This window comes from Brevibacillus sp. NRS-1366 (assembly GCF_050467985.1).
Window position 1 is genome coordinate 1 of the sequence record NZ_JBITPN010000046.1, and the last position, 81,765, is coordinate 81,765.

Here is an 81,765-nt window from a genome sequence, read left to right on the forward strand (position 1 = left end):
CAACGCAGGTAAGTCCACTGCCGCCGATGAAGCCGCCAACGCAGGTAAGTCCACTGCCGCCGATGAAGCCGCCAACGCAGGTAAGTCCACTGCCGCCGATGAAGCCGCCGAGCCAGGTACGACCAATGCCTCCGACAAAGGTGAGTCCATACCAGCAAACGCGCCCAAGCCGACCAACACCGTGTCCGCCTGGTACTGCGCCGTTGAAAAGACCGACATACCCGCAAAGACCCTATCTGGGACCCGAGCATATGCCCCCGCAAGTGTCACCGTACATGATGCCGTTTCCGCCGATGCCGATGCCGATGCCTTTTCCGATGCCGTGTCCACCAATGCCAATGCCCTATCCGATGCCATTCCCATCAATGCCAATGCCGATGCCGTGTCCACCAGCGCCATTACAACGGCACCGAGCGAGAAGACTGATTTGCCCAGATCAGGTAGAGTCGTCCTCTTCGTCATCGTGTGATTGTCCCCCAGATGATGAGATGAATGATAAGCGATATGGAAATTACAAGACTAGCCGAGGTCCTCAGCCTTTTCGCAACAACATGATGTTTCCTCCCTCCCCGTGTATGTCTTCCATGCCTGAAAAAGGGGTATGGCCTAACTGGGGAGATGGACATGATGAATCCTCTGCTTATTGAAAGGGACGGGTATGAACAAGGGACTCATATCTTCACTTGAAAAAGCGTTTCGCTGCCAAATTCACGGGGTAAAACCGAAGCGGAATGTGAATCTGTTGAAGACGGACCGGGGCCATTGGATCATCAAAGGTTACAAACAGGTAGAAAAGGCAGTCTGGGTTACTGAGCTAGCTGATGCCTTGCGAGAAAAAGGCTTCCTGCACACGGTTCACTATGTCTGTGATCTGGCAGGAGCGAAAATATTTCCATATGAAGATCGGTATTACACGATCATGAAAATGATTGATGGACAGGAAGCCGATAATGGTTCTTTAAATGATGTTAAAAAAACTGCGGAGACCCTTGCGCGTTTTCATGTAGCTGCGCAAGGATTTCCCGTCGCAGGGGCGTACGCCTATGAAGGAAAGCTGGCCCTGCTGGACAAATGGGAAAGCCGATTAGAGTATTTTGAAAGGTTAACATGGTCCATTGAACAAAACGGTCCCCAATCGAAACTGGAGCAGATCATTCAGCAAATGTCTGAGGCTGTCATAAGAGATGGACAGGAAATCCTCCAATCGGCTTACAAGCTGCCGCTCACTCCGGAATTGTTTGCCGCGATGGAGAGGGGAACATTGGCGCATCGCGATGTAGCGAGCCATAACTTTCTTTTGACGCAAAGAGGGAGCTGCTACCTGATAGATCTAGATACTGTAGGGCATGACCTGCAGCTGGTAGATCTCGTTCAGTTGATGTCACGGATGCTCTTGATGCAAGACTACCGTATCGATTCGTTTGTAGAGGCGATGGAGGCTTACAGTAAAATTAACTACTTGAGCGATACTCAAATCTGGGCGGTCCATCAATTGCTACGCTATCCGGATAATTTTTTGCGTGAGGTAACAGGTCTTTACAGCAGCCGCCCTGGTTATCATGCACGTGGTGTTTTGCAGCTTCTTCAAATGGAGGGCAAACTGTACCGGAATCGTCAGAGCTTTTTGGAAGCTGGTGAACGGATTTTTCAACGTTCGCCATGGGGGCATTACCACTTTGTGGGATAATTCCATGAGATTCTTGGTGCGAAAAAGAAAAACATCCCTCTGTTCGGAGGGATGTTTCTTTGTCTGCCTTATTTGGAAGCGGACTTGGACAAATCAATCGAGAATTTAGCAAAGCCATTTTCCAGTACGTTGATGAACTTCAGGTTAGACATTTTCTCTGCAAATGGTTTCGCATCTGGAGAAGAAGTAAACGTAACATTAACTTTGGCATTCACTGGAGCGAATGACCAGTTATTGTCTGCAGCAGGGTTAATGTCCTTTTGATTCAAGATGTAGTCGATTACTACTTGGCGGTTTTCATCCGGAGAATCAATGACGATGTTTGAGCCGTCCAGGCCAGGGAAAGAACCGCCGCCGCTTGCACGGTAGTTGTTGGTTACAACGATGAATTTATCTTCTGCTTTTACAGGCTTACCGTTGTACGACAGATTTTTAATGCGGTTTGCACCTTTGTTGGCAAGTGTGCCGTCAATCGCGTATTTGGACGGTTGGGTTACGTCGATTTGATAAGTAACGCCGTCAATTACGTCAAAGTTGTAAGTAGGGAACGCCTCGTTGACCAATGGTTGCTCTTCCGATTTTTTCACATCAATTTGGTTAAACTGACCAGCAGAACGCTCCAGCCACTCTTGGAGTGTGGAACCATTGATCAATACTGCTTTCAGTGTGTTTGGATAGATGTACAGATCTGAAACGTTTTTGATAGCGATGGTGCCAGCAGGGATGTTGGTGTAGTAGCTTGCGCCGTTACGTCCGCCTGCTTTAAATGGTGCACCAGCGGAAAGAACAGGGATGCCATCATACTCGGTTCCCTTGATATTTTTCTCAACAAACCATTTTTGGGCATTGGTCACGATCTGGATAGACGGATCATCTTGAACCAGGGCAAAGTAACTGAAGATCGGAGAAGCGGTCTTTCCTACTGCAGAGCGTACCCACTCTACTGTGTGATCATGATCTTCTTTTACCGCAGCGAGAACCGTTTGATCGGCGTCAGCCAGAGAAGCTTTATTTGCTTTGTCGTAGATAGGAATTGCTTTGGAAGTGGACTCAGCTACTTTCCATTTCCCGTTTGCTTGAGTGAGAGTTAGGTCAATCACTCCCAGGTTGTTGCCCCAGTAGCCAGGCATTACAGCAGGCTTGCCATTGATGGTTCCTTTTGCACCATCAACGCCCGGGATGTTTTCAAAGCCAGGACCTGGGAATACCAGGTGGGAGTGACCGAACAAAATCGCGTCAATACCTTCAACTTTGCTCAACTGGTAGCTTGCGTTTTCCAGGTTGGCTGCAGCTTCTACTGGACCAAGTCCAGAGTGAGGAACAGCGACGATGATGTCTGCACCTTTTTGTTTCATCTCAGGGATGAATTTTTTTGCAGTCTCGATAATGTCCTTGGTAATAACCTTGCCTTCCAGGTTTGCTTTGTCCCACTGCATAATTTGCGGAGGTACGAAGCCGATGACGCCTACTTTCAAAGTCACTTCTTTACCGCTTTCGTCCTTGAATTTGCGTTCGAGAATTTGATAAGGAGTAAATACGTTTTTGTCGTTATTCGGGTTATTGTCTTTGTCATCTACGTAGACGTTGGAGTTGATGTAAGGGAATTTGGCACCTTTTAAGCTGCGATCAAGGTGCTCCAAACCAAAGTTGAATTCATGATTTCCAATGTTTCCGAGATCGTAATTCAAGAGGTTCATCGCTTTGTACACGGGATGTGTCTCGCCGTCCTTCAACGGGTCGATTTTTGCTACATAATCACCCAGCGGGTTACCTTGGAGCAAATCGCCGTTGTCGATCAAGATGCTGTTTGTAGCTTCTTCGCGTGCTTTTTTGATCAGGGTAGCCGTTTTGGCAAAGCCGAATTCGTCAGTAGACTTATCTTGATAGTAGTCGTAATTGACAATGTTTGTGTGGATGTCTGTTGTTTCCAACAAGCGGAGCTTCAGAGTGGAGCTGGATGCGGCGCTTACAGGAGTAAGAGGGAAAGAGATGGCGCCAACAACCAATGAACTGCTTAGCAGAAACGCAGCTAGCATTTGTTTGTTTTTCTTCTTCATGTTTTGCATAACCTCCATAAGTTTACAATAATGCCATGCAAAAATAGTTTATCACTAGAATAGCTTAAATGGTAGATACTCCCTGTAAATATGTCGTAAATTACGAATCTTGAGAGATTCAGGTATGGCCCCTTTCTTTACTGGCGAGAATAGGAAAAAAGAATGAAGAAGGGGTTCATCACGCTATGGAAAGAAATAGAAGGTGGATGGTGTATGCTTCGTGGTCGGTAGCGCTTTTGACCGGTCTTCTTGCGGGCATCTTTCTAGTCGGCGGCGGTAAGGAGCCAGGCCTATTGCGCCAATTGTTTTCCACAGGATCATCTAGCTCGGTGGAAGTGGCAGGTAAGCCGTACAAACTGGTTCTCGCGCGGACATATTTGTGCGGAGTGCGGGATGAAGAGCATAAGGCGACGAGCATCAGTCATCTCGCTGATACGATGGTGGATTATAAAGGCTGGGAGATCGTTTCGGCTGATTCAACCAAAATGATTCTCATGAAAAGGGAGCAAGACATCGCGCCCACCTGCAAGGAAAACGGACATTTCGGCATATCGGCAGATGGTATGTTGACCTTGTTTCACGGCGTTCCAGCCGAGCAAGAGGTAGTTCAAACCTTTTATCGAATCAATACAGCCAAGATGGAAGCCAGCCTGTCGAAAGAGGAAGTGGAGAATCTGAAGCGAGGCATTCGTGTGCGTGATCTGGCTGAGTACAATAGCATTTTGTCTACGTATGGAGAATTCCAGCTAAGTGAAGACTATTAGGCTGCCCGGATAGAGGCAGCCTTTATTTTTTCATCTCAATTGACACGATGCGCCAGCGTTCCAACGGCGAGGAACGCCTTAGAATGAAATTCCACCGTTCGGCTTGATCGGCGCCATTTTCGGTGAAATAATCGACCTGGACGGGGATCTCTACGAGGAACGGACCGACTTCATCTGAAGGGATGATCGCCTTCGTTTTTTTTACCGATACAACAAAACCCAGTCGCGTAGGCAATGGGAAGCCATCTGTAGCCATCCGCATCGCGTGATCGTCATGTTCATGAAGGGCTGTGAGAAAATAGCCCACCAATTGTTCTGGCAAAGCACTCATCATCGTGCCGGCCAAGGCCCCGGATGCTTTTAGGATCATGAGGCTGTGACTCGGATCAGGCTCCTTGCGGCGATGCGTAGAGCTGCCCAAGAAGTGGATACAGAAGTGGCCAGGAAATTCGTTTCCTTTAATCGCTCCGGCACCATGGGGCATGCCGTGCATGGACGCCGCATAATAAATGCCGTCGACTTCAACTAGGATAGCCCGCCGTTTCCAGCTCCACTTACCCTGGTAAATGTTTTTCATGATCATCGTATCGTTTTTGGTAAGCGGCTGGACGTCAGCATGGCGACTGCCGGCTCTTCGCTGGATGTCAAAATGTTCACCAGTCTCCAAATCAATGACTGTGGCATAGTCCATTCGTCCGAATGACTTTTTTACCTGATTCCAATGTACAGCCTGACCGTAGTGAACCTTTTCAACTGCCAGCACGAGTTCTTCCAGTCGATTTTTCATTTGTTTGCTTAACAAATACTGCTTGGGTTTGTTTTTTGCAAACAGATGCCCGTTGTGGTCGTATTCAAAAGTGCGCTGATTTACTGTCAGATAAGCGCGACTCCAATGCGGGTGTGGAGTTGCCGGTATATGCTTGGCACGCAGCAGTTGCGAAGCGAATTGTTTATCGTGAAAAGTAAGGGTAGAAAAAAACATCGACGCTGGAGAAACAGAGACCGAGATTCTGATTTCGTCTTTTGCTTTTGCATCAGCTACTCTCGCCAAAGGCAGGACAGAGAACAAAAGGATCAGACTGTATAGGAGCAGCATGGAACGCCGCAAATTGAACACCTCCACTGGTATAGCTTCTCCATTTGCACGGTGAAATGACGAGCAAATCTTGGTATCATAAGCACCTGGCTGTTTTGCCATACTGTGTTCATACGGCGGTCCAAGGAGGAGTCTTTTAGCATGTCTTCGATGCCAAGAGGTAGCTACAAAGACCAGTTCCACCAGCGTTTGTACGTTCAATTGAACCAAGGACACAACAAGCTCAATTATCGCCAAATCAACATGATTAACGAGCAGATGCAAAGTGGCGTCGACGAATACGCCCATATGCAGCATGATGTGTCAGACCTGCTAGGGATGAACAAACACTAGATGATGACGCCGTATAACCTGTTCCCTATCTATGGGAGCAGGTTTTTTCAATATTACCGGCTTGGTGATTTGCATGGAAATACACGTTCGCTTTTTAGACGCTTTGTGATACAGTAGAGAGTAGAATCTTTGCAAGCGGAGTGTGGACCATGCGCATTTTAGGAATTGACCCTGGTATTGCGATCGTTGGATTCGGGGTTCTGGATAAACAGGGCAGCCAATTGCGTCCCGTCCAATATGGCAGTATTCAAACCGAAGCGGGCTTACCTGTACCGCTGAGACTCAAACAAATTTTTGAAGCCATGCAGAGCCTTTTGGAAACGTATCGTCCTGATGAAATGTCTATAGAAAAACTTTACTTCAATAAAAACGTGACGACAGCCTTTACCGTGAGCCAAGCGAGGGGCGTGATTCTATTGGCCGCCGAGATGGCTGGTGTGCCTATCTATGAATATACGCCGATGCAAGTCAAGCAAGCGGTGACTGGCTACGGTGGCGCAGAGAAAAAGCAGATTCAGGAAATGACCAGAATGCTTCTGAAGCTAAAAGAAATACCAAAGCCTGACGACGTGGCGGATGCACTGGGAATAGCCATTACGCACGCACAGTTCCGGGCGTTCATTTCCATTTCGGAAGGGGCTCAAAAATGATTGATTTTATAGAAGGCACATTGTGCTATCTGGATTCAGAATACATAGTGGTAGAGACGGGCGGTATTGGTTATCGACTATTTTGTCCGAATCCTTACCAGTTTGTCCGCTACGAAGGCAGCAAGATCAAATTATTTACGCACCATCACGTCCGGGAAGACGCGATCTTGCTTTACGGATTCGCTACTCGTGACGAACGAGATCTATTCCGAAAGCTTCTTGATGTGAGCGGGATCGGGCCCAAAAGCGGCCTGGCGATTCTGGCCGCAGCGACGCCTGAGCAGCTCGTCATGGCTGTCCAACAGGAGAATGTTACGTATTTGACGAAATTTCCGGGGATTGGGAAAAAGACAGCACAGCGCATCATTCTGGATTTGAAGGATAAATTGGTAGGATATACGCCATCTGCGATTCTGACGATAGCAGCAGGGGATCTAACGGCGGGAGAACAGGCTGTTTCTGCGCTGAATGAAGCACTGGATGCCTTGACTGCCCTCGGTTACTCGGATGGCGAATTGCAAAAAATAAGAAATACGCTTTCAGAAAAAGCCAAGAATGGCGATGGAGTGGAAAAGCTCATCAAACAGGGGCTTGCTTTGCTCATGAGGGGGTAGGATTTTGGATCAGCGGATCATCACGACGCATATGAATTGGGAAGAGGATGCAGCGGAGCTGAGCCTCCGTCCCCGTTATTTAAACGAATATATCGGTCAGCAGCAGGTTAAGGAAAATTTGAAGATCTTCATAGAAGCAGCCAAGATGCGTAAAGAATCGCTGGATCACGTCTTGCTGTACGGTCCGCCAGGTTTGGGGAAAACTACACTGTCACAGATTATCGCAAACGAACTCGGGGTGAATATCCGGACGACCTCTGGACCGGCCATTGAGCGACCGGGGGATTTAGCCGCCATCCTGACCAACCTGCAGGAAGGGGACGTTCTGTTTATCGACGAAATTCACAGGCTGAACCGGAGCGTAGAAGAGGTTCTTTATCCTGCCATGGAAGATTTCGCGCTGGATATCATCATCGGAAAAGGACCGAGTGCCCGCAGTGTCCGACTTGATTTGCCACCTTTTACGCTTGTAGGAGCGACGACTCGGGCAGGCATGCTTTCTGCGCCGCTGCGGGATCGTTTTGGCGTAGTGAATCGTCTGGAATTTTACACGGTGCCTGAGCTCGCATTCATCGTGTCTCGTGCGGCAGACATTCTCCAAGTGGTCATTCGCGAAGGAGGAGCAGAAGAGATTGCCCGACGTTCCCGCGGAACCCCGCGTGTGGCGAACCGCTTGCTGAAGCGGGTGCGTGACTTCGCACAAGTTAAGGGCGAGGGCATTATCACAACGGAGATCGCCAAAGAGGCACTGGAGAGGCTCCAAGTGGATGCCTGCGGTTTGGACCATATCGACCATAAGCTGCTTCTGGCTATCATCGATCGCTTCGATGGCGGTCCGGTAGGGCTGGATACGATTGCAGCAACGATTGGAGAGGAGTCCCAAACCGTCGAAGATGTTTGTGAGCCTTATTTGATGCAAATTGGCTTCATGCAGCGGACACCGCGTGGGCGTGTGTTAACACCTAGCGCATACCAACACTTTGGGCGGGAGATGAAATCGTGAATCCTGTAGCCAAGCTACTGATCATTGGTGGAGCTGTCTTGATCGTCATCGGTCTGCTGTGGCAGCTAGGCGGCCGTTTCTTGCCGCTCGGAAGATTGCCTGGAGATATTGTCGTGGAAAAGGAAAACGTCAAATTTTACTTTCCTGTTGTGACATGTATCGTGATTAGTATTGTACTGTCCCTAGGGATGTACTTGTTCCGTTTGTTTAAATAGGAAAACGCCAATGCCATCGGAGCAGACTGTTCCGATGGTTTTTTGTACAGATAGGAATTTATAAAATTCCTATCCAGTATAAGTGCAACCGCGGCTTCGCCAAAAGGTATGGCGTAGCCAGGTTTTCTAATGTGGAGGTGTTTGGTACCAAATTGAGAAAAAGGGCAGGAGAATGACTTGTGATTGTCGAAAAACATGGGAGTTGATGCCAATTTTTGACGAATTCAGGTGAAAGGAAGGACGATGGACGACATGAAGAAGAAATGGATGGGAAGAGTCCTTTCGGTGGGCCTGATCACAGTTGCTCTCGTGGGAGGACAAGTACCTGTAAAAGCTGCTAGCGACAACATCAGGGTTGCGCTCTTTGTGGATACAGGGCAAGGGTATCGGGGAGTAGTCCCTTCGGTTACGTTAACCACTGAAAAAGGAATGGAAGTAACACTGACTGGCCCCGGAGGCAAAACAGAGTTACCTGATTTAAAAGGAGATGCAGCCCGGTATCGGGTTGATGAATATCATCTTGTCGTTCTAGAAACGAATGACTGGAATCACGCACAACAGGTAGCCCAGCAAATGAGCCAGCGCAAATATGAGGGTTCGATTCAGGTAGCAGGCCGCAACGGACAGACTGTCTACCAGGTCGTAAGTGGAACATACGACACGTATCAGACGGCAACCGCTCAGGCAAAAACGGTGTCTCAAGCGACAGGGCAAAAGCCGATTGTAAAAGGCCCTTTTAGGATGGAAGCAGGTCAATTCAAGAGCTTGAATGAAGCACAGAAATGGCAGGCGGCATTCGAACAGAAAGGAATTCCCGCTTATCCCGTCATCCTATCAGATGGAGGAAAAGCAAACTATGCGGTATGGATCGGCGATGAGGTTAGCTATGATGCCGCATCGGCATTAGCACGCAAAGCAATTGTCTCTTTTCCTGGCTTCTCCTATCAACCGCCTGCCAGTCAGTCTTATGTCGTATTGAAGCAGGATGCGTACGGTTCCCCAGATGAAACCATATGGAAGTACGTATTTTCCCCGCAAGCCAAGCTGACTGCCCGGGCAAATAAAGCAGGTTCTGAATCTTTGATCAGAGTAGTGGAGCGGGATCAGCGAATGTATCGAGGCGAGATGGAGCTGTCTGAATACAATGGTCACCTCACACTTGTTAATGAACTGCCGATGGATGACTATTTATATGGAGTTGTTGGCTCTGAAATGGCTCCAGACTGGCCGGTTGAAGCATTGAAAACACAGGCTGTGCTGTCGAGGACACGGGCGGTTTGGCAAGGCAATAAGTACGGGATTGCAAATGTTTCGGACACAGTTATCGAACAAGCGTATTACGGCATTGCAAAAGAATCCGACGTTGTTCGTGAAGCTGTGGACGAAACGAGGGGTGAAATTATTTACTACCAAGGCAAGCCAGTCGAGTCTCTGTTCTATTCAAACGCTGGCGGTATGACAGCGGATGGTACGGAGGTATGGGGAAATCCGGTCCCTTATTTGCGATCTGTAATGAGTGATGATACGTACCCAATGGAAAGAGCAAACCTATGGTACCGCGTGATGTCGTCAGATGGAACGACTGGTTATGTGCGAAACGATCTGGTAACAGACACTGGCAAGAAAAATGCAAAAGGCCAAAGAGTGGCTGTCATATCGAGTGAGAATACAAATTTGCGCTCTGGTCCAAGTACGACTTATCATCGGGTGTTGTCCACACTGCCTAGCGGTGCAGAGGTTGCCGTTATTTCCGAAGAGGCGGAGGAAAATGCCTATTCGTGGACACGAGGTCCATATACCCCTGCCGAGCTTGCTGTGATGATCAATGCGAGCCAGGATAAATACAAGGCTCCGCGCATTTCAGGGAACGTCGTAAGCCTGAAAGTTACGGCACGAGGTCCATCAGGACGTGTGATCGCAATGGAAGCAAACGGTACACCGATAGCAGCATCTTCGCCGGATGCATTTCGTTCGATTTTTCAACAGGGAAGCACTCCTCTTCGCAGCACGAAGTTTGATGTAGAAATCATTCAAAGCGACAAACAAATGACACCGCTATTTTTGTTCCGCGGCACTGGTTATGGACATGGGCTGGGCGTGTCGCAATACGGAGCCCGTGCAATGGCGGAGAACGGGTATGACTATGAACAGATCTTGCAACACTATTACCAGGATGTGACAATCGAGAAGTAAGTCCTTTGCCACATGATCTGACATAAAGGGAGTAACGATTCGTGGACGTGCAACAATTTGATTTTGATTTGCCGGAGCATCTGATTGCCCAGCATCCTTTAGAAGATCGGACTTCATCCAGATTGCTTGTTTTGCAAAAACAGACAGGAGACATTTTACATCAGCGTTTTACTGATCTGATTGATCATCTGCATCCGGGAGATGTGCTTGTCATGAATGACAGCCGTGTTCTGCCAGCCAGACTGATAGGAGAAAAGGCAGAGACCGGAGCGAAAATAGAAGTCCTCCTGCTAAAATCACTCGGTGACGATCGTTGGGAGACTTTGGTGAAGCCAGGAAAGCGGATGAAGCCGGGAACGGAAGTAGTATTTGGAAATGGACTTTTGCGCTGTGTGTGCGAAGAGGTAACAGAGACGGGAGGACGAATTGTACGTTTTTTATACGAAGGAATTTTTTACGAGATTCTCGACCAATTAGGATCGATGCCTTTGCCTCCTTATATTCATGCACAGCTGGAAGACAGCGAGCGGTACCAAACGGTTTATGCGCGGGAGCGAGGTTCGGCTGCCGCACCGACAGCAGGTCTTCATTTCACCAAGCCTTACCTGGAGAAAATTGAGGCAAAAGGAATCCAGCTGGCTTACGTGACGCTGCATGTTGGGCTTGGGACTTTTCGACCTGTTGCGGCCGATTCTGTAGAAGAGCATGTTATGCATGCGGAGTATTATGAGGTTCCCGAAGAAACGGCAGAACTGGTGAACCGGGCAAAATCAGAGGGCAGACGGGTGATCGCGGTCGGAACGACTTCATGCCGTACACTGGAGACGATAGGGCGCGCCAATGGGGGAAGGCTGGTAGCGACATCCGGCTGGACCGATATTTTTATTTATCCCGGGTATTCCTTTTCGATTCTTGACGGGCTATTAACGAATTTTCACTTGCCGAAGTCTACGCTCGTGATGCTCGTTAGTGCACTTGCTGGCAAAGAAAATGTCATGAATGCGTACAAAACCGCTGTTCATGAAGAATATCGCTTCTTCAGCTTTGGAGACGCGATGCTTATTCTATAAAATGGTGAACATCCCACCTGTATAAGTGTATCCTTATTAGTCAGGTGGGTTTACTTCACTCAGAAGTTTTTCTATAATAGGAAAGACTTACATACATAGCTTGAGGAGTGCAATGATTTGGCTGTACGCTACGAATTAATCAAAACATGCAAGCAAACAGGTGCACGTCTCGGTAAACTACACACGCCTCACGGGACTATTGACACCCCAGTCTTTATGCCAGTTGGCACCCAGGCAACTGTTAAAACAATGAGCCCGGAGGAACTGAAAGCAATCGGAGCGGGTATTATTCTCAGTAATACCTACCATCTGTTTTTGCGCCCAGGCCATGAAATTGTCAGGGAAGCGGGCGGACTGCACGGATTCATGAATTGGGATCGTGCCATTCTGACTGACTCCGGCGGGTTTCAAGTGTTTAGCCTGAGCAACCTGCGCAAGATTACAGAGGAAGGCGTTTCTTTCCGCTCTCACTTAAACGGGGAAAAGCTGTTTATCGGACCAGAAGAAGCCACCCAGATCCAGAATGCCTTGGGTGCAGATATCTTTATGGCTTTTGACGAATGTGCTCCCTATCCGGCTGAGTACGACTATGTGAAGCAATCAATGGAACGGACGACTCGCTGGGCAGAGCGCTGCTTGAAGGCGCATGCTCGCCCTAATGAACAAGCCTTGTTTGGCATCGTTCAAGGCGGGATGTACAATGATTTGCGTGCACAAAGTGCTCGTGATCTCGTTTCCATGGATTTTCCGGGCTACGCGATTGGTGGCCTCAGCGTGGGAGAGCCGTTTTCAATGATGTACGAGGTGCTGGAACACACGGTTCCACTGCTTCCAACCAACAAGCCCCGCTATTTGATGGGGGTAGGATCGCCGGATGCATTGCTGGACGGCACGATCCGGGGAATTGATATGTTTGACTGTGTATTGCCTACACGTATCGCGCGAAATGGGACATGCATGACAAGCCAAGGCAGACTGGTTATTCGCAATGCCAAGTATGCTAAGGATTTTACTCCGCTAGACCCTAATTGCGACTGTTACACCTGCAAAAATTACACCCGTGCTTACATCCGACACCTGGTCAAGTCGGAGGAAACCTTTGGTATTCGTCTCACTACCTACCACAATTTGTACTTCTTGGTGAAGTTGATGGAACAGGTGCGTCAGGCAATTGCCGAAGACCGCTTACAAGATTTCCGCGACCAGTTTTTCGCTCAATATGGATTGGGTGAAGATAGATCTTTTTAATCGAGGGGGATTTTCATGGATGGCTTAACTAATTTTTTACCGATCATTATCATGTTTGCGATTTTCTACTTCTTGCTGATTCGTCCGCAACAAAAGAAGGCCAAACAGCGTAATGCTATGCTCGCAGCAATCAAAAAAGGCGACAAGATCGTCACAATTGGTGGTATGCATGGTACCATTCAGGAGCTTTCTGATGATAGTGTTACCTTGCGCATCGCTCACAACGTGAATGTAACGTTCGATCGAGGAGCTATCAATAGCGTAGTTTCCGCAAGCAATGAGCCGGCTGCGAAAAGTGAGCCTGCAAAAGTCGAAGAAGCAAAAGAAGAATCCAAATCATAAAGGAAAAGCAGGTGGGGAGCTCCCGCCTGCTTTTTTGTACACCCAAGGCTTCTAGCGTCTTGGTTTGATTCCTTTTGGCTTGTGGCTGGAATTTGCGGAGTTTACTCCGAAGATGCCGCCGATGCCAGCGATTGCAAAGGCTACCAAAAGAAAGAGGAATGTGTTCCATTGCATAGGGGCATCAAAGCCTAAAAAGCCGATCAAAATCACGAGGAGAAAATAGGAAAGTCCGGTTAACCCGCCGTAGTACCAGCCCTTGCCGCCGCAGCGTCGCCCTGTTACGAACCCACCTGTCAACAGACCAATGGCATTGATGACATAAGTAAAGTAGGGCAGAGAACCTTCGCGCATATTAGTGAAGCTAAGAAGAATAGTTGCCAGCAATGCGCCAATCAAGACGAGACCTGTCGTATACAACAGTCCTGTCAGTACAGAGGTGGATGCACTCCGCACAATATTACCCCCCTCACTGCTCAAGTGTTTGTACCATCTATATGAGAGGCTTGGCAGACGTATTCATCTTCGCGTTGAACATTGAAGGGAATTTTCGTATGATGGATGAGGAACATGACGGGGGTGAAAAAAGATGATTAAAACCTACTTTTACAACCACTCAGAGCAGAAAATGTTTCATGATGTTGATTTGGCTACCAAGGATCAATGGCTGAAATCTCCTGAGGATCTGCTCTGGATTGATCTGTATGATGTGGGAAACAATGAACTTCCCTATATTGCCAAGATCTTCGACTTTCACCAATTGGCAATTGAGGACTGTTTGCACGTCAGTCCACGTGCCAAGGTCGATAAGTACGATGATTATTATTTCTTCGTCTTTCACGCCCTACGTTACAATGAGGAGAGCGACGACGAAATTACTACGGTAGAACTGAACGTTTTTCTCGGCCCGAATTACATCGTCACGATTCACAAATCTCCGATGAACACAATCGGGCGGATCGCAGCTATGTGCCATCGTAACATTTCCTATTTAAACCGCGGTCCGGATTATTTGCTTTATGCGATTGTGGACGGGATTACCGATGAGTATTTCCCGATTATCGACAGGATTAGTGTGCGGATTGACGAGTTGGAAGACGAGATTTATGAGCACCAAATGGAGGAAATCACGGAAGAATTCCTCGCGTTGAAGCGAACGATTATTTTGATTCGTCGTGTCATTATGCCGCAAAAACGAATCTTCGCCAACGTCAATGGCCGCTATTCTTTCGACATTTCCGAGGAAAACGTTCCGTTCTACAGTGACCTTACCGACCATCTTGAGAGGATTTCTGATTCTACAGAGACCTTCCGCGATCTGGTAAATGGTACATTGGATACGTACTACACCATCATCAGTGCGAAAACAACGGAGACAATGCGTGTACTGACCATTATCTCCACGATTATCCTGCCGCTTACATTTATCACGGGACTGTTCGGTATGAACACATTTGCTTGGCTGGGTGAGCAAGCAGAGCCGTATATGCTTGTGGTAGCCCTGGTAATCATGCTAGGTATGACGTTTACCATGTTAAAAATCTTTCGCAAAAGAAAGTGGCTGTAATTGGCGCTAATAGTTGGACGCCCCTATGCTAAAGACTAGTAACAAATGTTCTTTAGGGGGGCGTCGTGAAGTGGAAGAACTTGCTACAGCATTGCCACGCACCCTTTTCTCGTATTTTTTTCTCCTGATCATTTTGCGGATCATGGGGAAGCGCGAGTTGGGGAAGCTGTCTGTTTTTGATGTTGTCATCTCTATCATGCTTGCAGAAATGGCCGCTTTGGCGATTGAAGACGTTGACAAACCGGCCATGCTTTATTACATACCAATGCTGCTCATTTGTTTTCTGGAAGTTGGACTTGCTTACTTCGCACTTAAAAGCAAAAAATTCCGCGATGTCGTGGCAGGTTCCGCAGATTTGATTATTGAAAACGGTGAAATTAGAGAGCACGCGATGCGCAGGAATCGGCTGAATATGGATGATCTCATGGTGCATCTAAGGCAAAAGGATGTCAAAAACATTGCTGATGTAGAATTTGCCGTAATGGAACCGACAGGTCAGATGAGTGTCTTTCTAAAGGAGCCAAAGGAAAGCGTTACACGGGAAGACTTACATCTCCCAGACAGCAAGCCGACAGGTCCGGTTTTTTATAAAGGACTTCCGATTCCATTGATTCTAGATGGCAAGGTCAGAGAAGAGGCGTTGCACAAAATCGGTCAAAACCAGCTTTGGCTGAAGCGAGAAATTCGGAAATACGGTATCAAGGACATACGAGAGGTTTCGTTTTGCAGCATCGATGATCGTGGGATCATGTATTTGGATAAAAAAGATAAGCCGCAATAAAGCTCAGCGGCGTGGGAAAAACACTGCGAGTTGTTCCCCGATCCAGGGGATGCGACGCACATCCTGTTTCCCCAAGACGCGCATCGCTATGAGCAGGACCAGATAAAGCAAAAGGCTTGCCAGTGTGCTCATGAGAAGCAAGCGCCCTGTCGATGATTCGAGGAACAGGTGATTCGCCATGTAAGAACCTAAGTAACCCATGGCCAGCATGGCGGCACCAATTTTACCGAATTCCCACAGATCAATCGTGAACCCGATCTTTTTAATCAAGCTCGCAAAATGCAGGAGTGTCCCCAAGGTGATGCCGATGTTCATGGCAATCACGGCTCCGTGAATTCCGAATGCTGGATGGGCTGTAAACAAAAACATGGCTGCCGTTTTAATGATGGCACTGATGAGTGTATTGCGAAATACGACCTGAGCAAAGTCAAGGCCTTGCAAGGCTGCTGCCAGTGGAGCCTGGAAGAAGAGGAAGACAGAAAATGGAGCCAATTCCTTTAAAAGGGTGCCGACTTCCAAGTACTGACTTCCGTACAGAAGAACGCAGAGAGGCTCAGCAAAAATGGTAAGTAATACTGTGCATGGTGCTCCTATGACGAGTGTAATCCGCATTGCTTGATAGATGCGCCGATGCACGAGAGGAGCATTATTTTGATAGGCGGCTTCTGCGACAGCAGGAACGAGGGAAACGGACAAGGAATAGGTTAAAAAAGTAGGAAACAACAAAAGAGGTACAGCCATGCCTGCGAATTGTCCATAAAGACCGGTAGCAGTCGATGTAGGTAATCCGGCAATAACGAGGGCGAGAGGCACTAGCATGGGCTCCAGGACGTAAGCAATGGAACCTATGACACGGCTCATGGTGACAGGTAAGGCAACATGAATCAATTGAGCCATGTTAGCCTTGCTTGCTGAGAAGGCTGATAATATCCGCTTTTCCAAAATCCGGGCGGCTGTTTTTTTACTTCCCTTCCGGTATTGCCAGAGGATGTACAAAAGTCCGGCGGCTTCTCCGAAAATAATGCTGGCAACGGCTCCGGCTGTGGCATACTCGATCCCCGAAGAGAGAAAGGTAATGGTCATAATTACGACCAGTGCCATTCTGACTACCTGTTCCAATAGCTGGGATACAGCGGTGGGTACCATGTTTTGCCTGCCTTGGAAATACCCGCGCAGCACCAAGGAAATACTCGCAATTGGGATAATTGGTATGGCTGCAAGCATGACTACATGGGCTCGGCTGTCTGCAAAGAGCGCTCCTGCGATCCAGTGAGAAAAGACCAGGAGTATGGTGCAGACGACAATGCTGATCCCGCTGGCTACAGATAATGCTAATAACAGGTACTTTCGGGTGAGACGTGGATTGTTTGCCGCTTCTGTTTCTGCTACTTGTTTGGCGATGGCTACCGGCAGACCAAATGTTGTCACAGTAATCAGAAAGTACAAGAGGGGCACAACCATCTGGTAAAGCCCCATTCCTTCGGCACCTATAATGCGCGATAGTACGATCCTGTGAGCAAAGCCAAACACCTTCGTGATGCCACCAGCAATAATGAGGATGACCGTCCCGTAAAAGAATGACTGTCTCATGGAAGGCTCCTTTGCTTTCGATAAATTCACTCAGTAAAGAATATGGACGTGCCGCTGTCGGCATGACTACTTTGAGGGGGAAACAGGAATGGACCAAGCGCAAAAGCAGGAATGGTATGGGCAAGTAGCTAGTCTTTGCCGGAGCAAAGCAGAAGAATTTGCGTTGCTCGGTTACGAAAACGTGGCCGCCGAAGAGATCTGGGAGTGTGTCACACAGGGGTACAAAGAAGTCCCCGCTATGCATCGTCTGGTCAATGATATCCTGTCCTTGAAGCCGAATAAGTACATGAATTACCTGATGATTCAAATGTATAAAAACTCGTAGTCGAGGTACCGGAATTTTATATTGAAACTTCCTCCCCTCACATTCGTATACGTAAATTGCGTAATATCGACAAGGGGTTGGTTACCATGGTTAGCTTTTCCAGCAATAATTGACACGTTTTTTCATACTTCGCTATAATGGGCATATTGGTTTCTCGTCTAGGACGGGACCTTGTAAGGAAAGAGGGGTATTACTGCTATGATAAAATGGGGAAGGTTCCTCCTGTTCCTGGTTGTTGTAGGGCTGCTTGGCACACTTGTGTCAACAACGATCACACAGGTGGCAAAGAACATCACACTCGGTCTGGACCTGCAGGGCGGGTTTGAGATTCTGTACGAGGTAGAACCGCTAGAGGCTGGACACAAGGTTGATATGGAGATTTTAAAATCAACTGCGCACATGATTGAAAAACGCATTAACATTGGCGGTGTGGTAGAGCCGGTTATCGCTACCGAGCTGCCAAACCGGATTCGTGTACAAATTGCCTCACAATCCGCGGATCAGGACAAGCTGCGTGAATTGATCGGCAAACCTGCGTTGCTTACATTCCGCGACGAGGCTGGGAAAATCCTGTTGCAGGGAAGCGATTTGGCTCCTAATGGGGCTGCGGTTGGATACGATGACTTGAAACGTCCATTGGTTACTCTAAAAATTTCTGATCCGAAAAAATTGGAGGATGTCACTCGTGCCAATTTGGGCAAGCATATGGCCATCTTTTTGGATGAAAATATGCAAACCAATCCAACGATTCAAAGTGTTATCACGGGTGGTAGTGCACAGATTACCGGTAATTACACCCAAGAATCTGCGCAGGAATTGGTTGACCTGCTGAATTCCGGTGCAATGCCAGCGAAACTGATTGAGAAGCAGGTAACATCAGTTGGTGCGACGCTCGGTGCTTTGGCATTGCAAAAAACCGTTTATGCCGGATATATTGGTGCGGCCTTGATTTTCTTCTTCATGTTGTTTGTATACCGCATGCCAGGCATGATCGCAAACATCACCCTGGCTGGCTTTACGTATTTTTGTATGGTCGTTCTCGACTGGATGGACGCGACGCTTACCCTGCCTGGTATTGCTGGGTTTATCCTTGCGGTCGGGATTGCCGTCGACGCCAACATTATTACGTACGAGCGCATTCAAGAAGAGCTCCGCTCTGGCAAAACAGTGCTGTCTGCATTCCGTTCAGGTGAGCGCCGCTCGCTGATTACCATTATTGATGCCCACGTTACGACACTGATTGCAACAGGGGTTTTGTTCTTCTTCGGGACAAGCTCTGTTCAAGGCTTCGCAGTCGTATTGGCTATGACGATTATCGTCAGTATCATTACCAACGTGTTTGGGTCTCGCTTCCTCCTGTGGCTGGTGGTCCGTTCCAACATGTTTAAAAAGCCGTTCTGGTTCGGGGTAAAGGAGAGTGAGATCGGTGAGCTTTAATTCAGAAAATACAACTGTCAGATTTGACATCGTAAAGAATCGCCGCAAATATTTTATCGGCTCTTCTGCGATCATTATTATCGGTTTCTTGTTTATGCTGATCCAAGGGCTTCACTTGGGCGTTGACTTTAAAGCAGGGACACGTCTTGATATCTTCGTGGGGAAAGAATTTAAGCCGGAAGAAGTCGAAGCGGTCATTAAAGAACAGCTACCGAATGTTGCTTTTACGAAAGTAACCCCATACGGTACAAACCAAGCATTCACTCGTTTTGATCAAACGATTTCGTCTGATACCATGATGAAGGTAGAGGCAGCACTTAAACAAAAGTTCGGTGATCAGGTCACAAAGCAAGTCTCATCTGTTGACCCGACGATCGCCCGTGAAATGGTGAAAAAAGCAGCCATTGCGGTTGCTATCGCTGCTGTAGGCATCGTGATTTACATTGCCATTCGCTTCCAATGGCTCTTCGGGATTGCGTGTGTTGCGGGTCTGTTGCATGACGTGTTTATTCCGATCGCTCTGTTCTCTGTACTAGGCCTAGAAGTGGATATCACATTCATTGCAGCGATCCTGACGATTCTTGGATACTCGATTAACGATAAGATTGTAATCTTTGACCGGATTCGGGAAAACCTAAGAACGATGAAGTCTAAAACCATTCCAGAGCTTGAGCATCTCGTAAACGTTTCGCTCTGGCAAACGATGCGTCGTTCCATTTATACAGTTGCAACCGTATTTTTTACGGCTTTGGCTTTGGCCGTACTTGGTAGTGAGAGCATTCGCAACTTCTCGCTCGCACTGTTGTTCGGTTTGGTGAGTGGAACGTATTCCTCGATCTTTATTGCCGCACAAATTTGGGTAAACTTGAAAGAGCGGAATATGTTGAAAAAGAAAAAAGAAGCGTAATTTGTCTGCTCAAAATTCGAGAGGCAGATACAAAGGCCGCGGGGGTAGCTCCCCGCGGTTTTCTACTCTTATCAGGGTGATTCCATGTAGGGAGGGACTACAGATGGTAGATGATCGTCTGGCCAAGGCTCAGTTTGCTGCGTGGGTAGGGATTGTTGGAAACCTCGCGCTTGCAGGTGTAAAGCTGCTTGTCGGGGTAGTTGCCAAGTCTCAGGCTTTGATTGCGGATTCTGTTCATTCTGCTTCGGATGTGGTCGGATCGGTTGCTGTGCTTATTGGATTGCGGGCAGCAGAACGTCCGCCTGACGAGGATCACCCGTATGGCCATGGGAAAGCAGAGTCTGTATCTGCCATTATCGTGTCTGTCTTGCTGGCGGTCGTCGGTTTTGAAATTGGAAATTCGTCGATCAAATCACTGTTTACTCCTCTGGAAGCACCGGGATTTATTGCAGTTTGGGCAGCAATCGGCTCGATGATTGTAAAAGAATGGATGTACCGGTACAAGTACAACCTCGGCAAGAAGCTGAAGAGCCAATCGCTGATTGCCAATGCTTTGGAGCATCGTTCGGATGTCTTCTCATCGTTTGCTGCACTGATAGGGATTGGCGGCGCTATTGCTGGTGGGTGGCTAGGCGTTCCGTGGATGTTGTACCTAGACCCTGCAGCAGGTATTTTTGTTTCTTTGCTTGTACTGAAGATGTCATACAACATTTTGATGGAATCGATACACAGCACACTGGACCATGTCCTTCATGATGATGACACGCAGGAGCTGCGTCAGGCTATCTTGCAAGTATCTGGCGTGACGCGAATCGATTCCCTGCGGGCCAGAGAGCATGGACACTACCTGATTGTGGATGTGAAAATAGGTGTAAATCCGCATATTACGGTAGAAGAGGGACACCGCATTGGTAAGCAGGTTAAACACGAGATCATGGAAAAGTTTTCTGAGGTCCGCGACGTTTTCGTTCACATTAATCCTTAGTTGTCAGTCTCCTGCTTCATCCTCTATAATGAATGAGGATTGATTGGAGGAACGCTCATGCTGAAAGCGAAAACACGCTGGAAACTGGCCGCCTACGATGAACAATTAGCTGCAACGATCGCTGACGAATGTCAGCTCGCTCCGCTTGTATCCAAGCTGCTGGTCATTCGAGGCATCGACTCATCGCAAAAGGCCCGAGATTTTCTTCAGGCAGGTCCGGAATTATTTCATGATCCGTTCTTGCTAGATGGAATGGAACAAAGCGTGCACCGTATTCAACAGGCCATCCAAGAGCAGGAGCCGATTCTCATTTACGGTGATTATGACGCGGATGGCGTAAGTTCTACATCGTTAATGGTACATGTATTGCGCCAACTGGGCGCTGTGTTTGACTATTACATCCCTAACCGGTTTACCGAAGGGTATGGGTTACATAAAGACGCCTTGGCGCAGCTGCAGCAAAGCGGTTATAAGCTGATTATCACAGTAGATACCGGGATTAGTGCAGTAGAACAGGTGGAGTATGCTAAACAGCTGGGTCTTGACGTAATTGTAACCGACCATCACGAACCTCCGGCAATCATCCCGGAGGCATTTGCTGTGATTAATCCGAAAAAGCCTGGTTGTCCCTATCCATTTGACATGCTGGCGGGAGTAGGGGTTGCCTTTAAACTAGGGCATGCCCTGCTGGGTGAACCTCCACTGCATCTGGCAGATCTCGCAGCACTGGGTACGATTGCTGATTTGGTCCCGTTGGTTGACGAAAATCGCATTCTTGCCCGAGAAGGATTAAAGCGCTTAAATCAGACGTGCAACTTGGGTCTGCAGGCGCTGATACGCGTCTGTGGGCTTTCAGACAGCGTTTTGTCAGCCGGTCACGTGGGATTTGCGCTGGGTCCAAGATTAAATGCGAGCGGGCGGCTGGAGACCGCAGAGTCGGCCGTCAAGCTTTTGACGACAGAGGATCTGGATGAGGCTGAACAATGTGCACAGGCTTTAGACGATCTGAATCGCGAGCGACAGGATTTGGTTGCGGCGATGACAGAGGAAGCCGTCCAAATGGTGAGGGAGCTTTATCCGCCAGATGAGAATAATGTGCTTGTAGTGGCAAAGGAAGGCTGGAATGTCGGCGTAGTTGGCATTGTCGCCTCTCGTCTAGTCGAGACCTTTTACCGACCGACGATCGTCCTTGGAATTGACCCCGAAAAGGGGACAGCGAAAGGCTCTGCACGCAGCATTGCCGGCTTTGACATGTACGAGGCCTTAACTGCTTGCAAGGAGTGGCTCCCCCATTATGGCGGGCATACGATGGCAGCGGGGATGACGCTGCCGGTCGGCAATCTTGATTTGCTGCGGCAAAAACTGAACGAACTTGCTGGTCTTTGGCTCTCCTCAGATGATTTTATCCCGATGACCAAAGTAGATGTTTCCATGGACATAGCAGAAATAAGCTTGGATGCAGTAGAGCAGCTAGAGAAGCTCGCGCCCTATGGGATGGGAAATCCTACGCCATTGGTTATGCTGGAAAATGTGGAGACTGTGGGCATGCGAACGATTGGCCGTGATGACAATCACTTGAAATGCTCGTTGAGCGGGTCGAATGCTACTGTTGATGCCATCGGCTTTAACTGGGCGCATGTGACCAAAAAGGTGACGCCAAAAGCACGATTTCAAGTCTTGGGTGAGCTTTCCGTGAACGAGTGGAATGGAAACCGCAAGCCTCAGCTTACGATTCGGGATTTGTCTGTACCCCATCAACAAATCTTTGACTTGCGTGGGAGTCGCGACAAGTCACAAAAATGGCTGGAGCTCGCGACTGAACCGGGTTCGATAACGGTACTGTTTCGACAGGATAGTTATGATCTGTTAGCCCACGGGGCCACTGAGGAACAAAGGAAGACCCTTCATTTCATTGGCCGTGATGAGAGTGGATGTGATTTTACTGTTATCCAAAATGTCATCCTGTACGACTTGCCAAAGCGACGCGTTGACCTTACAGCCATACTTTCAAGGTTACACCATGCGGAGCGGATCTACTGCCTGTTTGGCGACCCAGATTTGGGAATGGAGCGGCTTTCCTGTCCGGGACGTCAGCATTTCAAAGAGCTGTATCAATTTTTCGTACAGGTACCTGTAGTCAAGCACATCCACCTGGATGCATTGGCACGCAAGCTTAAATGGAAACAACCTATGCTGGACGGCATGCTGGCTATTTTTCTTGAGCTTGAGTTTTTGGCGGCGGAGCCCGAGCAGTACCGACTGCTAAGCTCTACGTCAAAAAGGCCGCTGGAAAGCTCTCTTCTTTATGCCCAGTGGCAGGAAGAGGCCCAGCTGGCTACTGATTTACTGTTATCATCTTCGGATGGATTGCTTCAATCGTTTCATCAGTTGGTGGAGCCTGCCACCGTTTAGGAGGAATTTTTCATGGATTTCAAACAATATATTCGCGTCATTCCTGATTTTCCACAGCCTGGCATCCGTTTCAAGGATATTACGACTCTGCTGAAAGACGGTCCTGCTTATCGCGCAGCGATTCAGGAATTGGCTGTATTTGCTCACGAAGTGGGGGCGGAAGTGATTGCCGGTCCGGAAGCGCGCGGCTTCGTCGTAGGGGCGCCGCTTTCCTATGAAATGAACATTGGATTCGTCCCGATCCGCAAATCGGGCAAGCTGCCTTATCAATCCATTAAGGCAGACTACAATTTGGAGTATGGAAAAGACGCGCTAGCCGTGCATGTCGATGCGATTCAACCAGGACAACGCGTACTGATCGCGGATGACCTCTTGGCAACTGGTGGAACGATCGAAACAACGATCAACCTCATCGAACAGCTCGGCGGCAAAGTAGTGGGTGCAGCCTTTTTCATCGAGTTGTCTTATTTGGATGGACGCAAAAAAATAGGCGATGTTCCTATTAAATCCCTTATTCAATACTAATGGTCGAGCAAAAACGGGTCACGTACCCGTTTTTTTGTTTTTTTGTGGGCTGTTCATACTTTACAAGGGAAAGCACCTTTACAATACGAACGACTTAAAAGATAATAGATGAAATACCATAGCCAAATTTTCTGGTTCGGATCAGCTCAATCGAATGTCTTCAAATAGTAGAAAGTGCAACTAAGGCCCTGCCTGCGCCAAAAGGCTTGGCAAAGCCAAGTTTTCTAATGAGAGGATAAGGGAAGGGAACTATGATTACCGGCATTGATGAGGTAGTAAAAAAAGCAAGCACATATCTATCCCAATCGGATTTGGACTTAATTACACGTGCCTATCAATTGGCCCAAAAAGCGCATGAGGGCCAGGTGAGAAAATCTGGTGTTCCGTACATCATGCACCCAATTGCTGTAGCGGGTATTCTCGCCAATTTGCACATGGATGCAGTAACAATCGCGGCGGGGTTTTTACATGATGTCGTGGAAGACACCGAGATTACGTTAGATCATCTCCGCGAGCAGTTTGGCCCTGATGTGGCTCTTCTGGTTGACGGAGTTACTAAGCTGGAAAAAATCAAGTATAAGTCAAAAGAAGAGCAGCTTGCTGAAAACCACCGCAAAATGCTGGTTGCCATGGCACAGGACATTCGGGTTATTATGATCAAGCTGGCTGACCGGCTGCACAACATGCGGACACTCAGGCACATGTCCGAAGAGAAGCAACGTGAGATTTCCGATGAGACTCTCGAAATTTTTGCGCCCTTGGCCCACCGTCTGGGGATTGCTTCTGTCAAATGGGAGCTGGAGGATACTTCGCTCCGCTATTTGAATCCGCAACAGTACTATCGAATCGTAAATCTGATGCAAAAAAAGCGGGTTGAACGGGAAGCTTATTTGAATGAAGCATCGGATACGATCAGGGAAAAGCTCGGCGAGTTGAACATTGAGGCGGAAATTTCGGGACGACCGAAACACATATACAGCATCTTTAAAAAGATGACGAAGCAGAATAAGCAGTTCAATGAAATCTACGACTTGTTAGCGCTTCGTATTATCGTCAATGACATCCGCGACTGTTACGCGGTGCTCGGTATCGTACACACGCTGTGGAAGCCGATGCCTGGACGATTCAAAGATTACATCGCGATGCCAAAGACCAACATGTATCAATCGCTCCATACCACGGTGATTGGGCCCAAGGGAGAACCGCTCGAAGTACAAATTCGCACATGGGAAATGCACCAGACCGCAGAGATCGGGATTGCTGCACACTGGGCCTACAAAGAAGGCAAGAGCGTGGTCCAAGGCTCGTTCGCCGAGAAACTGGGCAGCCTGCGTGAGATCATCGAGGGCGGTTCAGAGGAAGCCCCCAATGCCCAGGAGTTCATGGAGAGCCTCAAGCAAGATCTGTTCTCTGATACGGTGTTTGTCTTTACGCCAAAAGGGGACGTGGTGGAGCTGCCAAAAGGTTCTGTGCCATTGGACTTCTCTTATCGAATTCACTCGGCGGTCGGTAACCGGACGATTGGTGCAAAAGTAAATGGCAAAATTGTTCCGCTCGATTACGCGATGAAAACGGGCGATATCATCGAAATCCTGACTTCTAAGCATTCCTACGGACCTAGTCAGGACTGGCTGAAAATGGCCAAGTCAGCACATGCCCGCAATAAAATTAAGCAGTGGTTTAAAAAAGAAAAACGCGAAGAGAATGTTGCCAAAGGTCAACAAATGGTGGAAACGGAGATCAAGGCACGCAGCTTCGATGTGAAAGAAGCGATGACTGAGACGAACTTGAAGGAAGCGGCCGCAAGATTCAACTTTCAAGGGTCTGAGGACATGTTTGCGGCTGTGGGCTACGGTGGAATTACAGCCTCACAGATTGCGACCCGTTTAGTCGACAAGCTGCGCCGGGAACGGGAAGAACAGAATCCGACGATTCCCGAGGTCAAACCCAATCCCGCCCATCAAGCAAAAAGTGAATCAGGGGTCAAGGTACGCGGTGTAGACAATCTTCTAGTACGCATATCCCGTTGCTGTACCCCTGTCCCAGGCGACCAGATCATCGGTTTTATCACTCGCGGCCGTGGGGTGTCTGTGCATCGGCTGGACTGTCCGAATGTGCTGGCGGATGAATGCTCGGAGCGGCTGATTGATGTCGAGTGGGACACAGACTTCAAGCACAATTTCAACGTCGAAATCGAAATCACTGGCAATGATCGCAGCGGCCTCTTGAACGACGTGCTGCAGGTTGTGGCGGAGACCAAAACGAACATTGCGGCAGTTAGCGGCAAAGCGGATAAAAACCGTGTCGCAACTATTCACATGACGATTTCGATCAGCAATGTGGATCATTTGCAAAAAGTGGTGGAGCGAATCAAGCGCATCAAAGACATTTATTCGGTTCGCAGGATATTGAGCACCTGATCCCTCGTGGATTGGGTGTTCTGTTTTTTAAATCAACCAGGTGAGTTAGAGGCGAAGGAGGATCAACGAACGTGAGAGTAGTCGTACAGCGATCGAGAGAAGCAAGTGTAACAGTAGCAGGAGAGGTAGTCGGACAGATTGAACATGGACTGATGCTTCTGGTAGGGATCACCCAAGCGGACTGCGAAAAAGAAGTAGAATTCGTGGCTGACAAAATTGCTAATCTGCGGATTTTTGAAGATGAGGAAGGAAAAATGAATCACTCTGTCCTCGAGACGGGAGGACAAATTTTGTCCGTTTCCCAATTTACGCTATATGGCGATTGTCGAAAAGGCAGACGCCCCAACTTCATGGCAGCCGCACGCCCTGAGCAGGCAGAACCGTTGTACGAGCTGTTCAACGCCAAGCTGCGTGAAAAAGGCCTGCACGTGGAAACAGGGCGCTTTGGAGCTATGATGGATGTGCGACTCGTAAACGACGGACCTGTAACGCTGATTGTAGAATCATAGAGATCCGCCAAGGGGGAGAGGGCATGGCGCAGAAAGCATTAGTAGTGGGAGCAAGCGGGATGTTAACAGAAGTAGCTCGCTGGCTCGCAAAACAAGGCTATGAGGTGACTGTGGTTGGAAGAAACCGAGGAAAACTAGAAGAGGTCAGAGACGGGTCCTCTCATCCAGAGTCATTTACGCTGCTTGCACTCGATTATCACCAGTCTGACTACTTGCGCGAGGCGATGGAACAGCTCGTCGCAAAGCAAGGGCACATACAACTCGTTGTGTCATGGATCCATCAAACAGCTCCGGAGGTACTGCCTACAATTGGAGAGGTGCTGTCGCGTCCGCAAAAAGAGTGGAATCTCTATCACGTATGCGGAAGCCGTGCCTGGAGAAACCCGCCGGTCGTTCCTGAGGGAATCGGGTGCACCTATCACCGGATTATCCTCGGGTTTGTTTGTGGGGAGAAGGAATCACGCTGGCTTACAAACGGCGAGATTGCCCAAGGAGTCATTCAAGCAATCCAAGCGGCCGAACCACAATTCATTGTTGGTAGTGTCGAGCCATGGGAGAGACGCCCCTCTTATTAAAATCTTCAGTTTACATACAACAATGAAAACCCCCTGTACCAAAGACTACACGCGCAACTGAATTTTGCGGTGCAGTTCCTGGCAGGGGGTTTTTTAGGCGGGAGAATTAACCTCCCTGATTGTTTTGTGAGCTGAAGTACTGAATAATCCCTTTGTACAAGCCTTCGGCGGCAAGGTCCTGCTGCTTTTCCGAGCGAACTCGAATTTCCTCGTTGTAGTTAGAAAGGAAACCGATCTCGGCCAAGATGGAGGGAACAGAATTTTCCCGGAGAACAAAGTAATCGCCAAATCGGGCTTGCAAGTCTTTGTAGCTGGTAGCTTTGACGAGTTCATTTTGAACCAGGGAAGCAAGCTTGCTAGAGTTCCCCTGATTGTAGAAAAAGACGATAGAACCGTTCGTAGCAGTGTTTGGATGAGTATTATGGTGGATACTGACAAAAATATCCGCCTTGTTCATTACCGCCACATCTACACGCTGCTGAAGAGTCAGCTTGCGGTCGTCGGCACGTGTCATGATGACATTGGCTCCTGAGGATTGCAGCCTGTTTTTAAGCAAGAGAGCGACCTGCAGGTTTACCGTTTTTTCCAAGGTAGAGAAGCTGAGGCCAGTTGCTCCATTGTCGTTACCGCCATGACCTGCGTCTACAACGATGGTTTTTCCGACCAGTTCATTTCCGCGAATGACAGCAGGGACACCGCTTGCAGATACGAGCCATCCGGCAATATATCCGGTGGACCCGTCAGTGAAGGCAACCTGGAACCATTCGCCTTCTTTATTGGCAATACTGTATTTTTCGCCCGGTTGCACCCGCTTGATAATTTCGTGCTCCGTGCTAGAGCCAGAACGCACATTTGTATCCGGATTAACAATAGTGACATAGGGACCGCTTGGTGTCGGCATGGCCGGTTGAGATACCGTGATGAGCCATCCTGCGACCCAGCCCGTTTGTCCTGCTGGTGTCGTCACACGGTACCATTCACCTTGCTTTTCCAATACGGTCAAGCTGCTGCCGACTGGGAGAGTAGCTAAGACCGAACTGTTTGTATTGGATTCACTTCGCAGGTTTAGACCGTCAGTTTGGACGGTAGCCGTTTGCTTGGATGATGTTGCTGGCTGTCCTGCTGATGGCGCTTCAGGCAAGATGTCTGACGGCGTCGCACCCGTATTGGCACCAGGGCTAGGAATATTGGATGAGGATCCTTGTTCCGTAGTAAACCACGCGTTGACTCCATCGTATGGGAATTGAATCCAACCATTTTGCTTGGTTATGACTTTGACTGTTTCACCTGCATGCAATTGGCCGATTGCTGGCGTTGTAGCATCAGGTGTCGCGTACACATACGGTGCGAATTCCAGCGTCAAGCTGGCGCTTTGTACGGCGGGTGGCTTCGTTTGTGCTCCACCCGTACTTGACGTGCTGCCGCCACTGTTACTTGGGTTAGGAGCGGGCGGAGGTGTTGCAGTGGGCTTTGTGCCAGATTGTCCGGCTGTACTTTCCTTGACCAACCAAGCGGCTACCCAACCTTTGCTCTGGGCAGTGAGCTGGATTTGGATCCATTCTCCGTTCTTTTGCACGATGTTGTAGCGTGTACCAGGGTTGATGGTTGCAACGATCGCGTTGGTTTGTCCAGGACCGGAACGGACATTGAGATTGGTCGTGTTGCTCTCCACCTGGGCGACAGGTGGAGAAGCTTGCTGCCCAGTGGTGACTAGCCAGTTTGCGACCCAACCGGACGCGCCATTTGGCAATTTTACTTGAATCCAATCGTTTTTGGTAGAAACCACAGGCAATACAGTCTTGTTCGGCAGGGTAGTGACAACAGTGTCCTGGAGGCTGGGACCTGAACGGACATTGAGATTGTCCACAGTGACCTGAACTGAACTGGCGGCCCAGGCTGTAGAGACGGGGATGGAAACGGCGCAAAGAAAAGTCAGGAGCGTCCTCAGGATTTTTTGACGAACAAACACGGGTAGACATCCTTTCTCATAAATTCCTATCTGTAAAAATTAATTCTTGCATGTTTTTGGCAAAGTAATCACTTCGCTCTATATCCTTCTTTTTCCTGCATCATCCGACAAACTTCCTCAATGATTTCCAGATTGCGATTACCAGTTGGAGGCAATAATAAAAAGAAACTAGGAAATCAGGAGGAATTAAGCGTGAGGCAGTCTAGCAAAGAGACCTTTGCCCAAGAAGTAAATCGAAAGTTTTTTTCTGTCGATTTTCATGATTTTTTGGAAAAAGAAGCGTCTCTAAACGATGTAGAGTTGTCGAAGGAATTTACTCCAAGTGTCAGAGATGTCCAGCATTTACGTAAAAAACGCAAATGAGTTAGCGAGTGTCCCTGTCGGCTTTGCCACTTGGTTGGGTTGACCAAAGAGGATAGAGTCAGCTAAGATGAGGAGTGGCATATTTAATAAGCAGGTGAACTCCATGATCCAGATTACATGCGTGGGACACGCGTTTGAGCGGGAACTCTCCTTGATTCTCGCATTGTTTTACGAAGATCCTAAGCTCTCGTTTGTTCCAGAATGGACAAGTGAAGCTGGGCTGAAAATAAAACTTACCCTGACCGTGCGTGATGAGGGCGTCTTGGCATCGGGGGAACTGTTCGATGGTAGCAGACAATTGACTCATCAAGTAAATCGGAACTATGCAGATCGTGATGAAAAAGCGATGCGCAAAACGGCCAAGCAGGCACTTTGTTACACGCTTTTATTGATGCTGGAAGAATATACGGGAATCGAGCAGGGCTGGGGAATTTTGACAGGGATTCGCCCGACCAAACTACTCCACCAACTGAACACAGCAGGAGTGACCAGGGAAGATGCACACCGCCGACTGCAGCAGGAAGTGATTTTGCGTCCTTACAAGCTGAGGCTCTTGCAAGAGATCGTAGACAAGCAGCTAGAGGTTGTACCTGACCTGTATCAGATTGACCGAGAGCTGTCGGTCTATATTGGCATTCCTTTTTGTCCGACGAAATGTGCATACTGTACGTTTCCTGCTTATGCGATTCGTAGTCATACTGCGTCCGTCAATCCTTTTCTTGAGGGGCTTCATTATGAGCTGGAGCGGATGGGCGAGTGGCTTACGGAAAATGACCAGCGGATTACGTCCATCTATTTTGGCGGAGGCACACCGACGAGCATTACGGCAGATGATATGAATCAATTGTTCGAAACGATGCACCGCTCTTTTCCACATATGGAAGACGTGCGTGAGCTGACCGTCGAGGCAGGCAGACCCGATACGATTACGAAAGAGAAGCTGGATGTGATGAAGCGCTGGGAGGTAGATCGGATCAGCATCAACCCCCAATCGTTTACACAGGAAACGCTTCAGGCCATCGGACGCCATCATACCGTGGAGGAAACGATCGAAAAGTACCATCTCGCTATGGAAATGGGCCTATCCAACATCAATATGGATTTGATCATTGGACTTCCAGGCGAGGGAGTAGCAGAGCTGGCACACAGTCTCCAGGAGGTGGAGAAGCTTATGCCTGCCTCGCTGACGGTCCATACTTTGTCGTTCAAGCGGGCGTCGGAAATGACGCAGAACAAGGAACGCTACAAAGTAGCAAGCCGCGATGAAATCAGCAAAATGATGGATATGGCTTCCGCTTGGACGAAGGCAAACGGATACGACCCTTATTATCTGTATCGCCAAAAAAACATCCTGGGTAACCTGGAGAATGTAGGCTATGCCAAGCCTGGTCAAGAAAGTATTTACAACATCATGATCATGGAAGAGGTTCAAACCATCTTGGGTCTGGGCTGTGGCGCGGTTTCCAAGCTAATGGCGCCGGGGAGCCGCAAGCTGTCACGCTTTCCTAATCCCAAAGATCCGAAGACGTATAATGACACCTACAAGGTACTGGTAGAAAACAAATTACGCGACTTGGATGAGATTTATTTCGGAAAGCCGACTGTTTCACAAGGCTAAAAATGGTTGTAAAAAAAGTTTTATAGTGCGCCTGTTGACGCGTGCTTTCTGGTTTGCTATGATTCACAATAAGCTTTTGGATTGAATATGATTGAGATCTGATGACGGGAACAAGTACCCAGGAACCGGATAACCAGAGAGAAAGCGCCGTGGCTGAGAGTGCTTTCATATGACGACTTGGTGAATGACATCCCCGAAGACCACAGTGAACAGGTAAAAAGATGACTTTTTCCTCAGTAACTGTCAGGCGTTCGCCGGCGTTAACGGCTAATAAGTGGGATAGCCTTTTGTTACCATACGGCTATTCAAACAGGGTGGCACCACGGGAGTAGAACCAGTCTCTCGTCCCTGACATGCGGCGATTTGCTAAATGTCAGGAGACGGGGGACTTTTTTATTTGGTCATAGATAGCCCTCCCTTATCCTAGAGGTTTGGCGTAGCCCAAGTTTTTCAAATGACATGGAGGTTCGAGAGGAATGACTAGAATCCAGATCCCCCGCGGTACACAGGATATTATGCCTGGTACTGTAGAGCTGTGGCACTACGTAGAGGCCAAAGCCCGCGATCTATGCCGCCGCTCCAATTATGCAGAGATTCGCACTCCGCTGTTTGAGAGCACAGAGCTGTTTCAGCGCGGTGTAGGCGAGACAACGGATATCGTGGAGAAAGAGATGTACAGCGTAGCCAACCCGCGCAGTACGGATGCATTGACGCTGCGCCCGGAAGGTACGGCTGGCGTCGTCCGTTCTTACGTCGAAAACAAGCTGTATGGCGTTCCAAATCAGCCAACCAAGCTGTACTATTTGGGCCCGATGTTCCGTCATGAGCGTCCGCAAGCGGGACGTTATCGCCAGTTTGTTCAGTTTGGTGCGGAAGCCATTGGTTCCAGCGATCCCGCAATTGACGCTGAAGTAATCGGCCTAGCCATTCGCCTGTATCAGGAGCTGGGACTGACCGGACTGAGCGTTGAGCTGAACAGTGTAGGTACATTGGAAGACCGGGCTCGTCACCGCGAGCATTTGCTGGCTCATTTGAACGGCGTTCGTTCCGAGCTTTGCGAGGATTGCCAATCTCGCATTGACCGAAATCCGCTGCGAGTACTCGACTGTAAAAATGAAAAGTGCAAATCGCTCACAAAAGATGCTCCATCGATTCTGGATTATTTGAGCGAAGAGTCAACCGCACATTTTGAGGCAGTAAAAGGCTATCTGACCGCACTGGATATTCCGTACCACGTCAATCCGCGTCTGGTTCGTGGCTTGGATTATTACACACTGACTGCTTTTGAAATCAAGATGGCGGAGATTGGCGCAGTAGAGACGCTTTGTGGCGGAGGACGCTACAACGGATTGGTAGCAGAACTGGGCGGCGATGATATGCCAGGCATCGGGTTTGCACTGAGCATCGAGCGCTTGTTGCTTGCTCTGGAAAAGCAGGGCGTACAGCTGCCAATCGCCGGAGGAATCGACTGCTTCGTGGTCGTGCAGACGCCGGAAGCAAAGACAGCAGCTTTTGTTCTGGTGGATCAATTGCGTCAGGCCGGAATTGCCGCCGAGCTGGATTACCTGGACCGCAAAATGAAAGCGCAGCTGAAGCAGGCAGATCGTCTATCAGCCCGCTTTACAGCAATCATAGGTGAGTCTGAATTGGCAAATGGCACAGTCGTCTTGAAAGAGATGGCTACAGGTGAACAGCAAGAGCTCAAACAAGAAGAGCTTGTTGCTGCACTGAATACGAAAAGAAACCATACAAACTAAAACAACCGAGTGGGGGATATCAAGATGTCTTGGCAATATCGTACCGTAGAATGCGGAAAAGTAACCACAGCACATGTAGGACAAGAAATTGTATTGAATGGATGGGTGCAAAAGCGTCGTGACCTTGGAGGAGTTATTTTCGTTGACTTCCGCGACCGTACAGGCATCGTTCAAATCGTATTTAACCCAGAGCACGACAAAGCAGCATGGGAAAAGGCAGACAAGGTTCGCAGTGAATATGTTCTGGTCGTCAAAGGTAAAGTCGTAAACCGCGCGCCAGAAGCAGTCAATCCGAAGCTGCAAACAGGCGAAATCGAAGTCCACATCTCTGAGATCCAAATTTTGAATGAAGCAAAAACACCTCCGTTCCAAATTGAGGACGACATCGACGTAGATGAGCAAGTTCGTCTGAAATACCGTTACCTCGACTTGCGCCGTCCGGAGATGCAACGCACCCTTTTGCTTCGCAGCAAGGCAGCCAAAGCATTCCGTGATTACTTGGATGAGAACGACTTCGTGGAAGTAGAAACACCGATGCTGACAAAAAGCACACCAGAAGGTGCACGTGACTATCTCGTCCCTTCCCGCGTACATCCAGGCGAATTTTATGCACTGCCACAATCGCCACAGCAGTTCAAGCAGCTACTCATGGTATCCGGTTTGGAGCGTTACTATCAGATCGTACGCTGCTTCCGTGACGAAGACCTGCGTGCTGACCGTCAGCCTGAATTTACCCAGGTGGACATTGAGACCTCTTTCCTGTCAATGGAAGAAATCTTGCCGATGATGGAAAAGATGGTCGCTAACGTATTCAAACAAACGATTGGTGTGGATGTACCGACTCCATTCCCGCGTCTGACTTACGCGGATGCACTGGCGCGCTACGGCTCTGACAAGCCGGACGTCCGCTTTGGCATGGAGCTGACAGATGTAGCTGACATCGTGGCAACGAGCGATTTCAAAGTATTTGCCAGTGTCGTAGCAGGTGGCGGGCAGGTAAAAGCAATCAATGCAAAAGGCTGCGGTCACTATTCCCGTAAAGAGGCGGACGATCTGCAGAAGTTCGCTGCCCGCTACGGTGCCAAGGGCCTCGCGTATATGGGCTTCAAGGACGGCGAGGTAAAAGGTCCGATCGCGAAGTTCTTTAAAGAAGAAGAGATCAACGAATTGAAACAGCGTCTAGCGGTAGAAGAAGGCGACCTGCTCCTGTTCGTTGCGGACAAACCAAAAGTAGTTGCTGACGCATTAGGCGCTCTTCGCTCCAAGCTGGGTGCTGAGCTGGGTCTGATCGACCAAAGCAAATTTGCGTTCCTGTGGGTTGTTGACTTCCCGCTGGTTGAGTGGGATGAAGAGGCAAAACGTTATGTAGCTCTGCACCATCCGTTCACTCGCCCAAAAGACGAAGACCTGCACCTCTTTGACACCGATCCAGGTCAGATCCGCGCACAAGCGTATGATATGGTCCTGAACGGCTATGAGCTGGGCGGCGGCTCCATGCGGATTTTCAAGCGCGATGTACAGGAAAAAATGTTTGCCGCACTTGGTTTCAGTCAGGAAGAAGCGCGTGAGCAGTTTGGCCACCTGCTGGATGCATTCGAATACGGTACACCTCCACATGGCGGTATCGCCCTCGGTCTGGACCGTCTGATCATGCTCCTCGCAGGACGCACCAACCTGCGTGAAGTGATCGCATTCCCGAAAACAGCGAGTGCCAGCGACCTGATGGTAAACGCACCAGATGTGGTAGCTCCAAAGCAATTGGCGGAGCTTTCCATCGCAACTACGGTAACAGAAGAAGAAAAGGTGGAAGCGTAATCGACTTGCAGAGCCGCATCACTCTTTGATACATTGGTAATACTAAGTAAAAGCCCTGCGATGTTCGTGACATCCGATAGTTTTGAGCCACAAAGTTTTTTTAGGGAGTTTTTCGTCCGCAATTGTAAAGGCATGCCTCCACCCGGTGGACGTCTGTAACAGTTGGGCAAGACACCCACCTGCGATGAGCAGGTTCAAAACTAAGGAGTAACACGGCATAATGGGGCTCTTTTTTCTCTTGAATCCTACTTTTCCGATTGACAATAATTTTGCTCACGAATGAAAGGTGACATTTGCGATGCTTCATCAATTTTCCCGTTGTGAATTGGCCTTCGGTCCCGAAGGTTTGGAAAAAATGAAAAATAGCCGCGTGGCAGTACTGGGAGTAGGCGGTGTTGGCTCCTTCACAGTTGAAGCCCTCGCTCGTACTGGCGTGGGTAAGCTGGTATTGGTGGACAAGGATGCGGTAGACATCACTAACATCAACCGCCAGATCCACGCTACACTGAATACGGTTGGACAAAAAAAGGCAGAGCTGATGAAAGAACGCATTGCGACCATCAATCCAGAGTGCGAAGTAGTCACGCTCAACATGTTTTACAATGCAGAAACCGCAGATCAATTTTTTGCCCATGAGCTGGACTACATCGTCGATGCGATGGATACAATGTCTGCCAAACTGCATCTGATTCAGGAAGCAAAGCGACGAAACATTCCTATTATCTCAAGTATGGGTGCAGCCAACAAAATGGACCCGACACGCTTCGAGGTTGCAGATATTTCCCAGACAAGCTATGATCCGATCGCCAAGGTCATTCGCCGTGAGCTGCGGAAAAGCGGAATCTACAAAGGGGTCAAGGTCGTTTACTCCAGAGAGATTCCTGTAACCGTGCGGTCCGATGTCCGTGAACAGATTGTGTCCAACCCGAACTCACCAATTAGCAAAGTAAGGCAGCCACCAGCGAGCAACGCTTTCGTGCCTTCTGTAGCCGGATTGATTCTGGCCAGTGTCGTTGTGCGAGACTTGTTGGATTGGCAGCCTGCAAAAGGATAGTGAACCATGGATGATCTTTTTTCGTTTGCCTACGACCAACAGGGAGGCGGCAAGCAAAAACCATTGGCTGCCCGGATGCGGCCACAAATGATTCAGGATGTCATCGGCCAATCCCACATTTTAGCGCCTGGGAAGCTGTTGCGCCGTGCGATTGAAGCCGATCAGGTGTCTTCGGTGATTTTTTATGGTCCGCCGGGCACAGGAAAAACAACTCTCGCAAAAGTAATTGCTCGTTCCACTCGAACGTATTTTGCGGAGTTGAATGCCGTAACGGCAGGGGTAGCAGACATTCGAAAAGTAGTGGATGCGGCCAAGGAAAGACTGGTTATGGATCAGCAGAGAACGACTCTTTTTGTAGATGAGATTCATCGTTTTAACAAATCGCAGCAGGATGCTCTTCTTCCTTATGTGGAGGAAGGAACGATTACATTGATTGGGGCAACAACTGAAAATCCTTTTTTTGAGGTGAACCCGGCACTGTTGTCCCGATCACAGATTTTTTCGCTCCAGTCGCTCTCGCATGAGGAATTGAAGCAAGTGATGGATCGTGCCTTGACAGATGAAGAAAACGGATTGGCAGAGCTTGGGGTCACGGTGGAATCTGAGGCTTCTGAGCATCTCATCCAATACGCCGAAGGAGACGCAAGGCGATTGCTCAATGCATTGGAGCTGGCGGTTACTACGACACCGCAGAGTACTGATGGACGGATTACTGTGACATTGGACGTAGCAGTGGAATCTATTCAACGCAGAGCCGTTCGATACGACAAGAGCGGCGATAACCATTACGACACTATTTCCGCTTTTATCAAATCCATCCGCGGCTCCGATCCTGATGCAGCGCTTTATTGGTTGGCAAGGATGATTGATGCCGGGGAAGACCCGCGGTTCATTTCTCGACGCCTCATCATCTCAGCGTCCGAAGATATCGGAAATGCTGATCCGCAGGCCATCACGGTTGCGATTTCTTGTTTTCAGGCAGTGGAGCTGGTAGGTATGCCAGAGGGACGGATTCCTTTAGCCCAGGCAACGACTTATCTAGCTACTGCTCCCAAAAGTAATGCTGCTTATAACGGCATTAATTCCGCTCTCGATCGTATACGCACGGATGGACATAAGCAAGTGCCTATCCATCTGCGTGACTCCGCCTATAAAGGAGCAGCAAAGCTGGGACACGGTCAGGGTTATCTGTATCCGCATCATTATCCATATGGATACGTGCCACAACAGTACCTGCCTGACGGTGTAAACTATTCGTTTTACCAGCCCAAAGATCACGGCTATGAACGGCACATCCGTCGATTCCAGGAAGAGCGGCAAAAGCTGGATGGACGTGGCCTTCCAAAGAAAAACTCCCCCGAATAAGGGGGAGAAGAGATTACGTACGTACGTTTCCACCTGGCTTGTTAGGCAAATCACCATTTTCATTAGGCTGTTTGCTCTGTTCACTCGCTCCATAGCGGGCTTTGTGGGCGATTGTGCCAGCCGGTTGGTCGTACAAGGTTTCGGACGGGTGATTACGTCCTCGTTCTCGGCGTTTGTTCGTTGCCATTATGCTTTCACCCCCCTAAGATGCTAGTGTGTCCTTGCAGCGACAAGTCATGTAGGCTCGCGGAAGTGGGTAGATCGTTAATAAAGAGGAGAGTTGTTAAACGTGAAGATTTCGACGAAAGGACGTTATGGGCTGACGATCATGATGGAGTTAGCCAATCGCTGCGGAGAAGGACCGACTTCATTGCGGAGCATCGCCCAGCGCCATGATTTATCCGAGCATTACCTGGAGCAACTGATTGCGCCTCTGCGAAATGCGGGCTTGGTAAAAAGTATTCGTGGAGCTTACGGTGGCTATGTATTGGCGAAGCAACCGGAAGAAATTTCGGCAGGAGATGTCATTCGCGTTTTGGAAGGTCCAATCAGCCCGGTAGAATTTGCAGAGGAAGAAGATCCAGCCAAGCGCCATCTGTGGCTGCGTATTCGGGATAGTATTTCGGCTGTATTGGATTCAACTTCATTGCAGGATTTGATCAGCTTTGAAGATGATGGACATGCTGATAACTACATGTTTTACATTTAAACGGACGTTCATATAGTCCGGGATCAAGCATTACCTAAAATGCTAGTAGAAGGTGACACCAGTGTCTGACATGATGTATTTTGACCACGCCGCCACTACGCCTGTACACCCTCGTGTCGTAGAGGCGATGACTCCGTATATGACACAAGTATTTGGGAATCCATCGAGCGTACACGGTGTTGGCCGAGAGGCGCGCAAAGCGCTTGAGAAGGCAAGAGACCAGATTGCAGCCTTTATGGATGCGGATCCGCAATCCCTTATTTTTACTAGCGGCGGGACAGAAGCCGACAACATGGCGATCATAGGAGGGGCGATGGCCCAGCGGGAGCGGGGGCGTCACATCATTACCTCGCAGATCGAGCACCATGCCGTCTTGCACGCATGTGAATATTTGGAGCAAGCAGGCTTTGAAGTGACCTACCTGCCTGTAGATGAGACGGGGACCGTCCGTTTGGCTGACTTGAAGCAAGCAGTTCGAGAGGATACGGTGCTTGTTTCCATTATGTATGGCAACAACGAAGTGGGAACCATCCAGCCGATTGAGGAAATCGGTACATTTTTGCGTGAAAGAGGGATTATTTTTCACACGGATGCCGTTCAGGCGTTTGGTGTTCTGCCAGTTCGTGTAAGGCAATTACCCGTAGATATGCTCTCGGTATCGGCGCACAAGATTAATGGACCAAAAGGTGTAGGTGCTTTGTACTTGGCGCGGAAGGTGCCTTTTTCACCGCTCGTGCACGGTGGTTCCCAGGAGCGCAAGCGTCGTGCTGGAACCGAAAATCTCGCAGGAATCATTGGATTTGCAGAAGCGACAAAGGTCATCTCCGTAGAAATGGACGATCGGATTTCCAAGTACAGACAGATGAAGGAAGTGATGCTTCATGTCTGGCAAAAGGAAGGTATCGCCTATCATGTGAATGGGCACCCGGAAAAAGTGATGCCGCATATCCTAAACGTCAGTTTTCCTGGCGTCCAAACCGAAACGATGCTGATGAATATGGATCTCGTGCAGATTGCCGCTGCCAGTGGGTCGGCATGCACGTCCGGATCATTGGAGCTTTCTCACGTCTTGATCGCGATGAATCTGGAGGAGTGTATCTCTCACTCCGCTATCCGCTTTAGCTTCGGGATCACCAACACGGTGGACCAGGCCCGGCTTGCTGCCCAGTCTATAGCCAATATTGTGAAGCGCTTAGTTCGTGATCGGTAAGGTCGTACTCGTTGAAACATACAAGAAAGAGCCGCTTGGCAGTTGCAAACCTGCCAAGCGGTTTTTTGTGTTCCAACGAGCAATCGGCAACAACAGAAGAAATGACGGCAGCGGCCGAGAACTTGCCATAAATAGCTGAGCGGTTGTCAGAACAAGTAAAACGTTTTACAATTTAATAACGTGTGCAAGCTTGAAATCCACTTTGTTGTAAAGTGGATTTTTCCATTCAGGGCATGGTTCAAGTAAGGAGGCGGTAGGATGGAGGAGCAGCAACAAACGATCTCCCTGTTTGCCGAGACATATATACGCGGATTTATAACGCAGGAAATTTTTTACAATGAAGAAACGTGGTACGGAGTTATCCGTCTAAAGATAGAAGAGACTACCGAACCCATCAAAGAATCGGAAGTAATCGTTGTCGGCAATTTTCCCCGTCCTCATCCCGATGAGCTGTACACATTTTACGGGGAGTGGAAGACACATGCTCGCTTTGGGCAACAGTATATAGCCAAGCGCTATGAACGTGAAACACCTAAGACACTTGCTGGGGTAGAGCGCTATTTGGCTAGCGGTTTGTTCCGAGGGATCGGGAAAAAGATGGCCAAACGGATCGTAGAGCATCTGGGGGTAGACGCGCTCTCCATCATTGCGGATTATCCGGAGCGATTAGCAGAGATCCAAGGCATTTCCGAATCGCGAGCCAAAATCATCTATGAATCGGTAATCGAACATCGTTCTCTGGAGAGTGCGATGGTATTTCTATACGACTTTGGTATTGGTGTCAACATGGCTTTGCGGATTTATCAGACTTACAAGCTTGAAACCATGACGGTTCTAAAGGAAGAGCCGTACCGGCTGATTGAGGATATCATGGGCATCGGTTTCAAACGGGCAGATGACATCGCTCGTGCTACCGGGATTGCGGCTTCCTCCGAGGAACGCGTAAAAGCTGCTGCCTTGTTTGTATTACAAGAGGCTTCATACTCAGAAGGCCATGTTTTTTTGCCGGTGGAAGAATTATGCGAAAAAACACTGCGTCTCTTGGAGGAGTGTGGGGGACATGTATTTTCAATAGAGGATATTACCCTGGCAGTGGAAGCGCTGTTTGTCGCGAGCAAAATTGCTTGGGAGGACGAGCGGGTATACTTGCCCTCCCTGTTCTTTGCTGAGCTAGGGCTCGCCAAACGGCTCCGTCATTTTTCACAACGAGATTCATTTGGCACGTTCCCAACATCAGAGTTTTACCGTGCGCTCGGTGCAGTAGAGGATGAGTTGGCGATTACGTATGCCCAGACGCAGCGGGATGCGATTGAGCAGGCAATTACATCAGGTCTTATGCTTTTAACGGGAGGACCAGGAACCGGTAAAACTACGGTCATTCGTGGAATTTGCCGTGTATTTTCACAGCTTCATGGCTTGTCACTCGATTTGAAGAAATACGATGAGGAAAATCCGTTTCCTATTTTGCTGGTCGCTCCAACGGGCCGTGCTGCTAAGCGGATGACCGAGACGACAGGTCTGCCGGCTATGACCATCCACCGCTTGCTCGGTTACAAAGGGGAAAGCTTTGAGCATGATGCTGAGCATCCGATTCGGGGCCGCCTTTTGATCGTAGACGAAATGTCCATGGTAGATATCTGGCTGGCCAACCAGCTATTCCGAGCCGTTCCTGATGACATGCAAATCATCATGGTGGGGGACCCTGATCAGCTCCCGTCTGTCGGACCTGGCAATGTGCTCTTGGACATGATTCGCTCCGGGCTCTTGCCGCTTGCGCAGTTGACCGAAATTTATCGACAGGCAGAGGAGTCCACTATCATCCGTTTAGCGCATGATGTCCGCAAGGGAACCGTGCCAGGGGATTTGCTCCATACAACCCCTGATCGTCGATTTTTCACAAGTTCGCCACAAGATGTTCCCGAAGCAGTGAAACAAATTTGCTCCGGAGCCGTAAAAAAAGGGTATACGGCAAAAGATGTTCAGGTTTTAGCCCCTATCTATAAAGGAAGTGCCGGTGTAAACCGGTTGAATGAAGAATTGCAGGAGCTGTTTAATCCAAAAACCGCCCAGAAGCGGGAAGTAAAATTTGGGGAAATGGCTTTCCGTACAGGAGACAAGGTCCTGCAATTAGTGAACAATGCCGAAGAACAGGTGTTCAACGGTGACATGGGTGAAATTGTAGCTATTTTTTTCCCAAACGAAAACGCAGAGAACGAAGAGATGCTGGTCGTTGCCTTCGATAACCGGGAAGTGGTGTACAAGCGTTCAGCTTATCATCAACTGACGCTTGCCTACTGCTGTTCGGTGCACAAATCGCAGGGTAGCGAATTCCCGATTGTGGTTATGCCGTTTGTCAAAAGCTATTACCGAATGCTAAGGCGAAAACTCGTTTACACGGGGATCACGCGGAGCAAGTCATTTCTCATCATGTGCGGAGAACCGGATGCATTCCGCGCAGCCGTAGAAACCGATGAGGAAGGTATCAGGTACAGCTATTTGGAAGAACGGTTGAAGCTGGAGTAAGGTTGGAACCATTTGCGCCGAATGGACAAATCCTTTTCGCCCGATACTAAATAAGCGGAAGGGGGATGTCCCACATGCGCAAGGCATTGGATGCAGTCGGTCTGCCCGTCGTGTGCCTACAAACAGGAGAGACGATTGGTACCGTTCGTGACATTCTTTGCGACTCCACTTGGCATGTACGAGGAGTCTTGCTGAGCGAACAGGGCTGGTTCCATGCAGGTACCTATATTCCTACCGAACACATTCATGCGGTAGGGGAGTCCTGCCTTACCGTATCGGGAAAAGACGCGATCACGCCCTTGCCTCATCTCGCCGCTCTGGAACCTGTCGGATTCGTGACGGGAAAGACAAAATTAAAAGGAAAAGCGGTGATCACCGCTTCCGGAGCACTCCTAGGCAGATTGGAAGATGTTTACTTTTCTGCGAACTGGGAGAAACTTGTAGGGTACGAACTATCGAATGGTTGGTTAGCGGATGTTACAGAAGGGCGCAAGCGCTTGTCCGCACCACCTTCCGTCATCGTCGGGGAAGAAAACCTGATCGTGCCGGACTAGGATCGTGCCAGGCGTGAAAGGGAGGATTCGTGATGCGTGTCATTTGCCCGAATTGCAGTTCCAAAGACGTGGGGAAGATTGGAACCAATCAGTACTACTGCTGGAACTGCTTTATAGAGATGAGCGTAACAAATGAGCAAATCGCTTCTGTCTATCAGGTAGAAGAAGATGGCTCATTGCATTCGCTCAATGATCTGTTTATTGAAGATCAAACGGTTTCCGCTCAATTAAACATGTAGTTTATGTGAGCGGCAAAAAACAACTGGAGGTGGCACGCTTGTTCATTCGAAGCCTGTTGCGCGTTCTCGCCACAAGCGGTATTGTGGCTGTCATCGGTTATCTGATGGCTCCTCGTCGTCGCAGTCGGTTTTCACTGAATTGGAATCGCTTGCCGTTTTCGATGCGTGATGTACGACGTATGCTGAAGACAAGCCGCAAGATGATGCGTGCTGTTACCCGTTAATTAGTAAAATGCCTGCTTGGCGGAACATAAATAAACGCCCGAACGTATGATAGTTCGGGCGCTTTTTTTCTGTCTAATTAAGATTGTTCTGCGAGACGTTTTTGTTGCTGGCTTTTCATCCGGCCGGTCAAGAGTACGCCAACCACTACTGCAACGATGAACAACCATTTCACCCATGGATAAGCAGTAAAGAACGGGGTGAGGAACTTCTCGGTAGTTACCATGCCTGCTGCCGTATAGGCAAGTACTGCGGAACCAATATAGATGACGACAGGGTAACGCTCCATGATTTTTAGGATCATGGTACTTCCCCATACCATGATCGGAACACTGATGACCAAGCCGATGATGACCAGCAAAAAGTCACCATGTGCGGCACCTGCTACCGCGATTACGTTATCTAGCCCCATTACCGTATCAGCTACAATAATCGTCCAGACAGCTGCTCCCAGACTTCCGCTTGCTTTCATGTTGTCGTGACCCTCATCCTGTACCAGCAGCTTGAGGGAGATCCAGATGAGGATCAATCCACCGACTAAGAGCAAGCCAGGTATTTTCAACAACCAGACCACGGCCAGAGTCGCCAAAGCACGAATGACGATCGCTCCGACAGTACCCAAAATAATGGCTTTTTTTTGTTGATGGGCAGGCAAATTGCGAGCTGCCATTCCGATGACAATCGCATTGTCACCGGCCAACACTAAATCAATAACAATGATAGAAAGTAGTGCTGACCAAAACTCAGGGGTTAACAACAATTCCATTTCTCTTCCTCCTCCTCGTCCTTTGGAAGTGAATAATCCACTGGCCGTTTTCTTGATACCTCCTAGTAGTGTGGCTCAAAGGGCAAAAAGAAAACGACCTTTCCCTGGACAGGCAAAGGTCGTTAGAACACAAAAATAGACCTTTACCTGTTAGGCAAAGGTCTTGCTTACAACATTAAAAACATGTTGCCAACATAGCCGGGGATAAATCCCGTAATGACGACTATGCTGCGTAAAAGCTACTCCCCTTTGGAGATATCCTCTTGTATTTCCATACTACTTCGATGCTTCTGATGTGTCAATAGGGTACATGATTTTTGTGTGACTGTGACAACCTATTAAATATGGAAACGGAAGGGAGGAGGTGTCCAGATGGAGGAACTTCGCCGCAGCCGCTTGTTTGCCGCGGCTATTTGGCTCATCACACTGCTTATCATCGGTAACCTGCTATGGCTGCTCCGCCCTGTCGTATCGTCATTCCTGCATTTTTTAGAAGAAGTATTCGTCCCGGTTCTGGTGGGACTCGTGATTGCCTATTTGCTGCATCCGATCGTACAGATGCTGGAAAATCGAAGGGTTCCACGCATGATAGCGGTATTATTGATTTATGGATCTTTTGTACTGGTCATTACGATTGCCATAGTGAATGCCATACCGATCTTTACGACCCAATTGGTGGAGCTGTCAGACGATTTACCTAGGCTCAGCGAATGGTATTATAAATGGTTGAGCGAGTGGGAGGCGCATAAGTACTTTTTGCCCGACAGTATCTCACATGGTGTGGATCGTGTGATCATCCAGTCACAGGAAGGGATATCGCATTCGGTGACCAAGCTGGTCAACAATGCGCGCAACTCGTTAGGAAAATTTCTTGCTCTAGCAGTCGTCCCATTCATCGCCTTCTATTTATTGAAAGACATGAAGGAACTGCATCAGACCGGGATGTCGATTGTTCCCCGTGCCTATCGAAAACAGGTGCTCGCAGTGCTTCGTGACATCAACGAATCATTGGGAAATTACATACATGGACAAATGATGGTCGCTTTAATTGTAGGCGTGTTCGCTTATTTAGGCTACTGGTGGATCGGAATGCCATATCCTTTCGTTCTGGCAGCGTTTGTCTGTTTGACGAACATCATCCCTTATATTGGACCTTTGATCGGCGCAGCTCCTGCCGTTGTCGTTGCTTTGACGATTTCCACGAAGACCCTTCTTATGGTGATCGGCGTCAATCTGATCATCCAGGTGGTGGAGGGAAATATCTTGTCTCCGAATATTGTCGGACGTTCGCTGCATCTCCATCCACTCCTGATTATCATGGCGCTATTGGCTGGTGAGGCGATCGGAGGGATAATCGGATTGATTTTTGCAGTCCCGGTTCTTGCCGTGTGCAAAGTCATCATTAGTAGAATTGCTGTCATGATGCATGAAAGTTGACAGTGATCGCTAAAAAAATTTATAATACGAACAAAGCAATACTGGCATTGATCAATGAGGGAACGAGTATGTTGCAAACCTTCTACAGAGAGGACGCTCCACGGTTGAGAGGGCGACCAGAAGAAGTGCAACGGAAGGCTACTCCTAAGACCGGGCAAAAACCGGCGGCTTGGCACCGTTATACGCCCGTAAAGCGACAGGCCTTGGCGCGGATTGGTGTAGCGAGCCTGTAAGCAGGGTGGTACCGCGAGAAAAAACAGTTCTCGTCCCTGAGGGGATGGGGGCTTTTTTCATTTTTTGAAGAGGAGAATGTAGATGAAGAAGCTGACAGGTAATCAAATTCGTCAGATGTTTCTTGACTTTTTTGTGGAAAAAGGGCATCGCATCGAGCCGAGCGCTCCCTTGGTTCCAATCGACGATCCTTCCCTGTTGTGGATTAACAGCGGTGTAGCGACCCTCAAAAAATATTTTGATGGCCGTATTATCCCGGATAACCCACGCATCACCAACTCACAAAAATCAATCCGCACCAATGATATCGAAAACGTAGGCCGCACAGCTCGTCACCATACGTTTTTCGAGATGCTCGGCAATTTTTCCATCGGGGAGTATTTCAAGGAAGAAGCCATTGAATGGGCATGGGAGTTTTTGACCAGTCCGAAATGGATTGGCTTCAACCCGGAACTGCTTTCCGTTACGATTCACCCAGAAGACGAAGAGGCGTTTGAGCTGTGGAGCAAAAAAATCGGTGTTCCTGAAGAGCGAATCGTTCGTTTGGAAGGGAATTTCTGGGATATTGGAGAAGGCCCAAGCGGTCCGAATACGGAAATTTTCTACGACCGTGGCGAAGCCTTTGGCAATGATCCAAATGATCCAGAGCTCTATCCTGGCGGAGAAAACGAACGCTATCTGGAAGTATGGAATCTGGTATTCTCTCAGTTCAACCACAACCCAGATGGCACTTACACCCCACTGCCGAAGAAAAACATTGATACCGGTATGGGGCTGGAGCGTATGGCTTCCATCATTCAAGAAGTGGACAACAACTTCGAAACGGACTTGTTGTTCCCGCTGATCGAAAAAACGAGCGAGATTTCCGGAGTAAAATACAAACAGAGTGCGGAGATGGATGTAGCGTTAAAAGTAGTTGCTGACCATGCTCGTACCGTTGTGTTTGCGATTGGGGACGGAGCGCTTCCTTCCAATGAAGGTCGCGGCTATGTCATCCGCCGTCTGCTGCGCCGTGCCGTGCGCATGGGTAAAAAGCTGGGTGTGGAGAAACCATTCCTGTACAGCCTGACCGAAACCGTAGGAACGATGATGGGCGTATTCTACCCAGAGGTCGTGGAAAAGCGGGCGTTTATTGAAAAAGTAATCCGTGCCGAGGAAGATCGTTTCCATGAGACATTGGGTGACGGTTTGGCTATCCTTTCCGAAATGGTGAAGATAGCCAAGGCAAGCGGTAAAACACAGCTTTCCGGATCAGACGTGTTCAAAATGTACGATACGTATGGATTCCCTGTTGATTTGACCGAAGACTTTGCCGATGAACAAGGGCTGACTGTAGACCGCGATGGCTTTGATCAGGCAATGGAAGAACAGCGCGAGCGTGCCCGTGCAGCTCGTCAAGACGTGGACAGTATGCAAATCCAAGGCGGTCCATTATCCGATTTGACGGTTACGAGTCAATTTGTTGGTTATAATGAATTGGTAGCAACAGGAAAAGTGGAAGCGATCATTTTTGATAACCAGTTGACGGATGAAGCGGAAGAAGGTCAAACTGTTCAAGTCATTCTGTATCAGACGCCTTTCTATGCGGAATCTGGCGGTCAGATTAACGATGAGGGCTATTTGGTCTCTGATTCTGTAAAAGCTCGTGTGATGGATGTACAAAAAGGACCAATGGGTCAAAACGTACATTCCGTGCTCGTAGAAGCCGGAACATTGCGCAAAGGCGAAGAAGTGCGCGCCGAAGTAAACCGCGAATCCCGTCTTGCTATTACAAAAAACCACACAGCTACCCACTTGCTGCATCAAGCATTGAAGGATGTGCTGGGAACGCACGTGAATCAGGCAGGTTCTTTGGTATCTCCTGAGCGACTGCGTTTTGACTTCACTCACATCAGCTCGATTACACCGGAAGAACTGGAGCGAATCGAAGCCATCGTAAACGAAAAAGTGTGGGAGAATCTGTCTGTCGATATTTCCAACAAAGCGCTGGCAGAAGCAAAAGCAATGGGTGCAATGGCATTGTTCGGTGAAAAATACGGCGATGTTGTTCGTGTCGTCAAGGTAGGCGATTACAGTCTGGAGCTTTGCGGTGGATGCCATGTCAGCAACACGGCTGAAATCGGCTTGTTCAAGCTGGTCAGTGAGAGTGGAATCGGTGCAGGTACTCGCAGGATCGAAGCTGTGACTGGTAAAGGTGCCTACCAATTCCTCAACCAGCAATTTGCTACACTCAAAGAAGTAGCGCACGCGCTCAAAGCACCAGTCTTGGCCGAAGCTCCTGTTCGTGTAGAAGGCTTGCAGCAACAATTGAAAGAATTAGGGCGCGAGAACGAGTCCTTGCGTGCGAAGCTGGGTAATATCGAAGCAGCGTCTTTGACCGAACAGTTGAAGCAGGTAGATGGCATGAACGTACTCGCAACCCGTGTGTCTGCCGTAGACATGGACAACTTGCGCGGCATGGTGGACGAGCTCAAAAACAAGCTCGGCTCCGCTGTCATCGTACTTGGGGCAGTAGACGGCGACAAGGTAAACCTGGTAGCTGGCGTAACCAAAGACCTGATGGACCAAGGAATTCACGCAGGTAAAATCATCAAGGAAGTAGCCGGCCGTTGCGGCGGAGGCGGCGGTGGCCGTCCTGATATGGCGCAAGCAGGTGGTAAAGACCCATCCAAGCTGCAGGAAGCACTCGATGCGGTAGCTGATTTGGTGAAGAGTCAAGCGGTTGCAAAATAGTTATTACTCGCGAGAAATTTGCGAGATTGACAGGAAAGAGTCGACCAAAGTCGAATACAGTTGATAACAAGCAACTTTTTCAAAAAAGAAGGAACAGAGGAAATCGAGGTGTTGATTGTGAGTTCGTTGGATAATACCATGAAATTCACGGTGCCTAAGGAAGCGAATGCGGTGGATGTGCAAGAGACTTTGACAGAGGTGTACAAGGCCCTGCAGGAAAAAGGATACAACCCGATCACCCAGATCGTAGGTTATTTGCTTTCTGGCGACCCGGCGTTTATCCCACGCCACAACAACGCACGCAGCCTGATTGGCAAACTGGAACGGGACAAAATCATAGAAGAGTTGGTGACCGTTTACTTGTCCGAGCGCAAGTAGGCCTGATAACATGACACGATTCTTGGGATTAGATGTTGGCGACAAGACGATTGGGGTCGCGGTCAGCGACGAGCTGGGGTGGACTGCCCAAGGGGTAGAAACCATCAAGCGACAATCTAAGGAAAAAGACTTCGCCCGCCTTAACGAATTAATCGCTCAGTATCAAGTGGGTGCTTTTGTTGTAGGTTTGCCGAAAAACATGAATGGGACGATTGGTCCGCGGGCTGAAATGTGCCAGGCATTTGGCAAGCTTTTGGAGGAACGAACATCTCTTCCGGTTCACATGTGGGACGAACGATTGACGACGATGGCAGCCGAGCGTATGCTGATTTCTGCTGATGTCAGTCGTCAAAAGCGCAAGACAGTTATAGACAAAATGGCGGCCACTTTAATCCTGCAAGGATATTTGGACGCGAAATCGAGGTGACCGAAAGTGAGTGAAGAGATGATGGAGGAGTTTGAAGTGGGCGACGTGATCGCCCTGACGGAGGAAGGCACAGAGCAGCCGCGTGACTTCCGCATTATGTACATCTTTGATATTGAAGATCGCAGCTATCTGGTGCTTGTGCCGGTCGATCAAGAGGAAGACGAGGAGTATGAAGTTCATTTCCTCCGTTATGATGGCACGGACATGCTTCAACCAATCGAAGACGACGAAGAGTGGGAGCAAGTAGAAGCCACTTTTGAAACGTTGATCGCCGATCTGGAACAAGAAGGAGTTTAAAAACGAGCGAGAGGGTCCTGATGCCCTCTCTTCCTCCAGAGTTAGAGGCATAATTTAACGGCTAACCCTCCGTAATTGGGTTCTAAGATTCGTTGTCTTTTTATTAAAACAATGATCAAGAAGAGTGGTACCGCGAAGGTTAAACCTATCGCCTCTTTGTAGGCGATAGGTTTTTTCTATTCTCTACAATAAAAAACAACTTAATGAAGGTAGGTGTTTTGGTTGATGGAAAACGTTATTGATTATTACTCCCAATTTGATGAGTGGGGAAGGTTGGATAGGGAACCACTTGAGTTTACTATTAATCTGCATTATATAAAACAGTATTTAGCTACATCTCGAACTGTGCTAGATAATGGCGCAGGACCAGGTAAATACGCGATTGAGTTGGCTACACTCGGATATAACGTAACCCTATCTGACCTAACACCTAAGCTAGTTGAAATTGCTAAGCAGAAGGTATCTGAGTTAGGATTAACCGAACAATTTAATGGTTTTCATGTGTTGAATGCAACACATCTAGACGGAATACCAGACGAGAAGTTTGATGCCTCTCTCATGTTAGGCCCTCTATATCATTTACAAAAAGAAGAGGAGCGAGTCTCAGCAGTTAAGGAATTGTTTCGTGTGACAAAGAGGAACGGTATCGTTTTTGTAGCATTCCAAAGTCGAATGAGAATGACAATTACATCATTACAGTTCCCTCAATATTGGAAACCAAATGACAACATAGATTCAATACATGAGTTATATGAAAATGGGATTTTCAATCATAATGATAAAGGTCGATTTACAGGAGCCTATTATTTCAACATTGATGAAATAAAACCTTTCATGGAGAAGAGCGGATTTCAAACCATTGATTTAATTGGTTCTTCTAGCATCGGAGCAATGCTGAACAACGAGCAAAAACAGTATTGGACAGACCAAGGTGAATATGAAAAGTTGGTTAACTTTCTGATTACCTCTGCTAATGATCCATCCATTTTGGGAATTTCATCTCATCTGCTGTATATAGGGAGAAGGAAGTAAATAATTTATATTAGTCATGAATATTATGTGAAATAGCGTATTTTCATTGATAATTTTAAAATTTGGTCTTGATAAACGATGAAAATATAGATCTAGACTAAGAAAATAATGATCTAGACTGACTGTTAACGGGCCGTTTAACGTAATAAACCTTCGTCGCCAATTTTGTTACCCTCCTTCGACTTAAACATCGTTCGTACGAGCAAATTTTATAGCGATTTACATCCTTTCAATAAGATTGCATAATGATCTATGTCAAGTGTGCATATTTATATCCTATAATTATCAAAAGGAGAGTGTAACTTGTGCGCGAAACCTGTGTTCCACCTGAAGTGAAACTAAAAGACACTGGCTTTGGATACACGTTGTCTTTAATAGGCGGTAAATATAAAATGATCATTATGTATTGGCTGTCTGAAAATAAGGTTATGCGGTTTAATGCGCTGCAGCGAAGTATCGGTACGATTTCCTTTAAAACGCTAAGCATCATGTTAAAAGAGCTGGAGGCAGATGGCCTTATCATACGCCAGGAATTTCCTCAAATACCTCCAAAAGTTGAATATTCATTATCTGAACGTGGTCTTTCTCTCATTCCGGTGTTAAATATGATGTGCGACTGGGGAGAGAAAAACAATTTGCCAGCTCTAGAGGCTGTACAGCGATAGGATAGCTTTTTTGTTTAAATCAAAAGAAGTATCTCCTGTACAAGGAAATACTTCTTTTTTATAGCTTTAATAAAGCTACCTATTACAGGTTGTCAACAAAATTCAAATAATCTTGTGCGCTTTTTTCCAATTCGCTTACAGACGGCTCATATTCTGTACCATAAAACGCAAAGAACGATCGGTAATCTGCATTGCAGTAAAGGAAAGTAGTTTCAAAAGGAGATAATAAATGTTCAAGTGTATAGCGATATCTTCCCACTTCACTATAATCTTCTTTTTTAATTCCGGCAGATACAGCTAAAGAAACTTTGCGGTTCTTTAATTTATCGCCTCCATTTGAACCATAAGCCCAGCCATAAGCAAAAACATCGTCAAGCCATTTTTTAAGGAGAGGCGGACAATTAAACCAATATATAGGGAACTGCAAAACAAGATTACCATGCGATTCAACCAATTTTTGTTCTTTTTCCACGTCTATGTTTCCATCAGGATAAACCTTATGCAACTCGTGAACAGTATACTTATCCGGATATTTTTTGAGTTCTTCTACCCATTGCTTATTAGTGATGGATGTTTCTATGCTTGGGTGTGCTACGATAACAAGAGTTTTCAAAGATTTGTCCTCCTGAAAGTATTATTTATTTCTGTTCTTGAGTGTAAAGTTAACACTGCAAATATGTAAGTATGCACTTTTAGTACAGGTACTTACATAAAGGTGAGTGTCACCCCGAGCTTTTTGGGTTGCACTTGATATTTTTAACGGGCAGCATTCGTTCATTTAGTGGCAGAAATTTCGGTATAATATAATTGCTTGGTTTTATGGAGGGACATTAGGTCTTACGACATGAAGAGGAGAATATCTCAATGAAATTAACTGTGCTGGTTGATAATAACACTTATATCGACCGCTACTTTGTTGGTGAGCCAGCTGTTTCTTATTTAATCGAAGATGAAGGTAAGAGGATACTATTCGACGTAGGATACTCAGATGCGTTCATTCGCAATTCAGAAAAGATGAGAATTGATTTGAGAAAACTCGATTACGTTGCGCTGTCACATGGACATAACGATCATACCTGGGGATTGGATCCGCTCATCCGAATGTTTTCTGAAGCGAAACTTGAACATTTAGAATTCAGACTTCCAACCATTATTGCTCATCCTGATGTATTCTACAGCAAACTCTTGAATGGTGAAGAAATAGGGAGTTTGCTAACTGCTGAGAAAATCACTAGGCACTTTAAATTGGAATACACCAAAAAGCCGGTGTGGCTGACGGAGAAGTTGGTCTTCCTAGGTGAAATTGAAAGGACTATGCCTTTTGAAGCGGATAGCGCTATTGGACAAATTGCAAGAGATAGCGAAATTTCAGAGGACTACCTGCTGGATGATTCTGCACTTGTTTATAAAGCTGAAAACGGTCTTGTCATCATTGTTGCATGTTCACACTCAGGAATCTGCAATACCATTGAGTATGCCAAAAAAGTTTGTGGAGACAATAGGATTCTCGATATAATCGGAGGATTTCATCTGCTAAACCCTGGAGAACATCAGATGAACAAAACCGTGGAATATTTTCAGACGCTCAAACCGAAATATTTACATGCTTGTCATTGTACAGATTTGAAATCGAAAATTGCATTATCAGATGTGGCGAATGTAGTGGAGGTTGGAGTGGGTTTAACTCTTGAATTTAGATGAGACTCATTACGCTAACGGGTTCGCTAGTTTAATTTAGACAAATTAAATCCTTCCATTTGAAGCAAACTAGACTGAATAGCACGCTCTACAGCACAAAATGCTGGTGACGGAACTCGGCGACCTGGATATTTCAGAGATCACTTTAACTTTGCTAAAGGAATACTTAGCGAAGCAATCTGATCGGTTGAAGCCGAGCAGCATAGGACATCATATTCGTTTTGTTGATCTCTTTTCCGCTTTGCCTATGAAGAAACTTATTTCCTAAGTTTTTGGTCGAGGAAGATGTCAATCACTTGAAGATCTCTTGTCACTCTCTAAGGGAGAGGGCTCTTCTTGAGTTCCTTTACAGTACTGGCTGCCGAGTTGGAGAGGTGGAGAAAAAACTAAACATCGAAGACCTGAACTGGGAGAACTGCTCTGCAATGGTTAATGGCAAGGGTATAACGGAGCGCCTTTAGATTTCATTCAGGGAATGTTGGGGTATGAAAAAGCATCAACCACTCAAATATATGCTCAGCTGCACGGCGATCGCCGGCGAGAACTACACCGCCGGTACTTTTAGCAGTCTATGGCTATTGAGTAATATAACTGTTACTTCAACTATGAACAGGGAGATGCGGGACTTTATGAAGTAATGGCCAGCGTACATGTACAGGAAGCATTACAGCTTCAAAACCTAGATATGATAAAAGCATTTACTGTTCCTGCTGCAAAATATGCAGTATTCGTCACAGAACGTGGACCAATTATAGAGATGGTGCAGCGTACTTGGGCTGATATTTGGCAATGGTCACAACAGCCAGCCAATAACCGAGCATTCACAGGTGATTTTGAATATTATAGCAAGGATATTAATCCAGAGGACGGACAAGCAGAAATTTATATTTCGATAAAATAGCTGCCATGTTGTACCAGACAACTTGAATCGCTTTTAGAAATTTATTAAAACACTGAATCTGTACGATGGAGTACCTAGAAATATTTGTTGACTAGTTTGTTATTTTTAAAAAAGGAATGATCAATATGAGTGCAATTGAAAATACCAAGGTGGAGGAAGTATTCGAACAGTATCCTAAACACATTCAGTCGAGACTATTGATTCTTCGTCAGTTAATTTTGGATACGGCAATAGAGACAGAAGGCGTTGATCATGTGGATGAAACGCTAAAATGGGGAGAGCCTAGTTATATCACAAAAAAAGGGAGTACAATTAGAATAGGCTGGAAACAGTCAAGCCCAGATCAATACGCCATGTATTTTAACTGTAATACAAAGCTAGTTGATACGTTTAAAGAGGTTTATAGAGATTTATTCAACTATGAAGGTAATCGAGCGATAGTATTTGCTGAAAATGATGAAATACCAGTTGATGAATTCAAACAGTGCATTGCATTGGCACTCACTTATCATACTCGAAAGCATCTACCAATGCTTGGGAAATAATAAATAGACGTTAAAACATTTTTATAAGATCCTCTTTTTCGGTGAAATAAAGTAATGTCTATATATTTATTTAGCTAGCAAAAAGGAGTGAGCTGTATTTTAGCTCACTCCACTACTTGTCTTAATGCCTTGTTTTTATAGCAAATTTTCATTTGATACAAATCCTTGTTGTTTCAGCAGTTCTTGGTGTAAACCTGATTCCATGACGATTCCCCATAAAAAATATGCACTAGAAAGCCCATTTCGGATACCTTGAAGGCACTTTCAAGATAAATGTACTCAGATTTATGATTGAGCTATCGGGTTCGATAGATCAACAATCCAAACATAAAGGCAGCGGTTAACAACCGGCTGCCTTTTCTACATAGAGGGAGAATAGTGAAAAAGCTACCGGATAGTGAACTGCGGTATTTATGCAGCAGAGTTAGTACAGATACAATCGAGAGAGATTCTGACAACACCAAAAGAAGCGGAGTGTCACTTCAGAGCAAGAATTGGGGAAATTGCCGAGTCTATTCCAGATCAATTTTCAATCACTCCTGATACGAATATGGATGATTTGAGAAAAACGCTGCTTAGTGGTTTGGAAGAGGTTATTCATTTCTATGATACTATGACCAGTGCCTCGAAAATAAATACAAGGCCATCTTCAATAAATACGGAGTAGAATTTGATAAGCTATAAGTCAGCATAGTGAACGTAAGTGGGAAATGATGTGGTGGCAATAAAACTTGATGAAACCTTACCCCGCAACGGATTCTTTTGGTGGGTGCAGAATAGTCCGCGCGCCTTTGTTCGGTTGAAACCGAGCTAAGGGTTTATTTCAAAGAAGGCTTGGTGAAGATCGCGTTTCTCTTTCCATTTGAGGAAATTTCCAGGAAGGTTGTGGACATACTAACCCGTAAAGGAGGAGAAGCGCATGTATGACAATCCCGGAAATGACCTGCCTGATTTCAAACAACTGGATGACAGACTGATCGCACAGCCTCCAACCAGCCCGATACTCGCAATCCGCACCAATCTGGACAAGGAGCCTAATGACGTCGACAATCCGTATGTGCAGCAGGATTCCAAACCTTCCAGGCAAAATAGGGGTGAAGCAAATGAATGATCGCGCTACAAACGAAAAACCGGACATGGGTTATCATGGAAGCAATATGCATGGATATTCCATCACGGAAAAGGGAGAGGCATTGGACCAAACTGCCAAAGCGACTACGGAAAACGAAGAAAACGGGGAAGAAGAATAGTTCTTCTCCCATCACGACTGAAAAATCCCCTTCAAGTGAACAGGCAGCAGCTCGGCTTCCCTGCTATCCTTGAAGGGGATCCCTTATGTAAGAGAGAGGCGCGATGACTTAAGAAAAATTTCCGGTAAGGTAACCGCGGTATGTAAAACATATTCCTACGAAGTGAACGTAAAGTCCTCATTCTTTTTAAAGATAGGGACTATTTTACACCGTGAATAGTCATTCGACATGTGAGTGGTAACAAGGATGACCACTAGAGTAACGGAGCTGGGTTCCATTATTAAATAACCGGAAGGACTCGGCATCGTTCGGCGATACGAAGTCATTCCGGTTTTTTACATTCCAGCTAAGCCGAGTGCCAGCGCCAGTGAGACGGCGGACGTGCCGCCTGCAAGCGAGCCGGCGACATTGACGGCATCGTTGTTCCAGCCAGCGCGACCGCGGATTCGCACGGCTGGCCTGCCGCAGTGGCGGGCCTGCTCGATTTCGCGACTGCAAGCGACGCAACGGTACATTTGCTGCCATGTCGCACCGATCCATGAATCGGCCAGCGACCCTATGATGCCCGCCAGACCGGCTATTCCGACCCAGGCGACCGGTCTAAGAGCCGCCGCGGCCGCATCTGGCGCGGATTGGCCGGGCACCGCAAGCAGCATCCACGCTACGGCGCCGATAAAAAGGCCGCCGGCCAGCGAAGCGGCCACGCCGAGGCCAGAAACCCCTCCGGACGTGCCAGGCGGAACGCGCCGACCCGTCTTGATCGATCTCGGAGGCGTCCGGCTCAAGCCACCGATTTCTGTAGCCCAAGTATCGGCTGTGACTGCCGCCATAACGCCGAGGAAGGCGTACCACCAAAGCGGATGCGGACACGCCCAATTTGCAGCGCATAACAGCAGCCCCAGCCCTCCGTTAGCTAGCACCTGGCCGGCATCGCGCCTCCCTGTTTTCTCATAACCGCTCTCTGCCTCTTCCTTTGCATGCTTTTTCCACTTGGACCATAAGGTCGACGAAACAAAAAAAGCGATGAGGGAGCCGAACCAGACCGCGCTTCCGAGCGCGTACATCACCGTGCCCAACATCACCGCCGCGAAAAAGCCGGAACCGGACAGCAACCGTTTTGAATAAGCCGTCCCCGCAATCCCAGCGCTGCAGGCCAGACCTATTAACCACTCCATCGCTTTCCGCCCCCTTTGTTTTGAACTATTATACCTCAGCGCAGCAGGCTTTCGAAAATAGAAAGGTTATGATTAAGCTACCAGCGAATAGCTTGTCAACATTTCCAGCAGGGCAAGGTTGATCAGCAAAGCGTTCTCGGTTAACAATAGTTTTCTTTTGGATTAATTTAGGGACGTAGAAGCGGCAGATAAGATCGAGCCTTGTGATCGCCAAAATCATACCTGGGGCGGGGCAGCGAAGGGAAGGAGATACCCCACTCCCTCGTACACCTCTATTACCTTCATTGAACACTTTCCAACAAGATCACTTGCCTGATGGGGCAAGGTTTTCTTATCATTCGTACTCGCGTCCAAGCTGATAAGCGCGTTCTAGCAAACTCTCAATATGCTCCTTGGATTCCGAAAGGGTGTCGTATAGTAGCTCAACCCTGGATTCCTTCACTCGGGCGTAGCCAGCAAGCGCTACATTGAGATAGTGCGTCAGCATCTCTTCGCGGTTGTATTTTGACATATGCTCTTGATCCCCGCCGGTCAGGCAGATCCACAGCACTTTTTTCTTACCCATTTTCCCGAACAGCCCCATGTTCCATACTTTGTCCAAGTACCCTTTAAGCATTGAAGGCACGCTGTACTGCCATAATGGGAACACGAAAACAAGCGTGTCCGCCGCAGCAATCCGGTCCATTTCCTTGCGAACCTCGGAAGAGTAGATTTTGTCCGGATTTATCCAATCTTTCTCATCTTCAGCCGTATACACAGGATTGAATCCGTCGCGGTCCAAGTCCAACAGATCTACTTCGTGGTTGTTTTGCTTCAGCCCATCCACAAAACGGTTCATCGCAGCGTACGTAAGAGAATTTTTGCGAGGGTGAGTGACGGTGACAAGAGCTTTCATAGGTTAACGACCTTCCTTTATGACATATTCCCGGCGGTTTCTACGGATAACAGTTCGAAGCGGTAGTCAATGGCCGGTTACAGATGCTATTATGGATGGTAGAAAATTCTCTGTGAAGTACGTACTTAAAAGTACCATAGGTTCTTAAATGTGCCGTAGGTACATTCAGGTTCTGGTTCTGTAGTATCATTTTTATACTGATTATATTACCTTGGGAAGGAAGGAGTGGTGTTATCTTGAAAAAATATCACAATGGTATAGAGGTCACGCTGGAAGTCATCGGGGGAAAATGGAAAAGCATCATCCTATACCATTTGACAACCGGCAAAAAGCGCACCAATGAGCTGAGAAGATTAATTCCCGACATCACACAAAAAGTGCTGACGCAGCAGCTTCGCGAGCTCGAAAAGGATGGCATCATCCACCGGATCGTTTACCATGAAATTCCTCCCAAAGTGGAGTATGAGCTTAGCGAATACGGTTTGAGCTTTAAAACGGTTCTGGAGAGCTTTTGCTTATGGGGAGAAAGGCACTTGGACAAAGTTTATGGAGACAGATCGGCCGTCTTGGAGGAGTGCTGACCGGACGACACCTATGAGCACATTTAACGAGCGTTCCGCGCGGCGATGGAGAGCCAGGGTCGCCTATATTCGCGCTGTGGTGCAGCCTCGCGTTTTGCTTTGCAATCGAGTTCAGCCAATTGAACCAGGCCGGTTGGATTAATCACATCCGGGAGACAAGCCTTGGGGCGTTGGTATGAGGAAAAGGCTTTTTGGCGGATGTCCGAGTTATTCAATCTTTTAGCTGCCGGATGAGTTACAATGCAAGAATGGCTTGCTTAAGCTGGGACATCAAACACGATTACGGCGTCGCGGAACATTGGGTAACCGTCGCCACCGGCCAAACGATCCTGAATCCGATACGGGTCGCTCCCAACGGCTCCGGCTGCGAGGTGGTCTTCACGGCGTTCCAGCAGCCCGGGATGTCCGACGAAAGCTTTGTAACTAAGGAAAAGCACGCTATAGGGATTGAAACACCTTTCTCAGTATCATCAAAGAGGAGCGGGTAACTTCTGGCCGTCTTAATCGAAAGGGTTAGACTAAGGGCTTCCTATTTACACCAAAGCAATGACAAGATCAGGATCAGGTGAAAAATTGCACACACTTCACTAATGATTGAGCCGTCGACCGATCCGGAGTTGAAGATCATGATTTATACCGCTTCAACGGATATGGCTGCGCGTTTGCAAGATTTGCTGAGGAGTCAGAAGCATCCTCCGGTATTTTGCCGAGCGGGGAGTCGTTAGTTACCGTTTATCTCAGTCCTTCCGTGAGTGACCGGGTGCATCAGATCAAAGGAGCAAAACGATGAAAAAACAGGCATCGAGATTTCAACAGGGCACACTAATAGCTGAGAAGAGGGTTACCTGGCTGGAGCTGTTTTACGATCTGCTTTTTGTCGCGGCCGTATCGAAAGCGGGTCATGTCTTGTTACATGTCGAATCCGGAATAGTTCCGATAGAATACTTAACCAAATTCGTTCTCATCTTTGTTCCGATCTGGTGGGCTTGGGTCGGTCAAACTCTCTTTGTTAACCGGTTTGGGCAAGATTTATTCTCGCACCGGCTATTTTTGATTCTGCAATTATTTTTTGTACTCATCATGACGGCCAGCCTATCGGTTCAATTTGATCAATACTATGTTCCATTCTTCATAGGCTACGTTGGTTTAAGGGCCGTTACAGCCATTCAGTATCTTTCGGTACATAAGAAAGAAGAAGCTGATCGAAAAGTCACTGCCCGTTATTTAGGGAGCCGCTTTTGGATTGGACTTTTGGTATCTTCGTTCTCCTTATTTTTTGACTCGTGGATTCGTTATGCCCTTCTTTATGCGGGCATTGCCGTAGACATTTTGTTACCGTTAATCGGCCGGAAATACTTGGTGAAAAGTCCTATCCATACGCCTCATTTATTAGAGCGCTTCTCCCTGTTTACTCTCATTCTTCTTGGTGAATCCGTAATCAGTATAATTGCCGTCCTGCAGTCCGGGGACATGACTTGGCAATCTGTTTTATTCGCTTCCATAACTTTTGTATTAATAATTGCGATATGGTGGCAATACTTCGATAATGTGGAAAAGAAAGTGGACAAGAATATAGAGACGGCCGGGCAGACCATCATATACGGCCATTTGTTTATTTATTTATCCATGTGCATGATTGCTGCTTCAATCCAACTTTTATTTTTGAAACAAGTAAATGATTTATTTATGTTAAGCTTTATTTTTGGATCGGTGCTGGTTTACTTTCTTTCAACCTCGCTGGTCTTCCATAAATACAGACAGGTCAACCAACGATTGAGGTTCTACCATTTAGCGTTATTCTTAGGGTTACTCGGTGTTTTTTTTACGGTGGATTTGTTCTTCTCTCTGCCTAACTACTTGATCGTTGGAGAAGTAACTTTGTTTTTTATTGTTTATGCCAAATTAACGACTTGAGATGCAAAAGTCTGTCCCCGTATCGCCCGAGTGGTTAAGCGTGCCGGATCGATTCATTCCCGTAATGCTTTTGCAATCGGCAGGCAAGAAGGATGTTTCAAAAAAGCAGCCATTTCCTCATTAATAAAGAATGTTTGGGCTACTGGAGCGGGGTCAGCTAGGCCGGTAGTTTCAATCAGTACACGATCAAAATCTACCTTACCCTTTATTTTTGTATCCGTTAAGCCACCGAGAATGCGAATGAAATCTCCCCGAACAGTGCAGTATATACAACCATTATTCATTTCAAATATCTCTTCGTCTGCTCCTAGGACAAGTTGATTGTCAATTCCTACTTCATCAAACTCGTTACCAATAACAGCAATTTTTTGTCCGGATCTTCTGGAAAAACCTGTCGAATTCGTCTTTATTCGGCATAATGTCCTATGCCGTGACAGTAAGAGACACCTCCTGTATAATAGATAAGATGGAGAGAAGAAACCCTAAAGGGAGGATTTCTAGCTTGAAACCAAAGTCACAGATGCCTGATTTCCAGGCTATAGGACCCGTTGTAAGGCGGCGTAGACGAGGTGGACGAGTCCTGTTATGGATCGCTCTGCTTTTCTTGCTGTTCGTCCTGGCTGCTGGGGGAGTAGCGTGGTACGTGTATCAGCAATTACAACCGGTAGCAGGCAGTCCGACGACGAAAAACGTAACGATCCCATCAGGCTCATCCGTGCGGGAAATCGGTCGGCTGCTAGAAGAACAGGTCCTTATACGAAATGCTGACATGTTCAGCTACTATGTGAAGTATAAAGGAGTAGCGCCACAGCTTAAGGCAGGCGAGTACCAGTTTACGACTGGACAAACCATTGATGCCATGCTCGTAGCGATGGCGGAAGGAAATACAGTAGTAAATGCTGAGCGTTTTACCATCCCCGAAGGCTGGAATGTGGAGCAGATTGCGGATCATCTCGCAAAGGAAGGGATCGTAGAGAAAGCGGCATTCTTAAAAGAAGTGAACGAAGGGGATTTTCCAGAGTTTCCTTTTGTAGCTGCGATCCCGAAAACAGCAGATCGAAAATATCGGTTAGAAGGGTATTTATTCCCTGAAACGTATGAAGTCAAAAAAGGTGCTTCTGCAAACGAAGTCGTTTCACGCATGCTGGCTCAATTCCAAAAGGAGTGGAAGCCAGAGTGGAATGATGAGCTGAAAAAGAGAAACCTGACGCAAGATGAAGCAGTCAACCTCGCCTCGATCGTAGAGCGGGAAGTGACAGTGGACAAGGAGCGCCCGATTGTGGCAGGTGTGTATTTCAATCGCATCAAAGATAAGTGGCCATTGCAGGCCGATGCTACCGTCCAGTTTATTTTGGGGAAACAACGGGACCGTTTAACTTACGACGATTTGAAAGTAAAGAGTCCTTACAACACGTATGTGAACCCCGGTCTTCCTCCTGGACCGATTGCCAATCCAGGGAGGTTATCGTTGGAAGCGGTCGTGAATCCAGCCAAGCACGATTTCTTTTTCTATGTGACCAAAAAAGACGGAACATCTGAGCATTATTTTTCGAAAACATTGCAGGAGCACAACGCGAATAACGCAAAAAGCAGGGGAAACTAACCAGGTTTCCTCTGTTTTTTTGCATCAGGTATGCTATAATTATTCGGTTGTAAAGTAGAGGAGTGAAAGCATGATTACCAATCCGGCGATAGATGAATACGTGTCGGGCCTGGTTCCCGAACGTTCCCCGCTGTTGATGCGTTTGGAGCAGGAGGCGGCAGCAGAAAACATTCCCATCGTTGCGCTAGCTTCTGCCCAAGTAATGCGGATGCTGCTCTTGCTTCATCGACCGACGTCCATTCTCGAAGTAGGAACAGCCATTGGCTATTCTACCATCTGGTTGGCGGAGGCTGCCCCTGGTGCGCGGATTGTGACGATGGATATAGACGAGGAACGCCTTGTACGAGCGCGTGCAAACATCAAAGAAGCTGGTTGTGCAGATCGCATTGAAATTTTATCACGGGATGCGACACTGGGACTTCCTGAAACGTATCAGTTTGACTGTTTGTTTATTGATGCAGCCAAAGGCCAGTATCGGAACTTTCTCGATTTATACTTACCTCTCCTGCGTGATGGAGGGTTGGTGATTAGCGATAACATCTTGTTCCGCGGGCTTGTAGCTTCACCTGATGAAGCCGGCAAGCGCCAACGACCAATGGTCGACAAACTGCTTGCTTTCAATACGCATCTTAAGGAACATCCCGATTTGGAGACGACTTTTATTCCGGTAGGCGACGGACTTGCAGTCAGCCTCAAGAAGAGTATATAGGGCATGGTGAATAAACAGTGTTGAGGATTGCCTGAAGGGAGACATGAAGCATGGGTAACCCCGTACTGATAGGGGTAGCAGGAGGCAGTGGTTCCGGAAAGACCACTGTAGCAAAGGAGTTATTTCGCCAGTTCCAAAATGACAGCGTCACCATGATTGAACAGGACTCTTACTACAAGGACCAGAGTCACCTGAGTGCGGATGAGCGCGCGCTGACGAACTATGATCATCCTTTTGCATTTGATAATGATTTGCTGCTTGTCCATCTACAGGAGCTGCTTGCCGGCAGGGCCATCGAAAAGCCAATTTACGATTTCAAGGTTCACAACCGCAAAGAAGAAACCATTCAGGTTGACCCCAAGGATGTCATTATCCTGGAAGGCATGCTAATACTAGAAGACACACGTATTCGCGATCTGATGGACATCAAAGTATTTGTAGACACGGACGCCGACGTACGAATCATTCGCCGAATCGCGCGGGATATCGAAGAACGTGGCCGCTCACTGGATTCTGTAGTGAACCAGTACTTGAATGTAGTGCGACCGATGCATTTGCAGTTTATCGAGCCGACCAAGCGTTATGCCGATGTCATCATTCCCGAAGGTGGTTATAATCGGGTGGCACTTGATCTGTTGTCAACAAAAATAAGCAACATCCTCTTGGAAAAACAACAATTGCCTAAACCTTGATTCATCGATTACACACGCCATTTTCTTGGCGTGTTTTTTGTTTGTGCCCCGTTTCCCTCCTTTGTATTCAGGAAATACTGGATAAAGAAGCGAAGGAGGTGACTCTTATGCAGCTTGAGAAGCGAATCAAACGGCGTCATTTTCTGGTGCTGCTTTCCATGACGTTCATTTGGGTTGGCCTGCTTGCACGCTTGTGGTGGATTCAAATCGGATCGCCCCATCGCTTTTCACGTCGAGGAATAGACCTGGTAAAAAACTCGGTGCAGCAGCGGCAGCAAAGTATTATCCTTCACAGTGGACGTGGCGATATTGTAGATCGCAATGGGTATGCATTCACGGGAGAAGAACATCTGGCATTGATCCTGTTTCCGCTTGCTCGTGGGAGCTTGGAGGGTACTGATGGCCTCGTTCGCCTGTCTGATGTGGTTGGAGTGCCAAAAGAACGGCTGGCAACCATCATGGAAAAAGCAAGGGCGCCGCTGCTCTTGCGAAATGAGGCAGGAGGGCTGATTGTGCTCACAGAACGGCAGTCCGAACAGGTAAATGCGCTCGCGATTCCGGGAATTGTCGCATTGGCGGTTACTGAGCGGTACCGGTCGGATGAAGTGGCTAAACACGTGATTGGTTTCATCCATAAAAATCCACGCATGGTGGAGTCTCTTTATCCAGATGAATGGGCCAGTGGCAAAATGAATGCGGAGAGCACAGTGGGGGCTACTGGTTTGGAGCGGAGTTTTGATCGCTTTTTACAAGGGGTGGAGCCGTCTGCTTTGTCCTATTATGTGGACGGGCAAGGAAAGCCGCTCCGCGGATTGGATATCCGGTATACGAAACAATCGAATGAATATTATCCATTGTCCTTGGCTACCACGCTGGATGTAGAAATCCAGCGAAGAATGGAACGTGTAGCGAATCAGGTTGGATTAATCGAGGGAAGCATCGTTGTGCTGGACGCAAGAAATGGAGACATCGTTTCGAGTGTCAGCCGCCCGGGTTATGATCAAACCAAGGTGAGCAGCAACAATGGCGACTGGAAAAATCGAGTGGTGAAACAGCTGCCCCCTGGTTCCGTATTCAAGACAGTTGTAGCGGCAGCAGCATTGGCAGAGGGTGTGATCTTGCCGACAGATCGCTTTATGTGCACAGGCAATTATGGAAAGTATCATTTTTCATGCTGGAAAAAAGAGGGGCACGGCAGTGTAACGATGGAGGAAGCATATGCGCATTCCTGCAATATTGCATTTGCTGAAATTGCCAAGCGGGTAGGCGGAGAAAAGCTGGAAGAGTACGCCCGCCGATTGGGCTTGTCTGAACAGGTAGGACATGTTACCTCGCATTTGTTTAAGCTCGACGACTTCAAGCAAATAGATGGAGAAGAACGAGGCATAGTATTTGCCGAGGGAGTATCCCGCCGTGATGAAGGAGTTCTGATTCAGACAGCTATCGGTCAGCGGGATGTACGGGTGACCCCTCTGCAAGTGGCTAACCTGATGGTGACAATCTTGCGCGGCTCTTCGCCCACGCAGGTGCGGCTCGTCAGTGAGATTTCGTATCGAAACGGACAATCGTTTTATCGATTTCCGGAGCAAAAGCTTTCTGCATCTGGGATTGATTACGTGACTGCGAGTAAACTGCGAAAGATGATGCAGAAAGTTGTCACGGAAGGCACGGGGCAGACACTTAAGGAAGCCGCGTGGGAAGTTGCAGGAAAGAGCGGGACCGCACAGCTGGGGGGAGAGAATCAGTCAAGCAATCATCTTTGGTTTGCTGGATACGCCCCGGCGGATGATCCTAGGTACGCCATATGTGTAGTCGCCGAAAACCAGCCTAGTTGGGGGAAAAACCAGGCTATGGAGCTTTTCCGTCGCGCTGTCGATGAGCTTGCCGATCAAACAGCTCAATCTTCCCGACCTCTCTCAGGGTATTCCCGAGAATAAAGCCTCTTGCCTGGATCTGATTCTGCTTGCCAAGTCCCACGATCAGCATCAGAGGCGAGGAGGACATGTACATGGATTGGGTGGCTTTCGTCCAAATGGTTCGTTTATCGCCTTTACTGGGAGAAAGCCGTTTGATCGTATGGCTATGCCAATCTCCAATATATTGCCATTGCCGATTCCTGCTTAATTTGCGAACCAGCTTTCGCAAATGACTGTCGTCGAAAAAGATCGAATTGGGCTGGTGGATCGCTTTGGGGCCGGGCTCACTTGCATATGTGACGACCCACGAATCTTCACCGAGCGAATAGCCCATCATCACCCCTCCTGTCTCCAGTGAGGGTTTTTTTCTTACCGCCTGTTCAATCTGTTTCCACGCTTTGGGTGTGATGTAAAGCGTCGTCATGTGAACGGGTGTCCCTCCTTCAAATTGCCACTAGCATTCGCCTTATATCGTATGTATCTGCTTGATGGAAGGTCCCCCCGTGTCAAAAAGTTGGGAAATGACAAAAAGTGATTGTATCCGACATCCTTTCTTTCTATAATTTAGTAAATGACTAGATTGGAAGGTTGATTCTATGCCTCTTGCTCCTGTTGATCACACATTGATCGGGCGCGTTCTTGCAGATGACCTTTATGCAGAGAATGGGATCCTGTTGCTCGGCCAACAGACGACGATTACCGAAGCCCATGTACCCATTTTGCTCAAGCAAAGAATTAGTGAGGTAAATGTGATTCAGGTCCTGTCTGAGGGAACTGGAGAGCAAATTGCGACGCAACTATTTCATTTAGAAGCGAATGACGAAGTAGTCGCAGCGTATGTTAAGGCACTAGATAAAACAAGGCTGTTATTCGACCAAATCAGTCATAATGGAACACCTCAGTTAGAACAATTTTCCGACATATTTTGCGAGGTGGCAGAACAGTCAAAAAAGCAGTTAGGTTTTTTTCGCTCCTTGTATGTATTGGAAGGGGCAGATTGTTATACCTATCGACATTCGCTGAATGTGGGCATACTCTGTTCGCTGATTGCCCGTTTATTAAAATGGGATGAAGACCGCGTAGCCTTTATGGGGACTGCTGGATTTTTACACGATGTGGGAAAGATGCGTGTGCCAAAAGAAATTTTATTGAAACCGGGAAAACTGACGGTGGAAGAATTTTCGATCATGAAAAAGCATACGGAGTATGGCTATGAAATGATTAAGGACATGGAGGGCAGTTCAGAACTGTTGGCCTTGTGTGCACTCCTCCATCATGAACGGCTGGATGGATCCGGCTATCCCGAGCAGCGCAAGGGAGATGAAATCCCGAGGGAATGTCAGGTTTTGGCTGTGGCGGACATGTTTGACGCGATTTGCTCAGACAGGGTATACAAAGGGAGAACATCTCCTTTTGAAGCGGCACAGCTTCTATGGAAGGAAGCATGTGAGGGTACACTCAACATCGAGATTGTCGCGCAGTTTGTCCGTTATATTGCGCTATTGTACGTCGGTGCAAAAGCTCGCCTAAGCAACGGAGAAGAAGTCGAAGTCATCCTGATTCATTCCGATGAACCGATGAGACCGTTGGTACGGCGTAGTGAAGAATTTTTGGATTTGCGTTTCGAGCGAAAGCTCACAATTGAAAAAATGATTGGATAATAGAACAATCAAGCCATTTAACCGCTCTTTGAACTTGAGAGCGGTTCCATTTTTTGAGGATCTGTGAACGATTGCCTAGATCGCTCGACCCTATTTGTTTTTTGTGACACAATAAAGAAGCGCACCCTGTCACAGGATGAAACAAGGGGCGTGTCGCAACGATAACAATTGGTGTGACATGGTAGGGACTAGGAGGAAGTAGCATGATTCGCAAAGCGGAACCGACAGATGCAGCCTTTGCAGCACCGCTGATTTATGATGCGATTGGCGATATCGCACACACCTTGACTGGAGCAACGGGGGCCGATGATGCTATACAAATGATGAGCCAATTTTTTGCTCAGAAAAATAATCGACTCAGTTATGAGAATGCCATAATCGCAATGGATGAAGGTGTACCAGCTGGATTGTTGCTGTGTTATCACGGCAGCCAGACAGAAGTATTGGACCGACCGTTTATTGAGCATGTGGAGCGTCTGACAGGGAAGACTCCTGTTCTCGTGAAAGAGGCCAAAGACGACGAATTCTATCTTGACACGGTCGTCGTTCGAAGTGACTGCCGAGGCAAGGGAATTGGGAAGATTTTGCTAGAGGCATTCGAAAAAGAAGGCGAGCGCCGTGGGTATGACTGTGTATCCTTGCTTGTGGATGAAGAGAACAATCGCGCTCGTCATCTCTACGAAGCCATCGGTTATCGTCAAGACGGGACGATTATGCTCAGTGGGCATATGTTTAACCATATGCTGAAAAAACTGTCTGTATTGGTGTAAGAGAAAACGTTTCCTGGGACGAGCTTCAACGCTCTCTATCGGGAAGCGTTTTTTCTATGTGAGAAAATGTCCGACTATTCTCCCGTGGTGTTGCTGTCCAAGATCGTTTATGAAACGGCAGATCGTTAAATCCAATACAAAACGAAAACGACCACCGTGTTCCGGAAGTAAAAAAGCTGATGCTTCGTGTACCTAGGCATCAGCTTCTTTTTTTTCTGATTTACATCAGTCAAGGTCATCATGCTTAAACAGAGAGGAGAGCGCTTTGGTCAGAAAATGGGAGACAATTCCAACATCCTCCGGTCGGATATCCAGCGAGTGAATCCAGCTTTGGTCGTGTGAAATGTCATCGGAGGAGATCAGGGCTGCTCGCATATTTTGTAGCGATACCACAATATTTTTACCATCAAAATGCTGGGAGTAAAAGAATGCGAGGTCATAACGATTGTTCTCGGTAGCAAAAGTGACAAATCGAGAGAGCAGATTTTCTGATTGATCGTACAGGTAGTCAAATTTCATGGTTTGGTTCACTCCTGAATGAAAGTGTAGTATGGCTTGGCTGGTTAAATGGCTTCCTCAAATTCAATGACAGGCGGCTTTTTTCTGAAGAAGTTGGTGGACACCAAGAGATAGCCAATCCCAGCCAGTGTCCAGATGAGCCCGAGTGTCAGCGCATGACTATCCAGATTGAACCAGAGAAAGACGACGAAGCTAGATCCAATCAACGGGGAGATCAAATAATGAAAGGTATCTGCTAGAGAACGCCTCTTTTTGCGAATATAGTAATGGGCGATCACAGAGGCATTGACTGCGGTGAAGGCGGTCAATGCACCGAAATTGATAAAGGCAAGCGCTGTCTCCAAATCAAGGAAAAGGGCGGCTAGCGAAACTGCTCCGACAAAAAAAACGTTGCGGGCAGGAATTCCTCTAGTAGGATGCAACCGGCCAAATAGTTTCTTCGGCAAAACGTTTTCCCTGCCCATTGCGTACAGCAAGCGAGAAGCGCTCGTATGGGAGGCAATCCCGGATGCGAGGGCGGCTGTGATACTTCCTGCCAAGAAGATGGCGTAGAACAGATCTTGTCCAAGGATCAAGGACATCTCCGGAGAAGGCGATTCCGGATTATGAAATAAATCGATCGTAGGAAAGGCAAGCTGCGTGAAATAGGAAGTGGTGATAAAAATAACGCCACCAATCAACGCCACCAGGAAAATGCCGCGCGGAATGGTTTTCATTGGATCTACTGCTTCTTCCGTATACGTGGTTACGGCATCAAATCCAAGAAACGAGAAACATAGTATCGCCGCTCCGGTAAGCAGAGTGGGGAACGAGATCTCTTCCCCGTAGAACGGCCTGACGGTAAAGGGAGCCCCGCCGCTCGATGCTGCGGTGATGTGGGAAATGCTTAAACAAACGAATATCGTTACGACAATTACCTGGAAAAGGACCAGGAGTGTGTTGAAATTAGCTGTTGACTGAATACCGCGAAAATTGATTAGGGTAGTGATGGCTGCCAGCAAAATGCCAAGAATCCATGGAGGAACCATGGGGAAGGCAGCGGACAGATAGATCTTTCCCAGCAGCACATTAATGACAGGCAGGAAGACATAGTCCAAAAGAGAAACCCAACCGACCAGAAAGCCTAGATGGGGATTGATTGATTGACGGGTATAGGAGTAGGCAGAGCCCGCAACCGGGAATTCTCTGACCATCTTTCCGTAGCTGGATGCAGTAAAAAGCATCGCCGTCAGAGCTAGGATATAAGCAGTAGGGACATGACCCCCGGTTTCCTGAGTGACGATTCCATAGGTATCAAAAACGGTAAGGGGAGTTAGATACCCCAGTCCCAATACGATGACTTGCCATAGTTTCAGACTTCTTTTCATTGCGGGCATGTGCGTATGTTCCAGGCTTTTTTGCATGACCAATCCCCTTTGCTGTAGAAGATGAAAGCGTTTTTAGTTTCGTTATTTATAAATAAACCATTATCTCATAATCGTGCGACTCCCCCCGCAGCATGGCGGTGGCTCCCTCTGTTTGCCACTCTTTCCTTCATGATTCAGCCTCCCTTTCTTCTGATGTACGTGATGCGTATACTTGCATCTGCAGCTACTAGCAATTGATGTGCCAAGGTGGAGTAATCCTGATTGTTAGGGGTTTTCCCAGACGGAATCAGATGGCTTGAAGATTCCTGTTAATTCAAAAATACATACTTTACCCATTTTTGAATAATGGAAATAGATGCATTTGACTGACTACGGTGAAATCCGGTTGCTTGGCATACGAATTGCTACTATCTCCAGGATGCAGCATCAAAATAAAGGGTCATGAGGTGTTAAACAATGTCGGTGCAAGTAAAAGAAATCATCCAGCTTCAAGAAGAGGTAAGCAATCCGCTCCATGAATTCCAGCATCATTTGCGTGAGGTATGCGAGCTTCTCCGTTATTCAGAGGCGGTATATGAACTCTTAAAGGAGCCGCTCCGGTTTTTGACGGTGCGAATTCCTGTACGGATGGATGATGGGACTACGAAGGTGTTTACCGGCTATCGCGCTCAACATAACGATGCAGTAGGACCCACCAAGGGTGGCATTCGCTTTCATCCCGAGGTAACCGGAGACGAAGTGAAAGCACTTGCAGGCTGGATGAGCCTAAAATGCGGCATTGCTGACTTGCCGTATGGCGGGGGAAAAGGCGGTGTCATCTGCGATCCGCGTCAGATGAGTACAGCCGAGCTGGAGCGCCTTAGCCGTGGATATGTGCGGGCTGTGAGTCAAATAGTTGGGCCGACTAAGGATATTCCGGCCCCGGATGTGTTTACCAACCCGCAAATTATAGCCTGGATGATGGACGAGTACAGTGAAATCAGGGAATTCGAGTCCCCGGGCTTCATCACAGGCAAGCCCTTGGTACTGGGGGGATCCGTTGGACGTGAAACGGCTACGTCAAAAGGTCTCTATCATATATACAACCTGATAACCCAGATGAAGGGGATTCCAACGCAGGATGCACGAGTGATTATCCAGGGATTTGGGAACGTCGGTAGTTACCTGGCGAAATTCTTGTATGAGCAGGGCGTGAAAATTGTCGGGATTGGCGATGCGAACGGGGCCATTTACGACGCAGGCGGATTGGACGTCCCAAGCTTGCTCGAGCGCAGAGATTCATTCGGAGCGGTCACGCAGCTATTTACAAACAAGATCAGTAACCAGGAGCTTCTGGAGCAGCCGTGTGACATTCTGATTCCGGCGGCATTGGGCGGACAGCTTACGAAAGAAAACGCACCGCGCCTGCAGTGCAAAATCGTTATCGAAGCAGCGAATGGACCTACTACGGCAGAGGCGGAGCGTATCCTGCAGGAGCGCGGGATTATCGTCGTTCCTGACATTTTGGCCAATTCTGGCGGAGTGATCGTTTCCTATTTTGAATGGGTGCAGAACAATCAGGGATTTTACTGGGACGAGGCGACAGTCGACAAGATGCTTCAGGAGAAAACGGAGAGAAGCTTCCGCAAGGCTTATGAGACCTCGCTTCAATACAAGGTAAACATGCGCACGGCTGTATATATGGTAGCGGTAAGGCGGCTGGCGGAAGCGGCACGGGTGCGAGGCTGGGTGGATTGAACCATCCGGCGACAAGAACATGCGATAAAGTAGAGTCGCAATGCCATGGCTGAGTGAAACATGTGAGGAGTGCTGTTCATGGGACAGCACTCTTTTTTCTGGCTCGTCTAAGTCGCGTTTCCTATTTGGTTCTACTTTATGCAAAAATGCATAAATTATGAAATTTTGCATAAAAAATGTTCCTTTTCAATCCGTTGTCCCAAAAGAATGCTGGCATGATTTATGCTTAAATAATCAGCGAACAAAAAAACGCTTACATGCGGGAAGAAAGGAAACAAGGAGTGGTCACGTATGATGCGAAACAAGCTGTTCCTCATCGCTGTCCTGCTGTCTATGATCTTAGTTCCAGCACAAGGTCAATCAGCGGAAATGACCTTGCAGCAGGAAGAAACAGCGTTGGATCGGAACTAGACAATAATTGTTTATCCCTCTCGTCTTGAAGGGAAATTTCCTAATTGCGGCAAAGCGATTGCCGTATACCGGATGCAATGATAGATAGAGGTAGTGGATTTCGCCATTGCCAACAGTCCAACGCTGTAGAAGAAATGACCTACATCAAATCCAAACTACAAACGGAGGACGCAATACCATGCAATATCCACTTTCACCAGACGTAAAACCAGAGTTTTGCACGACAGGTACATTCATGCGCTTGCCATCCGCGAGAGAGAATGCCAAGGTAGCGATTCTTGGACAGCCATTTGATACTGCAGCTTCTTTTCGCGTAGGCGCACGATTTGCACCGCAAGCCATTCGTCAGGCTTCCATGACGTTATTCCCTTATCATCCGACGCATAAAGTGTATCCGTTTGATGATACCAATGCGATCGACATCGGGGACGTTTCAGTCATTCCGCACAATATTCATCGCAGCTACGAATTGATGGAAGAGGCAATGCTCGATCTGATGAAAAAAGGCATCGTGCCGATTGGTTTAGGTGGAGACCACTCGATTACATTGGCTTCGCTGCGTGCAGCCAAAAAAGTATATGGACAAGTAGCCTTGATCCAGTTTGATTCCCATACGGATACGTGGGATACCTATTACGAGGAGAAATATTGGCACGGATCACCATTTATCCGGGCTCATGAAGAAGGGCTGCTGCAGCCGGACAAAGTATTCCAGATCGGGATTCGAGGGACACTGAACCACCCCGGAGATCTGGAAGCAAGCGATGAACTGGGGTACAACGTAATCACGACACAAGAGCTGCGAAACCGTGGTTTTGAAGATGTGATCAAACAAATCAAAACGCAGATCGGGGACACTCCTTGCTTTCTGACCTTTGACATTGATTTTGTCGATCCTGCTTTTGCACCCGGAACAGGCACACTCGAAGTGGGGGGCTTTACTAGCCATGAAGCACTGCAGATGATCCGCTCCCTGACAGGGCTGAACTACATCGGATTTGATTTGGTGGAGGTACTTCCTCCATATGATCCGGCGCAGATCACGTCGCTTTTGGCTGCCACGCTGATTCACGACTTTGCCGCATTGGTTGCCCTGCAGCAGAGCAAGGAAGAAAAAAAGTAATGCTTTAGTCATTTTTGCATAATTTATGATTTTTTGAATAGATCATTCGTGCAGAAATCCGGAATGGCTCAATAAATGCGTGTGGTCCCTGATTGGCACGATAGTTGCTTTAAGAAGTAGACGTGAATGCAAACAGTGGAAGGGAGATGATTCGTTGCATGATAAACCTGAAGATGTACATCAATGGGGAGTGGGTTGATGCACAAAGCAAAAAGACCCGTGAGATCGTGAATCCCGCGAATGGAAAAGTGATTGCGCTCTCGGCGGAAGGGGATGTAGACGACGCCCGTCACGCCATTCAAATCGCCCGCGAAGCATTTGACAGCGGGATCTGGTCAGATATCCCGGCAGCAGAGAGAGCCCGCTATCTCTTGGCCATTGCCGATAAGCTTGAAGAGCGTGCAGATGAAATCGGCAGATTGGAAACATTGGACAACGGAAAACCGCTCCGGGAAACGGCCTTTGATGTGGCAGATGCGGCGGCATGCTTCCGCTATTATGCAGGATTAGTTAACAAGCCAGATGGGCAAACCTACCACGTGGCTGATCCCGTGCAAGCCATGGTAGTACGTGAACCAGTTGGTGTATGCGGACTGATCGTGCCGTGGAACTATCCTTTGTTGATGGGCGTGTGGAAGATTGCTCCTGCACTTGCAGCCGGAAACACGATTGTATTCAAACCTTCGGAGGTAACGCCGGTTACCGCCCAAAAGCTGTTTGAGATCATCGAGGAAGTAGGCATTCCTAAAGGCGTAGCCAACATGGTCCTGGGAGCTGGCGCAACGGTAGGAAACGAACTGGCTGAAAGCCACCTCGTAGACAAAATCTCGTTTACAGGGGGTACGGCAACAGGACGCAGCATCATGAAGGCAGCAACAGGCAATATCAAAAAGATATCACTAGAGCTCGGTGGTAAATCACCTAATATCGTTTTTGCAGATGCTGACTTCGAAACGGCTGTTGACTACGCACTATTCGGAATTTTCTCCAATCAAGGTCAGGTCTGCTCAGCTGGTTCTCGCCTGCTCATTGAGGATAGCATCCATGACCGTTTCGTTGAAAGACTAGTGGAGCGGGCCAAAAAAATTCGCGTTGGCGCTGGTGACGATCCTGCCACAGAAATGGGACCAGTCGTAAGTGCCGCTCATATGGAAAAAGTCTTGCACTACATCGAGCTTGGGAAATCTGAGGGAGCCCGTCTCCTATGTGGTGGAAACCGGATTACAGCGAACGGTCTTGAAAAAGGCTACTTCGTGGAGCCGACCATTTTCACTGATACACATCCGTCCATGAAGATTGTTCAGGAAGAAATTTTTGGACCTGTACTGGTTATCCAGCGTTTCAAGGACGAAGCAGACGCCATCCGGATTGCCAACGATACCGTATACGGACTGGCAGGCGGTGTTTTCACCCAGGACGGCGCCAAGGCGATGCGCGTCATCAAGAAATTGCGTGCCGGCATTACGTGGATCAACTGTTATCATCCGACGTACAATGAAGCTCCATGGGGCGGATACAAGCAAAGCGGTATTGGTCGCGGCTTGGGTACGTATGGCTTCGATGAGTATACCGAAGTAAAGCAAATCAACATCAACCTGCAAGTGCAGCCAACCGGCTGGTTTGAAAACTAATCACTCTTTTCCGATCAGGAGGACTACAAGATGAGCAAAACAGTGGAGAGCCAACAAGTGAACAAACAGGTGAAAGAACAATATCAAGAGGTATATGCCTATACCCAGCAAGTACTCGATTTGATTGCCAAAAACGATATTACCAAGGACGAAGCAGCTTGGGTTACGCGCCAGACGGTTGAAAACTTCCGTGACCACGTCAATCCAGGGTTTCTCGGATACCGCAAGTCCGTAACCAAAGACGGTCAGTTTGCGGCCGTTGAATGGAAGGATGCAGGTCCGAACTCCTTTATGGATGTAAACGGAAAGGTATACATTGACTGCCTCGGCGGCTTCGGGATTTACAACGTAGGTCACCGCCATCCCAAGGTAGTGGAAGCGGTTATCAACCAGCTTAACCGTCAACCGCTGCACAGCCAAGACCTTCTCGACCCGCTGCGTGCGATGCTTGCCAAAATTTTGGCTGACGTAACACCGGGGGACCTGAAATACGCGTATTTTGCGAACAGCGGTACGGAAACAGTGGAAGCGGCAATCAAGCTGGCCAAAATGCATACTGGACGCACGACCTTTATCGCAACGACCAAAGCGTTTCACGGCAAGAGCCTCGGTGCTCTGTCCGCGACTGCCAAAGGGGTGTTCCGCAAACCATTTTTGCCGATGATCCCAGGCTTCCGCCACGTGCATTTCGGCGATATCGACATGCTGCGCAAAACATTTGAAGCTTGCGCGCTCGTCGGCGAAGAGATTGCCGGCGTCATTCTGGAGCCAATCCAAGGGGAGGGCGGCGTTAATCTGCCACCGGATGGATACCTGAAAGAGGTTCGTGAGCTGTGCGATCAATACGGAGCTCTCCTGATTCTGGACGAAGTGCAAACAGGGATGGGACGTACAGGAAAAATGTTCTGCTGCGAGCATTATGATGTCACACCGGATATTTTGTGCCTTGCAAAAGCGTTTGGCGGCGGCATCATGCCTGCTGGGGCTGTAGTAGCCACAGAGGAAGTCTTCAAAAGCTTCTTCCCTAATCCGTTCGTACAGACCACCACGTTCGGAGGAAATCCGTTGGCATGCGCGGCTGCTATTGCGACCTTTAACGTGCTGATCGAGGAAAATCTGTTGGATCGTTGCGTGGAAATGGGCGAGTACATGCTGAAAGGACTGCGCCAAGCGGCTGCGGCTCACAGCGACAAAGTCCAGGAAGTGCGCGGAAAAGGCTTGTTGATTGGCGTAGAGTTCCATAATGATGAAATCGGCTATGAGGTATCCAAAGGGTTGTTCGATAATGGGGTCCTGGTCGCCGGTACCCTGATCAATGCGAAAACGATCCGTATCGAACCACCACTCACCATTACCTATGAAGAGGCTGATCAAGTGATCGAGACATTCAAAAAAGTGCTGCCCCTCGTAAAAATATAAGTAAGAATGAGCGAAGAAGACTGCCCACCCCAGTCTTCTTTTGCCCTTTCTTCTCCATGGGAGCCCCGAGTATAATAGTAAACACAAGCCAAGCATTATTGGGAGGACCTATGGTTTCAAAATGGTTCATTAAAAAAGTGTACGCCGTATCGTTTGAATCTTCAGCGAATGAAGTGTGGGACATCATGTCACGGTTCAACGAACGTTATGTGTTTGTAACCGATCCCGAGAGCGAAGAAAATCTTGTTGCCTATATACGAAACACGGATTTGATCCCGTTTCAAAGCGATGCGGAATGGATGAGAAAAACGGTTCGCGAGCTTCCCTTGCATACGAATCTCGCTTTCTTTCAACAGGAAGTGGACATGCTCGACTTTTTCAAAGTGTTTGGGGAAGAAGTCGTCGTCATACGTAATCGAGAGGGTAGACACGAAGGCTATTTGCATCGCGAGGATATTTTGCATTATCTCTTGACCAATCAATCTGCCCATACGGACTGGATTCGCTCCCTGCTCAACTCAATTCCCATGGGCATCATTATTGCCGATCTAGAAGGGCGAATTGAGAATTTCAGTTCCGAAGCACTGAGGATGGTTCGGGTTACCCCAGAGGAGTTGCGGCAGCAGCGGGTAGGGGAGCTATTGGATCCAGATGTTTTTCTCAAAGTTGTAGAGCACGGCGAAACGGTCTTAAACTATATCATTGTCAATGACCGAATCGGCGTATTGGCCGATTTTTGTCCTATTCGTAACCAGCAAGGAGCTATCACAGGAGCCACCATCGTTCTACAGGATTTGCCTTTCATTGAGAAAATGGCGATGGAGATGGAATACGTCAAAAATCTCAACACCGATCTTCAGGGAATCCTCTCCTCCATTTACGATGAAATTCTTGTTTTAGATGAAAAAGGCATTCTGCTGCGTTATAGCGGAAATCTGATAAAAGACTTCTGGGAGATTAACAAGGAACAATTGATCGGCCTGAACCTGATGGAGCTTGAGCATGAGGGATTGTTTTTCTCCTCTATCGTCAGAATGGTCATAGAGCGGAAACGAAAAGTATCCGTTACGCAGGAAAGCCGATCAGGCAAGAATGTGCTCGCAGTAGGCAATCCGATCTTTGACGATAACGGGAAGCTGGAGCGGATCGTCATTGCGCTGCGTGATATCACCGAGACCGTAATGCTCAAGGAAGAGCTGCTCCAGGTGAAAAAGATATCCGAAAAATACAAGAAAGAACTGGAACATCTGCGTGATCAGCAGCAATATTCCAAAAACCGGCAATTGATCTATGCTAGCGAGCCGATGGAAAAAGTAATGAAATATATCCATAAGATCGCGAAGACCTCCTCGACTGTACTGCTAACCGGGGAATCTGGTGTAGGTAAAGAAGTGTTTGCCCGCACGATTTATGAGCTCGGTCCTCGCTACAACAATCCATTCGTCAAAGTGAATTGTGGGGCGATCCCGGAAACACTCTTGGAAAGTGAATTGTTCGGTTATGAAAAAGGAGCCTTTACCGGGGCAAACGCTAACGGGAAGCCGGGTTATTTTCGAATGGCTCACAAAGGTGTTCTGTTTCTGGACGAGATCGGAGAGATGCCGCTCAATCTCCAGGTAAAGCTGCTGCGGGTTTTGCAAGAGAGGGAAATCATCCCGATAGGCGGATCTGAGGTAGTGGAGGTTGACGTGCAGATTATCGCCGCAACAAACAAGAATCTCGAAAAAATGGTAGAGGAAGGTACGTTTCGCGAAGACCTCTACTATCGGCTAAACGTCATTCCAGTCGTGATTCCTCCCCTGCGGGACCGCCCAGAGGATATTCCGCTGATCAGCTTGCACTTTCTGCAAACCTTTAATGATAAATACGATCGGTCCACCCAATTGTCCCAAGATGCCCTCGACCTGTTGGAATCATACTCCTGGCCAGGCAATGTACGCGAATTGCAAAATATTATTGAGCGAATGGTAGTCACGGCCGATGAAGATCTCATTGAAGCTCACCATATCACCCCTCTATTGAAAAAAAGGAAGAAACAGTTTCTGAAGCAGAATATGACCAAGATCATGCCACTAAAAGAAGCGACGAGAGCGATAGAGGAGCAGCTGATCAAAATGGCCATGGACGAATTCAAGACGACTTCCATGGCAGCCAAAGTACTGGGAGTAAGTCAGTCTACCATCAGCAGGAAGTATCAGGAAATTCAAGAGAAGATAAGTCGAGGTGAGCAGATTGGGTTTAAAGTATGACGTCATTTCACCATTCGTTGGCACAATTGAACGGATTTTATTTCGTTCGGGCGATCGGGTTCAAGAAGGAGAATCACTTTTCACTCTCGTTGACGGCAGAAAAAGCATAGACATTTTCTCACCTGTCACCGGCTACGTGGATGCGGTTGAAGTTGAAAAAGGAGATCATGTCATAGAAGGTATGATTTTGGCATCAATTGTTTTGAGTAATGATGAGACAAACACCATAGAAGGACAGGCAGTTTTATCGTAGGTGCCAAAGAACTGATTGAAAAGGATGCGGGAAATGACACAATTGCTTGGATTAGGAAATCCTCCCCGTTGGCTGGAGGAAGAGTACTTCGCCAAAAAGAAGCGGACGTTCCACTTAGGGAAAGAAGCCATCGATCACTTATATCAAAATGGCGAAAGAGTGTCTTACCGAAATATTGAGTCCAGATCGAAAGAATTAGATCCAAAAAGAAAAGGAATCCATGCAAATTCAGTTAAAGCAAATGAGGAACTATACCAGTACTACCTAAAGTTTGCTAGTTTCAAGAAGGCTGCCAACAATCACGCTGGACCAACCTCAAGTCCTATTTCAAACAAAAATGGAGCAGAAGAGCGTGATTGGAATGAAAGGAGAGAAAGATATTCACGCCTATCGAAAAGTGAATTGGTCGATCGTTTACTGGAAGCAGAGCTGTACATCTCTGAACGAAAAAACGGATAAATGCTAGCTGAGATTCAGAAAGGCGATGGCAGGGTATAGCGCCCGCTTCGAGCGTCATCAGCCTTGCCAAGCAAGGAGGGCCCTATTCAGTGAACCATGGTTGAGTGAATAGGCCCCTTTTTGTTGCGTTTACAGCTAGGACTTGGGATCATTTCTCTCTCTTTCTAATGCTTCAATGCGTTTTTCCAAGTCACGAATCCTCGTCTGCTTTTCGTTATACCGGCTTCTGACGATACCGAGGCAACCAGCAACTAGAAGGACGGGAAACAAGAGAAAGACAAACAGTTGAAATACAATCGTTTTCCATTCGATAGAGACCGCTCCAAAATCCAGCATTTCGTTATGATTCTCCTTTTCGATGCGCTTCTTTTAGCAATGAACCATCGTCCCAGTCACGCGAAATTTTCCACGTCCCATCTTCTTGCACAATATCCATTTGACCTGCGATGAGTATGTCTTTGGAGGAGTCATCGTCCTCGTAGGTGACAGTGACCGTCATCGTGTAGTGAAAGGTCAGTTTTTCCAACTGATTGGGCTCACTCTTGATGGACATCGACATGCTCTTCACCGAGATTTTGGCGCGCTCTTCAGAGGCCACATAAAGAGGAAGCGTATGCTCGCGGTTGGCAAGAAGAACTTGATAAGCTTTTTCCGTATAGTACGGTTTCAATGCTTCGGCGCGCTTTGTCCAAGTGTCGAAGTCATCGTAATCATGATATTCTTGTACATCAAAATGCATTTTCTTGACGGAGGTTGCCATCCGAATCGCTTCATGAATCATCTCTTCCTCTGATGGACCATTGCTGCATCCCAGGAGGAGTGTGATCATAAGGATGAAAGGCATGCAAAAGGTTTTCATAAACCATCCTCCTGATGATTATTTTACCAAATATTTACTTGTGGGAATAGACTAATTGTTCGATAACGTGATAGCATGCCGTGTGACAGGGACCTTAAACAATACAAAATGGTTTGACCATGTTTCTGATGTGATAACTATCTTTTCATCGCCTTGTTCAAAAAAGTAGCCTGAGCCTTCCTGATGTAAAAACGACCATCCATCCTTTTTCATCCCTGACACAAGTCTGTCAATTTCTTTGCCTTGGTCTGCTATCGTTCCATACCAAACAACTTCCTCATCGAAGGCCAATTTATTCATCTGTTCATCTGACTGCTTGAGCAGCAAAATGACTGTCTGTTTGGAAAGGGATTGGAAAGGTAAATCAGCATAAAAAAAGGAGGGGGGGTCGTTAAAAATAAAGATTCCTATCAAAAGAACAAGACTGCTTCCAATTAGCACAGATCTCCTAATCATCTATGGTTCTCCTGTTAATAATGGCTTATTAACCAAATATTACCATAGTTAATGGTTAATTGGACATACCTTTCTTGCATATTGTGTATAAATGGAATAAAAAAATAATATTCCATGCATATTATTCTCGAATACGAGATTTTAGATTTTTGTGATGGGCTCAGTATCGCTGTCACTACTATCAAGGATAAAAATAAATTCTTCCACTTCTTCACTGCGAAATGCTGAAAACCCCTTGTCCTCACCGGTAATTTGAAAACCACACTTTTGTAAGACGCGAATGGACCCAGCGTTGTCTTTGGCAGTACGTGCATAGAGGGGGCGCGTTTTTACAGAATCTCCGCTGTTTTTCAAGCGTACATGCACGCGTAGGCATTTGCCCACATAAGCATAGGAGTAAGCTAATCCAGACGTGGAGGTGGCAGCCATGTCCAGCATCATTGCGGCGCTTTCCCTGGTTTTTAAAGAACTCCTGATGTTTGTGGCTTATGTCAAAAACAACGCATTTCCGCAACCGCTTCCTGACACGGAAGAAGAAAAGTTCCTCAGACTAATGGCCAAAGGCGATCCTTATGCGCGGAACAAGCTGATTGAGCACAATTTGCGGCTGGTCGCACACATCGTGAAGAAATTCGAAAACACTGGTGAAGACAGTGAAGATTTGATCTCCATCGGTACGATCGGTCTGATCAAAGCGATCGAGAGCTACCAGGTGGAAAAAGGCACCAAGCTGGCTACGTATGCGGCTCGTTGTATTGAGAATGAGATATTAATGTCAAAAGGTGTGCTTAAACGAAAAGGGACTACACCACAGTGTTGTCCCTTTTTTTATGTTTCTGTTGACATTTTCAATTTTTCTACCTCAGAGCTGAACGAATTACAGTTAGATAGGAGGCTTGATAAGCACATCTCAATATACTTAGGGTCTTTTACTGTAAAGTCACTTGAGAGAAGGCGACTCTATACGCAATAAAACCAGCAATTAATGTGCCGAGAAGGCTTGAGATAGATGTCAGAAAAATATCTGCTGGTTTGTCGAATAACTTAGGAAAAGAAAAAATTAGTAACAAAAAGGCAACATAACACCCTAATGAAAAACCTAATGAGTAACAGGCTAGTAAATCGTTCTTTCTAGCTTTCATTTTACTCTCCATTTAGAACAGCCAATATGTTATTTCTTAAATTTTCGGCTGCTTCAATTAGTTTTCCTTTTGTTGAATCACTTGCTGACAAGACAAGTGATAAATCAACAGAAGCTTCTTGCTCCCCTTCATCAGGTGTAACGTTAGTTCGATTTATTTGTGTTTCAGTGTCATTTAAGGATGAGGGGGAGCGAGGCTTTAAACTATCAGGCAACCCGGTAAGCACTTGGTAAGTTGAGTTGGGATCATTCCGTTCCAATCACTTCTTTTCAGGCGGAATGCCAACACCGTCCTTAATATCAAAATACACTTTTATAAATGGAAGTATATTTTCTTTGGAATAAGTTCGCCCACAGTCTTCACATATTACTCGATTATCCAGATACTCATCCATGTCATTTAGAAAGATCCGGCTACTGTGACATGTGGGGCTCAAACAATCCACAAATGGTAGAACATCCAGAATACCTTCCTTACCAGAGTAATACATCAAGAAACGGACACTCTGCTCCACGGAAATATCATTTTCTAGAGCAAATTGATAAGGGCTTAAGTAGTCTTTTTTATGATTACGTCTAAGAAAATCGTCAAATCGATCAAGTAGAGATATGGAAAACTCTTTACTCAGTTCGTTTTCCGAATAGATTGTCTGCAATTTTTTGTAATACAAATTCCTCCCTCTCCTTTCGATTGATTCTCATTTTATAGTAATAATCTAAAACGAAGCAGTCGCTCTTTGATTCAATACGGACTTGTACGAAACTCTCTTTACCCTCTTTAGGTAAGTACCAAAAAAAACCGCATTCTTGCATTTTTCCTGCTTTATGAATGAGCTCTTTTAGATTCCAGTATACTTTCGCTCCATAGATTGCTGATTTGTCATCTTTCCTCGATGATGCTCTTATGTTCTTTCCTTCTCTAAACATAAAACTAAATACCCATCCATGCTCGAAAAGCGTATTTTCAAAACTCTTTGAGATGTCCTGGAAAATTACTGATTTTACTTGCTTAACATAATCCTCTTCTATGTCAGCAACTTTCATGGTTTTAAGAAACTTTCTAATTTCTTCGTCAGTGCTAGAATCAGCAACCTGGTTTAGTATTTCTTCTGCTTCGTTGGTTAATTCCTTAAACAATGAATAAATGGTACGTTCAGGAACGTGG

83 protein-coding genes, 1 other RNA gene, 5 pseudogenes and 1 other annotated feature are annotated in these 81,765 nt (G+C 47.5%); of the genes and pseudogenes, 68 read left to right on the forward strand and 21 right to left on the reverse strand.

Annotated features, from left to right (window positions below; all coding sequences use genetic code 11):
- A partial coding sequence (locus tag ACIFQN_RS28195; RefSeq protein ID WP_429836367.1) for a hypothetical protein occupies positions 1-469 on the forward strand: 469 nt, incomplete at its 5' end.
- A gap of 189 nt (positions 470-658) precedes the next feature.
- Positions 659-1,687, forward strand: a complete 1,029-nt coding sequence (locus ACIFQN_RS28200; RefSeq protein WP_429836368.1) for a phosphotransferase — start codon at positions 659-661, stop codon at positions 1,685-1,687.
- Between the two features lie 68 nt (positions 1,688-1,755).
- Here the strand turns inward: ACIFQN_RS28200 and ACIFQN_RS28205 are convergent, their stop codons facing one another.
- Positions 1,756-3,744 (reverse strand): bifunctional 2',3'-cyclic-nucleotide 2'-phosphodiesterase/3'-nucleotidase, encoded by a 1,989-nt coding sequence (locus tag ACIFQN_RS28205; RefSeq protein WP_429836369.1) that lies wholly within the window; start codon positions 3,742-3,744, stop codon positions 1,756-1,758.
- A 185-nt stretch (positions 3,745-3,929) separates the two neighbouring features.
- Here ACIFQN_RS28205 and ACIFQN_RS28210 point away from each other — a divergent pair, with 185 nt between their 5' ends.
- Entirely contained in the window at positions 3,930-4,508 is a 579-nt protein-coding gene (locus ACIFQN_RS28210) for a BofC C-terminal domain-containing protein (protein ID WP_429836370.1), read from the forward strand.
- A gap of 22 nt (positions 4,509-4,530) precedes the next feature.
- On the opposite strand, the gene ACIFQN_RS28215 is transcribed toward ACIFQN_RS28210, so the two are convergent.
- Positions 4,531-5,631 (reverse strand): hypothetical protein, encoded by a 1,101-nt coding sequence (locus ACIFQN_RS28215; protein WP_429836371.1) that lies wholly within the window; start codon positions 5,629-5,631, stop codon positions 4,531-4,533.
- 114 nt (positions 5,632-5,745) lie between these two features.
- Between ACIFQN_RS28215 and ACIFQN_RS28220 the strand changes: the two genes are divergently transcribed.
- From ACIFQN_RS28220 to yajC, 9 genes are all read left to right on the forward strand, one after another.
- Complete coding sequence (locus ACIFQN_RS28220) at positions 5,746-5,937, forward strand: hypothetical protein (protein WP_429836372.1); 192 nt, start codon at positions 5,746-5,748, stop codon at positions 5,935-5,937.
- 149 nt (positions 5,938-6,086) lie between these two features.
- On the forward strand, positions 6,087-6,587 hold the full coding sequence (gene ruvC, locus ACIFQN_RS28225; protein WP_429836373.1) for a crossover junction endodeoxyribonuclease RuvC: 501 nt from the start codon (positions 6,087-6,089) through the stop codon (positions 6,585-6,587).
- Positions 6,584-7,201 (forward strand): Holliday junction branch migration protein RuvA, encoded by a 618-nt coding sequence (gene ruvA / locus ACIFQN_RS28230; RefSeq protein ID WP_429836374.1) that lies wholly within the window; start codon positions 6,584-6,586, stop codon positions 7,199-7,201. The genes ruvC and ruvA overlap by 4 nt, the downstream gene beginning before the upstream one ends.
- Before the next feature lie 4 nt (positions 7,202-7,205).
- Positions 7,206-8,204 carry a Holliday junction branch migration DNA helicase RuvB gene (gene ruvB / locus ACIFQN_RS28235; RefSeq protein ID WP_429836375.1) on the forward strand — a complete coding sequence of 333 codons (999 nt, stop codon included), beginning with the start codon at positions 7,206-7,208 and terminating at the stop codon, positions 8,202-8,204.
- Positions 8,201-8,419, forward strand: a complete 219-nt coding sequence (locus ACIFQN_RS28240) for a DUF2905 domain-containing protein (RefSeq protein ID WP_429836376.1) — start codon at positions 8,201-8,203, stop codon at positions 8,417-8,419. The genes ruvB and ACIFQN_RS28240 overlap by 4 nt, the downstream gene beginning before the upstream one ends.
- Positions 8,420-8,671: 252 nt before the next feature.
- A complete protein-coding gene (locus ACIFQN_RS28245) occupies positions 8,672-10,612 on the forward strand; it encodes a SpoIID/LytB domain-containing protein (RefSeq protein ID WP_429836377.1) in 1,941 nt (646 codons plus the stop codon).
- Between the two features lie 41 nt (positions 10,613-10,653).
- On the forward strand, positions 10,654-11,682 hold the full coding sequence (gene queA, locus ACIFQN_RS28250; RefSeq protein ID WP_429836378.1) for a tRNA preQ1(34) S-adenosylmethionine ribosyltransferase-isomerase QueA: 1,029 nt from the start codon (positions 10,654-10,656) through the stop codon (positions 11,680-11,682).
- 117 nt (positions 11,683-11,799) lie between these two features.
- The gene (gene tgt / locus ACIFQN_RS28255; protein WP_429836379.1) at positions 11,800-12,930 is read left to right on the forward strand and encodes a tRNA guanosine(34) transglycosylase Tgt; all 1,131 of its coding nucleotides are present in this window, start codon (positions 11,800-11,802) and stop codon (positions 12,928-12,930) included.
- A gap of 15 nt (positions 12,931-12,945) precedes the next feature.
- Positions 12,946-13,272 carry a preprotein translocase subunit YajC gene (gene yajC / locus ACIFQN_RS28260; protein ID WP_429836380.1) on the forward strand — a complete coding sequence of 109 codons (327 nt, stop codon included), beginning with the start codon at positions 12,946-12,948 and terminating at the stop codon, positions 13,270-13,272.
- Between the two features lie 51 nt (positions 13,273-13,323).
- Here the strand turns inward: yajC and ACIFQN_RS28265 are convergent, their stop codons facing one another.
- On the reverse strand, positions 13,324-13,725 hold the full coding sequence (locus ACIFQN_RS28265) for a TIGR04086 family membrane protein (protein ID WP_429836381.1): 402 nt from the start codon (positions 13,723-13,725) through the stop codon (positions 13,324-13,326).
- Positions 13,726-13,858: 133 nt separating this feature from the next.
- Here ACIFQN_RS28265 and corA point away from each other — a divergent pair, with 133 nt between their 5' ends.
- Together corA and ACIFQN_RS28275 are read left to right on the forward strand one after the other, a co-directional pair.
- Positions 13,859-14,836, forward strand: a complete 978-nt coding sequence (gene corA, locus ACIFQN_RS28270; protein ID WP_429836382.1) for a magnesium/cobalt transporter CorA — start codon at positions 13,859-13,861, stop codon at positions 14,834-14,836.
- A 70-nt stretch (positions 14,837-14,906) separates the two neighbouring features.
- Positions 14,907-15,617, forward strand: coding sequence for a DUF421 domain-containing protein (locus ACIFQN_RS28275; RefSeq protein ID WP_429836383.1), 711 nt, complete (start codon positions 14,907-14,909; stop codon positions 15,615-15,617).
- 3 nt (positions 15,618-15,620) lie between these two features.
- On the opposite strand, the gene spoVB is transcribed toward ACIFQN_RS28275, so the two are convergent.
- Positions 15,621-17,207 carry a stage V sporulation protein B gene (spoVB, locus tag ACIFQN_RS28280; RefSeq protein ID WP_429836384.1) on the reverse strand — a complete coding sequence of 529 codons (1,587 nt, stop codon included), beginning with the start codon at positions 17,205-17,207 and terminating at the stop codon, positions 15,621-15,623.
- Positions 17,208-17,295: 88 nt separating this feature from the next.
- On the opposite strand from spoVB, the gene ACIFQN_RS28285 reads away from it, so the two are divergent.
- The 9 genes from ACIFQN_RS28285 to ACIFQN_RS28325 all read left to right on the forward strand — a co-directional run bounded on the left by ACIFQN_RS28285 (position 17,296) and on the right by ACIFQN_RS28325 (position 27,302).
- Complete coding sequence (locus ACIFQN_RS28285; protein ID WP_429836385.1) at positions 17,296-17,532, forward strand: post-transcriptional regulator; 237 nt, start codon at positions 17,296-17,298, stop codon at positions 17,530-17,532.
- Positions 17,533-17,730: 198 nt separating this feature from the next.
- Positions 17,731-18,969, forward strand: a complete 1,239-nt coding sequence (secD, locus tag ACIFQN_RS28290) for a protein translocase subunit SecD (protein WP_429836386.1) — start codon at positions 17,731-17,733, stop codon at positions 18,967-18,969.
- Entirely contained in the window at positions 18,959-19,876 is a 918-nt protein-coding gene (gene secF, locus ACIFQN_RS28295) for a protein translocase subunit SecF (RefSeq protein ID WP_429836387.1), read from the forward strand. The genes secD and secF overlap by 11 nt, the downstream gene beginning before the upstream one ends.
- 103 nt (positions 19,877-19,979) lie before the next feature.
- Complete coding sequence (locus tag ACIFQN_RS28300) at positions 19,980-20,861, forward strand: cation diffusion facilitator family transporter (protein WP_429836388.1); 882 nt, start codon at positions 19,980-19,982, stop codon at positions 20,859-20,861.
- Positions 20,862-20,918: 57 nt separating this feature from the next.
- Complete coding sequence (gene recJ, locus ACIFQN_RS28305; protein WP_429836389.1) at positions 20,919-23,273, forward strand: single-stranded-DNA-specific exonuclease RecJ; 2,355 nt, start codon at positions 20,919-20,921, stop codon at positions 23,271-23,273.
- 12 nt (positions 23,274-23,285) lie between these two features.
- Entirely contained in the window at positions 23,286-23,798 is a 513-nt protein-coding gene (locus tag ACIFQN_RS28310) for an adenine phosphoribosyltransferase (RefSeq protein ID WP_429836390.1), read from the forward strand.
- Between the two features lie 251 nt (positions 23,799-24,049).
- Entirely contained in the window at positions 24,050-26,218 is a 2,169-nt protein-coding gene (locus tag ACIFQN_RS28315) for a RelA/SpoT family protein (RefSeq protein ID WP_429836391.1), read from the forward strand.
- Between the two features lie 71 nt (positions 26,219-26,289).
- Positions 26,290-26,727: a D-aminoacyl-tRNA deacylase gene (gene dtd / locus ACIFQN_RS28320; protein ID WP_429836392.1), complete on the forward strand. Its 438-nt coding sequence runs from the start codon at positions 26,290-26,292 to the stop codon at positions 26,725-26,727.
- 23 nt (positions 26,728-26,750) lie between these two features.
- Positions 26,751-27,302 (forward strand): SDR family NAD(P)-dependent oxidoreductase, encoded by a 552-nt coding sequence (locus tag ACIFQN_RS28325; protein WP_429836393.1) that lies wholly within the window; start codon positions 26,751-26,753, stop codon positions 27,300-27,302.
- Positions 27,303-27,408: 106 nt separating this feature from the next.
- Here ACIFQN_RS28325 and ACIFQN_RS28330 read toward each other — a convergent pair whose 3' ends face one another.
- Complete coding sequence (locus ACIFQN_RS28330; protein ID WP_429836394.1) at positions 27,409-29,271, reverse strand: SH3 domain-containing protein; 1,863 nt, start codon at positions 29,269-29,271, stop codon at positions 27,409-27,411.
- A 192-nt stretch (positions 29,272-29,463) separates the two neighbouring features.
- Here ACIFQN_RS28330 and ACIFQN_RS28335 point away from each other — a divergent pair, with 192 nt between their 5' ends.
- The 7 genes from ACIFQN_RS28335 (at position 29,464) to ACIFQN_RS28365 (ending at position 37,243) form a co-directional block, all read left to right on the forward strand.
- Positions 29,464-29,634: a hypothetical protein gene (locus ACIFQN_RS28335; RefSeq protein ID WP_429836395.1), complete on the forward strand. Its 171-nt coding sequence runs from the start codon at positions 29,464-29,466 to the stop codon at positions 29,632-29,634.
- Positions 29,635-29,737: 103 nt separating this feature from the next.
- Positions 29,738-31,252, forward strand: a complete 1,515-nt coding sequence (locus tag ACIFQN_RS28340) for a coproporphyrinogen III oxidase (protein WP_429836396.1) — start codon at positions 29,738-29,740, stop codon at positions 31,250-31,252.
- A 92-nt stretch (positions 31,253-31,344) separates the two neighbouring features.
- Positions 31,345-31,605: a binding site (T-box leader), on the forward strand.
- 123 nt (positions 31,606-31,728) lie between these two features.
- A complete protein-coding gene (gene hisS, locus ACIFQN_RS28345; protein WP_429836397.1) occupies positions 31,729-33,009 on the forward strand; it encodes a histidine--tRNA ligase in 1,281 nt (426 codons plus the stop codon).
- 24 nt (positions 33,010-33,033) lie between these two features.
- Positions 33,034-34,824, forward strand: coding sequence for an aspartate--tRNA ligase (aspS, locus tag ACIFQN_RS28350; protein ID WP_429836398.1), 1,791 nt, complete (start codon positions 33,034-33,036; stop codon positions 34,822-34,824).
- Positions 34,825-34,873: 49 nt separating this feature from the next.
- Positions 34,874-35,055: non-coding RNA, 6S RNA (gene ssrS, locus ACIFQN_RS28355), on the forward strand.
- 67 nt (positions 35,056-35,122) lie between these two features.
- Positions 35,123-35,878: a tRNA threonylcarbamoyladenosine dehydratase gene (locus ACIFQN_RS28360; RefSeq protein WP_429836399.1), complete on the forward strand. Its 756-nt coding sequence runs from the start codon at positions 35,123-35,125 to the stop codon at positions 35,876-35,878.
- A gap of 6 nt (positions 35,879-35,884) precedes the next feature.
- A complete protein-coding gene (locus ACIFQN_RS28365) occupies positions 35,885-37,243 on the forward strand; it encodes a replication-associated recombination protein A (RefSeq protein WP_429836400.1) in 1,359 nt (452 codons plus the stop codon).
- A gap of 13 nt (positions 37,244-37,256) precedes the next feature.
- Here the strand turns inward: ACIFQN_RS28365 and ACIFQN_RS28370 are convergent, their stop codons facing one another.
- Complete coding sequence (locus ACIFQN_RS28370; protein ID WP_164684843.1) at positions 37,257-37,430, reverse strand: hypothetical protein; 174 nt, start codon at positions 37,428-37,430, stop codon at positions 37,257-37,259.
- Between the two features lie 102 nt (positions 37,431-37,532).
- Here ACIFQN_RS28370 and cymR point away from each other — a divergent pair, with 102 nt between their 5' ends.
- From cymR to ACIFQN_RS28400, 6 genes are all read left to right on the forward strand, one after another.
- On the forward strand, positions 37,533-37,952 hold the full coding sequence (gene cymR / locus ACIFQN_RS28375) for a cysteine metabolism transcriptional regulator CymR (RefSeq protein WP_429836401.1): 420 nt from the start codon (positions 37,533-37,535) through the stop codon (positions 37,950-37,952).
- A 61-nt stretch (positions 37,953-38,013) separates the two neighbouring features.
- Positions 38,014-39,162 (forward strand): cysteine desulfurase family protein, encoded by a 1,149-nt coding sequence (locus ACIFQN_RS28380; protein ID WP_429836402.1) that lies wholly within the window; start codon positions 38,014-38,016, stop codon positions 39,160-39,162.
- Positions 39,163-39,420: 258 nt separating this feature from the next.
- Positions 39,421-41,685 (forward strand): SF1B family DNA helicase RecD2, encoded by a 2,265-nt coding sequence (recD2, locus tag ACIFQN_RS28385; protein ID WP_429836403.1) that lies wholly within the window; start codon positions 39,421-39,423, stop codon positions 41,683-41,685.
- Between the two features lie 74 nt (positions 41,686-41,759).
- Complete coding sequence (locus tag ACIFQN_RS28390) at positions 41,760-42,239, forward strand: PRC-barrel domain-containing protein (protein ID WP_429836404.1); 480 nt, start codon at positions 41,760-41,762, stop codon at positions 42,237-42,239.
- Between the two features lie 32 nt (positions 42,240-42,271).
- Entirely contained in the window at positions 42,272-42,478 is a 207-nt protein-coding gene (locus ACIFQN_RS28395; RefSeq protein ID WP_049737968.1) for a hypothetical protein, read from the forward strand.
- Positions 42,479-42,507: 29 nt separating this feature from the next.
- Positions 42,508-42,702, forward strand: coding sequence for a hypothetical protein (locus ACIFQN_RS28400; protein ID WP_236699933.1), 195 nt, complete (start codon positions 42,508-42,510; stop codon positions 42,700-42,702).
- Between the two features lie 77 nt (positions 42,703-42,779).
- Here the strand turns inward: ACIFQN_RS28400 and ACIFQN_RS28405 are convergent, their stop codons facing one another.
- Entirely contained in the window at positions 42,780-43,466 is a 687-nt protein-coding gene (locus ACIFQN_RS28405; RefSeq protein WP_429836405.1) for a TerC family protein, read from the reverse strand.
- Positions 43,467-43,838: 372 nt separating this feature from the next.
- Here ACIFQN_RS28405 and ACIFQN_RS28410 point away from each other — a divergent pair, with 372 nt between their 5' ends.
- The 8 genes from ACIFQN_RS28410 to ACIFQN_RS28445 all read left to right on the forward strand — a co-directional run bounded on the left by ACIFQN_RS28410 (position 43,839) and on the right by ACIFQN_RS28445 (position 50,666).
- On the forward strand, positions 43,839-44,903 hold the full coding sequence (locus ACIFQN_RS28410; RefSeq protein ID WP_429836406.1) for an AI-2E family transporter: 1,065 nt from the start codon (positions 43,839-43,841) through the stop codon (positions 44,901-44,903).
- 68 nt (positions 44,904-44,971) lie between these two features.
- A complete protein-coding gene (locus tag ACIFQN_RS28415; RefSeq protein WP_429836407.1) occupies positions 44,972-45,136 on the forward strand; it encodes a hypothetical protein in 165 nt (54 codons plus the stop codon).
- Between the two features lie 82 nt (positions 45,137-45,218).
- Positions 45,219-47,867: an alanine--tRNA ligase gene (gene alaS / locus ACIFQN_RS28420; RefSeq protein WP_429836408.1), complete on the forward strand. Its 2,649-nt coding sequence runs from the start codon at positions 45,219-45,221 to the stop codon at positions 47,865-47,867.
- Positions 47,868-47,984: 117 nt separating this feature from the next.
- On the forward strand, positions 47,985-48,245 hold the full coding sequence (locus tag ACIFQN_RS28425) for an IreB family regulatory phosphoprotein (RefSeq protein WP_429836409.1): 261 nt from the start codon (positions 47,985-47,987) through the stop codon (positions 48,243-48,245).
- A gap of 10 nt (positions 48,246-48,255) precedes the next feature.
- The gene (gene ruvX, locus ACIFQN_RS28430; RefSeq protein WP_429836410.1) at positions 48,256-48,672 is read left to right on the forward strand and encodes a Holliday junction resolvase RuvX; all 417 of its coding nucleotides are present in this window, start codon (positions 48,256-48,258) and stop codon (positions 48,670-48,672) included.
- A gap of 6 nt (positions 48,673-48,678) precedes the next feature.
- Positions 48,679-48,969: a DUF1292 domain-containing protein gene (locus ACIFQN_RS28435; protein WP_429836411.1), complete on the forward strand. Its 291-nt coding sequence runs from the start codon at positions 48,679-48,681 to the stop codon at positions 48,967-48,969.
- 225 nt (positions 48,970-49,194) lie between these two features.
- On the forward strand, positions 49,195-50,001 hold the full coding sequence (locus ACIFQN_RS28440; RefSeq protein ID WP_429836412.1) for a class I SAM-dependent methyltransferase: 807 nt from the start codon (positions 49,195-49,197) through the stop codon (positions 49,999-50,001).
- A 305-nt stretch (positions 50,002-50,306) separates the two neighbouring features.
- The gene (locus ACIFQN_RS28445; protein WP_429836413.1) at positions 50,307-50,666 is read left to right on the forward strand and encodes a winged helix-turn-helix transcriptional regulator; all 360 of its coding nucleotides are present in this window, start codon (positions 50,307-50,309) and stop codon (positions 50,664-50,666) included.
- Positions 50,667-50,748: 82 nt separating this feature from the next.
- Here the strand turns inward: ACIFQN_RS28445 and ACIFQN_RS28450 are convergent, their stop codons facing one another.
- Positions 50,749-51,279: an NAD(P)H-dependent oxidoreductase gene (locus ACIFQN_RS28450; protein WP_429836414.1), complete on the reverse strand. Its 531-nt coding sequence runs from the start codon at positions 51,277-51,279 to the stop codon at positions 50,749-50,751.
- A gap of 251 nt (positions 51,280-51,530) precedes the next feature.
- Here ACIFQN_RS28450 and ACIFQN_RS28455 point away from each other — a divergent pair, with 251 nt between their 5' ends.
- The 7 genes and pseudogenes from ACIFQN_RS28455 (at position 51,531) to ACIFQN_RS28485 (ending at position 55,060) form a co-directional block, all read left to right on the forward strand.
- The gene (locus tag ACIFQN_RS28455; RefSeq protein ID WP_429836415.1) at positions 51,531-52,367 is read left to right on the forward strand and encodes an MBL fold metallo-hydrolase; all 837 of its coding nucleotides are present in this window, start codon (positions 51,531-51,533) and stop codon (positions 52,365-52,367) included.
- A gap of 293 nt (positions 52,368-52,660) precedes the next feature.
- Positions 52,661-52,825: a tyrosine-type recombinase/integrase gene (locus ACIFQN_RS28460; RefSeq protein WP_429836416.1), complete on the forward strand. Its 165-nt coding sequence runs from the start codon at positions 52,661-52,663 to the stop codon at positions 52,823-52,825.
- A 143-nt stretch (positions 52,826-52,968) separates the two neighbouring features.
- Positions 52,969-53,265: pseudogene (locus ACIFQN_RS28465) on the forward strand (GyrI-like domain-containing protein); the annotation flags it as partial.
- Between the two features lie 125 nt (positions 53,266-53,390).
- A complete protein-coding gene (locus ACIFQN_RS28470) occupies positions 53,391-53,810 on the forward strand; it encodes a DUF1801 domain-containing protein (RefSeq protein ID WP_429836417.1) in 420 nt (139 codons plus the stop codon).
- Positions 53,811-54,207: 397 nt separating this feature from the next.
- Positions 54,208-54,477: a DUF4304 domain-containing protein gene (locus ACIFQN_RS28475; RefSeq protein ID WP_429836418.1), complete on the forward strand. Its 270-nt coding sequence runs from the start codon at positions 54,208-54,210 to the stop codon at positions 54,475-54,477.
- Positions 54,478-54,729: 252 nt separating this feature from the next.
- Positions 54,730-54,921, forward strand: coding sequence for a hypothetical protein (locus ACIFQN_RS28480; RefSeq protein WP_429836419.1), 192 nt, complete (start codon positions 54,730-54,732; stop codon positions 54,919-54,921).
- Positions 54,914-55,060: a hypothetical protein gene (locus ACIFQN_RS28485; RefSeq protein WP_429836420.1), complete on the forward strand. Its 147-nt coding sequence runs from the start codon at positions 54,914-54,916 to the stop codon at positions 55,058-55,060. Before ACIFQN_RS28480 ends, ACIFQN_RS28485 begins: the two co-directional genes overlap by 8 nt.
- Positions 55,061-55,395: 335 nt before the next feature.
- Here the strand turns inward: ACIFQN_RS28485 and ACIFQN_RS28490 are convergent, their stop codons facing one another.
- Both ACIFQN_RS28490 and ACIFQN_RS28495 read right to left on the reverse strand, forming a co-directional pair.
- A complete protein-coding gene (locus tag ACIFQN_RS28490) occupies positions 55,396-56,235 on the reverse strand; it encodes a DUF92 domain-containing protein (protein ID WP_429836421.1) in 840 nt (279 codons plus the stop codon).
- A 334-nt stretch (positions 56,236-56,569) separates the two neighbouring features.
- Positions 56,570-57,130 (reverse strand): NAD(P)H oxidoreductase, encoded by a 561-nt coding sequence (locus tag ACIFQN_RS28495; RefSeq protein WP_429836422.1) that lies wholly within the window; start codon positions 57,128-57,130, stop codon positions 56,570-56,572.
- 233 nt (positions 57,131-57,363) lie between these two features.
- Here ACIFQN_RS28495 and ACIFQN_RS28500 point away from each other — a divergent pair, with 233 nt between their 5' ends.
- From ACIFQN_RS28500 to ACIFQN_RS28510, 3 genes and pseudogenes are all read left to right on the forward strand, one after another.
- Entirely contained in the window at positions 57,364-57,711 is a 348-nt protein-coding gene (locus tag ACIFQN_RS28500; protein ID WP_429836447.1) for a winged helix-turn-helix transcriptional regulator, read from the forward strand.
- Between the two features lie 71 nt (positions 57,712-57,782).
- A pseudogene (locus tag ACIFQN_RS28505) lies at positions 57,783-57,887 on the forward strand (DUF2809 domain-containing protein); the annotation flags it as partial.
- A gap of 649 nt (positions 57,888-58,536) precedes the next feature.
- Positions 58,537-59,625 (forward strand): low temperature requirement protein A, encoded by a 1,089-nt coding sequence (locus ACIFQN_RS28510; RefSeq protein WP_429836448.1) that lies wholly within the window; start codon positions 58,537-58,539, stop codon positions 59,623-59,625.
- A gap of 74 nt (positions 59,626-59,699) precedes the next feature.
- Here ACIFQN_RS28510 and ACIFQN_RS28515 read toward each other — a convergent pair.
- Positions 59,700-60,035, reverse strand: a pseudogene (locus ACIFQN_RS28515) (CobW family GTP-binding protein); the annotation flags it as partial.
- A 92-nt stretch (positions 60,036-60,127) separates the two neighbouring features.
- On the opposite strand from ACIFQN_RS28515, the gene mltG reads away from it, so the two are divergent.
- The 4 genes from mltG to ACIFQN_RS28535 all read left to right on the forward strand — a co-directional run bounded on the left by mltG (position 60,128) and on the right by ACIFQN_RS28535 (position 64,566).
- Positions 60,128-61,228, forward strand: coding sequence for an endolytic transglycosylase MltG (gene mltG / locus ACIFQN_RS28520; protein WP_429836423.1), 1,101 nt, complete (start codon positions 60,128-60,130; stop codon positions 61,226-61,228).
- Between the two features lie 70 nt (positions 61,229-61,298).
- Positions 61,299-61,937, forward strand: coding sequence for an O-methyltransferase (locus tag ACIFQN_RS28525; RefSeq protein ID WP_429836424.1), 639 nt, complete (start codon positions 61,299-61,301; stop codon positions 61,935-61,937).
- A gap of 50 nt (positions 61,938-61,987) precedes the next feature.
- The gene (gene udk, locus ACIFQN_RS28530; protein ID WP_429836425.1) at positions 61,988-62,629 is read left to right on the forward strand and encodes a uridine kinase; all 642 of its coding nucleotides are present in this window, start codon (positions 61,988-61,990) and stop codon (positions 62,627-62,629) included.
- Positions 62,630-62,736: 107 nt separating this feature from the next.
- Positions 62,737-64,566: a peptidoglycan D,D-transpeptidase FtsI family protein gene (locus tag ACIFQN_RS28535; RefSeq protein ID WP_429836426.1), complete on the forward strand. Its 1,830-nt coding sequence runs from the start codon at positions 62,737-62,739 to the stop codon at positions 64,564-64,566.
- On the opposite strand, the gene ACIFQN_RS28540 is transcribed toward ACIFQN_RS28535, so the two are convergent.
- Positions 64,478-64,969 (reverse strand): Mov34/MPN/PAD-1 family protein, encoded by a 492-nt coding sequence (locus tag ACIFQN_RS28540; protein WP_429836427.1) that lies wholly within the window; start codon positions 64,967-64,969, stop codon positions 64,478-64,480. The genes ACIFQN_RS28535 and ACIFQN_RS28540 overlap by 89 nt on opposite strands.
- Positions 64,970-65,141: 172 nt before the next feature.
- Here ACIFQN_RS28540 and ACIFQN_RS28545 point away from each other — a divergent pair, with 172 nt between their 5' ends.
- The gene (locus tag ACIFQN_RS28545; RefSeq protein ID WP_429836428.1) at positions 65,142-66,206 is read left to right on the forward strand and encodes an HD-GYP domain-containing protein; all 1,065 of its coding nucleotides are present in this window, start codon (positions 65,142-65,144) and stop codon (positions 66,204-66,206) included.
- Between the two features lie 203 nt (positions 66,207-66,409).
- Positions 66,410-66,976, forward strand: a complete 567-nt coding sequence (locus tag ACIFQN_RS28550) for an N-acetyltransferase family protein (RefSeq protein WP_429836429.1) — start codon at positions 66,410-66,412, stop codon at positions 66,974-66,976.
- Positions 66,977-67,201: 225 nt separating this feature from the next.
- On the opposite strand, the gene ACIFQN_RS28555 is transcribed toward ACIFQN_RS28550, so the two are convergent.
- Positions 67,202-67,495 (reverse strand): SAV0927 family protein, encoded by a 294-nt coding sequence (locus ACIFQN_RS28555; protein WP_429836430.1) that lies wholly within the window; start codon positions 67,493-67,495, stop codon positions 67,202-67,204.
- A gap of 44 nt (positions 67,496-67,539) precedes the next feature.
- Positions 67,540-68,898, reverse strand: a complete 1,359-nt coding sequence (locus ACIFQN_RS28560) for an APC family permease (protein ID WP_429836432.1) — start codon at positions 68,896-68,898, stop codon at positions 67,540-67,542.
- A 420-nt stretch (positions 68,899-69,318) separates the two neighbouring features.
- Here ACIFQN_RS28560 and ACIFQN_RS28565 point away from each other — a divergent pair, with 420 nt between their 5' ends.
- The 7 genes from ACIFQN_RS28565 to ACIFQN_RS28595 all read left to right on the forward strand — a co-directional run bounded on the left by ACIFQN_RS28565 (position 69,319) and on the right by ACIFQN_RS28595 (position 78,144).
- Positions 69,319-70,599 carry a Glu/Leu/Phe/Val family dehydrogenase gene (locus tag ACIFQN_RS28565; protein ID WP_429836433.1) on the forward strand — a complete coding sequence of 427 codons (1,281 nt, stop codon included), beginning with the start codon at positions 69,319-69,321 and terminating at the stop codon, positions 70,597-70,599.
- 589 nt (positions 70,600-71,188) lie between these two features.
- Positions 71,189-72,133 carry an agmatinase gene (gene speB, locus ACIFQN_RS28570; RefSeq protein ID WP_429836434.1) on the forward strand — a complete coding sequence of 315 codons (945 nt, stop codon included), beginning with the start codon at positions 71,189-71,191 and terminating at the stop codon, positions 72,131-72,133.
- A 158-nt stretch (positions 72,134-72,291) separates the two neighbouring features.
- Complete coding sequence (locus tag ACIFQN_RS28575) at positions 72,292-73,764, forward strand: aldehyde dehydrogenase family protein (RefSeq protein WP_429836435.1); 1,473 nt, start codon at positions 72,292-72,294, stop codon at positions 73,762-73,764.
- Positions 73,765-73,794: 30 nt separating this feature from the next.
- On the forward strand, positions 73,795-75,183 hold the full coding sequence (locus tag ACIFQN_RS28580; protein WP_429836437.1) for a putrescine aminotransferase: 1,389 nt from the start codon (positions 73,795-73,797) through the stop codon (positions 75,181-75,183).
- A 110-nt stretch (positions 75,184-75,293) separates the two neighbouring features.
- On the forward strand, positions 75,294-77,432 hold the full coding sequence (locus ACIFQN_RS28585; protein ID WP_429836438.1) for a sigma 54-interacting transcriptional regulator: 2,139 nt from the start codon (positions 75,294-75,296) through the stop codon (positions 77,430-77,432).
- The gene (locus tag ACIFQN_RS28590) at positions 77,416-77,685 is read left to right on the forward strand and encodes a biotin/lipoyl-containing protein (RefSeq protein WP_429836439.1); all 270 of its coding nucleotides are present in this window, start codon (positions 77,416-77,418) and stop codon (positions 77,683-77,685) included. Before ACIFQN_RS28585 ends, ACIFQN_RS28590 begins: the two co-directional genes overlap by 17 nt.
- A gap of 33 nt (positions 77,686-77,718) precedes the next feature.
- Entirely contained in the window at positions 77,719-78,144 is a 426-nt protein-coding gene (locus ACIFQN_RS28595) for a hypothetical protein (RefSeq protein ID WP_429836440.1), read from the forward strand.
- Positions 78,145-78,279: 135 nt separating this feature from the next.
- Here the strand turns inward: ACIFQN_RS28595 and ACIFQN_RS28600 are convergent, their stop codons facing one another.
- From ACIFQN_RS28600 to ACIFQN_RS28615, 4 genes and pseudogenes are all read right to left on the reverse strand, one after another.
- Positions 78,280-78,480 carry a hypothetical protein gene (locus ACIFQN_RS28600; protein WP_429836441.1) on the reverse strand — a complete coding sequence of 67 codons (201 nt, stop codon included), beginning with the start codon at positions 78,478-78,480 and terminating at the stop codon, positions 78,280-78,282.
- A gap of 4 nt (positions 78,481-78,484) precedes the next feature.
- A complete protein-coding gene (locus ACIFQN_RS28605; RefSeq protein WP_429836442.1) occupies positions 78,485-79,003 on the reverse strand; it encodes a hypothetical protein in 519 nt (172 codons plus the stop codon).
- A 51-nt stretch (positions 79,004-79,054) separates the two neighbouring features.
- A complete protein-coding gene (locus tag ACIFQN_RS28610) occupies positions 79,055-79,459 on the reverse strand; it encodes a hypothetical protein (RefSeq protein ID WP_429836443.1) in 405 nt (134 codons plus the stop codon).
- Between the two features lie 141 nt (positions 79,460-79,600).
- Positions 79,601-79,792: pseudogene (locus ACIFQN_RS28615) on the reverse strand (GNAT family N-acetyltransferase); the annotation flags it as partial.
- A 94-nt stretch (positions 79,793-79,886) separates the two neighbouring features.
- Between ACIFQN_RS28615 and ACIFQN_RS28620 the strand changes: the two are divergent.
- Positions 79,887-80,255 (forward strand): annotated as a pseudogene (locus ACIFQN_RS28620) (sigma-70 family RNA polymerase sigma factor); the annotation flags it as partial.
- Between the two features lie 347 nt (positions 80,256-80,602).
- Here ACIFQN_RS28620 and ACIFQN_RS28625 read toward each other — a convergent pair.
- The 3 genes from ACIFQN_RS28625 to ACIFQN_RS28635 all read right to left on the reverse strand — a co-directional run.
- A complete protein-coding gene (locus ACIFQN_RS28625; RefSeq protein WP_429836444.1) occupies positions 80,603-80,860 on the reverse strand; it encodes a hypothetical protein in 258 nt (85 codons plus the stop codon).
- On the reverse strand, positions 80,861-81,271 hold the full coding sequence (locus tag ACIFQN_RS28630; protein ID WP_429836445.1) for a hypothetical protein: 411 nt from the start codon (positions 81,269-81,271) through the stop codon (positions 80,861-80,863).
- Positions 81,222-81,765, reverse strand: a 544-nt coding sequence (locus tag ACIFQN_RS28635; RefSeq protein ID WP_429836446.1) for a hypothetical protein, incomplete at its 5' end; no start/stop codon positions are given. The genes ACIFQN_RS28630 and ACIFQN_RS28635, both read right to left, overlap by 50 nt.

Excerpts from the sequence above, each read along its gene's own strand:
- ACIFQN_RS28200 (WP_429836368.1), top strand. The coding sequence starts at position 659 with ATGAACAAGGGACTCATATCTTCACTTGAAAAAGCGTTTCGCTGCCAA.
- ACIFQN_RS28205 (WP_429836369.1), bottom strand. The coding sequence starts at position 3,744 with ATGAAGAAGAAAAACAAACAAATGCTAGCTGCGTTTCTGCTAAGCAGT.
- ACIFQN_RS28210 (WP_429836370.1), top strand. The coding sequence starts at position 3,930 with ATGGAAAGAAATAGAAGGTGGATGGTGTATGCTTCGTGGTCGGTAGCG.
- ACIFQN_RS28220 (WP_429836372.1), top strand. The coding sequence starts at position 5,746 with ATGTCTTCGATGCCAAGAGGTAGCTACAAAGACCAGTTCCACCAGCGT.
- ruvC (WP_429836373.1), top strand. The coding sequence starts at position 6,087 with ATGCGCATTTTAGGAATTGACCCTGGTATTGCGATCGTTGGATTCGGG.
- ruvA (WP_429836374.1), top strand. The coding sequence starts at position 6,584 with ATGATTGATTTTATAGAAGGCACATTGTGCTATCTGGATTCAGAATAC.
- ACIFQN_RS28245 (WP_429836377.1), top strand. The coding sequence starts at position 8,672 with ATGAAGAAGAAATGGATGGGAAGAGTCCTTTCGGTGGGCCTGATCACA.
- yajC (WP_429836380.1), top strand. The coding sequence starts at position 12,946 with ATGGATGGCTTAACTAATTTTTTACCGATCATTATCATGTTTGCGATT.
- corA (WP_429836382.1), top strand. The coding sequence starts at position 13,859 with ATGATTAAAACCTACTTTTACAACCACTCAGAGCAGAAAATGTTTCAT.
- spoVB (WP_429836384.1), bottom strand. The coding sequence starts at position 17,207 with ATGAGACAGTCATTCTTTTACGGGACGGTCATCCTCATTATTGCTGGT.
- ACIFQN_RS28285 (WP_429836385.1), top strand. The coding sequence starts at position 17,296 with ATGGACCAAGCGCAAAAGCAGGAATGGTATGGGCAAGTAGCTAGTCTT.
- secD (WP_429836386.1), top strand. The coding sequence starts at position 17,731 with ATGATAAAATGGGGAAGGTTCCTCCTGTTCCTGGTTGTTGTAGGGCTG.
- ACIFQN_RS28300 (WP_429836388.1), top strand. The coding sequence starts at position 19,980 with ATGGTAGATGATCGTCTGGCCAAGGCTCAGTTTGCTGCGTGGGTAGGG.
- recJ (WP_429836389.1), top strand. The coding sequence starts at position 20,919 with ATGCTGAAAGCGAAAACACGCTGGAAACTGGCCGCCTACGATGAACAA.
- ACIFQN_RS28310 (WP_429836390.1), top strand. The coding sequence starts at position 23,286 with ATGGATTTCAAACAATATATTCGCGTCATTCCTGATTTTCCACAGCCT.
- ACIFQN_RS28315 (WP_429836391.1), top strand. The coding sequence starts at position 24,050 with ATGATTACCGGCATTGATGAGGTAGTAAAAAAAGCAAGCACATATCTA.
- ACIFQN_RS28325 (WP_429836393.1), top strand. The coding sequence starts at position 26,751 with ATGGCGCAGAAAGCATTAGTAGTGGGAGCAAGCGGGATGTTAACAGAA.
- ACIFQN_RS28340 (WP_429836396.1), top strand. The coding sequence starts at position 29,738 with ATGATCCAGATTACATGCGTGGGACACGCGTTTGAGCGGGAACTCTCC.
- hisS (WP_429836397.1), top strand. The coding sequence starts at position 31,729 with ATGACTAGAATCCAGATCCCCCGCGGTACACAGGATATTATGCCTGGT.
- aspS (WP_429836398.1), top strand. The coding sequence starts at position 33,034 with ATGTCTTGGCAATATCGTACCGTAGAATGCGGAAAAGTAACCACAGCA.
- ACIFQN_RS28360 (WP_429836399.1), top strand. The coding sequence starts at position 35,123 with ATGCTTCATCAATTTTCCCGTTGTGAATTGGCCTTCGGTCCCGAAGGT.
- ACIFQN_RS28365 (WP_429836400.1), top strand. The coding sequence starts at position 35,885 with ATGGATGATCTTTTTTCGTTTGCCTACGACCAACAGGGAGGCGGCAAG.
- ACIFQN_RS28370 (WP_164684843.1), bottom strand. The coding sequence starts at position 37,430 with ATGGCAACGAACAAACGCCGAGAACGAGGACGTAATCACCCGTCCGAA.
- recD2 (WP_429836403.1), top strand. The coding sequence starts at position 39,421 with ATGGAGGAGCAGCAACAAACGATCTCCCTGTTTGCCGAGACATATATA.
- ACIFQN_RS28390 (WP_429836404.1), top strand. The coding sequence starts at position 41,760 with ATGCGCAAGGCATTGGATGCAGTCGGTCTGCCCGTCGTGTGCCTACAA.
- ACIFQN_RS28395 (WP_049737968.1), top strand. The coding sequence starts at position 42,272 with ATGCGTGTCATTTGCCCGAATTGCAGTTCCAAAGACGTGGGGAAGATT.
- ACIFQN_RS28405 (WP_429836405.1), bottom strand. The coding sequence starts at position 43,466 with ATGGAATTGTTGTTAACCCCTGAGTTTTGGTCAGCACTACTTTCTATC.
- ACIFQN_RS28410 (WP_429836406.1), top strand. The coding sequence starts at position 43,839 with ATGGAGGAACTTCGCCGCAGCCGCTTGTTTGCCGCGGCTATTTGGCTC.
- ACIFQN_RS28415 (WP_429836407.1), top strand. The coding sequence starts at position 44,972 with ATGTTGCAAACCTTCTACAGAGAGGACGCTCCACGGTTGAGAGGGCGA.
- alaS (WP_429836408.1), top strand. The coding sequence starts at position 45,219 with ATGAAGAAGCTGACAGGTAATCAAATTCGTCAGATGTTTCTTGACTTT.
- ruvX (WP_429836410.1), top strand. The coding sequence starts at position 48,256 with ATGACACGATTCTTGGGATTAGATGTTGGCGACAAGACGATTGGGGTC.
- ACIFQN_RS28440 (WP_429836412.1), top strand. The coding sequence starts at position 49,195 with ATGGAAAACGTTATTGATTATTACTCCCAATTTGATGAGTGGGGAAGG.
- ACIFQN_RS28455 (WP_429836415.1), top strand. The coding sequence starts at position 51,531 with ATGAAATTAACTGTGCTGGTTGATAATAACACTTATATCGACCGCTAC.
- ACIFQN_RS28470 (WP_429836417.1), top strand. The coding sequence starts at position 53,391 with ATGAGTGCAATTGAAAATACCAAGGTGGAGGAAGTATTCGAACAGTAT.
- ACIFQN_RS28480 (WP_429836419.1), top strand. The coding sequence starts at position 54,730 with ATGTATGACAATCCCGGAAATGACCTGCCTGATTTCAAACAACTGGAT.
- ACIFQN_RS28485 (WP_429836420.1), top strand. The coding sequence starts at position 54,914 with ATGAATGATCGCGCTACAAACGAAAAACCGGACATGGGTTATCATGGA.
- ACIFQN_RS28490 (WP_429836421.1), bottom strand. The coding sequence starts at position 56,235 with ATGGAGTGGTTAATAGGTCTGGCCTGCAGCGCTGGGATTGCGGGGACG.
- ACIFQN_RS28495 (WP_429836422.1), bottom strand. The coding sequence starts at position 57,130 with ATGAAAGCTCTTGTCACCGTCACTCACCCTCGCAAAAATTCTCTTACG.
- ACIFQN_RS28525 (WP_429836424.1), top strand. The coding sequence starts at position 61,299 with ATGATTACCAATCCGGCGATAGATGAATACGTGTCGGGCCTGGTTCCC.
- udk (WP_429836425.1), top strand. The coding sequence starts at position 61,988 with ATGGGTAACCCCGTACTGATAGGGGTAGCAGGAGGCAGTGGTTCCGGA.
- ACIFQN_RS28535 (WP_429836426.1), top strand. The coding sequence starts at position 62,737 with ATGCAGCTTGAGAAGCGAATCAAACGGCGTCATTTTCTGGTGCTGCTT.
- ACIFQN_RS28540 (WP_429836427.1), bottom strand. The coding sequence starts at position 64,969 with ATGACGACGCTTTACATCACACCCAAAGCGTGGAAACAGATTGAACAG.
- ACIFQN_RS28545 (WP_429836428.1), top strand. The coding sequence starts at position 65,142 with ATGCCTCTTGCTCCTGTTGATCACACATTGATCGGGCGCGTTCTTGCA.
- ACIFQN_RS28550 (WP_429836429.1), top strand. The coding sequence starts at position 66,410 with ATGATTCGCAAAGCGGAACCGACAGATGCAGCCTTTGCAGCACCGCTG.
- ACIFQN_RS28555 (WP_429836430.1), bottom strand. The coding sequence starts at position 67,495 with ATGAAATTTGACTACCTGTACGATCAATCAGAAAATCTGCTCTCTCGA.
- ACIFQN_RS28560 (WP_429836432.1), bottom strand. The coding sequence starts at position 68,898 with ATGCAAAAAAGCCTGGAACATACGCACATGCCCGCAATGAAAAGAAGT.
- ACIFQN_RS28565 (WP_429836433.1), top strand. The coding sequence starts at position 69,319 with ATGTCGGTGCAAGTAAAAGAAATCATCCAGCTTCAAGAAGAGGTAAGC.
- speB (WP_429836434.1), top strand. The coding sequence starts at position 71,189 with ATGCAATATCCACTTTCACCAGACGTAAAACCAGAGTTTTGCACGACA.
- ACIFQN_RS28575 (WP_429836435.1), top strand. The coding sequence starts at position 72,292 with ATGATAAACCTGAAGATGTACATCAATGGGGAGTGGGTTGATGCACAA.
- ACIFQN_RS28580 (WP_429836437.1), top strand. The coding sequence starts at position 73,795 with ATGAGCAAAACAGTGGAGAGCCAACAAGTGAACAAACAGGTGAAAGAA.
- ACIFQN_RS28585 (WP_429836438.1), top strand. The coding sequence starts at position 75,294 with ATGGTTTCAAAATGGTTCATTAAAAAAGTGTACGCCGTATCGTTTGAA.
- ACIFQN_RS28595 (WP_429836440.1), top strand. The coding sequence starts at position 77,719 with ATGACACAATTGCTTGGATTAGGAAATCCTCCCCGTTGGCTGGAGGAA.
- ACIFQN_RS28600 (WP_429836441.1), bottom strand. The coding sequence starts at position 78,480 with ATGCTGGATTTTGGAGCGGTCTCTATCGAATGGAAAACGATTGTATTT.
- ACIFQN_RS28605 (WP_429836442.1), bottom strand. The coding sequence starts at position 79,003 with ATGAAAACCTTTTGCATGCCTTTCATCCTTATGATCACACTCCTCCTG.
- ACIFQN_RS28610 (WP_429836443.1), bottom strand. The coding sequence starts at position 79,459 with ATGATTAGGAGATCTGTGCTAATTGGAAGCAGTCTTGTTCTTTTGATA.